This window comes from Streptomyces maremycinicus, assembly GCF_001184025.1.
Lineage (GTDB): Bacteria > Actinomycetota > Actinomycetes > Streptomycetales > Streptomycetaceae > Streptomyces > Streptomyces maremycinicus.
The window spans coordinates 57,672-173,014 of sequence record NZ_BBYG01000013.1 but is presented as its reverse complement, the minus strand read 5'-3'; the positions used below and the strand labels follow the sequence as shown (position 1 = coordinate 173,014).

General features: G+C 71.7%; 91 protein-coding genes, 2 tRNA genes, 1 pseudogene and 1 riboswitch (1 of these 95 only partly in view). Of the genes and pseudogenes, 56 read left to right on the top strand and 38 right to left on the bottom strand.

Annotation, left to right across the window (positions count from 1 at the left end; all coding sequences use genetic code 11):
- The 7 genes from rsmA to AOQ37_RS16420 form a co-directional block, all read left to right on the top strand.
- Nucleotides 1–679, top strand: the 3' portion of a protein-coding gene (gene rsmA, locus AOQ37_RS16450) for a 16S rRNA (adenine(1518)-N(6)/adenine(1519)-N(6))-dimethyltransferase RsmA (RefSeq protein ID WP_062645281.1). The gene continues 248 nt to the left of window position 1, outside the view; only the last 679 of its 927 coding nucleotides appear in the window; its start codon lies off the left edge, out of view; it ends in the stop codon at nucleotides 677–679.
- The gene (locus AOQ37_RS16445) at nucleotides 676–1,581 is read left to right on the top strand and encodes a 4-(cytidine 5'-diphospho)-2-C-methyl-D-erythritol kinase (RefSeq protein ID WP_062645280.1); all 906 of its coding nucleotides are present in this window, start codon (nucleotides 676–678) and stop codon (nucleotides 1,579–1,581) included. Before rsmA ends, AOQ37_RS16445 begins: the two co-directional genes overlap by 4 nt.
- A gap of 64 nt (nucleotides 1,582–1,645) precedes the next feature.
- Entirely contained in the window at nucleotides 1,646–2,989 is a 1,344-nt protein-coding gene (locus AOQ37_RS16440) for a HEAT repeat domain-containing protein (protein WP_078890214.1), read from the top strand.
- A 333-nt stretch (nucleotides 2,990–3,322) separates the two neighbouring features.
- Nucleotides 3,323–5,131 carry an ABC-F family ATP-binding cassette domain-containing protein gene (locus AOQ37_RS16435; protein ID WP_062645278.1) on the top strand — a complete coding sequence of 603 codons (1,809 nt, stop codon included), beginning with the start codon at nucleotides 3,323–3,325 and terminating at the stop codon, nucleotides 5,129–5,131.
- Between the two features lie 191 nt (nucleotides 5,132–5,322).
- Nucleotides 5,323–7,134 (top strand): outer membrane protein assembly factor BamB family protein, encoded by a 1,812-nt coding sequence (locus AOQ37_RS16430; protein ID WP_062645277.1) that lies wholly within the window; start codon nucleotides 5,323–5,325, stop codon nucleotides 7,132–7,134.
- An 83-nt stretch (nucleotides 7,135–7,217) separates the two neighbouring features.
- Nucleotides 7,218–9,344 (top strand): outer membrane protein assembly factor BamB family protein, encoded by a 2,127-nt coding sequence (locus AOQ37_RS16425; RefSeq protein ID WP_062645276.1) that lies wholly within the window; start codon nucleotides 7,218–7,220, stop codon nucleotides 9,342–9,344.
- A gap of 249 nt (nucleotides 9,345–9,593) precedes the next feature.
- On the top strand, nucleotides 9,594–10,307 hold the full coding sequence (locus AOQ37_RS16420; protein ID WP_078890213.1) for a helix-turn-helix transcriptional regulator: 714 nt from the start codon (nucleotides 9,594–9,596) through the stop codon (nucleotides 10,305–10,307).
- A gap of 36 nt (nucleotides 10,308–10,343) precedes the next feature.
- On the opposite strand, the gene AOQ37_RS40445 is transcribed toward AOQ37_RS16420, so the two are convergent.
- Entirely contained in the window at nucleotides 10,344–13,835 is a 3,492-nt protein-coding gene (locus AOQ37_RS40445) for a DNRLRE domain-containing protein (RefSeq protein ID WP_062645274.1), read from the bottom strand.
- A 548-nt stretch (nucleotides 13,836–14,383) separates the two neighbouring features.
- Between AOQ37_RS40445 and AOQ37_RS16410 the strand changes: the two genes are divergently transcribed.
- The 4 genes from AOQ37_RS16410 to AOQ37_RS16395 all read left to right on the top strand — a co-directional run bounded on the left by AOQ37_RS16410 (nucleotide 14,384) and on the right by AOQ37_RS16395 (nucleotide 24,327).
- Nucleotides 14,384–22,102, top strand: coding sequence for a ricin-type beta-trefoil lectin domain protein (locus AOQ37_RS16410; protein WP_445407416.1), 7,719 nt, complete (start codon nucleotides 14,384–14,386; stop codon nucleotides 22,100–22,102).
- Nucleotides 22,103–22,566: 464 nt separating this feature from the next.
- A complete protein-coding gene (locus AOQ37_RS16405) occupies nucleotides 22,567–23,217 on the top strand; it encodes a hypothetical protein (protein ID WP_062645273.1) in 651 nt (216 codons plus the stop codon).
- 4 nt (nucleotides 23,218–23,221) lie between these two features.
- Nucleotides 23,222–23,677, top strand: coding sequence for a hypothetical protein (locus AOQ37_RS16400; RefSeq protein WP_062645272.1), 456 nt, complete (start codon nucleotides 23,222–23,224; stop codon nucleotides 23,675–23,677).
- 77 nt (nucleotides 23,678–23,754) lie between these two features.
- Nucleotides 23,755–24,327, top strand: a complete 573-nt coding sequence (locus AOQ37_RS16395) for a dihydrofolate reductase family protein (RefSeq protein WP_062645271.1) — start codon at nucleotides 23,755–23,757, stop codon at nucleotides 24,325–24,327.
- Here AOQ37_RS16395 and AOQ37_RS16390 read toward each other — a convergent pair.
- A complete protein-coding gene (locus tag AOQ37_RS16390; protein ID WP_062645270.1) occupies nucleotides 24,297–24,521 on the bottom strand; it encodes a DUF397 domain-containing protein in 225 nt (74 codons plus the stop codon). The genes AOQ37_RS16395 and AOQ37_RS16390 overlap by 31 nt on opposite strands.
- A 7-nt stretch (nucleotides 24,522–24,528) precedes the next feature.
- A complete protein-coding gene (locus AOQ37_RS16385; RefSeq protein ID WP_062645269.1) occupies nucleotides 24,529–25,380 on the bottom strand; it encodes a helix-turn-helix domain-containing protein in 852 nt (283 codons plus the stop codon).
- A 194-nt stretch (nucleotides 25,381–25,574) separates the two neighbouring features.
- Between AOQ37_RS16385 and AOQ37_RS16380 the strand changes: the two genes are divergently transcribed.
- The gene (locus AOQ37_RS16380) at nucleotides 25,575–25,997 is read left to right on the top strand and encodes an ATP-binding protein (RefSeq protein ID WP_062645268.1); all 423 of its coding nucleotides are present in this window, start codon (nucleotides 25,575–25,577) and stop codon (nucleotides 25,995–25,997) included.
- A gap of 103 nt (nucleotides 25,998–26,100) precedes the next feature.
- Nucleotides 26,101–26,379, top strand: coding sequence for a hypothetical protein (locus tag AOQ37_RS16375; RefSeq protein WP_062645267.1), 279 nt, complete (start codon nucleotides 26,101–26,103; stop codon nucleotides 26,377–26,379).
- A gap of 79 nt (nucleotides 26,380–26,458) precedes the next feature.
- Here AOQ37_RS16375 and AOQ37_RS16370 read toward each other — a convergent pair whose 3' ends face one another.
- Both AOQ37_RS16370 and AOQ37_RS16365 read right to left on the bottom strand, forming a co-directional pair.
- Nucleotides 26,459–26,839: a hypothetical protein gene (locus AOQ37_RS16370; protein ID WP_062645266.1), complete on the bottom strand. Its 381-nt coding sequence runs from the start codon at nucleotides 26,837–26,839 to the stop codon at nucleotides 26,459–26,461.
- Between the two features lie 36 nt (nucleotides 26,840–26,875).
- Nucleotides 26,876–28,576: a sodium:solute symporter family protein gene (locus tag AOQ37_RS16365; RefSeq protein ID WP_062645265.1), complete on the bottom strand. Its 1,701-nt coding sequence runs from the start codon at nucleotides 28,574–28,576 to the stop codon at nucleotides 26,876–26,878.
- Nucleotides 28,577–28,725: 149 nt separating this feature from the next.
- On the opposite strand from AOQ37_RS16365, the gene galT reads away from it, so the two are divergent.
- From galT to galK, 3 genes are read left to right on the top strand one after another with little or no spacing between them, the layout of a single operon-like run.
- Entirely contained in the window at nucleotides 28,726–29,787 is a 1,062-nt protein-coding gene (gene galT / locus AOQ37_RS16360; RefSeq protein WP_062645264.1) for a galactose-1-phosphate uridylyltransferase, read from the top strand.
- Nucleotides 29,784–30,779: a UDP-glucose 4-epimerase GalE gene (gene galE / locus AOQ37_RS16355; RefSeq protein WP_062645263.1), complete on the top strand. Its 996-nt coding sequence runs from the start codon at nucleotides 29,784–29,786 to the stop codon at nucleotides 30,777–30,779. The genes galT and galE overlap by 4 nt, the downstream gene beginning before the upstream one ends.
- Entirely contained in the window at nucleotides 30,779–31,936 is a 1,158-nt protein-coding gene (gene galK / locus AOQ37_RS16350; protein WP_062645262.1) for a galactokinase, read from the top strand. The genes galE and galK overlap by 1 nt, the downstream gene beginning before the upstream one ends.
- 173 nt (nucleotides 31,937–32,109) lie before the next feature.
- On the opposite strand, the gene AOQ37_RS16345 is transcribed toward galK, so the two are convergent.
- Nucleotides 32,110–32,553: a GNAT family N-acetyltransferase gene (locus AOQ37_RS16345; RefSeq protein ID WP_062645261.1), complete on the bottom strand. Its 444-nt coding sequence runs from the start codon at nucleotides 32,551–32,553 to the stop codon at nucleotides 32,110–32,112.
- A gap of 282 nt (nucleotides 32,554–32,835) precedes the next feature.
- Here AOQ37_RS16345 and AOQ37_RS16340 point away from each other — a divergent pair, with 282 nt between their 5' ends.
- Entirely contained in the window at nucleotides 32,836–33,603 is a 768-nt protein-coding gene (locus AOQ37_RS16340) for a LuxR C-terminal-related transcriptional regulator (RefSeq protein ID WP_062645260.1), read from the top strand.
- Here the strand turns inward: AOQ37_RS16340 and AOQ37_RS16335 are convergent.
- A complete protein-coding gene (locus AOQ37_RS16335; protein WP_062645259.1) occupies nucleotides 33,562–34,059 on the bottom strand; it encodes a MarR family winged helix-turn-helix transcriptional regulator in 498 nt (165 codons plus the stop codon). The genes AOQ37_RS16340 and AOQ37_RS16335 overlap by 42 nt on opposite strands.
- A gap of 104 nt (nucleotides 34,060–34,163) precedes the next feature.
- Here AOQ37_RS16335 and AOQ37_RS16330 point away from each other — a divergent pair, with 104 nt between their 5' ends.
- From AOQ37_RS16330 to AOQ37_RS38760, 3 genes and pseudogenes are all read left to right on the top strand, one after another.
- Complete coding sequence (locus tag AOQ37_RS16330; RefSeq protein ID WP_062645258.1) at nucleotides 34,164–34,961, top strand: trans-aconitate 2-methyltransferase; 798 nt, start codon at nucleotides 34,164–34,166, stop codon at nucleotides 34,959–34,961.
- A 1-nt stretch (nucleotide 34,962) separates the two neighbouring features.
- A pseudogene (locus AOQ37_RS39860) lies at nucleotides 34,963–35,055 on the top strand (glyoxalase); the annotation flags it as partial.
- A 100-nt stretch (nucleotides 35,056–35,155) separates the two neighbouring features.
- Nucleotides 35,156–35,329, top strand: coding sequence for a CsbD family protein (locus AOQ37_RS38760; RefSeq protein WP_020128441.1), 174 nt, complete (start codon nucleotides 35,156–35,158; stop codon nucleotides 35,327–35,329).
- 120 nt (nucleotides 35,330–35,449) lie between these two features.
- On the opposite strand, the gene AOQ37_RS16325 is transcribed toward AOQ37_RS38760, so the two are convergent.
- Complete coding sequence (locus AOQ37_RS16325) at nucleotides 35,450–36,130, bottom strand: TetR/AcrR family transcriptional regulator (RefSeq protein ID WP_062645257.1); 681 nt, start codon at nucleotides 36,128–36,130, stop codon at nucleotides 35,450–35,452.
- Nucleotides 36,127–37,140 carry an acyl-CoA desaturase gene (locus AOQ37_RS16320; RefSeq protein WP_062645256.1) on the bottom strand — a complete coding sequence of 338 codons (1,014 nt, stop codon included), beginning with the start codon at nucleotides 37,138–37,140 and terminating at the stop codon, nucleotides 36,127–36,129. Before AOQ37_RS16320 ends, AOQ37_RS16325 begins: the two co-directional genes overlap by 4 nt.
- Nucleotides 37,141–37,452: 312 nt before the next feature.
- Here AOQ37_RS16320 and ppc point away from each other — a divergent pair, with 312 nt between their 5' ends.
- Complete coding sequence (gene ppc, locus AOQ37_RS16315) at nucleotides 37,453–40,194, top strand: phosphoenolpyruvate carboxylase (RefSeq protein WP_062645255.1); 2,742 nt, start codon at nucleotides 37,453–37,455, stop codon at nucleotides 40,192–40,194.
- Nucleotides 40,195–40,290: 96 nt separating this feature from the next.
- On the opposite strand, the gene AOQ37_RS16310 is transcribed toward ppc, so the two are convergent.
- From AOQ37_RS16310 to AOQ37_RS16285, 6 genes are all read right to left on the bottom strand, one after another.
- Nucleotides 40,291–40,737, bottom strand: coding sequence for a hypothetical protein (locus AOQ37_RS16310; protein WP_062645575.1), 447 nt, complete (start codon nucleotides 40,735–40,737; stop codon nucleotides 40,291–40,293).
- Between the two features lie 306 nt (nucleotides 40,738–41,043).
- Nucleotides 41,044–41,646: an aminoacyl-tRNA hydrolase gene (gene pth / locus AOQ37_RS16305; RefSeq protein WP_062645254.1), complete on the bottom strand. Its 603-nt coding sequence runs from the start codon at nucleotides 41,644–41,646 to the stop codon at nucleotides 41,044–41,046.
- Nucleotides 41,647–41,731: 85 nt separating this feature from the next.
- Nucleotides 41,732–42,319: a 50S ribosomal protein L25/general stress protein Ctc gene (locus AOQ37_RS16300; protein ID WP_062645253.1), complete on the bottom strand. Its 588-nt coding sequence runs from the start codon at nucleotides 42,317–42,319 to the stop codon at nucleotides 41,732–41,734.
- 177 nt (nucleotides 42,320–42,496) lie between these two features.
- On the bottom strand, nucleotides 42,497–43,471 hold the full coding sequence (locus AOQ37_RS16295) for a ribose-phosphate diphosphokinase (protein WP_062645252.1): 975 nt from the start codon (nucleotides 43,469–43,471) through the stop codon (nucleotides 42,497–42,499).
- Between the two features lie 134 nt (nucleotides 43,472–43,605).
- On the bottom strand, nucleotides 43,606–45,054 hold the full coding sequence (gene glmU / locus AOQ37_RS16290; RefSeq protein WP_078890212.1) for a bifunctional UDP-N-acetylglucosamine diphosphorylase/glucosamine-1-phosphate N-acetyltransferase GlmU: 1,449 nt from the start codon (nucleotides 45,052–45,054) through the stop codon (nucleotides 43,606–43,608).
- 112 nt (nucleotides 45,055–45,166) lie between these two features.
- Nucleotides 45,167–45,241, bottom strand: a tRNA-Gln gene (locus AOQ37_RS16285).
- Between the two features lie 330 nt (nucleotides 45,242–45,571).
- Here AOQ37_RS16285 and AOQ37_RS16280 point away from each other — a divergent pair.
- Nucleotides 45,572–46,858, top strand: a complete 1,287-nt coding sequence (locus tag AOQ37_RS16280) for a sensor histidine kinase (RefSeq protein WP_062645250.1) — start codon at nucleotides 45,572–45,574, stop codon at nucleotides 46,856–46,858.
- Between the two features lie 24 nt (nucleotides 46,859–46,882).
- Here AOQ37_RS16280 and AOQ37_RS16275 read toward each other — a convergent pair whose 3' ends face one another.
- Nucleotides 46,883–47,377, bottom strand: a complete 495-nt coding sequence (locus AOQ37_RS16275) for an SUKH-3 domain-containing protein (RefSeq protein ID WP_062645249.1) — start codon at nucleotides 47,375–47,377, stop codon at nucleotides 46,883–46,885.
- Between the two features lie 146 nt (nucleotides 47,378–47,523).
- Nucleotides 47,524–48,123, bottom strand: coding sequence for a YwqJ-related putative deaminase (locus tag AOQ37_RS16270; protein WP_062645248.1), 600 nt, complete (start codon nucleotides 48,121–48,123; stop codon nucleotides 47,524–47,526).
- A 306-nt stretch (nucleotides 48,124–48,429) separates the two neighbouring features.
- Between AOQ37_RS16270 and AOQ37_RS16265 the strand changes: the two genes are divergently transcribed.
- The 3 genes from AOQ37_RS16265 to AOQ37_RS16255 all read left to right on the top strand — a co-directional run bounded on the left by AOQ37_RS16265 (nucleotide 48,430) and on the right by AOQ37_RS16255 (nucleotide 53,385).
- Nucleotides 48,430–49,428, top strand: coding sequence for an SMI1/KNR4 family protein (locus AOQ37_RS16265; RefSeq protein WP_107085215.1), 999 nt, complete (start codon nucleotides 48,430–48,432; stop codon nucleotides 49,426–49,428).
- An 8-nt stretch (nucleotides 49,429–49,436) separates the two neighbouring features.
- Nucleotides 49,437–52,256: an SUKH-4 family immunity protein gene (locus AOQ37_RS16260; protein ID WP_062645246.1), complete on the top strand. Its 2,820-nt coding sequence runs from the start codon at nucleotides 49,437–49,439 to the stop codon at nucleotides 52,254–52,256.
- Between the two features lie 244 nt (nucleotides 52,257–52,500).
- Nucleotides 52,501–53,385 (top strand): coiled-coil domain-containing protein, encoded by an 885-nt coding sequence (locus AOQ37_RS16255; RefSeq protein WP_062645245.1) that lies wholly within the window; start codon nucleotides 52,501–52,503, stop codon nucleotides 53,383–53,385.
- Between the two features lie 189 nt (nucleotides 53,386–53,574).
- Here the strand turns inward: AOQ37_RS16255 and AOQ37_RS16250 are convergent, their stop codons facing one another.
- Nucleotides 53,575–54,594: an aldo/keto reductase gene (locus AOQ37_RS16250; RefSeq protein ID WP_062645244.1), complete on the bottom strand. Its 1,020-nt coding sequence runs from the start codon at nucleotides 54,592–54,594 to the stop codon at nucleotides 53,575–53,577.
- Between the two features lie 215 nt (nucleotides 54,595–54,809).
- Between AOQ37_RS16250 and AOQ37_RS16245 the strand changes: the two genes are divergently transcribed.
- Nucleotides 54,810–55,400, top strand: a complete 591-nt coding sequence (locus tag AOQ37_RS16245) for a TetR/AcrR family transcriptional regulator (protein ID WP_062645243.1) — start codon at nucleotides 54,810–54,812, stop codon at nucleotides 55,398–55,400.
- 145 nt (nucleotides 55,401–55,545) lie between these two features.
- Here AOQ37_RS16245 and AOQ37_RS16240 read toward each other — a convergent pair whose 3' ends face one another.
- From AOQ37_RS16240 to AOQ37_RS16230, 3 genes are all read right to left on the bottom strand, one after another.
- Complete coding sequence (locus AOQ37_RS16240; RefSeq protein ID WP_062645242.1) at nucleotides 55,546–57,156, bottom strand: sodium/solute symporter; 1,611 nt, start codon at nucleotides 57,154–57,156, stop codon at nucleotides 55,546–55,548.
- Complete coding sequence (locus AOQ37_RS16235; protein ID WP_062645241.1) at nucleotides 57,153–57,581, bottom strand: DUF485 domain-containing protein; 429 nt, start codon at nucleotides 57,579–57,581, stop codon at nucleotides 57,153–57,155. The genes AOQ37_RS16240 and AOQ37_RS16235 overlap by 4 nt, the downstream gene beginning before the upstream one ends.
- A gap of 399 nt (nucleotides 57,582–57,980) precedes the next feature.
- Nucleotides 57,981–59,537 carry an MFS transporter gene (locus tag AOQ37_RS16230; protein ID WP_062645240.1) on the bottom strand — a complete coding sequence of 519 codons (1,557 nt, stop codon included), beginning with the start codon at nucleotides 59,535–59,537 and terminating at the stop codon, nucleotides 57,981–57,983.
- Between the two features lie 420 nt (nucleotides 59,538–59,957).
- Between AOQ37_RS16230 and AOQ37_RS16225 the strand changes: the two genes are divergently transcribed.
- The 3 genes from AOQ37_RS16225 (at nucleotide 59,958) to mfd (ending at nucleotide 67,304) form a co-directional block, all read left to right on the top strand.
- Entirely contained in the window at nucleotides 59,958–60,746 is a 789-nt protein-coding gene (locus tag AOQ37_RS16225; RefSeq protein ID WP_062645239.1) for an ABC transporter ATP-binding protein, read from the top strand.
- Nucleotides 60,743–63,322 (top strand): ABC transporter permease, encoded by a 2,580-nt coding sequence (locus AOQ37_RS16220; protein ID WP_062645238.1) that lies wholly within the window; start codon nucleotides 60,743–60,745, stop codon nucleotides 63,320–63,322. The genes AOQ37_RS16225 and AOQ37_RS16220 overlap by 4 nt, the downstream gene beginning before the upstream one ends.
- Nucleotides 63,323–63,764: 442 nt before the next feature.
- Nucleotides 63,765–67,304 carry a transcription-repair coupling factor gene (gene mfd / locus AOQ37_RS16215; protein ID WP_062645237.1) on the top strand — a complete coding sequence of 1,180 codons (3,540 nt, stop codon included), beginning with the start codon at nucleotides 63,765–63,767 and terminating at the stop codon, nucleotides 67,302–67,304.
- 466 nt (nucleotides 67,305–67,770) lie between these two features.
- Here mfd and AOQ37_RS16210 read toward each other — a convergent pair whose 3' ends face one another.
- A complete protein-coding gene (locus tag AOQ37_RS16210) occupies nucleotides 67,771–68,334 on the bottom strand; it encodes a TetR/AcrR family transcriptional regulator (RefSeq protein WP_078890240.1) in 564 nt (187 codons plus the stop codon).
- Between the two features lie 107 nt (nucleotides 68,335–68,441).
- On the opposite strand from AOQ37_RS16210, the gene AOQ37_RS16205 reads away from it, so the two are divergent.
- Complete coding sequence (locus tag AOQ37_RS16205) at nucleotides 68,442–69,365, top strand: SCO6745 family protein (protein WP_078890211.1); 924 nt, start codon at nucleotides 68,442–68,444, stop codon at nucleotides 69,363–69,365.
- A 227-nt stretch (nucleotides 69,366–69,592) separates the two neighbouring features.
- Here the strand turns inward: AOQ37_RS16205 and AOQ37_RS16200 are convergent, their stop codons facing one another.
- The gene (locus tag AOQ37_RS16200) at nucleotides 69,593–69,781 is read right to left on the bottom strand and encodes an antitoxin (protein WP_062645235.1); all 189 of its coding nucleotides are present in this window, start codon (nucleotides 69,779–69,781) and stop codon (nucleotides 69,593–69,595) included.
- A 189-nt stretch (nucleotides 69,782–69,970) separates the two neighbouring features.
- Here AOQ37_RS16200 and AOQ37_RS16195 point away from each other — a divergent pair, with 189 nt between their 5' ends.
- A complete protein-coding gene (locus AOQ37_RS16195; protein WP_062645234.1) occupies nucleotides 69,971–70,729 on the top strand; it encodes an HNH endonuclease family protein in 759 nt (252 codons plus the stop codon).
- Nucleotides 70,730–70,951: 222 nt separating this feature from the next.
- Here AOQ37_RS16195 and AOQ37_RS16190 read toward each other — a convergent pair whose 3' ends face one another.
- A complete protein-coding gene (locus AOQ37_RS16190) occupies nucleotides 70,952–71,347 on the bottom strand; it encodes a hypothetical protein (RefSeq protein WP_062645233.1) in 396 nt (131 codons plus the stop codon).
- A gap of 266 nt (nucleotides 71,348–71,613) precedes the next feature.
- Here AOQ37_RS16190 and AOQ37_RS16185 point away from each other — a divergent pair, with 266 nt between their 5' ends.
- From AOQ37_RS16185 to AOQ37_RS16130, 12 genes are all read left to right on the top strand, one after another.
- Nucleotides 71,614–72,444 (top strand): glycoside hydrolase domain-containing protein, encoded by an 831-nt coding sequence (locus AOQ37_RS16185; RefSeq protein WP_062645232.1) that lies wholly within the window; start codon nucleotides 71,614–71,616, stop codon nucleotides 72,442–72,444.
- Nucleotides 72,445–72,721: 277 nt separating this feature from the next.
- Nucleotides 72,722–73,366 (top strand): SurA N-terminal domain-containing protein, encoded by a 645-nt coding sequence (locus AOQ37_RS16180; RefSeq protein WP_062645231.1) that lies wholly within the window; start codon nucleotides 72,722–72,724, stop codon nucleotides 73,364–73,366.
- 79 nt (nucleotides 73,367–73,445) lie between these two features.
- Nucleotides 73,446–74,441, top strand: coding sequence for a nucleoside triphosphate pyrophosphohydrolase (locus AOQ37_RS16175; protein ID WP_062645230.1), 996 nt, complete (start codon nucleotides 73,446–73,448; stop codon nucleotides 74,439–74,441).
- A gap of 294 nt (nucleotides 74,442–74,735) precedes the next feature.
- Nucleotides 74,736–76,031, top strand: coding sequence for a cytochrome P450 family protein (locus tag AOQ37_RS16170; RefSeq protein ID WP_062645229.1), 1,296 nt, complete (start codon nucleotides 74,736–74,738; stop codon nucleotides 76,029–76,031).
- Nucleotides 76,032–76,236: 205 nt separating this feature from the next.
- Nucleotides 76,237–77,262: a LysM peptidoglycan-binding domain-containing protein gene (locus AOQ37_RS16165; RefSeq protein ID WP_062645228.1), complete on the top strand. Its 1,026-nt coding sequence runs from the start codon at nucleotides 76,237–76,239 to the stop codon at nucleotides 77,260–77,262.
- A 205-nt stretch (nucleotides 77,263–77,467) separates the two neighbouring features.
- A riboswitch (cyclic di-AMP (ydaO/yuaA leader) is annotated at nucleotides 77,468–77,652 on the top strand.
- A gap of 3 nt (nucleotides 77,653–77,655) precedes the next feature.
- Nucleotides 77,656–78,363, top strand: coding sequence for a LysM peptidoglycan-binding domain-containing protein (locus AOQ37_RS16160; RefSeq protein WP_062645227.1), 708 nt, complete (start codon nucleotides 77,656–77,658; stop codon nucleotides 78,361–78,363).
- Between the two features lie 497 nt (nucleotides 78,364–78,860).
- Nucleotides 78,861–80,147, top strand: coding sequence for a phosphopyruvate hydratase (gene eno / locus AOQ37_RS16155; RefSeq protein ID WP_062645226.1), 1,287 nt, complete (start codon nucleotides 78,861–78,863; stop codon nucleotides 80,145–80,147).
- Between the two features lie 123 nt (nucleotides 80,148–80,270).
- Nucleotides 80,271–80,747, top strand: a complete 477-nt coding sequence (locus tag AOQ37_RS16150) for an FtsB family cell division protein (protein WP_062645225.1) — start codon at nucleotides 80,271–80,273, stop codon at nucleotides 80,745–80,747.
- Between the two features lie 153 nt (nucleotides 80,748–80,900).
- Nucleotides 80,901–81,437 (top strand): DUF501 domain-containing protein, encoded by a 537-nt coding sequence (locus AOQ37_RS16145; RefSeq protein ID WP_062645224.1) that lies wholly within the window; start codon nucleotides 80,901–80,903, stop codon nucleotides 81,435–81,437.
- Nucleotides 81,434–82,375 carry a Ppx/GppA phosphatase family protein gene (locus tag AOQ37_RS16140; RefSeq protein ID WP_062645223.1) on the top strand — a complete coding sequence of 314 codons (942 nt, stop codon included), beginning with the start codon at nucleotides 81,434–81,436 and terminating at the stop codon, nucleotides 82,373–82,375. Before AOQ37_RS16145 ends, AOQ37_RS16140 begins: the two co-directional genes overlap by 4 nt.
- Nucleotides 82,376–82,827: 452 nt before the next feature.
- Nucleotides 82,828–84,222 carry an NAD(P)/FAD-dependent oxidoreductase gene (locus tag AOQ37_RS16135; protein ID WP_062645222.1) on the top strand — a complete coding sequence of 465 codons (1,395 nt, stop codon included), beginning with the start codon at nucleotides 82,828–82,830 and terminating at the stop codon, nucleotides 84,220–84,222.
- A 288-nt stretch (nucleotides 84,223–84,510) separates the two neighbouring features.
- Nucleotides 84,511–85,800, top strand: a complete 1,290-nt coding sequence (locus AOQ37_RS16130) for a class I SAM-dependent methyltransferase (RefSeq protein WP_062645221.1) — start codon at nucleotides 84,511–84,513, stop codon at nucleotides 85,798–85,800.
- 63 nt (nucleotides 85,801–85,863) lie between these two features.
- Here the strand turns inward: AOQ37_RS16130 and AOQ37_RS16125 are convergent, their stop codons facing one another.
- Both AOQ37_RS16125 and AOQ37_RS16120 read right to left on the bottom strand, forming a co-directional pair.
- Nucleotides 85,864–88,392: an ABC transporter permease gene (locus AOQ37_RS16125; RefSeq protein ID WP_062645220.1), complete on the bottom strand. Its 2,529-nt coding sequence runs from the start codon at nucleotides 88,390–88,392 to the stop codon at nucleotides 85,864–85,866.
- A gap of 50 nt (nucleotides 88,393–88,442) precedes the next feature.
- A complete protein-coding gene (locus tag AOQ37_RS16120) occupies nucleotides 88,443–89,213 on the bottom strand; it encodes an ABC transporter ATP-binding protein (protein ID WP_062645219.1) in 771 nt (256 codons plus the stop codon).
- Nucleotides 89,214–89,604: 391 nt separating this feature from the next.
- Here AOQ37_RS16120 and AOQ37_RS16115 point away from each other — a divergent pair.
- The 3 genes from AOQ37_RS16115 (at nucleotide 89,605) to AOQ37_RS16105 (ending at nucleotide 92,159) form a co-directional block, all read left to right on the top strand.
- Nucleotides 89,605–89,688, top strand: a tRNA-Leu gene (locus tag AOQ37_RS16115).
- Between the two features lie 198 nt (nucleotides 89,689–89,886).
- On the top strand, nucleotides 89,887–91,062 hold the full coding sequence (locus AOQ37_RS16110; protein WP_062645218.1) for a 4-hydroxybenzoate 3-monooxygenase: 1,176 nt from the start codon (nucleotides 89,887–89,889) through the stop codon (nucleotides 91,060–91,062).
- A 203-nt stretch (nucleotides 91,063–91,265) separates the two neighbouring features.
- A complete protein-coding gene (locus AOQ37_RS16105; protein WP_062645217.1) occupies nucleotides 91,266–92,159 on the top strand; it encodes a Bax inhibitor-1/YccA family protein in 894 nt (297 codons plus the stop codon).
- Between the two features lie 115 nt (nucleotides 92,160–92,274).
- On the opposite strand, the gene AOQ37_RS16100 is transcribed toward AOQ37_RS16105, so the two are convergent.
- On the bottom strand, nucleotides 92,275–92,502 hold the full coding sequence (locus AOQ37_RS16100) for a DUF4287 domain-containing protein (protein ID WP_020128488.1): 228 nt from the start codon (nucleotides 92,500–92,502) through the stop codon (nucleotides 92,275–92,277).
- A gap of 134 nt (nucleotides 92,503–92,636) precedes the next feature.
- Between AOQ37_RS16100 and AOQ37_RS16095 the strand changes: the two genes are divergently transcribed.
- Nucleotides 92,637–92,918, top strand: coding sequence for a hypothetical protein (locus tag AOQ37_RS16095; RefSeq protein WP_062645216.1), 282 nt, complete (start codon nucleotides 92,637–92,639; stop codon nucleotides 92,916–92,918).
- Between the two features lie 3 nt (nucleotides 92,919–92,921).
- Here AOQ37_RS16095 and AOQ37_RS16090 read toward each other — a convergent pair whose 3' ends face one another.
- From AOQ37_RS16090 to AOQ37_RS16080, 3 genes are all read right to left on the bottom strand, one after another.
- The gene (locus tag AOQ37_RS16090) at nucleotides 92,922–93,731 is read right to left on the bottom strand and encodes a hypothetical protein (RefSeq protein ID WP_062645215.1); all 810 of its coding nucleotides are present in this window, start codon (nucleotides 93,729–93,731) and stop codon (nucleotides 92,922–92,924) included.
- Nucleotides 93,732–94,028: 297 nt separating this feature from the next.
- Entirely contained in the window at nucleotides 94,029–95,249 is a 1,221-nt protein-coding gene (locus AOQ37_RS16085; protein ID WP_062645214.1) for an acetyl-CoA C-acetyltransferase, read from the bottom strand.
- Between the two features lie 602 nt (nucleotides 95,250–95,851).
- Entirely contained in the window at nucleotides 95,852–96,880 is a 1,029-nt protein-coding gene (locus AOQ37_RS16080) for an SGNH/GDSL hydrolase family protein (RefSeq protein ID WP_062645213.1), read from the bottom strand.
- A 161-nt stretch (nucleotides 96,881–97,041) separates the two neighbouring features.
- Here AOQ37_RS16080 and AOQ37_RS16075 point away from each other — a divergent pair, with 161 nt between their 5' ends.
- A complete protein-coding gene (locus tag AOQ37_RS16075; protein ID WP_062645212.1) occupies nucleotides 97,042–98,430 on the top strand; it encodes a cystathionine beta-synthase in 1,389 nt (462 codons plus the stop codon).
- Nucleotides 98,431–98,976: 546 nt separating this feature from the next.
- Here the strand turns inward: AOQ37_RS16075 and AOQ37_RS16070 are convergent.
- Nucleotides 98,977–99,402 carry a hypothetical protein gene (locus AOQ37_RS16070; RefSeq protein WP_062645211.1) on the bottom strand — a complete coding sequence of 142 codons (426 nt, stop codon included), beginning with the start codon at nucleotides 99,400–99,402 and terminating at the stop codon, nucleotides 98,977–98,979.
- A gap of 265 nt (nucleotides 99,403–99,667) precedes the next feature.
- On the opposite strand from AOQ37_RS16070, the gene AOQ37_RS16065 reads away from it, so the two are divergent.
- The gene (locus tag AOQ37_RS16065) at nucleotides 99,668–100,633 is read left to right on the top strand and encodes a MurR/RpiR family transcriptional regulator (RefSeq protein ID WP_374701506.1); all 966 of its coding nucleotides are present in this window, start codon (nucleotides 99,668–99,670) and stop codon (nucleotides 100,631–100,633) included.
- A 111-nt stretch (nucleotides 100,634–100,744) separates the two neighbouring features.
- Nucleotides 100,745–101,329, top strand: a complete 585-nt coding sequence (locus AOQ37_RS16060) for a hypothetical protein (protein WP_062645210.1) — start codon at nucleotides 100,745–100,747, stop codon at nucleotides 101,327–101,329.
- Between the two features lie 48 nt (nucleotides 101,330–101,377).
- Here the strand turns inward: AOQ37_RS16060 and AOQ37_RS16055 are convergent, their stop codons facing one another.
- Genes AOQ37_RS16055 through AOQ37_RS16040 form a run of 4 tightly spaced genes read right to left on the bottom strand, consistent with a single transcriptional unit; the run spans nucleotide 101,378 to nucleotide 103,700 of the window.
- Nucleotides 101,378–101,752: a roadblock/LC7 domain-containing protein gene (locus AOQ37_RS16055; RefSeq protein WP_020128504.1), complete on the bottom strand. Its 375-nt coding sequence runs from the start codon at nucleotides 101,750–101,752 to the stop codon at nucleotides 101,378–101,380.
- A 22-nt stretch (nucleotides 101,753–101,774) separates the two neighbouring features.
- Nucleotides 101,775–102,311, bottom strand: coding sequence for a roadblock/LC7 domain-containing protein (locus AOQ37_RS16050; protein ID WP_062645209.1), 537 nt, complete (start codon nucleotides 102,309–102,311; stop codon nucleotides 101,775–101,777).
- Nucleotides 102,312–102,345: 34 nt separating this feature from the next.
- Nucleotides 102,346–103,263, bottom strand: coding sequence for a hypothetical protein (locus AOQ37_RS16045; RefSeq protein WP_062645208.1), 918 nt, complete (start codon nucleotides 103,261–103,263; stop codon nucleotides 102,346–102,348).
- Nucleotides 103,260–103,700 carry a hypothetical protein gene (locus AOQ37_RS16040; RefSeq protein ID WP_078890209.1) on the bottom strand — a complete coding sequence of 147 codons (441 nt, stop codon included), beginning with the start codon at nucleotides 103,698–103,700 and terminating at the stop codon, nucleotides 103,260–103,262. Before AOQ37_RS16040 ends, AOQ37_RS16045 begins: the two co-directional genes overlap by 4 nt.
- Nucleotides 103,701–104,188: 488 nt before the next feature.
- Here AOQ37_RS16040 and hutU point away from each other — a divergent pair, with 488 nt between their 5' ends.
- The 4 genes from hutU to hutI are packed head-to-tail and all read left to right on the top strand — an operon-like array spanning nucleotide 104,189 to nucleotide 109,672.
- Complete coding sequence (gene hutU, locus AOQ37_RS16035; protein WP_062645206.1) at nucleotides 104,189–105,853, top strand: urocanate hydratase; 1,665 nt, start codon at nucleotides 104,189–104,191, stop codon at nucleotides 105,851–105,853.
- Nucleotides 105,850–107,067 (top strand): allantoate amidohydrolase, encoded by a 1,218-nt coding sequence (locus AOQ37_RS16030; protein ID WP_062645205.1) that lies wholly within the window; start codon nucleotides 105,850–105,852, stop codon nucleotides 107,065–107,067. Before hutU ends, AOQ37_RS16030 begins: the two co-directional genes overlap by 4 nt.
- Nucleotides 107,064–108,437 (top strand): formimidoylglutamate deiminase, encoded by a 1,374-nt coding sequence (locus AOQ37_RS16025; protein WP_062645204.1) that lies wholly within the window; start codon nucleotides 107,064–107,066, stop codon nucleotides 108,435–108,437. The genes AOQ37_RS16030 and AOQ37_RS16025 overlap by 4 nt, the downstream gene beginning before the upstream one ends.
- 38 nt (nucleotides 108,438–108,475) lie before the next feature.
- The gene (gene hutI / locus AOQ37_RS16020; protein ID WP_062645203.1) at nucleotides 108,476–109,672 is read left to right on the top strand and encodes an imidazolonepropionase; all 1,197 of its coding nucleotides are present in this window, start codon (nucleotides 108,476–108,478) and stop codon (nucleotides 109,670–109,672) included.
- On the opposite strand, the gene AOQ37_RS16015 is transcribed toward hutI, so the two are convergent.
- The 3 genes from AOQ37_RS16015 to AOQ37_RS16005 form a co-directional block, all read right to left on the bottom strand.
- Nucleotides 109,612–110,685, bottom strand: coding sequence for a DMT family transporter (locus AOQ37_RS16015; protein ID WP_078890208.1), 1,074 nt, complete (start codon nucleotides 110,683–110,685; stop codon nucleotides 109,612–109,614). The two genes, hutI and AOQ37_RS16015, sit on opposite strands and share 61 nt — an antisense overlap.
- 159 nt (nucleotides 110,686–110,844) lie before the next feature.
- Nucleotides 110,845–112,410: a ricin-type beta-trefoil lectin domain protein gene (locus tag AOQ37_RS16010; protein ID WP_062645202.1), complete on the bottom strand. Its 1,566-nt coding sequence runs from the start codon at nucleotides 112,408–112,410 to the stop codon at nucleotides 110,845–110,847.
- Nucleotides 112,411–112,753: 343 nt separating this feature from the next.
- Nucleotides 112,754–113,689 (bottom strand): RNA polymerase sigma factor SigF, encoded by a 936-nt coding sequence (locus AOQ37_RS16005; RefSeq protein WP_062645201.1) that lies wholly within the window; start codon nucleotides 113,687–113,689, stop codon nucleotides 112,754–112,756.
- 238 nt (nucleotides 113,690–113,927) lie between these two features.
- On the opposite strand from AOQ37_RS16005, the gene AOQ37_RS16000 reads away from it, so the two are divergent.
- On the top strand, nucleotides 113,928–114,323 hold the full coding sequence (locus tag AOQ37_RS16000) for an STAS domain-containing protein (protein ID WP_062645200.1): 396 nt from the start codon (nucleotides 113,928–113,930) through the stop codon (nucleotides 114,321–114,323).
- 203 nt (nucleotides 114,324–114,526) lie between these two features.
- Entirely contained in the window at nucleotides 114,527–115,075 is a 549-nt protein-coding gene (locus AOQ37_RS15995; RefSeq protein ID WP_062645199.1) for an ATP-binding protein, read from the top strand.
- The last annotated feature ends 268 nt before the right edge of the window (nucleotides 115,076–115,343 follow it).

Sequence of the window (115,343 nt, the reverse complement as noted above, 5' to 3'; positions counted from 1 at the left end):
CGACGACGTCCTGGCCGGCGCCCTGCCCGCGACCGTCGCGGCGCGCATGCCGCAGCGCGCCGAGCGCTTCGCGCTGGTGCACTCGGACGCGATGCAGGTCACCGAGCTGCCCGGCCCCGCCCCGACCGCGCTGGTCGCGAACCTGCCGTACAACGTGGCCGTGCCCGTGCTGCTGCACATGCTGGAGACCTTCCCGAGCATCGAGCGCACCCTGGTCATGGTCCAGTCGGAGGTCGCCGACCGGCTCGCCGCCGGGCCCGGTTCGAAGGTGTACGGCGTGCCGTCCGTCAAGGCCAACTGGTACGCCGAGGTCAAGCGGGCCGGCGCCATCGGGCGCAAGGTGTTCTGGCCCGCGCCGAACGTGGACAGCGGACTGGTGTCGCTGGTGCGGCGGACCGAGCCGATCGCGACCACGGCCTCGCGGCGCGAGGTGTTCGCCGTCGTCGACGCCGCGTTCGCCCAGCGGCGCAAGACCCTGCGGGCCGCGCTCGCCGGATGGGCGGGCTCCGCGGCGCGGGCGGAGGAGGCCCTCGTGGCGGCCGGCGTCTCGCCGCAGGCGCGCGGTGAGTCCCTCACGGTCGAGGAGTTCGCCCGCATCGCCGAGAACAAGCAGCCCGAACAGCCCGAACAGCCCGAACAGCCCGGGGAGTCCGGGCGGCGCGAGGAGTCTTCCGAGTGAGTGTCACCGTGCGGGTGCCCGCGAAGGTCAATGTGCAGCTCGCGGTGGGCGCCGCCCGCGCCGACGGCTTCCACGACCTGGCGAACGTCTTCCTCGCGGTCGGTCTGTACGACGAGGTCACCGTGACTCCGGCCGACGGACTCCGGGTCACCTGCGCGGGCCCGGACGCCCACCAGGTCCCTCTGGACCGTACGAACCTGGCGGCCCGGGCCGCGATCGCGCTGGCCGAGCGGCACGGCCGTACGCCCGACGTGCACCTGCACATCGCCAAGGACATCCCCGTCGCCGGGGGCATGGCGGGCGGCAGCGCGGACGGCGCGGGCGCGCTGCTGGCCTGCGACGCGCTGTGGGGCACCGGCGCCACCCGTGACGAACTCCTGGAGATCTGCGCCGAGTTGGGCAGCGATGTGCCGTTCAGCCTGGTCGGCGGGGCGGCTCTCGGCACCGGCCGCGGCGAGAAGCTGACGGCCCTGGAGACCGGCGGCACCTTCCACTGGGTGTTCGCGATGGCCGAACGGGGGCTCTCGACCCCGTCGGTGTTCCGGGAGTTCGACCGGCTGGCGCAGGGCCGGGACATCCCCGAGCCGGTGGCCTCCCAGCCCCTCCTCGACGCCCTGGCCGACGGTGACCCCGACGCCCTCGCGGCCACCGTGTCCAACGACCTCCAGCCCGCCGCGCTGTCGCTGTTCCCCGAACTGGCCGACACCCTCGCCGCGGGCCACGCGGCCGGCGCCCTCGCCACGCTCGTCTCGGGCTCGGGCCCGACCACCGCCTTCCTCGCCCGCGACACCGCCGCCGCGGCGAAGATCGCGGAGGCGCTGCGCACGTCGGGCACCTGCCGGAGCGTGCGGGTGGCCGCGGGACCGGCACCGGGCGCGACGGTGATCGGGGACCGGCCGTAACACGGCTGCCGCGGGCGGCCCGCGCCCTCCGGGCTCCCCCGGCCGGCCGCATCAGGAAACCGGCATGGGAGGCGGGCGTATGGGGGCGGCGGAACTGGTCGCGGCCGTTCGGCGGGGTGACGCGGAGGCCGTGCACGCGCTGCTGGACGTCGGGGAGGATCCGAACGCCCGCGACCCGGCCGACGGCGTCCCCCTGCTCTGCGTGGCCGTCGCGGCCTACGACGAACCGGTCGCCGAGGAGCTGATCAGGGCCGGCGCCGACGCGTTGCGGCCGGTGGGCGAGGCGCCGGGAGGGGACCCCGGGCTGCCCGGCGGCGACAGCGCGCTGACCCGGGCGGTGGACGGCGGCTGCTCCTGGATGGCCGGCAGGCTGCTCCCCGAGGTCGTACGCCTCGACGCCGGCGTGCGGGCCGACCTGCTGGCACGCGCGCGGTACTGGGCCGGGGCGGACCTCGGGACCGAACTGCGGCGCAGGACCGGAGCCGCCGGGCCGGTCGAGCGCGGAACGGTGCGGGTCGAGACCTGGAGCACCCGGCACGAGCGGTACTCGCTCGGCGGGCAGACCGTGTGGGACGGCCACCTGGGCGTCCTCTCCGTGCTGGAGGAGCGCTTCCGGATCCGCACGCCGTTCGACGAGCTGCTCGCGCGGGCCCTCACCCGCCCGGACCGGGACCACGGCGTCTGGTCCGACTCCGTCGTCCTCCTCGCCGCCCGGCGGGACGAGGAGACCTGGAGCGCCGCCCGGGTGCTGAGCGGGCATCCCGACCGGCTGTGCCGGCTCTTCGCGGCGGACGTGCTGCGGTGCCTCGTCATCGGGTTCGGCGGCATGTTCTCGCGGCCGGGCCCCGTGGTCGACAAGCCCGCGCCCGAGGTGTTCCTGCCCTGGGCCCTGGAGGAGCCGGACCCCGAGGTGCTCGCCCTGGTGCTGGCCGGGCTGGGCGAGGAGGGTGACGCCGACGGCGAGGGGGAGATCATCGAGCCCGTCGGTCTGTCGTACGCGGGGCATCCCGACCCGAGGGTACGGCTGGAGGTGCCCGGCACCCTGCGACCGGAACCCGCGCGTGCGCGCGTGCGGCGCGAGAAGCTCGACATCCTGTACACGCTGGCGCGCGACCCCGACCCCCGGGTGCGCGAGCGGGCGGCCCGCTGGCTGGCGCACTGCCCCGCACAGGCGCCCGGCGTCACCGACGTGCTCGCCGGACTGCTCGGCGACGAGCTGCGGGACACCCGGGTGCACGCGGCGTACGGGCTCGCGCAGCGCGACGATCCGCGCTGTGTGGCCGCCGAGCGCGGGCTGCGGCCCCTCGACGTCGACGGCTGGGCGGACGGCGTCCTCGTGCGGGCGATGTGGCGCTACGAGGAACGCCACCCGGAAGCCCGCGAGCGGGATCATCCCCAACCGGGGTGACGATCCCGCCCCGCCCCGCACGACCCCGCCCGCCCGAGAGGCCCTCCCGCCCCGCTCCCGCCCCCGCCGGACCCGGCGTGCGCGGGGTGGTGTCCGCCCCGCGCGCAACCGTTCGCCGCTCGGCGGGAGTCGGCGGGAGTCGGCGCCCGGACGCCCGTGGCCGGGGGCGTGCGCTGCCGGCGCGCACGACGCCGGGGGACGGCGCGCACGGCGTTCGCACGCGCTTGCGGAAGCCACGGACGCCTCTGGGACCGCGAAAGAAGCCGGGCACCCGGGGGTGTCCGTCGTGCCGACTACCCTGGAGGGTCGAGCATCCCCCGTGGCAGGAGAGAAATGGCCGTCAATCTGGTCAATGTCGAGAACGTCAGCAAGGTGTACGGGACCCGTGCGCTCCTCGACGGCATCTCGCTCGGCGTGTCCGAAGGGGACCGGATCGGTGTCGTCGGCCGCAACGGCGACGGGAAGACCACGCTGATCCGGATGCTCGCCAAGCTGGAGGAGACCGACTCCGGCCGGGTCACGCACTCCGGCGGGGTGCGCATGGGCGTCCTCACCCAGCACGACTCGCTCGACTCGACCGCGACCGTCCGGCACGAGGTCATCCGGGACATGGCCGACCACGAGTGGGCGGGCAACGCCAAGGTCCGGGACGTGCTGACGGGACTGTTCGGCGGGCTCGACCTGCCCGGGTTCCCGCAGGGGCTGGACACCGTCATCGGCCCGCTCTCCGGCGGTGAGCGCCGCCGGATCGCGCTCGCCAAGCTGCTGATCGAGGAGCAGGACCTGATCGTCCTGGACGAGCCGACCAACCACCTCGACGTCGAGGGCATCTCCTGGCTGGCCCGGCACCTGCGCGAGCGCCGCTCCGCGCTCGTGTGCGTCACCCACGACCGCTGGTTCCTCGACCAGGTCTGCACCCGCATGTGGGACGTGCAGCGCGGCGCCGTCCACGAGTACGAGGGCGGCTACTCCGACTACGTCTTCGCGCGCGCCGAGCGTGAGCGCATCGCCGCGACCGAGGAGGTCAAGCGGCAGAACCTGGTCCGCAAGGAGCTGGCCTGGCTGCGCCGCGGCGCACCCGCGCGGACGTCCAAGCCGCGGTTCCGCGTGGAGGCCGCCAACGAGCTCATCAAGGACGTGCCCCCGCCCCGCGACAGCAGCGAACTGATGAAGTTCGCGTCCTCCCGCCTCGGCCGGACGGTCTTCGACCTGGAGGACGTCACCGTCCAGGCCGGTCCCAAGGTGCTGCTCGAGCACATCACCTGGCACCTCGGCCCCGGTGACCGCGTCGGCCTCGTCGGTGTCAACGGCGCCGGCAAGACCTCGCTGCTGCGGGCCCTGGCCGAGGCCGCCCGCACCGAGGGCGAGGCGCAGCCGGTGGCCGGCCGGATCGTCGTCGGCAAGACCGTCAAGCTCGCCTACCTCTCCCAGGAGGTCGCCGAACTCGACCCCGCCCTGCGGGTCCTGGAGGCCGTGCAGCAGGTGCGCGAGCGCGTCGACCTGGGCAAGGGACGGGAGATGACCGCCGGGCAGCTCTGCGAGACGTTCGGCTTCAACAAGGACAAGCAGTGGACGCCGGTCGGGGACCTGTCGGGCGGTGAGCGCCGCCGCCTCCAGATCCTGCGCCTGCTGATGGACGAGCCCAACGTCCTCTTCCTGGACGAGCCCACCAACGACCTCGACATCGAGACCCTCACCCAGCTCGAGGACCTCCTCGACGGCTGGCCCGGCTCGATGATCGTCATCTCCCACGACCGTTTCTTCGTCGAGCGGACCACCGACCGGGTCTTCGCCCTCCTCGGCGACGCCGCCCTGCGGATGCTCCCGCGCGGCATCGACGAGTACATCGAGCGCCGGCGCCGGATGGAGGAGACCGCGGCGGCCTCGGCCCCGGCGGCCGCCACGACCAAGGCCGCGCCCGAGCGGAGCGCCGCCGACCAGCGCGCCGCCAAGAAGGAACTCCAGAAGATCGAGCGGCAGTTGGACAAGGTCTCCGAGAAGGAGGCCAAGCTGCACGGCCGGATCGCCGACCACGCCACCGACTTCGCGAAGGTCGCCGAACTCGACGCCGAGCTGCGGCAACTGGTGGGCGAGCGCGAGGAACTGGAGCTGCGGTGGCTGGAACTCGCCGAGGACGCGTGAAGGGCGCGTGAAGGCGCATAACGACGGCGTCACGGGCCGGTCCTCCCTTGGGAACAGGGGTGGACGGGCCCCGGGGGCCGTCCGTCACGGGTGATAGAAAGAGCCGTCTGAGAACTTTCTGAAGACGGCTCCGGGCGGGTCACTGACCTGGGGGCGTGGCTAAAAACCAGTGACATAGGGGGAACACGCTGATGGCTACGCCGCCGGATCAGCCGCCGCAGCACGGTGGTTTCGGAGCACCGCAGGACCAGCCGCAGGCACCGCACCAGCCGCAGGCACCACAGCCGCCGCAGGGCGGCTTCGGCGCGCCCCAGATGCCGCCGCAGCCGCCGCAGGGCCCGCCCGCCCAGCCGCCGCAGCCGGGCTACGGGTATCCGCAGCAACAGCCGCAGCAGCCGGGTCCGTACGGGCATCCGCCGCAGGCAGGACCCTACGGTCAGCCGCAGCAGCCGGGACCCTACGGTCAGCCGGGGCCGTACGGCCAGCCGGCCGGGCCCTACGGGCAGCAGCCGGGCTACGGCTACCCGCAGCCGCCCCAGTTCCCCGGCGCGCCCGGTACCCCGCCCGGCGGGCGCAACCCCTTCAAGGGGCGGCCCGCGCTGGTGGTCGGGGCCGCGGTGGCGGCGCTGCTGGTGATCGGCGGGACCGTGTTCGCGGTCACGGGCGGCGACGACGAGGGCGGCAAGAAGCCGGTCGCCGGTCCGAGCGACGACGGCAAGGCCTCGTCGAGCGGCGCACCGGTCAACCCCGGTGACGGCAGCGGCGACGGCGGCGAGGACACCGAGGACTTCAACGCGGACCGCAAGGCGGGCGAAGCGAAGGTGCTCTGGTACAAGGAGGCGCCCGACGCGCCCGCCTCCGGTGCCGAGGCCCCCGGCATGTGGATCACCTCCAAGACGGCCGTGAAGGCGGCCTACAAGGAGGTCGTCGCGTACAACGTCGGTGACGGCAAGCCCACCTGGGACACCATCGCCCTGCCGCAGAAGATCTGCGCGGTCACCCCGCAGAAGACGGCCGACGACAAGGTCGTCGTGGCGTACATGAGCGGCACCAGCGACCGCGCCAAGTGCAACCAGCTCCAGCAGATCGACCTCGACACCGGCGCCAAGGGCTGGAAGGGCGTGGTCGCGGACGGCGCGCTGTTCGACAGCGCCATCAGCATCGAGCTGTCGCTGGCCGGCAACACCCTGATGGTGGGCCGCTCGCAGTTCGGCACGGCGTACGACGTGCGCACCGGCAAGAAGTTGTACGACAAGCAGAAGTACGGCGACGCGTGCTTCCCGACGGCCTTCGCGGGCGGGACCCGGCTGATCTCGGTGGCGTCCTGCGACGCGACCGAGGCCAACGAGCACGACGAGATCCAGGAACTGGACCCGGCGACCGGCAAGGTCAAGTGGAGCCAGAAGTTCGACAAGGGCTGGTCGGTCGCGAAGACGTACTCCGTCGACCCGCTGGTGGTCTACAGCACCAACGAGGACAAGAACAGCTGGAACATCGCGACGTTCAAGCCGGACGGCGGCTACCGCTCCCAGGTCGGCTTCGACGAGGACTTCGCGCCCGAATGCGACTCCGGCTTCCTCCAGCGCAATCTGACGGGCTGCACGGGCACCGCCTCCGACGCGAACACGCTCTACCTGCCGACCGAGTCGACCACCGGTCCCAACGAGATCGTGGCGATCGACCTCTCCACCGGCAAGGAGAAGTGGCGCGTGAAGTCCCCGACCGACGAGGCGATGCTGCCCGTGAAGGTCGAGGGCGGCAACCTCGTCGCGTACGTGGAGCCGTCGTACGACGCGGCCGGCCGGGTGGTGGGCATCCCGACGGCCGGGACCGCCCACACGCCGAAGACGCTGATGCAACTGCCCGAGAGCACCGCCGAGATCGAGGACAGCTTCTACTCGCGCGACCTCGCCTGGGTCGACGGGCGCCTCTACCTCTCCTCCACCCGGCTGACGGGCAACGACGACACGAAGGAGAAGCTGATGCTCGCCTACGGCAAGTGAGGCGACCCACCGCCTTCCCCGCCCCGTCGTCGTCCCCGTCCGCCGCCCGAGCTCTCCGAGCGTTCTCCCGAGGTATCCACACCATGACCCAGCCGCCGCCCCCGCCGCCGAACCAGCCCCCGCAGCAGCCCCAGCAGGGCGGTTTCGGCCCGCCCCAGCCGCCGCAGGACACGCCCGTGCAGGACGCGAAGCCCCAGGACGCGAAGCCCGAGGCCACGAAGCCCCAGGACGCGAAGCCCCAGGGCGCGGCGCCGCAGCCGCCGGCCCCCGACCTGACGAAGTCCCCGGCACCGGGCTACGGCTACCCGCAGGCCCCGCAGGCCCCGCAGGCCCCGCAGGCCCCGCAGGCCCCGCAGGCCCCGCAGGCCCCGCAGGCCCCGCAGGCCCCGGCCCAGGCGGCCCAGCAGCCGCAGACTCCTCCGCCGCCGGTCCCGTCCGGGCCCCCGCAGCAGCCCCAGCCGGGCTACGGCTATCCGCAGGCGCCCGGCGGGCCGGCCGCGTCCCCGCAGCCACCGGCCGCCGCTCCCGGTTACGGCTACCCGGCCCAGCCGGGCACGCCGACGCCCTCCGCGTACGGTCAGCCCCAGCAGCCGGGCCCCTACGGCCAGCCGACGCCGCCGTACGGCCAGCAGCCCGGTTACGGCTACCCGGGTCAGCCGGGTTATCCGGCCGCCCAGCCGGGTTACGGCTACCCGGGCCAGCCCACCATGCCCATGCACCCGCAGGCCGGCGGCCCCGGCCAGGGACCGGGCGCCGGGGTCGGCAAGAAGTTCAACGCACAGGTGGCGATCATCGTCGGCGCGGTCGTCGCGATCGCGCTGATCGTCGGTGGCGGCGTCTGGTACTCCCAGTCCGACGGCGGCAAGAAGGAGGAGGCGGGTCCCGCGGGCCCGACCGGCGGCGGGGGTGACACCGGCGACAAGGGAGGCACCGGCGGCACGGCCTCCGGCGGCAAGGAGAAGGTACCGGCGAACCCGGCCGCGGACGTCCTCTTCAAGGTCCCGATGCCCGTCATCAAGAAGGACGACAGCGTCGGCGTCAAGGGCTCCTGGGTGACCGACAAGGCGTACGTGAAGACGGGCGTCAACGAGATCGCCGGCTACGACCTCGACAAGGGCACCAAGCTCTGGTCGATCCCGCTGCCCGGCCCGGTCTGCGAGGCCAGCAGGTTCGCCACCGACGACTACCGCACGGCGGTCACCTTCCAGGCGAGCACGGCCGACACGGCGGGCTGCGACCAGGTCGCGGCGATCGACCTCGCCGCGGGCAAGCAGCTGTGGAAGAAGACCGTCAACTCCGGTGACTACCCGATCAGTTTCAACAACGTGACGGTCAGCGCGAACACGGTGGCCCTCGGCAGCACCAACGGCGGCGCCGCCTTCGACATCGACTCCGGCAAGGTGCTCTGGTCGCCGAAGCCGGCCGACACCTGCTACGACGCCGGCTACGGCGGCGGCCCGAAGCTGGTGGCCGTCCGCAAGTGCGGCGCGTACGACAACCCCGAGCTGAACATCCAGACCATCGACCCGGTGTCCGGCAAGGTGATCTCGGAGTACAAGCTGGCCACGGGCATCGACTACGCGTCCGTCGTGTCCAGCGACCCCCTGGTGGTGGCCGCCGACGTCGGCGACAGCGCCGGTGACGGCAGCGGCATCTCGGACTTCTTCTCCATCGACAACAAGACCGGCAAACTGCGCACCCGTATCTCGGTCCCCGGCGACCAGTACGCGGCCGACTGCGAGGGCATCACCAGGATCGAGGCCTGCACCGGCCTGGCCGTCGGCAACGACCGGATCTACGTCCCGACCGAGGAGCACGACGGCACCGGCGAGTACAGCCGGACCAACGAGGTCATCGCCTTCGACCTGGCCACCGGCAAGCAGACCGGCCAGCGCGCGGACGCCGGCGACGGCTACACGATCTACCCGCTGCGCATGGACGGCAGCAATCTGATCGCCTACAAGCGGCCGCCGTACGACAAGGGCGGCCAGGTCGTCAGCATCGCCGGAACCTCCTTCAAGGAGACCAAGCTGCTGGAGAACCCCTCCACGGAGGCGGTGCGCGACCTGGAGACCAGCATGTCCCCGGAGTACTCCGAGGTCCTCTACTCCCAGGGACGCCTGTTCATGTCCGAGGTGTACGCCGACGACGGCTCGCTCTCCAGCGGCGACCCCCAGTACCTCGCGGTCGCCTACGGCGCGGGCGGCTGATCGTCCGCATCGCCGTGACGGCCCCGCCCCTGCTCAGGGGCGGGGCCGTTCATTTATCGCCCATGACCCTCGAATGTGAGGAATTTCGGCGATCCGGGCACTTCTCACCGGTAGGGGGAGCGCAACGTCGAACAAGCGTGTAGCTTCCGGGGGCATGAGAACGGGGTGCCGGGGGGCACCCTTTTGTTGGTCCGCGAGGGTCCGTGTGAGTCCGTGTGGGCATCCATGGGGGGACTGGGGGGTTGCTCGTTGGGAGTGCGGCTGATGGTGGTCGACGACCACCGACTGCTCGCCGAGGCACTGGCCTCGGCGCTCAAACTGCGGGGGCACCGGGTGCTCGCCGCGGCGGCACCGACCGCGGGGGCGGCCGAGCTGGTGATCACGCGCGCCCCGGAGGTGTGCCTGCTGGGCACGGCGGTCCCGGCCGAGCCGGGCATCTTCGACCCGGTGGTCCGCATCAAGCGGGAGCGGCCCCAGGTGGCGGTCCTGGTCCTCGGCCCGGTGCCGAGCCCCCGCGGGATCGCGGCGGCCTTCGCCGCGGGCGCCTCCGGCTACGTACGCCACGACGAGCGCATAGAGGGCGTCGAGCGGGCCATCATGAAGGCGCGGTCGGGTGAGGCGGCGGTGGCTCCGACGCTGCTCCAGGGCGCGTTCAGCGAGTTGTTGAACCCGGCCGCACAGCCCGACGACGAGGGCCAGCGGCTCCTCCAGATGCTCACGCCCCGTGAGGTGGAGGTCCTGGTCCGGGTCGCGGACGGCGAGGACACCCGGCTGATCGCCGCCGGCATGGGCATCGCCCCCTCCACGGCCCGCACGCACGTCCAGCGGGTCCTGATGAAGCTGGGCGTCGGCTCCCGGCTGGAGGCGGCGGCGCTCGCGGCCCGCACGGGGCTGCTGGACCGCGCGGGCCCGCTGCCGCACACCTCCCGGAACCCGGAAACGGGTACGGGGACGGAGTTCTGACGAACTCCGTCCCCGTACCGGGCAGTTGCGGGCGGGTCAGCCGAAGCGCAGCTTCGTCGTCGCCCACGCGCTGTCCGCGCTGATCACCGCCGTACCGGTGCCGATCACCGCGGCGCCGCCCTTGTAGAAGTAGATGCTTCCGGCGCTGGAAAGGGCCCAGAGGTCGGGGATGCCGTCGTCGTTGACGTCCGGGGTGCCGTAGAGGTGGCTCGTGGGCACCGTGGCGGTCGACCATCCCTCGGCGTAGACCTCGTCGGCGCCCGTCTTGGAGGCCGCAGCCGTCGACAGGGAGGCGATGGTGGAGCCGCCGGCGCTGTCCTTGATGCCGAACCGCAGGTAGAGGCGGCTGGAGGAGCCGGAGCGCCACAGCAGGTCGGGGGCGCCGTCGGCGTCGTGGTCGCCGACCGAGACGAGGTCGCGGTCCAGCCACGCGGTGCTGGCGATCTTGGTGACCGTCAGGAACGTGGCGCCGGTGTAGCCCTCGAAGGCCCACATCTCGCCGCCGGTGGCGGTGGCGAACAGGTCGACGCGGCCGTCCGCGTCGTAGTCGCCCACGATGATCTGGTCGAAGGTCGCCGGGTCCGGGGAGCCCGAGGGCAGCCGGAGGGTCATGCGCCGGGAGATGTCGACACTGCCGTAGCCGTCGCCGGGGTACACGTACAGCCTGCCGTCGGGCATCCGGGCGAAGACGTCGCCGATGCCGTCGGCGCCGAGCGCGTCGCCGCCGTGGGCGATCAGTGCCGCCGTGCCGTCGGCGCCCGTCCAGTAGCCCGGCGCGTGGTCCACGCCGTCCTCGTCCGGGTCGGAGAGCAGGCCGACGCCGTCGTCATGGGCGGCCTCCATGCCGACGTGCAGGTCGCCGGCGGTCGACGAGGGGTACATCCACAGGTTGCCCGCCGAACTGATCGCGAACAGGTCGGGGGTGCCGTCGCCCGTGGTGTCGCCGGCCACGTCGGCGGTGTCGCGCGGGGTGACGTAGAACAGGTACTTCGTGCCGATCGAGACATTGCCCGCGCTGTCCACGGCCCGCGCGTACAGCACGTTAGGGCCGGCCAGCGGCGGCGGCAGCGACACGGTCGTCGAGGCGCCCGCGGTGACGGTCTTGCTGCTCGCGTAGGTCGTGGTGTTGAACGACCACTGGAACTTGGTGACGTCGGTGTCCTCGTCCGGCGCGAAGGTGAAGTTGCCGGACGTGCCGAACTTCACCGTCGACCAGACCGTGCCGTCCTCGTCCGCCGCCGGGAAGGCGGTGGAGGTGATCAGCGGCTCGTTGGGCACGCTGCTGTCGTAGACGAACCGGCACACGTACGGGTCGGAGGTCGGCGCGTACGGTGAGGCGGCCCCGCTGGAGTCGATCGCGCGCACCCGCCACGAGTACTGGTAGCCGTTGGTGAACGACGACTTGGCGACCGTGACCGACGCCTTGCCGGCGCTGGTGACCGTGACGTTCTTGTCGAGGATCTTGCTGTCGCCGTAGCCGGTCCGCCACAGCTCGAAGTCCAGGTACTTCAGGTCCTGGCGGGTGGAGGTGTCGTCCGCGTCGGAGGAGGCGGCCGACAGCACGAGGTCCCTCTTGCCGATGTGGAGGTAGGGGGTGGTGCGGTCGCAGGTGCCGCCCGGGGTCTGGACGACCGAACTCGGCGTCTTCGGCTTGCGGTTGTAGACGAGGGTGAGCTTGGGGGCGCTGTCGCCCTCCGCACGGAACTTCTTCCAGGCGTAGGCCGAGTCCTCGGTGCTGGCCCGCAGCCCGATGGTCATCGAGGACCAGCCGCCGTCCGCCGCGTCCTGCGCGACCGACTTCGCGTCGTAGCTGACGTAGGAGTCCGGGCAGGAGGAGTTGTAGCCGTAGGCGAAGGACTTGGTGCCGATCTCCGACTTCCAGTCCGGCTGGTTGTTCCAGGTGGTCTTGGAGGAGATGCCGGAGGTCAGCCAGACCTGGGTCTCGCGCGCGGAGCACGACCAGGAGTAGGTCTCGCGCAGCCTTATGGAGGCCGACGAGATGCTGGCGCCCTTGATGCTGGTGGACCAGCCGAGCTTGAAGAAGGAGCGGGACAAACCCCAGGTGGTGGACTCGAAGCCGACGCGGGCCTCGGTGGTGCCGCTGTTGTAGTTGGCGCCGTCGTAGAAGCTGGAGCTCGGGTACTTCTTGTACGCCGTGGTCCAGTTCTTCGTCTTGCCGTAGATCGTGGGGTCGACGAAGACCGGGTAGACGGTGTCCGGGTCCGCGAGCAGGTCGGCGTCCGGCACGATCGACAGGGCGGTGGAGGCGGCGCCCGGGGCGCTCAACGCGGTACCGGCGACGGCCATGTGGGTGCCCGGGTCGGGTCCGGCGAGGCCCGGCAGGGCGAACACCTGGGCGTCGGTGAGGGCGGCGGACGGCGCCTGGCGGAAGGCGGCCGGGTCGGCGGTGGTCGCGCCGGTGTCCCCGGTGTCGCCGTCCTCGGACCCGTCGTCCTCGGTGTCGCCGTTCTCGGTGGCGGTCGCCGTCGGTGCGTCGGTGTCCTGCCCGTCCTCGGGCGCGGCGCTCTCCTCACCGACCGGCGCGCCGGGCTCCTCGGAGTAGGACGGCGCCGGCGCGGCGCTCTCCTCGGCCGGCTCGGGGTCGGCGCCCTCGGTGACCGCGTACGTGCCGGCCGAGTCCCACAGGTAGGGGGTGGGGGAGACGGCGATCTCCTGGCCGTCGCGGTCCGTGCCGGTGACGATCTTCGTGACGGGGTCGAGGTGGAAGGTCAGGTCGGGGGAGGAGAGCCCGTAGGACAGCCGGGTGAGGGCGGGGTCGGCCGCGGCCTCGGCGCTGTGCACGACGAGGACGTGGCTGAACCCGCCGGCCTGGGCCGTCAGCATCAGGTCGACGCCGTCGAGCACGTCGCGGTACAGCGCGCTCGACCCGCTGATCGTGGGCTCGGGCAGGGCGCCGGGCCAGCTCAGGGTGATCTCGTGGCCGCCGCTGGTGAGGGTGGCGAGCTCGGAGAAGCCCTCGGTGGCGTCGGTGACCCGCACCGCGTCACCGCCGCGCGCGACGGTGTAGACGGCTGCCCGTACGGCCGTGGACGCCGAACCCGTGCCCGAAGCGCCTCGTCCGCGCGCGGTGCTCCGGCCGCTTCCGCTTTCCTTGCCGCCCGCCGAGAACACCACGGGATCGACGGTCGCTCTGGCGGCCCAGCCGTGTGCGGTCCGGGCCAGACTCGTGTCGATGGGCTTCCAGGCGCCGTTCACCCGGGCCCGCACCGGCGCCCCGTGCGCGACCAGCTCGAAGCTGCCGTCGGGACGCGCGTACGTCGTGGACGTCTCGTCGCGCAGGGCGGTGACCTCGACGCGCCTGCCCGCGGCGACGGCCTGTCGCTGCGCGGTCTCCTGGTCCAGCGGACGGGCGGCGGCCTGCTTCGTCCCGGCGGGGGCGTCGGGGGTGCCGGGGTCGTCGAACAGCGGCACGGCCAGCAGCCCGACGCCGATCGCGCCGGCGACGGCTGCGGCGACCCCTGCCCGGCCGCGCCCGGACGCGGGCAGGCCGAAGCGACGACGTTCCATGGGCTTGCGCCCCCTCCCCCTGAAATCCCGGGCGAACCAGGATTCTGTGAATGAGCTGTGCCGCACCCGGGGGCCTGCTTTTCGCATCCCACGCCCGGAAAGCGCGCACCAGAGCATTGCCGATGGCGAGGAGATAGCGCCACACCGCTCGGTCGCCTTTGCCTTTCTGTGACCTTGGAGGTGAGACGGGGCGGCCCTCGCGTACGTCCAAAAGGTAGCGCTGAACAGCGAGTTCGCGTCCCGGGCGTCTTGCGCCAAACGATCACAATTTGCCCGCGCGTGACAGTGCATTGACCGGCATTTGACCTGGTCTTTCAGTGATTGAGCCGTGCTCATATCTTTTTAATTGGACTGTGGAATTTCTCCGGTGAGGTAAATCACGCGCTTTCTTGGGCCTGTTGACTTTCCATGAAGATTTGCCAGAACATTCGTGCTCATCAATGGCCGGAACTGTGGGCGCGGGGGCTGTCGCTGTGTGGGGATCGCTGTCATGGAGCGGCAGGGGGTGGCGTGTGAGCACGCGTGCCGAACGCCGCAGACGGGCGCGGATGCGCGCCGGTGTGGTCGGTGCGCTCGCCGTGGCACTGGTGGTGGGCATCTCGCCCGCCGCCGTGGCGCTGCCGCCGGGTGACGACCGCAGCGGCGTCGATCTGGTCGACCTGCCGGACGCCGAGCAGGCCGAGGGCGAGGCCGGCGGCGGGCTCGCCGAACTGACCACGGCCGAGGCCGAGCAGCCCCTCGAGTACGACCCGAGCCAGGTCGCCGCCCCCGCGGGCGGCACCGCGACGAAGGACCTCACGGGCCTCGCGCCCGGCGATCTGGTGCCGCTCACCCAGGCCGACGGCACCGCCCTCCCCGTCGAGGTCGGCGCCCCCGAGGACGCCACCGCGACCGAGGCCGCGGCCCTGGAGGGCGAGTGGCAGGTCACCCTCGCCGGCCAGGGCGAGCTGGCCACCACCGCCATCGAGGGCGTGGCCCTCACGGTCACCCCGCCGGCCGAGGCGACCGGCGACGCCGTGATCGCCCTGGACTACACCGACTTCTCCGAGCTCTACGGCGCGAACTGGGCGGACCGGCTGTCCTTCGTGCAGTACCCGGCGTGCTTCCTGACCACCCCGGACACCGAGGGCTGCTCGGAGCCGACCGAGGTCTCCACCGACAACGTGGTCGCGCAGACGGGCACCGACGCCGACGGCGACGCGGTGTTCGAGCGCCGCATCCTGGCGACCGTCGACACCGAGGTCCTCGCGGCGGGCGGCACCAGCGCCTCGACCGCGTCCACGGCCGCCGCCTCGGGCGCGGGCACGGTCACCGACGGCGTGTACCGCGAGACGCAGTCCGGCAGCGGCACCCGGCTGGCGACGCTGGCCGCCGCGACCGCCGACGGCTCCGGCTCCTCGGTCCTCCTCGCCACCGACTCCGGCTCCGGCTCCAAGGGCGACTTCGGCGCGACCCCGCTGGTCAGCGCCGGTTCCTGGTCGGCCGGAGGCAACTCGGGCGGCTTCACCTACTCGTACAGCCTCCAGACCCCGAGCGTCCCCGGCGGCCCCTCGCCGTCGGTGTCCTTCGGCTACAACTCGCAGGGCGTGGACGGCCGCACCTCCGCCTCCAACAACCAGCCCTCCTGGGTCGGCGACGGCTGGGAGTACAACGCGGGCTCCATCACCCGCACCTACGCCTCCTGCCGCGACGACCAGACCAACGGCAACAACACCAAGAAGACCAGCGACCTCTGCTTCGGCTCGTACAACGCCACGCTCACGCTCGGCGGCACGACGACCGAGCTGGTCCTGCCCGACGGCGCGAGCAGCCCGTACGGCGACAAGTGGGTCACCGCGAACGACGACGGCTCGCGCGTCGAGCTGCTTCGGAACACCGCCCTGGACAACGGCGACGCCGACGGCGAGTACTGGCGCGTCACCACCCGCGACGGCACCCAGTACTACTTCGGCAAGCACAAGCTGGCCGACGACTGGGCGAGCGGCGACCCGGTGACGAACTCGGTCCTCACCGCGCCCGTCGCCGGCAACCAGTCCACCGAACCCTGCTACAAGGCGGGCGACTTCGCCGGCTCCTTCTGCGACCAGGCCTGGCGCTGGAACCTCGACTACGTCGTCGACACCAACGGCAACGCGATGACGCTGTGGTGGGCGAAGGAGACCAACCACTACGCGAAGAACAACAAGTTCAAGACGCCCGTCTCCTACGACCGCGGCGGTTACCTCAAGCGCATCGAGTACGGCCTGACCACGGCCGACCCGTACGCGGCCCCGATCTCCAAGGTCACCTTCGACGTCGACGAGCGCTGCTTCAAGGAGGGCGAGCTCGCCTGTACGGCGGAGGGCGACGAGAACGACAACTTCGCCTCCGGCGACTTCGCGAGGAACCGGATCTGGTACGACACCCCGGCCGACCTCTACTGCGCGTCCGGCAAGGAGTGCTACGTCCCCGTCCCCACCTTCTGGTCGCGCAAGCGGCTGGCCCAGGTGACGACGTGGACACAGCGCACCCAGGGCTCCACGGCCCTGTCGAAGGTGGACAGCTGGACGCTCCAGCAGTCCCTGCCCGCCGACCTCACCGACGAGGGCACCGCCCTGTGGCTGGAGTCGATCACCCGCACCGGCTACGACGCCGAGGGCGAGTCCCTCACCCTCAACCCGGTGCAGTTCCTCGCCAACAGCCAGCCGATGCCCAACCGGGTCAAGGAGGGTGCGAACGACCCGAACCCGGCCTTCGACCGGCTGCGCATCGCGCGGGTCGTCAGCGAGTACGGCGGCGAGACCGTCGTCACCTACAAGGCGCCGTCGGGTGCGTGCAGGACGGGCAGCGGCTTCCCCGCACCGGACGCCAACACCGGTCTGTGCTACCCGGTGTTCTGGAACGCCGACCCGGACGTCGAGACGACCGACTGGTTCAACAAGTACGTCGTCGAGTCCGTCCAGGAACTCCCCGCCCTCACCGGCGTCGACGCGATCACGACCACCTACGACTACCTCGGTGACGCGGCCTGGGCGCTGAATCAGGCGGAGTTCAGCAAGAAGAAGACCCGCACCTGGGACCAGTGGCGCGGCTTCGCCCGTGTGCGCACCTACACGGGCGCCGACAGCGACGCCGCCTACGTGTCCACGAAGCGCGGGATGACGGAGACCCGCTTCTTCCGGGGCATGGACGGCGACCCCCTGTCCGGCGGCGGCACCCGCTCGGTGAGCGTCAAGGACTCCGAGGGCGTCACCATCGCCACCGACGAGGAGCCGTTCGCGGGCCGCGTCGCGGAGTCCCTCACCTACGCCTCGGCGACCGCCGACACCTGGCTGACCAGGACCGTCGACAAGCCGAAGGCCGTGAAGCTCGCCGCCCGCAGCCGCTCCGGCGGCATCCCGGACCTCAAGGCCTGGCGGGTCCTCACCCCCGAGTCCCTCACCTACACCCGTTCCTCCGGCACCGGCGACGACAAGCGCACCGTGCGCGTCCTGCGCACCGTCACCGAGTACGAGGACACCTACGGCCTGCCGACGCAGGTCGCCGAGTACAACGACTGGTCGGCCGACGCCGCGACCGACAACACGGACGACGACACCTGCACGGTGATGTCGTACGTGCACAACACCGCCAAGCACCTCATCGGCCTGGACCGGCAGACCCTCACCACCGCCGGCACCTGCGCGCAGGCGGCCACGGCGACGGCGGCCGACTGGATCGACGGCTCGCGGGTCGCCTACGACGGCCAGGCCTACGACGCCGCTCCCACCACCGGCAACGCCACCACCACCTGGGCGATCACCGGCACCGGCGGCGGCTGGGTCAAGGACGGCGAGGTCACGTACGACGACTACGGCCGTACGACGTCCACGAGGAACGCCGCGGCCATCGCGAACAACGACACCGCGAAGGCCGTCACGACCTACGTCCCGGACAAGGGCCAGGTCTTCCGGATCACCACCACCAACGAGCTGAACCAGAGCGAGACCAGCACGCTGGAGCCCGGCCGCGGGGTCGCCCTGACCGACGAGGACGTCAACGGACGGGTCACCACCTACACCTATGACGCCCTCGGCCGCGCCACCCAGGTGTGGAACCCCTCCCGCGCCACGTCCAAGTCGCCGTCGGCGAAGATCACCTACGACACGACGATCGGCCAGCCGGTCTCGATCACCACCGAGTCGCTCACCGACAACGGCGACTACGGCGTCTCCACCGTCATCTACGACGGCCTCGGCCGCGAACGCCAGAAGCAGGAACCGGCGGTCGGCGGCGGACGCCTCATCACGGACACCCTGTACGGCGCCAACGGCACGATCCGGCAGACCAACAACGCCTACTACGACAAGGACGCCCCCTCCACCGTCCTGTTCGAGCTGGACTCGGACTACCAGGTCCCCAACGCGACGCTCTACGCGTACGACGGCCTGGGCCGCACCCTCACCGAGACCCCGTACCTCAACGGCGCCGAGGTCCCGGCGAAGGCGAGCCGCTACGAGTACGGCCTCGACAACTCCACGGTGATCAACCCGACGGGCGCCGCCGCCCAGCGCACCTGGTCCGACGCGATGGGCCGCACGGTCCGCGTCGACACGTACACGGACGCGCTGCGCGCCGCCTACCGCTCGACGACGTACACGTACGACGAGCGCGGCGACCGCGTGAAGGCCAAGGACTCCCAGGGCAACCTCTGGACCTGGAAGTACGACGCCCGGGGCCGCGAGATCGAGTCTGTCGACCCGGACGCGGGTAAGACCACGACCACCTACGACATCCTGAATCGGCCGGAACTGGCCACGGACGAGAACGCGGCCGTCTACACGGTCTACGACAAGCTGTCCCGGCCGATCGAGCAGCACGAGGGCTCCGCCACCGGCACCCTGCTGGCGAAGACCACGTACGACACGCTGATCGGCGGTGTGGGCCTGCCGACCTCGCACACCCGGTACACGGACAACCAGGCGTACACCACGGCCGTGACCGGCTACACGGCCGGCTACCAGCCGACCGGCCAGAAGATCTCGATCCCCGAGTCGGTGGCGCTCGCCTACGGCCTCCAGAAGGAGTACGCGTACAGCTACGAGTACTCGGAGTCGGGCGTCGTCGAGGCGGTCAATCTCCCGTCCGTCGGCACCTTGCCCGCCGAGAGAGTGGTCGTCCGCTACAACGAGGACGGTCTTCCGGTTTCCACCTCGGGCCTGGCCTGGTACACCGCGCAGACCTCGTACTCCCCGTACGGCCAGGTCCTGCGCGCGGCCAGCGGCGAGAACCCGAACCGCGTCTGGACGACGAACCTGTTCGACGAGGCGACGGGTGAGCTGACCCAGAGCATCATCGACCGTGAGTCGACCAGTGACACCACGGCCGTCACCGGCCACCGCGTCAACTCCCGCAGCTACGCCTACGACCCGGCCGGCAACGTCACGTCGATCGCCGACACGTCGAACTCGGTGACCGACCGCCAGTGCTTCACCTACGACGCCCTGGGTCAGTTGTCCGAGGCGTGGACCGCACCGGCCGGCTGCACCGCCACCGGCAAGACGACGGCGGCCCCGAAGTACTCGGACGGCACGACCAACGTCACGGCGGCGAACAACGGTTACTGGCAGTCGTACACGTACGACGCGATGGGCAACCGGAAGAAGCTTGTCGAGCACGACCCGGGCCTGGACACCACCAAGGACGCCACGACCGACTACACGTACGGCAAGGCTGACGGCACCCAGCCGCACACGCTCACGGGCATGTCGTCCACGTACAAGGCCGAGTCCGGTGCCCAGGTGACGAAGGCGACGACGCTGACGTACGACGACGCGGGCAACACGCTGACGCGCAAGTACGACGGCTCCGAACAGGCGTTGTCCTGGACGTGGGACGGCCAGGTCGAGAAGGTCACCGGCTTCGGGGAGAACGGCGCGGGCGCGTGGAAGGGCCTGGCGAACAAGTGCCTGGATCTGTCCAACGCGGCGACGACGGCCGACACGCCCGTCCAGCTCTACACCTGCAACGGCTCCAAGGCGCAGAAGTTCCGCATCGACTCGGCCTCCTCGGCCGACCCGTCGACGGGCGCGCTGAAGATCCTGGGCAAGTGCGTGGTTCCTAAGGGCGGCGGCACAGCCAACGGCACGCTGGTCGTCATCGCGGACTGCACCGGCGCGGCGGCCCAGCAGTGGACGGCAACGTCCACCGGCACCCTGAAGCACGTCTCCTCGGGCAAGTGCCTGGACGTCCCGAGTTCCAACTCGGCGGACAGCACGGACCTCCAGCTGAACACCTGCGGGACCGCGGCGAACCAGCAGTGGGTCCCGGACAAGGAGACCAAGTACGTCTACGGCGGTGACGGGTCGCGTCTGATGGCGATCTCCGCCACCGAGCGCACCCTGTACCTCGGCGAGTCGACCATCTCGGTCAACGCGGCCGGCGGTCCCGCCTACACCGAGCGCTACTACTCCCAGGCGGGCGCTCCGACCGTGATGCGCCACGCGCAGGGTACGGGCGCGGCGGAACTGTCCGTGCAGATCATGGACCAGAACGGCACGGCGTACGCCAATGTGGCGCTGACGTCCGGCAACAAGGTCAAGTTCTCCAAGACGGACGCGTTCGGCGTGGAGCGGTCCGAGTCGACCACCTGGCGCTCGCACCAGAGCTATGTCGGTGGCGGCGACGACGCGAGCAGCGGTCTGGTCCACTTGGGTGCACGCGAGTACGACCCTGCGACGGGCCGCTTCCTGTCCGCCGACCCAGTCCTGGACCTGGCCGACCCGGTCCAGATGAACGGCTACGTGTACTGCGAGAACAACCCGGTCACCTTCGCCGACCCGTCCGGTCTGGCTTCGGAGGGCGGCAGCTCGGAGTACGGAGGGCCGTCGGCGTCGGACGAGGCGTCCGCGAAGAAGACGCTGGGCACCTCGGTGGCGGACGTGATCCTGTCCATCGGCTGGGCGGCTCTGAAGGAGTTCGTCGGCTGGAACAGCGTGGTGGGCTGCTTCTCGCGGGGTGACGTCTGGGCGTGCGGGGACCTGTTCCTCAACGCCATCCCGTGGACGAAGGCGTACAAGGCGTTCGGTATCGCCAAGGCGGCGTTCCGGATCGCGAAGGCGATCAACGCGCTGATGAAGGCCAAGCAGAAGGCCCGCAAGATCATCGAGCTGGCCCGCAAGGCCCGCGAGCTGGCGCGCAAGGCGGCCGCTGCGAAGAAGAAGGCGGCCGCGCTGGCGGCACAGCTGAAGAAGAAGGCCAAGGAAGCGGCAACCCGGCAGGCGAAGAAGGCCGCGCAGAAGACCGGAAACGCGGTCCAGAAGGCCCGGAAGGCGGCGGCGAAGAAGACGGAGCCGAAGCCGCGGCAGGCCAAAGCCAAGGACGAGTCGTCCGGGGGCGGCGGAGCCGGCGAGTGCAACAGCTTCGTGCCCGGCACGAAGGTGCTGATGGCCGATGGCACCACCAAGCCGATCGAACAGGTCAAGAACGGCGACAAGGTCCTGGCGACGGATCCGGAGACCGGCGAGACGAGTGTCGAGACGGTCACCGCCGAGATCCAGGGCAGCGGCGTCAAGCATCTGGTCAAGGTCACCATCGCCGTGGACGGCGACAAGGCCGACAGCGACAAGGCCGCCGAGAACACCGCCGAGGTGACGGCCACCGACGGACACCCCTTCTGGGTCCCGGAGTTGGGCGAGTGGATCGATGCCACCGACCTGAAGGCCGGTGAGTGGCTGCGCACCGGCTCCGGCAGCCACGTCCAGATCACGGCGGTCGAGCGCTGGACCGCACCTGCGGCCACGGTCCACAACCTCACCGTCAGTGACCTGCACACGTACTACGTGCAGGCCGGAGCAACACCGCTCCTCGTACACAACGACAACTGCCCGACCGTATCCCAGAAGGATGTGGAGGGCCTCCTGGGGAAGGCGCAATCCCTCTACGAGGCATACGGGAAGGAAAAGGCGACCGTTTCCGTCGCACGCGTCTGGAACCGGGAGACGAGGCAGGCCGAGGAATGGGTGTCGACGCACCTGAGCGACCTCCCGGCCGAGATCAGGAACAATCTTGGCGGCGCGAAGTACAAGTTCGGCGAAGGTGACGCCGAGGCGACGATTGTCGGCGCCCTAGGAGACAAGTACGACCTTCTCGGGATAGCCTCCAGTACGCGGATCTGCCCCAGTTGCTATGATGCGATCAAGGGTGTGCCCGGCATGATGGAAACGACGGTCGGGGCGACTCGTGCGCAATTGCCCAAGTACACGAAATGGCGTACCGCGATCAATATGAACTTCTGGAACGGGTCGTGAACCGTGATCTGTGACGTGTGCGGACACGAGATGCGGCTGTTGCCGGCGGACCCGGAGCAGGGGCAGGGTGAGGACTGGCTGTGCTCCTGGTGTTATGCGATGACCACGCTGGGGCCAGGGCCTCAGCAGGTGTCGCGGCCGGGGTACTCGCCGGTGAATTCACGCTGGGAGCGGGCGGTTTCCGAGAGGCTGCCCGATGGCGTCGCGCACGCGTACGCGTACTTCGATTCGACTCTCTGTGGAATTCGCCGAGAAGGCATGTCTCCGTCGCCGAATTTCTGGGTTCCGAATTGGTCCAATGCGTGCCAGGCGTGTAAGGACGCTGCCGGGATCATCGATCGACGCTGGCCGGTTGAGGTCAGGGAGAGGGGTCGGGAGCAGACCGCGCCTCCTTCCGGCACAAGCTGGCCGCCTTTCTAGATCGGTCCAATCGCGGCTTTGTGAATGAAACAGAAAGGGCAGTCATGCGGCGGTCCGGGGGATTCGTGCTGCTGGCACTGTGCGTGTCGCTGTCGGCCTGCGACGTGGCGAGCGGCGGTGGCGGCGGCAGCGCCGACGGTCTGCTGAAGCCCACCGCGCAGCCGGGCGCCACGGCGCGGGCCGGCGGCCTCGGCAGCGCGGCGCTGGTCTCGCGTGACACGAGCGGCTTCACCGTGTCCACGCCGGACGGCGCCCGCAAGGTGCGGGTCACGCAGGACGCCTGCGCTCCGCTGGCCTACGCCCTGTCCGGCACGGCCGTCGGCAAGCCGGCCACCACGGTCGTACGGAAGGCCACCGGCGAGGGCGCCGAGGTCACCGTCGTCCTCGCCGAGTACGCCTCCGACCAGGCACAGCAGGCGATGGACGCGATCGCCACCGCCCTCGACGCGTGCGCGTCCGGCTTCACGGCCACCGTCGACGGCGACGAGCACAAGGTCGGCAAGGTCGCCCCGGAACTCGCCCCCGAGGGCGTGGACCAGGCGATGGGCGTGGGCGCGACGGTGACCCGGTCCGGCAGGGCGGCCCCGGCCAAGGCCGTGATCCTCCGCTCCGGCAACGCGATCGCCTACCTCAGCGGCACCCCGTCGATCCCGGCCCCGGTCCTGGACGCCCAGTTGGTGAAGCTGCGAGGCTGACCGCATGCAGCTGCGAGCGACGGTCCGGCGGGGAGCGCGCCTCGGTGTGCTGATCGGCGTGTGGCCCGCGGGGATCGTCGGAACCCTGTGCCTGGTGGCGGCGTTCGTCTGTCTGACCGGCGGCCACGACGGCACCGCGCGGACGCTGACGTCCGCGGGCGCGTTCGCCGTCCTGGGCAGCATGGCCGTGGGCGTCGCCGTCGGCACGGCCACCGGCCTCGCCCTGGCGCTCGCACCCCGCGACCTCCTCACCCGCCCTGCGCCGCGCGGCCTGCTGGCGGCGCTCACCGCCGGGCTGCCGGTGGCGGCCCTCTCCGTCGCCGCCCTGACCGGGGACGGCTACACCCTCGCGAGCTATCCGCCGTCGATCCACTTCCTCACCTGGGCGGCGACCCTGACGATCGCCCTGGTGGCGGCGGCGCGCAGCGGTGAGATCGCCGGGTACGGCACCGGACACTGACGGACGCCGATGAGTTTCGCCGCGAACCGCGGTCAGAGAGCATGACCGCACCGGCCACGACACCCTGAGGACCTCAGATGCGCACCCTGATCAGCACCGCTTTCATCTCGCTCGACGGCGTCGTGGAGGCCCCGGGCGGCGAGCCCGGCTACCGCAACGCCGGATGGACCTTCAAGGACGTCGAGTTCCTCCCCGAGGCCTTCGAGATCAAGGGCCGGGAGCAGACCGAGGCCACCGCGATGCTGCTGGGCCGGACCAGCTACGAGGCGTTCAGCCCCGTGTGGCCCGACATGGCGGACTTCGCCGAGTACAAGGTGATGCCGAAGTACGTCGTCTCCACCACCCTCACCGAGGACGACCTGGTGTCGAACTGGGGCGAGACGACGATCCTGCGCTCGCTCGACGACGTCGCAGCCCTCAAGGAGACCGAGGGCGGCCCGATCATCGTCCACGGCAGCGCGTCCCTCAACCAGGCCCTCTCGGACGCGGGCCTGATCGACCGCTACCACCTGCTCGTCTTCCCGCTCCTGCTCGGCGCGGGCAAGCGGCTGTTCAGCGCGACGGACAAGGACACGCAGAAGCTGAAGCTCGTCGAGCACGAGGCGTACGCCAACGGCCTTCAGAAGAACGTCTTCGACGTCGTCCGCTGAGGTCCGAGTCCGCCCCGTATCCCCGCCAGGAGGTGAGCGAGGGCGACGGGCGGGGCGGTGAGGGCCGCGTCCGGGGTGTCGCTCTCGCGGAGGTGGAGGGTGCGAGGGGCGGGCGTGGCGGCGAGTTCGACGCAGGTGTCCCCTTCGCCGCCGTCGGAGAACGTCGACTTCTGCCAGCGCAGGGTTTGGTTCATCAGGGCCTCACAGCTCCTTCGTCAGGCGGTGAATGAAGTCCCGCGACGCCACCGGGTCCAGCGACGCGTCCTCCACTCTACGAAGGAGTGTTCGGAGCCGTTCCAACTGTGTTTCCTCGTCGATGAAGACGACCCCGGTCGGGGCGTCCCGTAGGACTGTGTCCAGCCGGGGCAGCGGGCCGCCCGCGTACATCATCGAGGCCCCGGCACCGGCGAAGCCGTCCTGATCCGTGGGGATGACTCGCACGGTGACGTGACCCTGCTCGATCTGATCCAGAATCCAACGGAGTTGAGCGAGGCAGACCTGACGGTCCGCCACTCTGAGGCGCAGCGCGAACTCATGGACGGTCGTCTCGTACGGGGTGGATGCTTCGCCTTCGATGACGGCGCGTCTCCTCGTCCGGTACTCGACCCGTGGCGCAAGTTCGCTCTCGGCCAGCTCCGGACGCATGTACCTGAAGACCGCACGTGCGTAGTCGGGGGTCTGTAGGAGTCCGGGGACACGGTTGATGACGACCTCACGCAGGAAGGTCGCATGATGCTCGGCCTCGGCCACATCCAGGTTCACCTGGGGCAGAACGTCGCGGTACTCGTCCCACCAACCGCGTGAGCGATCGCCCGCCATGGCTCCGAGCGCGTCGATGAACGCCTCGTCCGTGCAGGCGTAGTGCTCGGCGAGGCGGCGGATGCGATCCGCGCTGACGGCCGCGATGCCTGCCTCCACCTGACTCATCTGGGCCGAGGTCGAGTTCAGGAACGCTGCGACCTCGCGGGCTTTGAGCCCTGCCGCCTCGCGCAGTTTGCGCAGCTCCGCGCCCAGGCGCACCTGCCGTGCGGTGGGATGGGCCCTCGCCGCCATGTGTTCCCCAACGTCTTTGTTGTTGTGCCTCGTTCGAGTGCCAGATTACGGCAGCGACTTGCGGAGGCGAAAATTATTGCCTTACCGTCGGTGACGTACCGCGCACGCTGCGGAAGTGCACCGCTCCGTCCTGCCATGACGGCTGCGGCAACGCCACCGCGCGCAAATCCCCGCACCTCACTCGGAGTTGACGCATGTCCGAAACCGCCCCCGACTCCTGGGAGTACTCCCTCTTCGTCCCCGGCGACCCCCGCGCCGTGACCGTCTGCCGCCGTACCCTGCGCCTGATCCTCACCCTGCACGGGTTGATCCACCTGGTGGACACCGCGGAGCTGCTCGCCTCGGAGCTGGTCTCCAACGCCGTCCTGCACACGAAGGGGCCCGCTTGTCTGCGGCTGCGTTTTCGGGACGGCGTCCTCCAGATCGGTGCCTGGGACGCGGACCCCGAGCCGCCCGAGCCGCCGGGACGGCTGGCGGACCTGGCGGATCCGGCGGACGCCGAGAACGGCCGGGGCATGGCGTTGGTGCGGGCCTGCTCGGACCTCTGGCACTGGCAGCCGCTGTCCCGGATGGGCCACCGGGGCAAGCTCGTGTGGTGCGAGCTGGCGGTGCCATAAGGCTCAACCCGTGATGCAAAGCGGATCATCGCGACATACGGTGCGTAACCGTAACGTCTCGCTGTGTAGTGAGACCCGCCATCCAGACGGAAAAGGGTAAGCAATGCGCAAGCTCCGCAACACCGCTCTCGTGGCCGCCATGATCGCAAGCCTCGGCGTGGCCGGCGCCGGATTCGCCTCCGCCGCCGTCCACGGCGCGGACGGGGACTCCCGGGAGTGCTCCAACCACGTCGAGAACATCTCGTTCGGGCTCATCAACATCCCGAACCTGAACCTCCCGCTGCTGGGCCTCTCGTCGAACCAGGAGGCGACCCAGCAGATTTGCAGCAACGGGGACGACGCCATCAACGCGAACGTCGCCGGCCGGGACGACCGGGACTAGCGGCACCGGCGGACGCCGACGCGGACGCACCGGTCCGGCTGCGGGATCCGACACCTCGGATCCCGCAGCCGGACCGGCCTCATGAACCGGGCCGGGACTCGCCCTCCACCGCCTCCGGCGGCAGCGTCGGGGTGACCGGTGCCGCGGGCCGCAGCTTCAGCCAGGCCAGGAAGAAGACGCCCAGGGCCAGCATGGCCAGTCCGGTCCACAGGTTGATGTTGATCCCCTGGGCCTTGTCGATCTCCGCGTCGCTGTCCGTGATACCGGCGATCGTGACGATCACCCCGTAGACGACGAACAGGCCGCCGATGATGCGGCGCAGGTCGAAGATGCGGGCCGCGGTCGCGGACTTCTCCTCGAGTTCGGTGACCTCGCGCTGGACGTCGGCCTCGGAGTACCCCGCTCGCCGCAGCCGCTCCGCGGCCTCGGCGCGCTCGGACGGTTCGAATTCGTCGGACATGGTCTCTCCAGTCTCCCGCGGTATTCGCGACCGGGCTCAGAACGAGAACGGGATGTAGCAGGCGGCGGCCAGGATGATCGCGCTCCAGCCCAGCAGGGCCGGGCGCCGGTACCAGGCGTCGTCGCCCGCCGCCGGCGGCTCGGCCATGCCGGGGGAGACGGTGCCGTAGACCAGGCCCTGGAGCTCCTCGGCCGGCTTGGGGGCGGTGAACAGGGACACCACCACCATGACCACCGCGCCCGCCACGAAGCCCGCGATCGCGGAGACGAAGTTCGCGCCCTGGTCGGTGGGGATGCCGATGATGTCCTGCTTGTAGAGGACGAAGTAGTTGACCATCGCCGCCGTGGTACCCGCCAGCAGGCCCCAGAAGCCCGACTTCATCGACGCCCGCTTCCAGAACATGCCCACGATGAAGACGACGAACATCGGCACGTTGAAGAAGGAGAACAGCGTCTGGAGGTAGCTCATGATGTTCGAGAAGGACGAGGCGAGGAACGCCGTGCCCACCGAGGCGGCCACGCCGATGGCCGTGATGAGCCGGCCGAAGCGGACGTAGTACGCGTCCTCGCGGCCCCGCACCACGTACTTCGCCCAGATGTCGGTCGTGAACACCGTGTTGAAGGACGAGACGTTGGCGGCCATGCCCGCCATGAACGCCGCCAGCAGGCCCGTCACCGCGATGCCCAGTACGCCGTTCGGCAGCAGCTCCTGCATGAGATACGGAATGGCGTCGTTGTACTGGAGGTCGGAGCCGGCCGTGCCGATCTTCGGGACCAGCACCGCCGCCACCAGGCCCGGGATCATCACCAGGAAGACGATGAAGATCTTCGGGAACGCGGCGATGAGCGGGGTGCGCTGGGCCGCCGACAGGTTCTTCGCCGACAGGGCGCGCTGCACCTCGGCGAAGTTCGTCGTCCAGTAGCCGAAGGAGAGGACGAAGCCGAGGCCCAGCACGATGGTCAGCCAGTTCGCGCCGAGCGGGTTGTCGCTGCCGATGCCCGTGCCGCCCCAGGCGGTGACGAAGTCGTCGCCGTGGGACTCGGTCAGGGAGTCCGTCAGACCGTCCCAGCCGCCCACCTTCTTCAGGCCGAGCACCGACAGCGGGATGAGCGCCGCCAGGATCACGAAGAACTGGAGGACCTCGTTGTAGATCGCCGAGGAGAGACCGCCGAGCGTGATGTAGGCCAGCACGAAGGCGCCCGCGACCACGATCGCCACCCACTGCGGCCAGCCCAGCAGCGCCTCGACGACGATCGCCAGGGCGTACAGGTTCACGCCGGAGATCAGGATCGCCGCGAAGGCGAACAGGGCCGAGCTGAGCAGGTGGGCGCCCCGGTCGAAGCGCAGCAGCAGGAACTCGGGGACGGAGCGGACCTTGCTGCCGTAGTAGAACGGCATCATCACCAGGCCCAGGAAGACCATCGCCGGGATGGCGCCGATCCAGTACCAGTGGACGGTGTACGCGCCGTACTGCGCGCTGTTCGCGGCCATGCCCAGGATCTCGGTGGCGGCCAGGTTGGCCGAGACGAACGCCAGGCCCGTGATCCAGGCGGGCAGGGAGCGTCCGGAGAGGAAGAAGTCGAGGCTGGTCTTCACCGATCTGCGAGCGGCGAAGCCGATGCCCAGGACCACGACGAAGTAGATGCCGAGGATCGTGTAGTCGAGCCAGTTCGTCGGCAGCCGCAGCTCTGCCGCCAGCTGTGCTGCCGTGTAGGCCGGGTCTGTGGGGGTTCGCATGCCCTGCTCACTTCTTTTGGTGTTCTTTGTTTGGTTGTGGTGATGACTGGCGTGGGGGTTTATGGTTTTATGTGTTTGGTTCTGTTGGAAGCTTCGCTAGGTGTACGGATCTAGGTCTGCGGACCCAGAGGTACGGATGGAGAGTCGCGGTGAAGAAGACCTCGACCCGCTTGGCCGACGGTCGTGAGCTGATCTACTACGACCAGCGGGACGACTCGGTGCGCGACGCGGTGGACAGGCGTCCGCTGGATCCCACGGTCACCACTTCGGAGGTACGGCGGGACCCTTTGCTCGGCGATTCCATCGCCGTGGCCTCGCACCGGCAGGGGCGCATCTATCACCCGCCGGCCGACGAGTGCCCGCTCTGCCCCTCCCAGGGCGACCGCCTCAGCGAGATCCCGGACTCGTCGTACGACGTCGTCGTCTTCGAGAATCGTTTCCCCTCGCTGGCCGGCGACTCCGGGCGCTGCGAGGTGGTCTGCTTCACCTCCGACCACAACGCGTCCTTCGCCGACCTCACCGAGGAGCAGGCGCGACTGGTCCTCGACGCGTGGACGGACCGGACGTCCGAGCTGTCTCATCTGCCCTCCGTGGAACAGGTGTTCTGCTTCGAGAACCGGGGCGCCGAGATCGGCGTGACACTGGGTCACCCGCACGGGCAGATCTACGCCTACCCGTTCACCACTCCGCGCACCGCCCTGATGCTGCGTTCGGTCGCGGCGCACAAGGAGGCGACCGGCGGGGAGAACCTCTTCGACGCCGTCCTGGCGCGTGAACTCGCCGACGAGCGTGTCGTCCTGGAGGGTGAACACTGGGTCGCGTTCGTGCCGTACGCGGCGCACTGGCCCTACGAGGTGCACCTCTACCCCAAGCGCCGGGTGCCGGACCTGCTCGCCCTCGACGAGGAGGCCCGCACAGAGTTCCCCCAGGTCTATCTGGAACTCTTGAGGCGCTTCGACCGGATCTTCGGCGAAGGTGAACCGCCCACGCCGTACATCTCCGCCTGGCACCAGGCGCCGTTCGGCGCCCTGGAGGAGTTCGAGGGTGTCAACCGGGACGATTTCGGGCTCCATCTCGAGCTTTTCACCATTCGCCGCACTTCCGGCAAGCTGAAGTTCCTCGCGGGCTCCGAATCGGGCATGAACGTCTTCATCAACGACGTGCCGCCGGAGTTCGCGGCCCAGCGACTGCGAGAGGTAGCGAGTTCATGAGCGGCACCACCGGCACGAGCGGCAAGTATCTGGTCACGGGCGGCGCGGGCTACGTCGGCGGCGTGGTCGCCCAGCACCTGCTGGAGGCGGGCCACGAGGTCGTCGTGCTCGACAACCTCTCCACCGGTTTCCGCGAGGGCGTGCCGGCCGGCGCCTCCTTCATCGAGGGCGACATCCGCGACGCCGCCAAGTGGCTCGACGCCTCCTTCGACGCCGTGCTCCACTTCGCCGCGTTCTCGCAGGTCGGCGAGTCCGTCGTCAAGCCCGAGAAGTACTGGGACAACAACGTCGGCGGCACCATGGCGCTGCTCGGCGCCATGCGTGAGGCCGGTGTGCGCAAGCTGGTCTTCTCCTCCACGGCGGCGACGTACGGCGAGCCGGAGCAGGTCCCGATCGTGGAGAGCGCGCCGACGCGGCCCACGAACCCCTACGGCGCCTCCAAGCTCGCCGTCGACCACATGATCAGCGGCGAGGCCGCCGCCCACGGACTCGGTGCCGTCTCCCTGCGGTACTTCAACGTGGCCGGCGCGTACGGCGAGCAGGGTGAGCGCCACGATCCCGAGTCGCACCTGATCCCGCTCGTCCTCCAGGTCGCGCAGGGCCGCCGCGAGGCCGTCTCCGTCTTCGGCGACGACTACCCGACCCCCGACGGCACCTGCGTCCGCGACTACATCCACGTCGCCGACCTCGCCGAGGCCCACCTCCTCGCCGTCGCCGCCGCCCGGCCCGGCGAGCACCTCGTCTGCAACCTCGGCAACGGCAACGGCTTCTCCGTGCGCGAGGTCATCGAGACGGTCCGTGAGGTCACCGGCCACCCGATCCCCGAGGTCGTGGCCCCGCGCCGCGGCGGCGACCCGGCCGTCCTGGTCGCCTCGGCGGCCACCGCCCGTGAGCGGCTGGGCTGGAACCCGTCCCGCGCGGACCTCGCGGGTATCGTCGCGGACGCGTGGGCGTTCGCGCAGCACATCGCAAGCAGCGCAAGGGAGTCGTAGTGGGGGCACAGGAAGTTCGCGAGGGTTTCGTCCGGCTGTACGGGGCCGAGCCCGAGGGCGTCTGGGCGGCGCCCGGCCGCGTCAACCTCATCGGTGAGCACACCGACTACAACGACGGCTTCGTCATGCCTTTCGCGCTGCCGCACATCGCGGTCGCCGCGGTCGCCCGGCGCACGGACGGCGTCCTGCGGCTGCACTCGGCCGACCTCGACAGCGGCGTCGCCGAACTGCGCCTGGACGACCTGGCGCCCGGGTCCGACGGCAACTGGACGGCGTACCCGGCCGGAGTCGTCTGGGCCCTGCGCGAGGCCGGCCACCAGGTGACCGGCGCCGACATCCACCTGTCCTCGACGGTCCCGTCGGGCGCGGGCCTGTCGTCGTCGGCGGCGCTGGAGGTCGTCGTGGCCCTGGCGCTGAACGACCTCTACGACCTCGGGCTCCAGGGCTGGCAGCTCGCCCGCCTGTGCCAGCGCGCCGAGAACGTCTACGTGGGCGCGCCCACCGGGATCATGGACCAGACGGCGTCCGCGTGCTGCGAGGAGGGCCATGCGCTGTTCCTCGACACCCGCGACCTCTCCCAGAAGCAGATCCCGCTGGACCTGGCCGCCGAGGGCCTGCGCCTGCTGGTCGTCGACACCCAGGTCACGCACGCCCACAGCGGCGGTGAGTACGGCAAGCGGCGGGCCGGCTGCGAGAAGGGCGCCGCCCTCCTCGGTGTCGACGCGCTGCGGGACATCGCGTACGCCGACCTGGACGCGGCCCTCGCCCGGCTCGGTGACGAGGAGGAGGTCCGCCGGCTGGTCCGCCATGTGGTGACGGAGGACCAGCGGGTGGAGCAGGTCGTCGCCCTCCTGGAGTCGGGTGCCGACAGCCGTGCCGTCGGCCCGGTCCTGACGGCGGGTCACGCCTCGCTGCGGGACGACTTCCGGGTCTCCTGCCCCGAGCTGGACCTCGTCGTCGACACCGCTCTCGCGCACGGTGCGCTCGGGGCGCGGATGACCGGCGGGGGTTTCGGCGGATCGGCGATCGTGCTGGCCGAGGCCGCCGATGTCGAGACGCTCACCAAGGCGGTCGGTGAGGCGTTCGCGGCCGCGGGGTACAAGGCTCCGCGGGTCTTCGAGGCGGTGCCGGCGGCGGGGGCGCGGCGGCTGAGCTGATCGTTCTGCGCGGGCGGTGGGTGCGCGAGTCGATCTCGCCCCCGCCGCCCTTTCCCGTTCCCGTTCCCGACTCCGGGGGCCGTGCCTCCGGCCCCCTGTCGGCCCCGGGAGGGCCTCGTCCTCGAGCGCCGGAGGGTCCGGACGGGCCGGACGGGCCGGACGGGCCGGAGGGGTTACGCCAGCCGCTTCGTCAGGGTGAACTCCGTCAGCCCCGGGGGGTAGTCCTCGATCACGCAGACCACCTCGTAGCCCCGGCGCCGGTAGAACTCCGGTGCCTGGAAGTCCCAGGTCTCCAGGCGTACGCGATCGCAGCCGCGCTGTTCGCGGGCGACGCGCTCCGCCTCGGCGAGGAGGGCGCTGCCGAGGCCCGTGCCCCGGTGCCGGGCGTCCACCCAGAGGTAGGTGACGTGCAGCCAGGTCGTCCAGGTGTGGCCCACCAGCCCGCCGGCCAGATCGCCGCCCGGGTCCGAGGCCCAGACGTGCAGCGCCGACTCGCGTTCCGCGGGCGTGCCGCGCAGCGCGCGCAGGACCGGGGAGGCCTCGGTGTTGGTGGCGAGCAGCCGCGAACGGAGAAGATCGCGGCGAGTCCTGTCGACTTCTGTCTCAAGACGAAACATGCGGCACACCATAAACGCGGTCGCCGAACCAATCCTGCAATTTGCCTTCCGCTCCACGCCCGCGGCCCTACCCTGTGAACAGTGCCGGTGGGGGCCGGTACTGATCAGGGGGCGAGACAGTCGGGTACGGCGCCCGCGGTGGGGGTAACAGTCTCTGCACGGCGGCGGCCGTTGCGGTAGTGGCATCCCCTCCGGGCGCCGTGTCCGCGCCGGTCGTCGTTCTCCGTCTCCGGACCTTGGGGTATCCCCTGCTCTGTCAAGGAGCTTGGGGGAGGGGGTTTCGTGGTTCGCATTCGTGTACTGGTCGTCGACGACCACCGCATCTTCGCCGAGTCGCTCGCCGCGGCACTGGCCGCAGAGCCCGACGTCGACGTGTCCGCGGCCGGCAGCGGTCCGGCGGCACTGCGCAGCCTGGAGCGCGCGGCCGCCGAGGGGCGCCGGTACGACGTGCTGCTCGTCGACGCCGACCTGGGCGCCGCCCTGCCGGGCATACGGCCCGCGGTGCCCGTGCGGGAGGTGGGGGAGGACGGGCTCGTCGACGGGATATCGCTGGTCGTGGGGGTCCGGGCCGCGCAGCCCCATGTCCGGATCGTCGTCCTCGCCGAGAAGGACGATCCGCGCCGCGCGGCTCTCGCCCTCCAGGCCGGGGCGTCCGGCTGGGTGGCGAAGGACTGCTCGCTGTCCCGGCTGCTCACCGTCATCAGAGGCGTGCTGCGCGAGGAGACACACCTCCCGCCCGCGCTCCTCACCGGCGTCCTGCGGGAGTTGACGGCCGCACGCAAGCACCGCACCGAGAGCGAACGGCTCGTCGAGTCGCTCACGCCGAGGGAGCGCGAGGTGCTGCGCTGCATGGTCGCGGGTCTGGGCCGCAAGGCGGTCGCCGACCGTCTGTTCCTCTCCCCGCACACCGTCCGCACGCATATGCAGAACGTCCTCGGAAAGCTGGGCGTCCACTCCACCCTCGCCGCGGTCGCCCTGGCCCGGAGGGCGGGCGTGGGGCCCGTCGACCTAGCCCGGGATGTTGTCGAACGGGGCGGTCAGTTGGCGTAGGAGGCCTGCCAGTTCACCGCGCTGGGTGTTCGAGAGCTCGGCCAGGATCGCCCGCTCCTGGTCGAGCAGTCCGGCGAGGGCCTGATCGGCGCGGTCCTTGCCGTCGTCCGTGAGGCGCACGAGCACACCCCTGCGGTCGCTCGGGTCCGGCAGCCGTTCCACCAGGCCCTTCTTCGCGAGCCGGTCGATACGGTTCGTCATCGTGCCCGAGGTCACCAGCGTCTGCGTCAGCAGCTGGCCCGGCGAGAGCTGGTAGGGCGCCCCCGCGCGCCGGAGCGCCGTCAGGACGTCGAACTCCCAGGGCTCCAGCTGGTGCTCGGAGAACGCCAGACGGCGTGCGCGATCCAGGTGCCGGGCCAGTCTGCTCACCCGGCTGAGTACTTCCAGCGGCTCCACGTCGAGGTCCGGGCGCTCCCGGCGCCACGCTGCGACCAGCCGATCGACCTCGTCCTCCATGACGATCAGTGTAGTGGTTGTGTCGACGTGAAGTCTCTTGGGGTAGAGCTTCTCGACATCAAGTCTCTTGACATCAAGATAAGTGTGCGGGGAAAGTACCGGACATGACGACCAACCCCACCTGGGACCCCGCCCAGTACCTGCGTCACGCCGGCCACCGCGCCCGCCCCTTCGGCGACCTCCTCGCCCGCGTGCCCGAGCTGCCCGGCGACCCGCCCCGCATCGCGGACCTCGGCTGCGGCCCCGGCCACCTCACCGCCGTCCTCGCCGACCGCTGGCCCACCGCCCGCGTCACCGGGTACGACAACTCGCCGCGGATGCTCGCCGACGCGGCGGCGCACGCGGGCGCGCGCCTCGACTTCGCCCACGCCGACCTCGCCGGCTGGGCGCCGGAGGAGACGTACGACCTGCTCGTCTCGAACGCCGCCCTCCAGTGGGTGCCCGGCCACCTCGACGCCTTCGCCGGCTGGCTGGACGGCCTCGCCCCCGGCGGCACCTTCGCCTTCCAGGTCCCCCACAACATCGACGCGCCCCTGCACGCCCTCATGCGCGAGCTCGGCAACGGCGTTCGCTGGAAGAGCCGCCTCGGCCATGTCCTGCGCCACGAGGACTCCGTCCACGCACCCGGCGTCTACCTCGACCGGCTGGCCCGCCTCGGCTGCGCCACCGACGTCTGGACGACCACCTACTTCCATGTGCTCCAGGGCGACGACCCGGTCCTCGACTGGGTCAAGGGCACCGGCCTGCGCCCCGCCCTCGACGCCCTCGCCGACGACCCCGAGGCCCGCGACGCCTTCGTCACCGACTACCGCGACCTGCTCCGCGAGGCCTACCCGAGCGCGGAGTACGGCACCGTACTGCCGTTCCGCCGCCTGTTCGCGGTGGCCGTGAAGGGGGCCTGACGTGCTGGCAGCCGTCGACCATGTGCAGCTCGCCGCCCCGCCCGGCTCCGAGGACCGGCTCCGCCGCTTCCACGCCGGGACCCCGTCGGCAACCGGCTGGAGTTCCTGGAGCCGGTCGGCGGGGTTTGAGGGGCGCCGGGCGGGTCACTCGCAGTACTGAGACCACACGCAGACCTGACTGGGAGTGATGGACAGTGGCAGGCGAGCAGAAGTCCAAGGCGAAGATGGAACAGGCCAAGGGCAAGGCGAAGGAAACGATCGGCCGCACCGTGGGCAACGAGCGGATGGAGGCCGAGGGCCGCGCCGAGCAGGCCAAGGGTGACGCCCGTCAGGCCAAGGAGAAGACCAAGGACGTCTTCAAGCACTGACGTCACAGCGGCGCGGACACGGGCGGGGCCCCGACCATCGAGGTCGGGGCCCCGCCCGTGTCCGTAGCGGCTGCGCGGCGCCCGTCAGGCTTTGGTTGCGCCGCCCGTCAGGCCTCGTCCTCAGGCCTTGCGGCGTCCTATCAGGTGCGGCTTCGCCTCCAGCCCGTCCAGCCCGTGCCAGGACAGGTTCACTAGGTGGGCCGCCACCTCCGCCTTCTTCGGACGGCGTACGTCCAGCCACCACTGACCGGTCAGGGCGACCATGCCGACCAGGGCCTGGGCGTACAGCGGGGCCAGTTTCGGGTCGAAGCCGCGGCTCTTGAACTCGCGGCCCAGGATGTCCTCCACCTGGGTCGCGATGTCGGAGATCAGGGACGCGAACGACCCGGTCGACTGCGGGATGGGGGAGTCCCGGACCAGGATCCGGAAGCCGTCCGTGTACTCCTCGATGTAGTCGAGGAGCGCGAACGCCGCCTGTTCCAGCAGCTCACGCGGGTGACCCGCGGTCAGTGACGACGTGACCATGTCCAGCAGCCGGCGCATCTCCCGGTCCACCACGACCGCGTAGAGCCCCTCCTTGCCGCCGAAGTGCTCGTACACCACCGGCTTGGATACCCCGGCCTTCGCCGCGATCTCCTCCACCGAGGTGCCCTCGAAACCCTTCGCCGCGAACAGGGTGCGACCGATCTCGAGCAGCTGCTGGCGCCTCTCCGCACCCGTCATACGGGTGCGCCGGGCGCGCCGCGGCTTCGCTTCGTTACTGGGGGTACTGCTGGGATCGGTCGCCACGCCGTCAATCATGCCGCCTCGGCGGTGGCCTCCCCCCGTCGGGAGCCGTCCCCAGCGGTATTGCGGCGCGAATCGATACGCGAGCGTGACGGCCAGCGCACGTCGTACGCCCACCCGAGCATCTCGAACCACCGGATGAACCGCGCCGAGGAGTCCAGCTGCCCCCGCATCACGCCGTGCCGCGCCGACGTCGGGTCCGCGTGGTGCAGGTTGTGCCAGGACTCGCCGCAGGACAGGATCGCCAGCCACCACACGTTGCCGGAGCGGTCCCGGGACTTGAACGGGCGCTTGCCCACCGCGTGGCAGATCGAGTTGATCGACCAGGTCACGTGGTGCAGCATCGCCACCCGCACCAGCGAGCCCCAGAAGAACGCCGTGAACGCGCCCCACCAGGACATCGTCACCAGACCGCCCACCAGCGGCGGCAGCGCCAGCGACAGGATCGTCCAGTAGACGAACTGCCGGGAGATCGCGCGGATCGCCGGGTCCTTGATCAGGTCCGGCGCGTACTTCTCCTGCGAGGTCTGCTCCTCGTCGAACATCCATGCGATGTGGGCCCACCACAGGCCCTTGACCAGAGCCGGGAGCGTCTCGCCGAAGCGCCACGGCGAATGCGGGTCGCCCTCGGCGTCGGAGAACTTGTGGTGCTTGCGGTGGTCCGCCACCCAGCGCACCAGCGGCCCCTCCACCGCCATCGAGCCCATGACCGCCAGCGCGATCCTGAGCGGCCGCTTCGCCTTGAACGACCCGTGCGTGAAGTAGCGGTGGAAACCGATGGTGATGCCGTGGCAACCGAGGAAGTACATGAAGACCAGCAGGCCGAGGTCCAGCCAGCTCACGCCCCAACCCCAGGCCAGCGGCACCGCCGCCAGCACCGCCAGGAACGGGACGACGATGAAGATCAGCAGCATGATCTGCTCGATCGAACGCTTCTGCTCGCCACCGAGGGTGGCCGAGGGCGTGGGAGGACCGTCGGGCGCTTTCGAAGGGTCATCGATCACGTTGGAGCTGCCTGTGGTCATGCGCGTCCCCTGGGGGGTCTTGGGTGGAGGGAGGTGCCGTCGTTGCGCTCACCGTGCGAGTCACGTGGCGAACCGGTGCCACGCTCCCTACGGTTCCGTAACCTACGGCATCGTAAGTATGGCAGTGCCTCGGCCGGCGGCAAGAGCCCGCCAACCTGCGCGTCTCCAGGGACACCTATCCTTGGAGACAGTCGGACAGCGCGGTCCGCTCTGTTTTCTTCCCGGATGTCCGGCCCCTATGCGGCGCCTGCCGCGGGGCCGGAGTACGGGTTCCCTCCCGGACGAGCTTCAACACTGCAAGGAGCCGCACCTGTGAGCAGTGCCGACGACCTTGGCCAGGCCACCGAAACGACCAGCACCGAGCTGCGCGCCGACATCCGCCGACTGGGTGACCTGCTCGGCGAGACCCTCGTCCGGCAGGAGGGCCCGGAGCTCCTCGACCTGGTCGAGAAGGTCCGCCGCCTCACCCGCGAGGACGGCGAGGCAGCCGCCGAACTGCTGCGTGGCATCGAACTGGAGACCGCGGCCAAGCTGGTCCGCGCCTTCTCCACCTATTTCCACCTCGCCAACGTCACCGAGCAGGTCCACCGAGGCCGCGAACTGCGCGAGCGCCGCGCCGCCGAGGGCGGCCTCCTCGCCCGCACCGCCGACCGCCTCAAGGACGTCGATCCCGAGCACGTCCAGCAGACGGTCCGCCACCTCAACGTCCGCCCCGTGTTCACGGCGCACCCCACCGAGGCCGCGCGCCGGTCGGTGCTCAACAAGCTCCGGCGCATCGCCGCGCTCCTCGAGACCCCCGTCATCGAGGCGGACCGCCGCCGCTACGACACCCGCCTGGCCGAGAACATCGACCTCGTCTGGCAGACCGACGAGCTGCGGGTCGTACGTCCCGAGCCCGCCGACGAGGCCCGCAACGCCATCTACTACCTCGACGAACTCCACGCGGGCGCCGTCGGCGACGTCCTGGAGGACCTCACCGCCGAACTGGAGCGGGTCGGCGTCAGGCTCCCCGAGAACACCCGCCCGCTCACCTTCGGCACCTGGATCGGCGGCGACCGCGACGGCAACCCCAACGTCACCCCCCAGGTGACCTGGGACATCCTCATCCTCCAGCACGAGCACGGCATCAACGACGCCCTGGAGATGATCGACGAACTCCGCGGCTTCCTCTCCAACTCCATCCGCTACACCGGAGCCACCGAGGAACTCCTGGAGTCGCTGAAGGGCGATCTCGAGCGACTGCCCGAGATCAGCCCCCGCTACAAGCGCCTCAACGCCGAGGAGCCCTACCGCCTCAAGGCCACCTGCATCCGGCAGAAGCTCGAGAACACCAAGCTGCGCCTCGCCAAGGGCATTCCCCACGAGGCCGGGCGCGACTACCTCGGCACCGGCGAGCTCCTCGCCGACCTCACCCTCATCCAGAGCTCCCTGCGCGAACACCGCGGCGGCCTGTTCGCCGACGGCCGGATGAACCGCACCATCCGCACCCTCGCCGCGTTCGGCCTCCAGCTCGCCACCATGGACGTCCGCGAACACGCCGACGCCCACCACCACGCCCTCGGCCAGCTCTTCGACCGCCTCGGCGAGGAGTCCTGGCGCTACGCCGACATGCCCCGCGAGTACCGCACGAAGCTCCTCGCCAAGGAGCTGCGCTCCCGCCGGCCGCTCGGGCCCACCCCGGCCCCCGTCGACGCCGCGGGCGAGAAGACCCTCGGTGTCTTCCAGACGGTCAAGCGGGCCCTCGCCGTCTTCGGACCCGAGGTCATCGAGTCGTACATCATCTCCATGTGCCAGGGCGCCGACGACGTGTTCGCGGCGGCGGTGCTGGCCCGCGAGGCCGGCCTTCTCGACCTGCACGCCGGCTGGGCGAAGATCGGCATCGTGCCGCTCCTGGAGACCACGGACGAGCTGAAGGCCGCCGACACCATCCTCGAGGACATGCTCTCCGACCCCTCCTACCGGCGCCTGGTCGCGCTGCGCGGAGACGTCCAGGAGGTCATGCTCGGCTACTCGGACTCCTCCAAGTTCGGCGGCATCACCACCAGCCAGTGGGAGATCCACCGCGCCCAGCGCCGGCTGCGCGACGTCGCCCACCGCTACGGCGTCCGGCTGAGGCTCTTCCACGGCCGCGGCGGCACCGTGGGCCGCGGCGGCGGCCCCTCCCACAACGCCATCCTCGCCCAGCCCTGGGGCACCCTGGAGGGCGAGATCAAGGTCACCGAACAGGGTGAGGTCATCTCCGACAAGTACCTCATCCCCTCCCTGGCCAGGGAGAACCTGGAACTGACGGTCGCGGCCACCCTTCAGGCTTCCGCCCTGCACACCGCCCCCCGCCAGTCCGACGAGGCCCTCGCCCGCTGGGACGCCGCCATGGACGTCGTCTCCGACGCCGCCCACGCCGCCTACCGCGCCCTCGTCGAGGACCCGGACCTGCCGACGTACTTCCTCGCGTCGACGCCGGTGGACCAGCTCGCCGACCTGCACCTGGGCTCCCGGCCCTCCCGCCGCCCCGGCTCCGGCGTCTCGCTCGACGGCCTGCGCGCCATCCCGTGGGTCTTCGGCTGGACCCAGTCCCGCCAGATCGTCCCCGGCTGGTTCGGCGTCGGCTCCGGCCTCAAGGCGCTGCGCGAGGCGGGCCTGGACACCGTCCTGGACGAGATGCGCGATCAGTGGCACTTCTTCCAGAACTTCATCTCCAACGTCGAGATGACCCTGGCGAAGACCGACCTGCGCATCGCCCAGCACTACGTCGACACCCTCGTCCCCGACGACCTCAAGCACGTCTTCGACCGGATCAAGGCCGAGCACGAGCTCACCGTCGCCGAGGTGCTGAGGATCACCGGCGAATCGGAACTGCTGGACGCCACCCCCGTGCTCAAGCAGACCTTCAGCATCCGCGACGCCTACCTCGACCCGATCTCCTACCTCCAGGTCACCCTGCTCAAGCGGCAGCGTGACGCCGTGGCCGCGGGTGCCGAGCCCGACCCGCTCCTCGCCCGCGCCCTGCTCCTCACGGTCAACGGCGTCGCCGCGGGTCTGCGCAACACCGGCTGACCCCCGCTCACCCGACAGGAGGGAGCCCCCGGATCCGTACGGATCCGGGGGCTCCCTCCTGTCACGAACCCACCCGCTCACCGGCCGGCGGTCCGGTCACACCGTGAGGAACGCCGCCGTCAGCAACGCGACGCCCGACCCCGCCAGCGCCCAGCCCACGCGCACCCGCCCCAGACCGCCCGCGACCACCACGGAGGCCAGCAGCAGCGCGCCGCCCAGCGGCACCCACGCGTACAGGATCCCGGCCGGACCGGACCGGATCACCTCGTCGCTGTTCGGCTTGATCACGACGGTGTAGACGCCGCCCCTGCGCACCGCCACCGACTTCTCGATCTCCACGCGCGCGCGTGCCGTCGACCCGGCGGACAGCGGCGTGTACGGCCCCGCGCAGGTGTCCTCACCGCACCGCGTCACCTCGACCGTGCCCTGCTCCCGGCCCTTCGTCAGCATCACGTGCTGCGCGGACCCCCAGGAACCCCACACCCCGGCGAGCAGGATCAGCACGGCGACCGCGCCCATCGCCATGAGCCGCCCGAGCCGCAGCGCGGTCTCGGAGGCGGAACCCCGGGCCGAGCTCTTGGCCGCACCCCTGGCGGAGCCTTTCCCCGCGCTCTTGCCCGTGCTCTTGGCCGTGCCCTTGCCCGTGCTCTTGGCCGAATCCGATCCCTTGCCGGAGCCGGTGGCGGCGCCGGGCTCGGTGCCCTTGGCCGGGGCCGTGCCTCTGGCCGAGCTCTTGGCCGAGCTCCTGCGGGAGTGACCCGGGCGGCGGTGGGACGAGGCTGCTGTGGCAGGCATGGCCGGGATCATTGGCCATGCCTGAACGAACCGTCAACCTGCGGGGGCGACAAGTCAGGAGTTGTACGTGCTTTGCGCCCGCTCCAGCCCCTCCAGCACCAGCGCCTCGGCCGCGTCCGCCGCACGGTCCACGAAGTAGTCCAGCTCCTTGCGCTCGGCCGAGGAGAAGTCCTTCAGCACGAAGTCCGCCACCTGCATCCGCCCCGGCGGCCGCCCGATGCCGAACCGCACCCGGTGGTAGTCCGGGCCCATCACCTTCGTCATCGACTTCAGACCGTTGTGCCCGTTGTCCCCGCCGCCGAGCTTCAGCCGCAGCACGCCGTAGTCGATGTCCAGTTCGTCGTGCACGGCGACGATGTTCGCCACCGGCACCTTGTAGAAGTCCCGCAACGCGTTCACCGGGCCGCCCGACACGTTCATGAACGACATCGGCTTCGCCAGCACCACCCGCCGGCTCCCCGTACCCGGCGGACCCAGCCGCCCCTCGACGACCTGGGCCTGCGCCTTGCCCGCCCGCTTGAACCTCCCCCCGATCCGCTCGGCCAGCAGATCGGCCACCATGAAACCGACGTTGTGCCGGTTCATGGCGTACTCGGGGCCGGGATTGCCGAGACCCACGATCAGCCAGGGGGCATTGGCGTCGGTCGTCACGTCCATGTCTCCTTGATACGCGCAGGCCGCCGCTCCCGGAAGGAAGCGGCGGCCGACGGGATGAGGTACCGGGAAATCAGGTACCGGGAAATCAGGCCTCGGTGGCCTCGGCCTCGGCGGACTCCGCCGGGGCCTCCTCCGCCTGGGCGGCCAGCACCTGGAGGACGACCGCGTCCTCGTCGGTGGCCAGCGTGGTGCCCTTGGGGAGCGGGATGTCCTTGGCGAGGATGGAGGCGCCGGCCTCCAGGCCCTCGATGGAGACGGTGACCGACTCGGGGATGTGCGTGGCCTCGGCCTCGACGTTCAGCGTGCTGAGCACATGCTCGAGCAGGTAGGCACCCGGGGCCAGGTCGCCCTCGGTGTGGACGAAGACCTCGACGTTGACCTTCTCGCCACGCTTGACGAGGAGCAGGTCGACGTGGTCCAGGAAGCCCTTGATCGCGTCACGCTGCACGGCCTTCGGGATCGCCAGCTGGGTCTTGCCGTCGATCTCCAGGCTGAGCAGGACGTTCGGCGTACGCAGGGCGAGCTGGAGCTCGTGGCCCGGCAGCGTGATGTGCACGGGGTCGGCACCGTGGCCGTAGACCACGGCGGGAACCTTGCTGTCACGGCGGATACGGCGGGCGGCGCCCTTGCCGAACTCGGTGCGGGTCTCGGCTGCGAGCTTGACCTCGGCCATGTTCACTCCTCGTAGAAAGGGGGAAAGGTGGTCACCCGGCCAAACCATCGGCCTGCTACGAAGAGCGCGTCGATAACGGACCGCCGTACACACACGTGTACGGCCTCCCTCGCCGAGCAACTGTGGCAGTTTACGCAGCGGGAAGGCCGTACAGGAAATCGATCTAGACGAGGACCGTCACTGCTCGTCGAAGAGGCTCGTCACCGAACCGTCCTCGAACACCTCGCGCACCGCGTTCGCGATCGTCGGCGCGATCGACAGCACGGTGATCTTGTCCACCTCGAGCTCACCCGGGGTGGGCAGGGTGTTGGTGAAGATGAACTCGCTGACCTTCGAGTTCTTGAGGCGGTCGGCCGCCGGACCCGACAGCACACCGTGCGTCGCCGTCACGATGACGTCCTCCGCGCCGTGCGCGAACAGGGCGTCCGCGGCGGCGCAGATCGTGCCACCGGTGTCGATCATGTCGTCGACCAGGACGCAGACCCGGCCCTTGACCTCGCCCACGACCTCGTGGACGGTGACCTGGTTCGCCACGTCCTTGTCGCGCCGCTTGTGCACGATCGCCAGCGGCGCGCCCAGCCGGTCGCACCAGCGGTCCGCGACCCGCACGCGGCCGGCGTCCGGGGACACGACCGTCAGCTTCTCGCGGTCCACCTTGCTGCCGACGTAGTCGGCGAGCAGCGGCAGCGCGAAGAGGTGGTCCACCGGGCCGTCGAAGAAGCCCTGGATCTGGTCCGTGTGGAGGTCCACGGTCAGGATCCGGTGCGCGCCCGCCGTCTTCATCATGTCCGCGATCAGACGGGCCGAGATCGGCTCCCGGCCGCGGTGCTTCTTGTCCTGCCGGGCGTAGCCGTAGAACGGCACGATGACGGTGATCGACCGTGCCGACGCGCGCTTCAGCGCGTCGATCATGATCAGCTGCTCCATGATCCACTTGTTGATCGGAGCCGTGTGGCTCTGGATCAGGAAGCAGTCCGCACCTCGCGCCGACTCCTGGTAGCGGACGTAGATCTCACCATTGGCGAAATCGAAGGCCTTCGTCGGGACGACCCCGACACCCAGCTGGTGGGCGACCTCCTCGGCAAGCTCGGGGTGGGCGCGGCCGGAGAAGAACATCATCTTCTTCTCGCCGGTCGTCTTGATCCCGGTCACAGCACTGTCTCCTCAGAGGTGTCTCAGCTGGGTGTCGAGAAACCTCGCCGCTGGGCGCGACGGGGCCGTCTCAGCTGGTGGGGTGCGGGTGTGCACTTATCACGGTACGCCGTGTCCGACGCGCCCGTTTCCGGTCAGCTTTCGCTCTGGGCCTGGCGGGAGGCCGTCTCGGCCGCCTTCGCCGCGGCGCTGCCCGGACGCTTGCGGGCCACCCAACCCTCGATATTCCGCTGCTGGCCACGGGCCACGGCCAGCGAGCCGGGCGGCACGTCCTTCGTGATCACGGACCCGGCGGCGGTGTACGCGCCGTCCCCGACCGTGACAGGAGCCACAAACATGTTGTCCGAACCCGTACGGCAATGCGACCCGACGGTGGTGTGGTGTTTGTCCTGTCCGTCGTAGTTCACGAACACGCTCGCCGCGCCGATGTTGGAGTACTCACCGATCGTCGCGTCACCGACGTAGGAGAGGTGGGGGATCTTCGTCCCCTCGCCGATGGAGGCGTTCTTGGTCTCGACGTAGGTGCCGATCTTGCCCTTCGCCCCGAGGCGGGTGCCGGGACGGAGGTAGGCGAACGGTCCCACGGACGCGCCCGGACCGATGCGGGCGCTGTCGGACACGGTGTTGTCGACCCGGGCGCCCGCGCCGACCTCGGTGTCCTTCAGCCGGCAGTTGGGGCCGACCTGGGCGCCCTCGCCGATGTGCGTGCTGCCGTGCAGCTGCGTACCGGGGTGGACGACGGCGTCCTGCTCGAAGGTGACGGTGACGTCGACCCAGGTGGTCGCCGGGTCGACCACGGTCACGCCGGACAGCATCGCGGCGGTCAGCAGCCGGTCGTTGAGGGTGCGGCGGGCCTCGCTCAGCTGGACCCGGTTGTTGATGCCGGCGATCTCGCGGTGGTCGGCGGCGACGGACGCGCCGACCCGGTGACCGGCCTCCCGGAGGATCCCGAGGACGTCGGTCAGGTACTCCTCGCCCTGGCTGTTGTCCGTGCGGACCTTCTTCAGCGCGTCGGCCAGCAGCGGCCCGTCGAACGCGAAGACCCCGGAGTTGATCTCACGGATCGCGCGCACCGCGTCGTCCGCGTCCTTGTGCTCTACGATCGCGGTGACGGCGCCGGAGGCGGCGTCGCGGACGATGCGCCCGTAGCCGGTCGCGTCCGGCACCTCGGCGGTGAGGACGGTGACCGCGTTGCCGTCCGCGTGGTGGGTGGCGGCGAGCGCCGCGAGGGTCGCGCCGGTGAGCAGCGGAGTGTCGCCGCAGACGACGACCACCGTGCCGTCGACGCCGCCGCCGAGCTGCTCGAGCCCCATCCGGACGGCGTGCCCGGTGCCGTTCTGCTCCTCCTGCACGGCGGTGCGGACGCCGGCGTCGACCTCGGCGAGATGTGCCGTGACCTTCTCCCGTGCGTGTCCGACCACGACGACCAGGTTCTCGGGGTCCAGCTCACGGGCCGCGGCCAGCACATGGCCCACGAGGGAGCGGCCGCTGATCTCGTGCAGGACCTTCGGTATGGCGGACTTCATACGGGTGCCCTCACCCGCTGCGAGAACGACGACGGCTGCCGGGCGAATGGCGCTCACGGAAGTTGCCCTTCGGCTGTGGAGTGGGGTGGGACATCCGAAGGATACCGGGGCGTTTCTTTGACGACATGAGAGCGGGCCCTGACAGTGCTGTCAGGGCCCGGATCTGGTATGGCTCCCCCGCCAGGACTCGAACCCGGACATATGGCACCAAAAGCCACAGTGCTGCCAATTACACCACAGGGGAACAGGGTTGACTTAACCGGACATTTGGTCCGGCTGTCGTGTGGCGCCTCCTACTATGCCGCACCACCGGCCCTCGACGCGACGGTGTAGGCCGGTGCTCCGGACCATGATCACCCGAGGGCGGGCGGGGCGGTCCTCGGCGGGGGTGGTGAGCGGCGGTCCGGCACGGCGGGACCCGCGCCGGAATGGCCGGTTCCGGGTTCGAACGGGCGTGCTTCGGCAGTTCGAGGGATACCGGTGGGTTTCGATGCTGTTCGGTTACGGGGAGTGGTGTGGACCGGTCGGGGAAAGTCGCCGGAAAAGCCGGGGGGTGCGCCCGTAGGCTGGAGGCATGACCACGACGGGGGAAGAGGACACCGCGGCCCGGGGAGGGCCGTGGTGGTGGACCAGATGGCGGAGTGCGGCGTTCGACTGGAGCCTGGGGCTCGCGTCCGCCGCGGAGTGCGCGGTGGAGGGGATCCCGTTCGCGCGGGACGCGGGGATCCCGTCGGCGGTGGGGGTGGTGTTCGGACTGCTCGCCGGGTCGGTCCTGGTGGTGCGGCGGAAGTGGCCCATCGCGGTGGTGCTGGTGTCGATCGCGATCACCCCGGCCCAGATGGGCTACCTGATGGGCATCGTGGGGCTGTACACGCTCGCCGCCTCCGAGCTGCCCCGGCGGATCATCGCCTCGCTCGCCGGGATGCAGCTGGTGGGGACGCTGATCGTGACGTTCGTGCGGGTGCGGCAGAGCATGGACCAGGGCCGGCTGACCATCGGCGACTGGTTCATCCCGTTCGCCGCCATCACCACCTCGCTGGGGCTCACCGCCCCGCCGCTGCTGCTCGGGCTGTACGTCGGCGCCCGGCGGCGGCTCATGGAGAGCCTGCGGGAGCGGGCCGACAGCCTCGAACGGGAGCTCCAACTGCTCGCCGAGCGCGCCGAGGAACGGGCGGAGTGGGCGCGCGGCGAGGAACGGACCCGGATCGCGCGGGAGATGCACGACGTGGTCGCGCACCGGGTGAGCCTGATGGTCGTCCATGCCGCGGCGCTCCAGGCGGTGGCGCGCAAGGACCCCGAGAAGGCGGTGCGGAACGCGGCCCTGGTGGGTGACATGGGGCGCCAGGCGTTGACCGAGCTGCGGGAGATGCTCGGGGTGCTGCGCAGCGGTGGTCCGGCGGAGCGGACGGCGTCGGTGCCGGTGGTGGCGGTGGGGGTGACCGCCGCGGTGGTGGTGGAGGAGGGCGAGGGGCCGTGTCTGTCGGAGCTCGACGAGTTGGTGGGGCAGTCGGCGGCCGCGGGGATGGTCGTGGAACTGCTGGTGGAGGGGGAGGTGCGGGCGTACGCGGCGGAGGTGGAGCAGACGGCGTACCGGGTGGTGCAGGAGGCGCTGACGAACGTCCACAAGCACGCGGCGGGCGCCAAGACGCATGTGCGCCTGGCGCATCGCGAGGGGGAGATCGCGATGCAGGTGGAGAACGGTCCGCCGCCGGAGGTGTCGGCGTTGTCGGCGGGGTTCCCGTCGGGGGGCAACGGGCTGGTGGGGATGAAGGAGCGGGTGATGGCGCTGGGCGGGGTGTTCGTCTCGGGGCCGACGGAGGCGGGGGGTTTCCGGGTGTCGGCGGTGATTCCGGCCGCGTAGCCGCGCGGCGCGCGGGCCGGCCGGTCAGCCGGCGGTGAGGCGGACGGGTTCGATGCCGGCGGTGAGGGCGCCGAGGGCCTGGTCGATGTCGGGGCCGAGGTACCAGTCGCCGGTGTGGTCGAGGGCGTAGACGCGGCCTTCGGCGTCGATGGCGAGGATGCCCTGGGTGTCGGTCTCGGTGCCGAGGGGCGCGACGTCGGTGTCCAGGGCCCGCCCGAGGTCGGCGAGGGTGCGGGCGAGGTGGAGGCCGTGCAGCGGGTCGAAGTGGACGGTGGTGGGCGCCACCTGCCGGCCGGGGCCGACGGGGGTGACGGTCAGGCCGCCGAATTCGGCCCAGGCCTCGACGGCGGCGGGGAAGACGGCGTGCCGGTGGCCGGCGGGCGAGGTGTGTTCGCGCAGGGTGTCGGCCCAGATCTCGGCCTGCTTGATGTCCCAGCGTCCGGGTTGCCAGCCGGCGGCGCGCAGCGCGGCGTCGACGGGGACGGGGAAGCGTGTGGTGGAGGTGCGGTCGGGGTGCATCGGCCCTTCGTTCGTCGAGCTGGTGGTGCGTGGCCCGGTGGGGCCGTGGTGTCGTCCCGTGCGGGAGGCGGCGGGTCGGGTGCGGCGGGTCGGGGTGCTGTCGTCGGCGTGCGGTCGTCGGGTGCGTGCGGCCGTCGGGGTGCGGCTCAGTCTCCGGTGGCCGACGGGTCGACGATGCGTACTCCGAAGTGGGCGCTGAGCGCGGTGCAGGCGCGGCAGGGGGCGGCGAAGCTGCCGTGCAGCGGGTCGCCGTCCTCGCGGATGCGGCGGGTGGTGAGCTTGGCCTGTCTGAGTGTCTTGCGGGCTTCGCCGTTGGTCATGGGGCGGCGGGCGGCGCGTCTGCTGCGGGCGGCGTCGGCGGCGCTGATGTGCCGTGAGATGAGCAGCGCCTCGGCGCAGCGGCCGGTGAAGCGGTCGCGCTGGGTGCTGGTGAGGGTGTCGAGGAAGTCCTGGACCAGGGGGTGCAGGGGCGGCGGCTGGTCGGCGCGGGCGGCCGTGCTGGTGAGGGTGGCGCCGCGGACGGAGAGGGCGGCGGCGACGGTGGGGAGTATGCCGTCCCGGCGGTGGCGGAGCACGGGCGCGTGCGGGGTCTCGGTGGCCGACCAGCCGATGCGGGGGTCGCCGGACGGGCCGGTGCGCGGGTCGCCGTTCGGGCCGGCGCCGTGGCCGGTGGTGTGGGCGGCCGTGTGGGCGGAGTACAGGTCGTCCGACCTGCCGGTGTGTGACCCCGTCTGCGTCGCGTTCATGATCGTTTTCCCCTCCCGTGCATCCCCCGGAGGTCACAGAGTGCCAAATGGCGTGGCGGGTGCGGAAGCTGGGGCGGTTCGACACGCCCGGGTTTGGGCTGGCTGTCACGGCGGGGTGACGGCTGGTCACGGAAGCGGAGGGCCGGTGACCGCTGTCGTCGTACCGCATAGGCTGTCGGCACCGTCGGCGCGCGGTTGACGCGCGTTGGAGATTGTTGGAGACAGTCGATACGGGGCGTGGTGGGTGGATCCGGAAGCGGAACCGGCCGCTGCGGGCCGTACAGAGTGCCGCAGGGGGCAACCGCCATGACGACAGGTCGGCTCGGGCAGCAAGCCGCGCCGCCGAACGCGGCCTACGCCGGGCAGGTCGTGCATTTCCCGGACCCGGTCCGGGCGGCACGGCACCCGAGGGGCGTGCGGATGGACGAGCGGGGCTACCCCGACTTCTCGCCCTATGCGCGGGCGGCCGCGGAGATCGCGGAACCGCCGGAGGGCTTCGGCGTGGACGAACTGCGGCTGACGGACTACGTGTCGGCGAACGCGGTGCTGGCGGCGTCCGGCCACGAGCTGTGGGACACGGTCCCCAGCGTGGCGACGCCGCACGGCTGGACCTGGCACCACGTCGTGGGTTCACGGCGGCTCGAGCTGGTCCCGGTCGAGGTGAAGGCGCTCCTGCGGCATCACGGCGGGGTGTCGTCGGCGGTGGTGGACCACGCGAAACGGGGCACGCGGCCGCTTCAGGAGACGCGTCCGGCGCACTTCGGGCTGCCGAAGTCGGGCGTCGCCGTGACGGAGCAGCAGGTGCAGGGCGTCGAGGAGGACCTCGGGTACCGGCTGCCGGGCGCCTACCGGTCGTTCGTGAAGGCCGCCGGTGGTTGTGCCCCGGTGGGCGCGGCCCTGGACGCGGAGCTGGGCCTGCTGGTGGACCAGCCGTTCTTCACGGTGCGCGACGAGGCGGCGGTCAACGACCTCGTGTACGTCAACAAGTGCCTGCGTGACCATCTGACGAAGGACTATCTGGGCGTCGCTTTCGTGCAGGGCGGACTGCTCGCCGTGAAGGTGCGGGGCGAGCGGGCGGGATCGGTCTGGTTCTGCTCGTACGACGACGTCCGTGACGTGGATCCGGCGTGGTCGCCGGCCGAGCGCATGGAGCGGCTGTTGCTGCCCTGCGGTGAGGACTTCGACGTCTTCCTGTCGAGACTGGCCGGCGATCCGCCGGAGTTGGAGACGGTCGCCAATCTGATGGTGGACGGCGGGTTCGCGCGCGCGGTGCCCGTGGCGGCCGCGTCTTCGGTGGGGGAGTGAGCTGGACGATGGTCACGTTCGCGCAGGCGCAGGAGCGCGCCGAAGAGTGGATCAACGGGGATGTGCCCGCGTACCAGCACCGTGAGGTGCGGGTGCGGGAGTTCGAGCTCGGGTTCGTGGTGTGGGCCGAGGACCGCGCGGAGGGGCCGCGTTCGGACGGCGGCGCGCAGCGGCTGGTGATCGCCCGGGACAGCGGGGAGGCCACGCTGTGGCCCGCCGTACCGGTGGGCGAGGTGATCCGCCGGTACGAGGAGGAGTACGGCCGCACGGACGCCCCCGCCGACGCGGTGCCGGCGCCCCCGGCGCGGGTGGACCTGAATCAGACGTCGTTCCTGCTGTCGCCGCCGGAGTGGCTCCAGGAGGCGGCGGACAAGCTGGGCATCGCGGATCGGCGGGAGGCCGGGTCCGGGACGGGGGCCGGGGCCGGGTCTGGTTCCGGGGCAGGCGCCGGGGCCGGTACGGGTACCGGGAACGGTGTGGCTGCTTCGGCTTCCGGGCCGGGGTCCGCCTCCTCGCAGGCCGGTGCGGGTACGGGTGCCGGTGCGGCGCCCGGTGCGCTCGGGGGCGGCGATCCCTCGCTTCCCCGGACCCAGGGCGGGGTGCCCGGGGGCGGGCTGCCCGAGACCCAGGCGGGGGTGCCCGCCGGGGCGGGTCCCGGTGGGCCGTCGGCGCCCGCGGCTCCCGTCGGCGCGACGCCGTGGGCGGGGACGGACACCAACGCCGACGCCGGGGACGACCGTTCCGTACCGCTTCCCGCGACCGTGTTCGCGCCGCCGCTCAGCGGGTCCGACGACGAGGCGGTGCCGCCGGTGTCCGCGCCGGACGCCAAGACGGCGCTGATCTCGGGCGGCAGCCAGCTTCCGCGGACGGCGGTCGCGCCCGCGCTCGACGCTCCGGGAGCGGGTGGCGCGACGCCGGCCGGGAACGCACCGGCCGCGCCGAACACACCGGCTTCTCCGACGCCCGCGACCCCGCCGCCCGGTCCGGCGGGTCCGTCCTCGCTGGGTGGGCCGGGTACGCCGCCTCCGGCCGGTCCGGGTACGCCCGCGCGGCCGCTCGCGCCGAACGCCGGTGACATCGCGGACGCCGCGACCAGCAAGGCGGCGCCGCCGCCGCGCCGTCAGCGCGGGGGAGGGGCGCAGCCGCCGCCTCCGCCGAGCGCGCCGGGCGCGCCGGGCGCGCGCCCGGGGAACACGCCTCCGCCTTCCGGCCCGGGTGCGCCCGGTGCGCCGGCGGGTGGCTATGTGCCCACGCAGCTCGTGTCGTCCCTGGGCCCGGACGGGTCCACGGGGCCGGCCGGTCCGGGCCCGGGAGCGGGGGGTGCGCCACAGCCTCCCGGCGCGCCGGGCGCGCCGGGTGGGCCGGGTGGGCCGAACCCGCCCGGGGGTACGCCTCCCGGTGGCGTCCACCATGCCGCGACGATGCTTGCCGACCCCGGTCGGATGGGACCGGGCGCGCCGCAGCCGCCCGGTGCTCCTGGTGCTCCGGGTGCGCCCGGCGCCCCCGGTGCGCAGCCCGCTCCGGGCGCCCCCGGTGCGCCTCAGGCACCGGGTGTTCCCGGCTTCCCGGGCGCCCCGGGGCCGCAGGGCGTGCCCGGCGTGCAGGGCACCGGCGGGGGCGCGCCGGGTGCCGTTCACCATGCCCGGACGATGCTGGCCGGCCCCCAGGCGGGCGGCCCCGGCGCGCCTCCGCCGCCGCAGGCTCCCGCCGGCCCCGGGTTCCCGGGCGCTCCCGCGGCGCCCGGTTTCCCGGGTGCGCCCGGCATGGCTCCGGGCGCTCCGCAGCCCCCGATGCCGCCGGGCGGGCCGGTGCCGGGACAGCCGCCCGCGTACGGGTATCCGCAGCAGCAGGGCCTGCCGACGGTCGGCCCTGGCTATCAGGCCGTGCTGCGCTTCCGTGCGCAGGACGGTTCGGAACAGCAGCTGATCCGGCGTTCGGCGCCGGGGACCCCGCACCCCGAGTGGCAGATCTTCCACGAGCTGCGGGCGATGAACGTGCCGCCGGACCAGGTGCTGGAACTGCACACGGAGCTGGAGTCGTGCGAGCTGCCGGGCGCCTACTGCGCGCGGATGATGCGGGAGCAGTGGCCGCAGGCGCGGATCACGAGCATCGCGCCGTACGGGACGGATCACGCGAGCCGCCAGCAGGGCATGCAGCAGTTGCTGGCGCACCAGGGCGAGTTGCACCAGGTGGCGGACGGACCGGCGCGCCCGGCGCCCGTTCGCGCGCCGTTGCCGCCGGTACAGCCCGCGCCGCCGTTGCCGCCCGAGGCCATCGGGCAGGAACTGGCGGCGGTGTTCGGGCCGGCGGTGTTCCGCTTCGAGCAGGCCGCGGTGTCCCGGCAGGGTGTGCCGCCGGTCGTGGCGCACACCCTGGTGGTGGCGGGTCTGCCGGCGGACATGGGGCCGTTCTTCTGGGCGCAGGCCCAGCCGGGCCGGCCCGTGCCGACGCTGGCGGAGCTGGCGGCCGAACGGGGCGTGCAGCCGGCGTCGGACGCGGGCTCGTACCTCGTCATGGGCAGTGACTTCGGCAAGGCGATCTGTGTGCAGTACGGCACGGCCAACATCGTCGCCGTGCCGGTGGAGGCGGGGCCGGGCGGTGCGCCCGTACCGCCGCAGTTCGTGAACACCGGGCTGCCGGAGTTCGCGCGCTGTCTGGCGCTGCTCGGGCGGATGTGGCGGCTGCGGTTCGGTCTGAACCAGGAGCAGGCGGGACGCTGGACCGTCGACTTCCAGGCCCAGCTGGCCTCGCTCGACCCGGCGGCGCTCGGTTCGCCCGAGAGCTGGTGGTCGGTGCTGCTGGAACAGATGTGGGACGGACTGCTGTGACGGGCGGTCGCCGCGCCTGCTGAGTACGGGTGAGCACGCGCGGACCCGCGGACGGCGGACCCGCGGATACGTGAAGGGGCCGGGCCCGATCGGATGATCGGGCCCGGCCCCTTCACGTTGGGGTCTGTTCGGGGTTGGCCGTGACCTGCGCGCGGAGTGTCGCGTTATGAACACTTGCGCCCGATCCATCAAGATATGCGCGAAATCATCATGTCGTGTCCGTCGGGTGGCGAGGGGTTCCAGGATGAGCAGCGCATCGATGTCACCTCCGGGGTTCGTGACCGTCCGTGGCCGCGGCTACCGGCCGGAACAGGTCGAGGCCTACACCGCCGCCCTCTGCGCCGACCGGGACGCCGCGTGGGAACGGGCCGCCCGGCTCACGGTGCTCGCCAGGGAGATGGAGGCGGAGGCCGAGGAGCTGCGCGAGGTGGTGGCCCATCTCGTACCGCAGACGTACGACTCCCTCGGCGAGCGCGCTCGGCGCATCCTCCAGCTCGGGACGGAGGAGGCGGCGGCGGTCCGCGACGCGGCGCGCGGTGAGGCGCGGGAGCATCTCGCGTACGTCGAGGCGTGCGCCCTCGATGTGCGCCGCGCGGCGCAGGAGGAGGCGGACGCGCTCCGCGCGGAGGCCGAGGAACGCGCCCGCCAGCGGTTGCTCGCGGCCCGCGCCGAGGCCGACGAACTCCGCGTCGGCACCCGGCGCGAGGTCAAGGAGGCGCGGGGCGAGGCACTGGCCGCCCTGCGTGAGGTGCGGCAGCGCACCGCCGGCATGCTCGCCGAGCAGGAGAAGGAGCACGCCCAGCGATGGGCCGAGGCGGAGCGCGAGGCGGCCGAGCGGGCCGCCGCCCTCGACGCGCGGCACGCCCGGTCGGTGGCCCGCGCCGAGGCCGCGCTGTCCGAGGCCGAGCAGGCGTTCGTGGAGGCCGAGGAGTCGGCCCGCCTCCGTCAGGAGGAGGCACACGCGCGTGCCGCCGAGCTGCTCGCCGAGGCGCGTGCCCGGGAGGAGCGCGCCGTCCGCGAGACCGAGCGGGTGCTGCGGGAGCACGACGAGCGCCGGGACGACGTCCAGGCGCACATGGACCACGTACGCAACAGCCTGAGCGCACTCACCGGCCGCGCGGTCGACTAGTCCGCGCGCGGACTAGTCGACCGACACTCGCCTCGTCACGCCGCGCGGGGATCCGTCGGCACTCATCCCGTCACGCCGCGCGGGGATCCGCCCGCGTTCACCCCGTGACGCCGCCCGCACCCACCCCGCCCGTCCGCGCCCACCTGTCCGCGGTTGTCTCCTTCGTGAGGTGGAGTCGTCCCGGCCGGTTCAGCGGCGTCGCAGTGACGGGTCGAGCAGCGCGGGCGGGGTGTCGAACTTCTCGTGTGCGGCGAGGTCGGTGCCCGGTGCGACGACGGCGTCGATCGCGTCGAGCACGTCGGCGGAGAGCACGGTGTCCGCGGCGGCGAGCTGGGCGCGCAGATGGTCCGGCGTGCGGGGGCCGACGAGCGCGCTCGTCACGGCGGGATGCGCGGTCACGAAGCCGAGCGCGAGCTGGATCAGGGTCAGCCCGGCCTCGTCGGCGATCGCGGCCAGCCGCTCCACCGCGTCGAGCCGGGCCCGGTTGGCGGGCAGAGCGGTGTCGAAGCGCTCCGGCATGAAGGCCGAGCGGCTGGTGGTGACGGGCCGGCCCTCGCGGATCGCGCCCGTGAGCCAGCCCGAGGCGAGCGGGCTCCACGCCAGGACGCCGAGCCCGTACTCCTCGGTCACGGGCAGGACGTGGGTCTCGATGCCGCGCTGGAGGATCGAGTAACTGGGCTGTTCGGTGACGTAGCGGCTCAGGTGGTGCTCGCGGGCGGCCCACTGGGCCTGCACGATCCGGTGGGCCGGGAAGGTCGAGGAGCCGAAGTGGCGGATCTTCCCGGCGCGCTGGAGGTCGGTCAGCGCCGAGAGCGTCTCCTCGTCGCCGGTGCTCGGGTCCCAGCGGTGGATCTGGTAGAGGTCGACGTGGTCGACGCCGAGGCGGCGCAGGCTGTCGTCCAGTGCGGTGACGAGCCAGCGGCGTGAGCTGCCCCGCCGGTTGCGCTCGTCGCCCATGGGCATGCCGGCCTTCGTGGCCAGCACGATGTCGTCGCGCCGGCCGGCGATGGCCTTGCCGACCATCTCCTCCGACTCGCCGCCGCTGTACATGTCGGCGGTGTCGATGAGGTTGATCCCGGCCTCGAGAGCGGCGTCGACGAGGGCGGTGGCCTCGTCCTGGGTGGTGCGCCCGATCCGGCCGAAGTTCATGGCGCCGAGTGCGAGCGAGCTGACCTGCACACCGGTGCGGCCCAAGGTGCGGTACTGCATGACCGTGTCTCCTCCTCGAGGATGAAGCGTGGGGCGGTACGCGTGCGTGCTTGGTCACGGGCCCGCCGCTCTGACATGATGAGCAAACGGAACCGTGTCCCGTTTGAACATACGGAACACTGTCCCGTTTAGCAATGCGGTCATGGCCGAGGACAGTGGTCGGCGGACGGCCGGCAGCGGTCGGCAGTCGGTCGGGTGAAGGAGAGGGTGGCGCGGTGGACGACGGCGACCGGGGGGCGGGGCACACGGCGCGGCCCCAGCGGGCGGACGCCCGGCGCAACAAGGAGACCCTGCTCGACGCGGCCGCCGCGATCTTCGTCACGGCGGGCGTGGAAGCGCCGGTGCGCGACATCGCGGCCAGGGCCGGCGTCGGGACGGCCACGATCTACCGCCACTTCCCGACGCGGTCGGACCTCGTCATCGCCGTCTACCGGCACCAGGTCGACGCCTGTGCCGAGGCCGGTCCCGCCCTGCTGGCGGCGGGCCCCACGCCGTACGCCGCGCTGGGGCGGTGGATCGACCTGTTCGTCGACTTCCTGGTCACCAAGCACGGACTCGCCGCCGTGCTCCGGTCCGACAACGCGGGCTTCGAGACGCTGCACGCGTACTTCCTCGGCCGTCTCGTGCCCGTGTGCGGCGACCTGCTCGACGCCGCGGTCGCCTCCGGAGAGATCCGGCCGGGCTTCCATGCCTACGAGGTCATGCGGGGTGTCGGCAACCTGTGCGTCGGCGCGGACGACGATCCCCGCTACGACCCGCGCCGTCTGGTCGAGCTCCTCGTCGCGGGACTGCGCCGACCGCACTGACCCCATCGTCGGCCGCCCGGACCACACCCGACGCACGGACCACCGTCGGGCCCCGGCCGCACCCGCGCCGTCGTCCGGCCACCCGCGAAGACGGCGACCCGCGCAGAGGGCGACCCGTGGGGGCGGTGGCCCTGACCGCCCGCGCTCATCCCTCCCTGCGCACCGCGCCCGCCAGGATCCAGCCCTCCACCGCCTCGTACTGACGGCGCTGCTCCTCCGCCTTCCGGCGGCCCGAGACCACCGTGCCCAGCCAGCCGAAGGCGAAGCCCAGGGGGACGGTGACGATGCCCGTGGTGGTGAAGGGGAACCAGTTGAAGTCGGCCTCGGGGAAGGCCGAGACGGGCGACCCCGAGACCAGGTTGGTGCCCGGCATGAGGAGCAGCACGGACAGGGTGCCGCCGATCAGGGTGGCGAGGAGGCCCGTCCGGGTGTAGCGGCGCCAGAACAGGCTCAGGACCAGCGCGGGGGCGAGCGCCGAGGCGCCCAGGCAGAAGGAGAGGGTCACCAGGGGCTGGAGGCTGCGGTGCTGGACCTGGGCCGCGAGCAGGATCGTCGGGACGCCGACGGCCAGCGCGGACAGCCGGGCCAGGAGCATCTCGCGGCGCGCCGACATGTGCGGGTCGCGTGCCGCGAAGACGTCGTGGGCGAGGGAGTTGGCGCAGGCGAGGATCATGCCGGCGACCGAGGCGAGCACGGTGAGGAAGATCGCCGTCGTGACCGTCGTGAACAGGAGCGTCTCGGCCGTGGACACCTCGCGGCCGAAGGCGGCCCGGGAGCCCAGCAGGTAGGCGGTGTTGCCCTGCGGGTCCGCCTGTGCGATCACCGCGCGGCCGACGATCGCCGTCGCGCCGAAGCCGACGACGGTCATGATCAGTACGAACAGCGCGACCCCGGAGACCGCCCAGGACATCGACCGGCGTACCTGACGGGCACTGGAGGCGGTGTACATGCGCATGGTGATGTGCGGCAGACAGGCGCCGCCCAGGACGACCGACAGCTGCGCGGTGATCATGTCGACACGGGGGAACGGTCCGTCGGCGAACTCCAGACCCGAGTGCAGGAAGGCGTCGCCGACCCCGCTGCCCTCGGCCGCCGCGTCGAAGAGGGTGCCCGGGTTCCAGTCGAAGCGGTACAGCACGAGCACGGCGATGACGGTGCCGGAGCCGAGCAGCATCACGATCTTCAGCATCTGGATGAGGGCGGTGCCCTTCATGCCGCCGATCGCCGCGTAGCTGATCATCAGCACGCCCATGCAGACGACACAGCCCGTCTTCACCGCGGCGCCGGAGAACCCCAGGATGAAGGCGAGGAGTTGGCCGGTGCCGGCGAGCTGTACGAGCATCATCGGCAGCAGCGCGGCGAGGGTGACCGCGCACGCCGTGATGCGCACCGCCCGCCCCGGCATCCGGCGGGTCAGCGCGTCGCCCATGGTGAACCGGCCCGCGTTGCGCAGCGGTTCGGCCAGCAGGAACATCATCAGCATCAGGGAGAGCGCCGTGCTGAGGGCGAGGACGACACCGTCGTAGCCGCACAGGGCGATCACCCCGCCGGTGCCCAGGACGGTGGCCGCCGAGATGTAGTCCCCCGCGATGGCCAGGCCGTTGCGCAGCGGGGAGAGCGAGCGGTAGCCGGTGTAGAACTCGGCGAGGTCGTCGCGGTCGGGTCCGGTCATCACGCACAGCAGCAGCGTGATCGTGGCGATCGCGGTGAACGCGACGAGGGACATCGTCTGCGCGTCGTCGCTGAACTCCGTCATCGTCCGGCCTCCTTGGTACGGGTTCCGCGCGCGTCCCGCTTCGCGTCGATCTCGGAGAGCTTGCGGATGCGCTCCGCGAGCGGGTCCACGTGGCGTCGGGCGGTCCGCTCGTACAGGGCGATCGCCACGAGGGTGACCGGGAGCTGGAGCAGGGCGAGCAGCAGTCCCGCCGGGAGCCCGGCGGCGACCTCGCCCGTCATCAGGGAGGGCGCGAACGCCGACAGGACCAGGAAGACCACGAAGTAGCCGAGCGCGGTGAGCGTGGCCACCCGCCGCTGGCGGCGGTAGGCGCCGCGCAGGACCCGCAGGTCGCTGTGGCGCCCCAGCGGGGCGTGGTCGGACGGCCGGCGCCGAGATGGCTCGGGCGGCTCGGGCGGCGGCTGCCAGGGGTAGGTAGGGCCGGGGTGTGACGGGTCGTGTGACATCCCGTGCTCCTTGCGTGGCTCGGGTCCGTGGCGGCGGACCGCAGGGAGTGGGGGGTGGTGCGAGGGACGCACGTTACTCGGGAGTACGGCGACTGCGAAGAGTTTTCACCAAACTGGGTGGTCGGTACGCGCTTACTGCACGAAATGCCGTCTGACCTGGGGTGTTACCCGCGTTAACCCCACCTCTGTGTGACTGCTGTGTGACTTCTGCGGGCTGTGTGGCGATCGTCTTCACAGGGGTGAGAAGGGTGCCACCCGGCGGTCGTCCGGGCCGGCGGGACCGTCCGTCGGCGGGGGCGGCGGGGGCGGCGGGGGCGGCGAGGTCGTCCGGGCCGGCGGGGTCGGCGGGTCGGCGGGTGTCGGCGGGTCGGCCGGTGGCTCGGTCGGTCGTCGGGCCGGTCAGTCCTTGAGGACGGGGAACCGCCGCGGGGCCACGCACAGCAGCACCAGGAAGGCGAGCGCCGCCGCGCAGGCCGCGCCGAGATAGACGGCGTGCACGGCGCTCGCGACCGCGTCCCGGACGGCCCCGGGCGCCGTGCCGGCGGCGAGGGCACGGGTCACGGAGTCCAGGTCCCCCGCACCGCCCAGCCGGGCCGCCAGGACCCCGTTGGCGACCGCGCCGAAGACCGACGCCCCGATCGTCTGCCCGGTCTGACGGCAGAACAGCACGGACGCGGTCGTGGTGCCGCGCTCCGACCAGCCCACCGTCGACTGCACACCGATCAGCAGCGGGAGCTGGAAGAGGCCCAGCGCGCCGCCGAGCAGCAGCATCAGCAGGGCCGGCTGCCAGGCCTCGCCGGGATACGGCAGGAACGGGAACGCGAGCAGGATCAGCGTCGCCGCGCCGATGCCCAGCAGTGCCGTGTCCCGGAAACCGATGCGCCGGTAGACGTGCTGGCTGAGGGCGGCCGAGAGCGGCCAGCTCAGGGTCCAGACGGACAGGACGAACCCGGCGGTCACCGGCTCCAGGCCCAGCACCGACTGGGCGTACGTCGGCAGGAACACCGTCGGTGCCACCATCAGCAGCCCCAGCGCGCCCAGCGCGAGGTTGACCGCCGCGATCGTACGGCGGCGCCACACCCAGCCCGGGATGATCGGTTCCGCCGCCCGGCGTTCGATGACGACGACGAGTCCGGCCAGCGCCAGCCCGGCGCCGAACAGGGCGAGTGAGGGACCCGACAGCCACGGCCAGGCCACCCCGCCCTGCACCAGCGCGGTCAGCAGCACCCCGCCGCACGCGAACACCGCCAGCGCGCCCGCCCAGTCGACACGCGCGCGTGCCCGCGCGACACGGGCCGTACGCGAGGCGCCACGCGCGCGTGCGGGTGGTGTGTCGTCGGGCGACGGCGACTGCCGCTGCGGCTCGTGCAGATGACGGACGATCAGCCACAACGCCACCGCCCCGATGGGCAGGTTGATGAGGAAGATCCAGCGCCAGTCCGCGTAGGCGGCCAGGACCCCGCCCAGGCCGGGCCCCGCGACCGCCGAGACCGCCCACACCGTGGACAGCTTCGACTGGATCTTCGGCCGCTCCTTCAGTGGGTACAGGTCGGCGGCGAGGGTCTGCACGGTGCCCTGCAACGCCCCGCCGCCCAGGCCCTGCACGATGCGGAACGCGATCAGCGCCCCCATGTTCCAGGCCAGCGCGCACAGCAGCGAGCCGAGCAGGAAGAGGGCCGCCCCGGCGACCAGCACCGGCTTGCGGCCGAAGGTGTCGGAGAGCTTGCCGTAGACGGGCAGGGTGACCGTCACGGCGAGCAGATAGCCGGAGAACAGCCAGGAGAAGACCGAGAACCCGCCCAGGTCGCCGACGATCTGCGGGACGGCCGTGGAGACCACGGTGGAGTCGAGCGCGGCCAGCGCCATGGAGAGCATGAGGGCCGCGACGACCGCCCGCCGTCCGTGCGGTGCGGCCGGCCGCGCGGCCTCGCGTGTCGCCGGTCGGATGTCCCCCACCTGATGCCCCCCGTGGTCCCGTGCCCCTTGCATCCAACTGCCGGATGTCAGCTTCCCACTTGACCCTCGCGTCGCGGGAGGGTGGAGCCTGACAGGGCCGAAGGGTGGAGACAACCCCGAGAGTCGTCCACCCCGAGGTGGACGGCCCCTAGGGGTACCTCCGTACCAGGGGTCGGGGAGGGTTCGTACCGCCGGAGGAGGAGACGGGGCCGGTCCCGTCCTTAACCTGGCTTTACGCCGCTGGGGGGCGGCAGGCACCACTTCCGGGGGGTGGGGTTAACCCCCCGGAAAGACGGGCCCGAGCACCAGCGCGAGGGACCCCCTCCCGCCGACAGACTCTTCCACGAAGCGCTTCGCACCGTCCCTTGGCCGTCCGAGGCGCCGCTCGACCGCCGCTGATACCGACATAGGAGATTCACCGTGACATCGGCTGTGACCATTCCCAGGCACGGGGGCACTGGAGGGCGTACGGCCGTTGCCGCGCGGGCGCGGCAGGTCGTCAAGGCGTACGGGTCCGGGGAGACCCGTGTCGTCGCCCTGGACCACGTCGACGTGGACATCGCCCGCGGTCAGTTCACCGCGATCATGGGCCCCTCGGGGTCCGGCAAGTCCACGCTGATGCACTGCCTCGCCGGTCTCGACACCGTCTCGTCCGGGCAGATCTACCTGGACGAGACCGAGATCACCGGACTCAAGGACAAGAAGCTCACCAAGCTGCGCCGGGACCGGATCGGGTTCATCTTCCAGGCGTTCAACCTGCTGCCCACGCTCAACGCGCTGGAGAACATCACGCTGCCGATGGACATCGCCGGCCGCAAGCCGGACAAGGCGTGGCTGAACCAGGTGGTCGAGACCGTCGGGCTCGCCGACCGCCTCAGGCACCGGCCCACCCAGCTCTCCGGCGGCCAGCAGCAGCGCGTCGCCGTGGCCCGCGCCCTCGCCGCCCGCCCGGAGATCATCTTCGGGGACGAGCCGACCGGAAACCTCGACTCGCGCGCGGGTGCCGAGGTCCTGGGCTTCCTGCGCCGCTCGGTGGACGAGCTGGGCCAGACCATCGTCATGGTCACGCACGACCCGGTGGCGGCCTCGTACGCGGACCGGGTGCTGTATCTCGCGGACGGCCGGATCGTCGACGAGATGTTCAAGCCGACCGCCGAGACCGTCCTGGACCGGATGAAGGACTTCGACGCGCGGGGGCGTACGTCATGACCGTCCTGAAGACCTCGATGCGCAACTTCTACGCGCACAAGGGGCGCATGGCCCTGTCGGCCGTGGCGGTCCTGCTGTCGGTCGCGTTCGTCTGCGGGACGCTCGTCTTCACCGACACGATGAACACCACCTTCGACAAGCTCTTCGCCAGCACCTCCTCCGATGTGACGGTGAGCGCCAAGGGCGCCTCGGACACCGGTGAGACGACGTCCGACAACGGCAAGCCGCCGGTGATGCCGGCCTCCGTGCTCGGCGCGGTCCGCGAGGCGGACGGGGTCAAGTCGGCGGAGGGGACAGTGTTCTCCACCTCCGCGACCGTCGTCGACGCCGACAAGGACAGCCTGTCGCCCACCAGCGGCGCGCCGACCATCGTCGGCAACTGGAACGGCAACGACGCCCGCACCATGGAGATCACCGAAGGCGCGGCGCCCAAGGGCTCCGACCAGGTGATGGTGGACGCGGACACCGCCGACAAGCACGACCTGAAGCTCGGCGACGAGATCGGTGTGATCACCGCGGTCGGCACGCACACCGCGAAGATCTCCGGTATCGCCGCCTTCCAGGTCACCAACCCCGGCGCGGCGATCTTCTACCTGGACACGAAGACCGCCCAGGCGGCCCTGGTCGGCGAGTCGAACGTCTACACGAACGTCAATGTGACGGCGGCGCCCGGTGTGAGCGACGCCCAGCTGAAGAAGAACGTGGCGGCCGAGATCGGCGCCGGCTACAAGGTGCAGACCGCAAAGGAGACCGCCGACGCCAACCGCGACAGCGTCGGAGGCTTCCTGGACGTGATGAAGTACGCGATGCTCGGCTTCGCCGGGATCGCGTTCCTCGTCGGCATCTTCCTGATCATCAACACCTTCTCCATGCTGGTCGCGCAGCGCACCCGTGAGATCGGCCTGATGCGGGCCATCGGCTCCAGCCGCAAGCAGGTCAACCGGTCCGTGCTCGCGGAGGCCCTGCTGCTGGGCGTGGTCGGCTCGCTCCTCGGGGTCGGCGCGGGCGTCGGCATCGCGGTCGGCCTGATGAAGCTCATGGGCATGACCGGCATGAACCTGTCCACGGACGATCTGACGGTCGCCTGGACGACCCCGGTGGTCGGCATGGTCCTCGGCATCGTCGTCACGGTGCTCGCCGCCTACCTCCCGGCCCGCCGGGCCGGCAAGGTCTCCCCGATGGCCGCGCTGCGCGACGCGGGCGCCCCCGCCGACGCCAGGGCGGGCGCCGTACGGGCCGTCATCGGCCTGGTCCTCACCGGCGCAGGCGGCTTCGGCCTCTACCTCGCCTCCACCGCCGACAAGGCCGCGGAGGGCTCGCTCTGGCTCGGCCTGGGCGTCGTGTTCAGCCTGATCGGCTTCGTGGTGATCGGCCCGCTGCTGGCGGGCGTGGTGGTCCGGGTGCTGGGCGCGATCGTGCTGCGGGCGTTCGGCCCGGTCGGACGGATGGCGGAGCGCAACGCGCTGCGCAACCCGCGCCGCACCGGCGCCACGGGCGCGGCCCTGATGATCGGCCTCGCGCTGGTCGCCTGTCTGTCGGTGGTCGGCTCCTCCATGGTCGCCTCCGCCACGGAGGAGCTCGACAAGAGCGTGGGCACGGACTTCATCATCCAGAGTGACGGCGGTCAGCTGATGACCCCGCAGGCGGTGCGGGCCATCAAGGCGACGCCGGGCCTGGAGCGGGTCACCGAGTACAAGTGGACCGAGGCCGACTTCACCACGCCCGACGGCAAGACGCTCGACAAGACGGCGATCACGGCGGCCGATCCGACCTACGCGACCGACCTGCGGGTCGAGACCGTCGCCGGCAAGCTCGCCGACGCCTACCGTCCCGACTCGATGTCCGTCCACGAGAAGTTCGCCGACGACCACAAGATCAAGCTCGGGTCCGTGATCTCGGTGGCCTTCAAGGACGGCTCCACGGCCCGGCTGACGGTCCGCGCGATCACCAGCAGCGACGCCGTCATCGACCAGGGCGCGATGTACACCTCCACCGCCACCCTCAAGAAGTACGTCCCGGCCGACAAGCTGCCGCTCGACCAGCTGGTCTTCGCCACGGCGAAGGACGGGCAGCAGGACGCCGCGTACACGTCCCTGAAGACGGCGCTGCACGACTACCCGCAGTACACCGTCCGCGACCAGACGGACTACAAGCAGGAGCTCAAGGACCAGATCGGGCAGCTGCTGAACCTGATCTACGGCCTGCTCGCCCTCGCGATCATCGTCGCGGTCCTGGGTGTGGTGAACACCCTCGCCCTGTCGGTGGTGGAGCGCACCCGGGAGATCGGCCTGATGCGGGCGATCGGCCTCTCGCGCCGCCAGCTGCGCCGCATGATCCGCATGGAGTCGGTCGTCATCGCCCTCTTCGGCGCCCTCCTGGGCCTCGGTCTGGGCATGGGCTGGGGCGCCACCGCCCAGCAGCTCCTCGCCCTCCAGGGGCTGAACGTCCTCGAGATCCCGTGGCCGACGATCATCGGCGTGTTCATCGGCTCCGCGTTCGTGGGCCTGTTCGCCGCACTGATCCCGGCGTTCCGCGCGGGCCGCATGAACGTCCTGAACGCGATCGCGACGGACTAGCACCACCGGGACCGGCCGGTCCCACCGAACCGGCCGGTCCCACTCGCACCAGGTCCACTCGCACCAGGTACACCCGCACCAGCCCCACCCGCACCAGCCCGGCACCGAGAAGAACGGGGGTCTTCTCGGTGCCGGGCTTCTTCACGTCCCGCGCCCCGCCCGGCCGGCGCCCGAGGACGCGGCCGTCCGGGCCCGTGGCGGGGGTCCTGGGCCGCGGCGCCCACGGTCGGATACGGCAGGGCGCCGGGGCGTGAGAAGCGGTGCACGGCTCCCACCGTCCCCCGTGGTTGTCCACAGCCCCCGGCGAACGACCCCACCCCGACGTACGCTGGACACCCCCGGCCCGTGACACGCGTCGGGCCCTTCGCGTTGCCCACCCCGGACCCCGGTACGCCCGCCAGCGGGCGCACCCCGGCCCCTCGGACGGAAAGCCCAGCCCTCCATGAGCCTGCACGGTCTGCTCGACGCCGTCGTCAAGGACACCGCCCTCGCGGAAGCGATCCCCGCGGCCACCGACGGCAACCGCATGCACGTCGACCTGGTCGGCCCCCCGGCGGCCCGCCCCTTCGCCATCGCCGCCCTCGCCCGCGAGACCGGCCGCACGGTCCTCGCGGTGACCGCCACCGGGCGCGAGGCCGAGGACCTGGCCGCCGCCCTGCGCTCGCTGCTCCCGCCGGACGGCGTGGTGGAGTACCCCTCCTGGGAGACGCTCCCGCACGAGCGCCTCAGCCCGCGCAGCGACACCGTGGGCCGCCGCCTCGCCGTCCTGCGCCGGCTGGCCCACCCACGCCCCGACGACCCGGAGACCGGCCCGGTCTCGGTCGTCGTGGCGCCGGTCCGCTCGGTGCTCCAGCCGCAGGTCAAGGGCCTCGGCGAGCTGGAACCGGTGGCGCTGCGCACCGGCCGGACCGCCGACCTGAACGAGATCGTCGAAGCCCTCGCCGCGGCCGCCTACGCGCGCGTGGAGCTCGTGGAGAAGCGCGGCGAGTTCGCCGTACGGGGCGGCATCCTGGACGTGTTCCCGCCTACCGAGGAACACCCCCTGCGCGTCGAGTTCTGGGGCGACGAGGTCGAGGAGATCCGCTACTTCAAGGTCGCCGACCAGCGCTCCCTGGAGGTCGCCGAACACGGCCTGTGGGCGCCGCCGTGCCGTGAACTGCTGTTGACGGACGACGTGCGCACGCGTGCGCGTGCCCTCGCCGAGGAGCACCCCGAGCTGGGCGAGCTGCTCGGCAGGATCGCCGAGGGCATCGCGGTCGAGGGCATGGAGTCGCTGGCCCCGGTGCTGGTCGACGACATGGAGCTGCTGATCGACGTTCTGCCCGAGGGCGCGATGGCCGTCGTCTGCGACCCGGAGCGGGTACGCACGCGTGCCGCCGACCTCGTGGCGACGTCCCAGGAGTTCCTCCAGGCGTCCTGGGCGGCCACCGCCGGCGGCGGCGAGGCACCCATCGACGTCGGCGCGGCCTCCCTGTGGTCCATCGCGGACGTCCGTGACCACGCGCGCGAGCTGGAGATGATGTGGTGGTCGGTGTCGCCGTTCGCGGCCGACGAGTCGTTCACCCATGCCGCCGACACACTGAAGCTCGGCATGCACGCCCCCGAGACATACCGGGGCGACACCGCGAAGGCACTGGCCGACACCAAGGGCTGGCTGGCCGACGGCTGGCGCGTCGCCTTCGTCACCGAGGCGCACGGCCCGGCGGCCCGCACCGTCGAGGTGCTCGGCGGCGAGGGGGTCGCGGCCCGCCTGGACGCCGACCTGGGCGAACTCGCCCCGTCCGTGGTGCACGTGTCCTGCGGCTCGATCGACTACGGCTTCGTCGACCCGGCGCTGCGTCTCGCCGTCCTCACGGAGACCGACCTGTCCGGCCAGAAGGCGGCCGGCAAGGACGGCGCCCGGATGCCCGCCCGCCGCAGGAAGACCATCGACCCGCTCACCCTGGAGGCGGGCGACTACATCGTGCACGAGCAGCACGGTGTGGGCCGCTACATCGAGATGGTGCAGCGCACGGTCCAGGGCGCCACGCGCGAGTACCTGGTCGTGGAGTACGCGCCCGCCAAGCGCGGCCAGCCCGGCGACCGTCTGTACATCCCGACCGACCAGCTGGAGCAGATCACCAAGTACGTCGGCGGCGAGGCCCCGACCCTGCACCGGCTCGGCGGCGCCGACTGGACGAAGACGAAGGCGCGCGCGAAGAAGGCCGTCAAGGAGATCGCCGCCGACCTGATCAAGCTGTACAGCGCGCGGATGGCGGCCCCCGGTCACGCCTTCGGCGCGGACACCCCCTGGCAGCGCGAACTGGAGGACGCCTTCCCCTACGCGGAGACGCCCGACCAGCTCACCACCATCGCCGAGGTCAAGGACGACATGGAGAAGACGGTCCCGATGGACCGCCTGATCTGCGGCGACGTCGGCTACGGCAAGACGGAGATCGCCGTCCGCGCCGCCTTCAAGGCCGTCCAGGACGGCAAGCAGGTCGCCGTCCTGGTGCCCACCACCCTTCTCGTGCAACAGCACTTCGGCACGTTCAGCGAGCGGTACGCGCAGTTCCCGGTGAAGGTCAGGGCGTTGTCCCGGTTCCAGACGGACACCGAGGCGAAGGCCACCCTGGAGGGCCTGCACGACGGCGCGGTGGACATCGTCATCGGCACCCACCGCCTGTTCTCGTCCGAGACGAAGTTCAAGGACCTCGGTCTGGTCATCGTCGACGAGGAGCAGCGCTTCGGCGTCGAGCACAAGGAGCAGCTGAAGAAGCTGCGCGCGAACGTGGACGTCCTGACGATGTCGGCGACCCCCATCCCCAGGACCCTGGAGATGGCGGTGACGGGCATCCGCGAGATGTCGACGATCACCACGCCCCCGGAGGAGCGCCACCCGGTGCTCACCTTCGTCGGGCCCTACGAGCAGAAGCAGATCGGCGCCGCCATCCGGCGTGAACTGCTGCGCGAGGGTCAGGTCTTCTACATCCACAACCGGGTCGAGTCGATCGACCGCGCGGCGGCGAAGCTGCGCGAGATCGTGCCCGAGGCGCGCATCGCCACCGCCCACGGCCAGATGTCGGAGACGGCGCTGGAGCAGGTTGTCGTCGACTTCTGGGAGAAGAAGTTCGACGTGCTCGTCTCGACGACGATCGTCGAGTCCGGCATCGACATCTCCAACGCGAACACGCTGATCGTGGAGCGCGGAGACACCTTCGGCCTGTCCCAGCTGCACCAGCTGCGCGGCCGGGTCGGACGCGGGCGCGAACGCGGCTACGCCTACTTCCTCTACCCCCCGGAGAAGCCCCTCACGGAGACCGCCCACGAGCGTCTCGCCACGATCGCCCAGCACACCGAGATGGGCGCGGGCATGTACGTGGCGATGAAGGACCTGGAGATCCGGGGCGCCGGAAACCTGCTCGGCGGCGAACAGTCAGGGCACATCGCGGGCGTCGGCTTCGACCTGTACGTCCGGATGGTCGGCGAGGCCGTCGCGGACTACCGGCGGCAGCTGGAGTCCGGCGGGATCGAGGAGGAGCCGCCGCTCGAGGTCAAGATCGAGCTGCCCGTCGACGCGCACGTCCCGCACGACTACGCGCCCGGCGAGCGGCTGCGCCTCCAGGCCTACCGGGCCATCGCCTCCGCCAACTCGGAGGACGACGTCAAGGCCGTCCGCGAGGAACTCGTCGACCGGTACGGCAAGTTGCCGGAACCGGTGGAGAACCTGCTGCTGGTGGCGGGGCTGCGGATGCTGGCCCGCGCGTGCGGCGTCGGCGAGATCGTGCTCCAGGGCACCAACATCCGCTTCGCGCCGGTGGAGTTGCGCGAGTCCCAGGAGCTGCGCCTCAAGCGGCTCTACCCCGGGACCGTCATCAAGCCGGCCGCGCACCAGATCCTGGTGCCCCGGCCGAAGACCGCGAAGGTCGGCGGCAAGCCGCTGGTCGGACGCGAACTGCTGGGCTGGGTGGGCGAACTGCTGGCGACGGTACTGGGGTCGTAGGGCGCGCGGAGGTCACAGGCCGCGAGGGGGTCACATGCCACGCGGGGTCGCAGGCCCGCTGCGTCCCCGTGGGGCCTGGTGGTCGTGTGCGCGGCGGTCGTGGGGGAAGGCGCACGGCGGCGGTGGGGCCTGGCGAGTGACGGTCGTGGGGCCTGGCGACCGCGGGCCCGGCGCGCGGCGGTTGTGAGGCGTGGCCGTCCTCGGGTCACCGGGCGGCTCCGTCCGCCGGTGGCCCGGGCCGGTGCCGCCGCGAGTCGGTCGCGGACCGCGACCCGGGCCCGCGATCCCGCCGCGAGAGGGTCACGGACCGCGACCCGGGCCGCGGTCCGCTCGTCCATGACCGCGAGGCGACGCGGCGCGGCCGTTCGCTGCCGCTCGGCGGTGACACCGTCACGACCCGGTCCTGGCACGGCAGAAGAGGCTTGCGTCGTCCACGGTGAGCCCCGCGTCGCCCGGCCCGCCGGGATCAGGTGGAGGGGAACAGCGTCATCGGCAGCGCGCGGAGCACCGCCTCGGGGTCCTCGTCGCCCAGGAGGGCGTCGAGGTTGTGGCCGAGCAGGAGGGTGGCGAAGCCGTGGGCGAGGGACCAGACGGCGATACGGGTCAGCCGGGCGTCCGGGCCGTCCCCGGCGGGCGCGCCGGTGGCGACGGCCTCGGTCAGGGCGGCGGCGGACAGGGCCCGGGCCGTGGTCAGCTCCAGGTCGTCGGCGCGCAGGAGCGGGGGCGAGAACATCACCTGGAAGTGCGCCGGGTGCTCGCGCGCGAAACGGACGTAGCGCACGCCCGCCTCCCGCAGGTCCGGCGCCCCCGTGAGCGCGGCGGCCAGCAGGCCGTGTCCCTCCGCGGCGATCGCCGTCAGCAGGCCGGTGCGGTCGCGGAAGTGGTGGGCCGGCGCCGCGTGCGAGACCCCGGCGCGGCGGGCCAGGTCGCGCAGGCTCAGCCCGGCGGGGCCGTCGGCGGCGATGACGTCGAGGGCGGCGGCCAGGATGGCGCGCCGCAGATCGCCGTGGTGGTAGGGGCGGTCGTTCATGGACAGCAGCGTACGCGGCATCTAGGCATTGACAAGTTCGGGCGGGCGAGGCAATCTTGTCAGTGTCAAGTTGTGGTCGATGTCCGAACGCGACGAGGGGGGACGCCATGTTGGGGAATCACGAGCACCGAGCGGCCGAGCGGGTCGAGCAGGGGGAGCGCGGGCCGCTGGTCGCGTCGGCCCAGGCGCGCCGGCTCTGGCACCTGCTGGAGCCGCTGCACGCGGTGCTGTACTACGCGCCGGAGGTCTTCGAGGAGGCCGGTGCGCTCGGCTACCCGACCGGAGACCGCTGGGGAAGTTACTTCCCGCTCCGCGCCGCCCCGTTGGGCCCGGTGGGCGCCGCTGCGGTGACCTCGGCCTTCTACAGCTTCCGGCCGGGCATGGTCGCCCGGCACATCGAGGACGCCTGGCGGATCGCCACCCCCGAAGCCGTCCTGGCGGCGAGACTGCGGGGCATCGACCGGCTCTACCGCAGGTTGTTCGCGGACCTGGTGGACAGTCCCGAGCTGGCCGAGGCCGCCGCTCTGGCCCGCCGCGCGGCCGAGGCGGCCGACACCGCGGGGCGCCCGCTCGCCGCCGCCAACGCGGCGCTGGACTGGCCGGACGAACCCCACCTCCAGCTCTGGCAGGCGGCGACCGTGCTGCGCGAGCACCGCGGTGACGGTCACCTCGCCGCCCTGCTCCTCGCCGGCCTCGACCCGGTGGAGGCGCTGGTGTCCTTCTCCGCAATAGGCGCCGCGTCCGTCGAGCGCTTCGAGAGCCGGGGCTGGAGCCGCGAGGAATGGGCGGCGGCGAGCGAGCGGCTGACGGTCAGAGGACTGCTGGAGAAGGACGGCACGGCGACGGACGCGCTCCGAGATCTGCGCCGCCGCGTCGAACAGGACACCGACCGGCTGGCACTCGGCCCCTGGCAGGTCCTCGGCCCGGAGTTCACGGAACGCCTGGCCTCGCTCCTCGGCGACTACTGGGTGGCGGTGCTGGGATCGGGCCTGCTGCCCTCCGAGTCCACGCTCGGCATCGGGAAGGTGTGAGTGCCGCCGCCGTTCAGGCCGGGGTGACACGGCGAAGCCGCCCGCCGCGGATCGCTCCGCGCGGACGGCCTCGTATGCCGGGTGATGTCGATGGCACGACCCCCACGGATCCTCCCGCCCGTCTTCGGGTCGGTGGATCTTCGGGCCGGCAGGTCTTCGGGCCGGGCGGCGGCCCGGTCTGCGGGTCCGGTCCGAGTCGAGTCGCGGGCCAAGGCCAGGACGGGGCTCTAGGGCTGGTCGGGGCGCCGTTCCTCGTCCATGCCGAGCCGCTCGTGCAGCCTCTGCTGCCCGGAGTCGACCTGGGACTCGTACTTGTTGCCCGTCCTCTCGTTCGCCTTCTGCTCCGCGACGTCGGACATCTTCCTTGCCTTGTCCTGCGCCGCCTTGTTGCTCTTGAACCTGTCGAGGATGCCCATCCAGAGCTCCTTCCGAAGCTGACTCTCCACCGACGATATTCCCGACAAGTACGAGATGCCCACTTGAGCCGTTTGTGGTCTGGACCTCCCGACTGTCCCCTGGCGCCCCCTCGCTACGGTGTGTGCCAGTGCCCGTCAGGGGAAAGCGCCCTGTACGGGGTGGCATCAGGGCGGACAGGGGAGGGGCGCGTGAGGCGTCTGAGGGGCGGGGCGGCGGTTGCCGCCGTGCTGATGTGTGCCGTGACGGTGGCCGGATGCAAGGAGCAGGTCACCGGCTCGGACTCCGGCTCCGGCGTGGGTTCCGGTGGTGCGGGGGCGACGGCGGGCGGCGGAGCGGGGAAGGGCGGAGCGGCTCTCGCGGCGGCCGAGGCGCTGACCGTGAAGGGGCGGGCTCCCAAGACCGGTTACGACCGCGAGAAGTTCGGATCGGCCTGGGCGGACACGGACTCGAACTCCTGCGACACCCGGGACGACATCCTCAAGCGTGACCTGGAGGAGGTGAAGTTCACCGGCGGCGTGTGCAAGGTGTCCTACGGTGTACTGGAGTCGGACCCGTACTCCGGCAAGGACGTGACGTACCGGCGGGGCAGCAGCAAGGTCGACATCGACCACATCGTCGCCCTGTCCGACGCCTGGCAGAAGGGCGCCAAGTACTGGGACGCGGGCAAGCGCATAGCTCTCGCCAACGATCCGCTCAATCTCCTGGCAGTCGACGCGAGCACCAACCGCTCCAAGGGGGACGGCGACACGGCGACCTGGCTGCCGCCCAACAAGGCCTACCGGTGCACCTACGTCGCCGCGCAGGTCGCCGTGAAGAAGAAGTACGAACTGTGGGTCACCGCGGCGGAGAAGTCCGCGATGGAGAAGGTCCTGGAAACCTGCCCCGCCCAGAAACTCCCCGCGGGCGGCAACCCCACGAAGGCGCCGGAGCGTTTCCGCGCGGGCTGAGCGGCTGAGCGGCTGAGCGGCTGAGCGGCTGAGCGGCGCCGAGCCGAACGTGTGGATGCGGCACCGTCTCTGAGCCGGACGCATGGTGCGGGCGGCGCGGGCGCGCCCCGGCGGTGTCCCTGGGCGCGGCGTCCGTGGGCGCGGTGGACCCGGGCGCTGTGTCCCCGGTGTCGTCCCGTACCGCGCCCGGACTGCCCGGGCCCGCAGGGGCTGGGACAGGCCCTAACGCCCGTACGGGTATCCGTACTGCTGGCCCTGGGGTGCCATGCCCCCGTACGCCGGCTGGGCGTTCGGGAACTTCTTGTCGAACACCGCGGTCAGCAGCAGCACCGTCGCCGTCAGCAGGGTCACCAGGATGGCGATGCCGAAGAAGGCGTCCCCGTCGCCGTCGGGTGTCATCACCGCCCACGGCAGGATCACGCACTCGTAGAGCGCGAACGAGCCGAAGGCCACCCAGTCCGAGGAGAGTCCGCGGCGGGTCGCCACGTACAGGAAGGGCACCCAGACCAGGAAGCCCAGCGAGACCCACACCAGAACCACCCAGGCGAGCCGCTGGAACCAGCCTGCCGTCAGTCGTCTGTCCGTGCCCGCGGCCGTCTGCGTCGTCGGCATTGTCATGTCGCCCCCCAAGTCACCTGGGGTAAGGGTAGGACACGGACAGGCCGCCACAGGGCGTCGCTTCTTTACTGTGACATGAGTGAATCTTGTGGCGATGAGGGCCCTGCGTTTCCCGGGCGGTGAGCCGCCGCGGGTTACCGTGCGTTCCGTTCGGATGCCGGACGTCGGGCCGAGGCCGTATCGTCGCACCGAATCAGGGGACTTCAGCCAGACATGACCGCGCGCGGCGACCGCGCCGTGCGCGAAGACGAACGATGGGGTGGGGGATGGCCGAGCACCGGCAGTCCAGAAAGCGCAGATACATCACGTGGGGTGTGGCCGGCGCGGCCGTCCTCGCGGGGGCCGGTATCGCGGCGCAGACCTCGATGGCGGCCACCACCTGGCCCGCCCAGAAGACGTACACCGGCCGTGCCTTCGACGCCTGCACCGCGCCCTCGACGGCCGCGATGAAGGCCTGGAAGACCGACGGCTACTACGGGGGCGCCGCCGTCTACGTCGGCGGCAAGAACCGCGGCTGCGCGCAGCCAAACCTGACCGCGTCCTGGGTGAAGTCGGTCAGCACGGCCGGCTGGAAGCTGATCCCGATCTACGTGGGCGCCCAGCCGTCCTGCCAGACCGGCTCCAGCCCCGAGAAGCTCACCGCCGCCACGGCCGCCTCCCTCGGCGCGACCGACGGCGCGGACGCGGTCGCCAGGTCCGCGGCGCTCGGCATGAAGGCCGGCAGCCCGATCTACCTCGACATGGAGCCCTACGACATCACGAACAAGGCGTGCAACGACGCCGTGTTGACGTATGTGCGCTCCTTCACCAAGACGCTGCGCGCCAAGACGTACCGGGCCGGCTACTACGGCTTCAGCAGTTCCAGCGCCAAAGCGGTCGCCACCGCGACGAACAAGACGGACCTGCCGGGCAACCTCTGGTACGCGCTGTGGGACAAGAAGGACACCACGACCACCGACTGGCCGTGGGGCGCCACCCAGTACACCGGCCACAGCCGCGGCCACCAGTACATGGTGAACAGCAAGGAGACCCGCGGCGGCTACACGATCACCGTGGACCGCGACGCCTGGGACGCCCCGGTCGCCATCGTCGGCTGAGGTCCCCGACGCCATCGTCCGCTGAGGTCCCCGAGGCCGAGGCCGTCGTCGGCAGAACCGGACCCCCTCGTGAGGGTTTCCCGCGCGGACCGGGCGAGGCTCCCGCGCGCGGGGGGCTGAGCCCTCGCACCGAAGAGCGGGCGCCGGGTGGGCGCGGCGGTGCCCGAAGTCCTGGTGAATCGTTGGTCGAATGGGTTGGCCCCAGCCGCCCCACTGCCTACCATCGATCACCGCAAGACTTTGTGCACCGTCGCACAATCTCCTCGGGAGGTTTCCCTTGCACCGCCGTCGCCGTACCGCGCTCCTGCTGTCCGCCGCGATCGTGGCGGCCCCTCTCCTCGCCGCCTGCGGGAACGACGCGCATCCCGGCGCGGCGGCCGTCGTCGGCGGCCAGCGGATCACCGTCGCGCAGCTGGAGAGCCGGGTGAACGAGGTGCGCACGGCCCAGCGGGCCGCGGTGACCGACGACGCCCAGTACGCGCAGGCCGTCGCCCAGACCGGCTCCCTGGCCCGTGACACCCTGCACGGCATGGTCCTCGACAAGGTGTTGCACCGTGCCGCCGAGGACGCGGGCATCACCGTAAGCCGCCGGGAGGTCCAGGAGATGCGGGCCGGCCTGGAGCAGCAGGCGGGCGGCGCGAAGGGGCTGGAGACTGCGTGGCTCCAGCAGTACGGCATTCCGCCGCAGCGCCTCGACGAGAATCTCCGGCTCCAGCTGGAGGCCCAGAAACTCGCCGGCGCGCTCGGTACGAACACCAGCCAGCCCGCCTTCTGGAACGCGCTGTCCAAGGCGTCCAAGGCGCTGGACGTCGACCTCAACCCGCGCTACGGGAACTGGGACGCGCAGAAGGTCGCCCGCGTCGACGCGAAGACGCCCTGGGTGCGGGAGATCTCGGCGGCCGGGACGCAGCAGACGACGTGATCGTGTGATCGTACGACCGGTCGGTCCTCCCTGTGGATAACCTGCGGGGCCGCTGACGGGTGTGGGTTACGTTCGGGGTGTGAACGACATCAGCCCCGCCGCCGCCCCCACCGAGGCCGACGCCCCCGGCCGCGTCGTCCTGCTCACCACCAGCCACCGGGTCGCCCCCGGCCTGCTGTCCTGGCCCGCGTGGCAGACCCTGCGCACGGCGGACCGGGTGCTGTGCGCGGACGGCGCGCATCCGCAGCTGCCCTATCTGCGGGACGCGGGCGTCACGGTCGCGGAGACCTCCCCGACTGCCGAGGAACTGCTCGCCGCCTGTGCCGGCGGCCGCACGGTCGTGGTCGTGGCCACCGGTGAGGGCGAACCGGCCCTCACCGACGGGCTGGCCCGGCTGGCCGGCTCCGGCCGCGTGTCCATGCCTGAACTGGAACTGCTCCCCGCCTCCTACGACCTCCCCGGCGCCCGGCTCCTCGACCTCGTCCAGGTCATGGACCGGATCCGCGCCGAATGCCCGTGGTCCTCCCGGCAGACCCACCAGGGGCTGGCGAAGTACGCGGTCGAGGAGTCGTACGAACTGGTCGAGGCGATCGAGGACGGCGACCACGACGAACTCCGCGAGGAGCTGGGCGACGTCCTGCTCCAGGTCGTCTTCCACGCCCGCATCGCCGAGGAGGACGAGGAGTCCCCGTTCTCCATCGACGACGTGGCGGGCACGATCGTCGCCAAGCTGATCCACCGCCACCCCCATGTCTTCGGCGACGCCACGGCCACCACGCCGGAAGAGGTGAAGGAGCACTGGCTGCGCACCAAGGCGGTGGAGAAGCGGCGCGAGTCCGTGACGGACGGCGTCCCCCTCCACCAGCCCGGCCTCGCCCTCGCGACGAAGCTGGTGTCCCGGGCCCGCACCGCACGCCTGGAGGTACCGCTGCCGGCGGCCGAGGGCATCGGTTACGAACTGCTGGCCCTCGCGGCCCGAGCCGAAGCGGAGGGCGTCGACCCGGAGGCGGCCCTGCGCGCGGCGGCCCGGGCGTACCGGGACGCGATCCGGGGTGTCGAGGGGGTCGATGGTTAGCACGGTGCGTTCCCGATCCGCGTTCACCGGGTGCCGGGTGCCGGGTGCCGGGTGAACGGTGAGGGGCGCGGGGCGCGGGGCGCCGGGCGCGGGATGCCGGGCGTCGGGCGCGAAGACTTGCGGGGAACGAGAGGCGGAGGTCCGCGCGGCCGCCGGCCAGGGGCACCCCCGCCACGCGGAAGCCGCTCGCGCGGCGCGCCCGCGGCCGCCGGCCAGCGGCACCCCGCTCGGGCGGAAGCCGCTCGCGCGGAAGCCGCTCGCGCGGCGCGCCGGGGGCACCGCTACGGTCGGGGAGTGACCGAGCAGCCCCGCACAGACCACCCGGACAGCACCGCTCCCGAACTCTTCACCTGGGAGTTCGCGACCGACCCGTACCCGGCCTACGCCTGGTTGCGTGAGCACGCGCCCGTGCACCGCACCGTCCTGCCCAGTGGTGTCGAGGCCTGGCTGGTCACCCGGTACGCCGACGCGAAACAGGCCCTCGCCGACCAGCGGCTCTCCAAGAACCCGGCACACCACGACGAACCGGCGCACGCCAGGGGCAGGACGGGCATCCCCGGTGAGCGCAAGGCCGAGCTGATGACGCATCTGCTCAACATCGACCCGCCGGACCACACCCGGCTGCGCCGCCTCGTCAGCAAGGCCTTCACCCCGCGCCGGGTCGCCGAGTTCGCGCCCCGGGTCCAGGAGCTCACGGACCGGCTCATCGACCGGTTCGCCGCCGAGGGGAAGGCCGACCTCATCCACGACTTCGCCTTCCCCCTCCCCATCTACGCGATCTGCGACCTCCTGGGCGTCCCGCGCGAGGACCAGGACGACTTCCGGGACTGGGCGGGGATGATGATCCGGCACGGCGGGGGGCCGAGGGGCGGTGTCGCGCGGTCGGTGAAGAAGATGCGCGGGTACCTGCTGGAGCTGATCCACCGCAAGCGCGCGGAGCTTCCCGCCGACCCGGCTCCCGGTGAGGACCTCATCTCCGGTCTGATCCGGGCCTCGGACCACGGCGAGCACCTCACCGAGAACGAGGCGGCGGCCATGGCCTTCATCCTGCTGTTCGCGGGCTTCGAGACAACGGTCAATCTCATCGGCAACGGCACCTACGCCCTCCTCACCCACCCCGAGCAGCGCGCGCGGCTCCAGCGGTCGCTCACCGAGGACGACGGCGACCGCGGTCTCCTCGAGACCGGTGTCGAGGAACTCCTGCGCTACGACGGCCCGGTGGAACTCGCCACCTGGCGGTTCGCGACCGAGCCGCTGAGCATCGGCGGGCAGGACGTCGCGCCGGGCGACCCGGTGCTCGTGGTGCTGGCCGCGGCCGACCGTGACCCGGCGCGCTTCTCGGATCCCGACACCCTCGACCTGTCCCGACGTGACAATCAGCACCTCGGCTACGGCCACGGCATCCACTACTGCCTGGGAGCCCCGCTGGCCCGGCTGGAGGGCCAGACCGCGCTGGCCACCCTGCTCACCCGGCTGCCCGATCTGCGACTGGCGGTGGATCCGGGGGAGTTGAGGTGGCGCGGTGGGCTCATCATGCGCGGACTGCGGACTTTGCCGGTCGAGTTCAGTCCGGTGCATTCCGGTTCATAGGTGGACCGCGTCTGACCGGATGTCAGCCGGAGTGTGACCGTTCGGCGGAGCAAAGGTGACCGACCCTCAAGTCTGTGATCTTCACGTGATCTGCGCGGCATGAACTTGTGACAAGTGATCGTCTGCCGATACGTTCTCTCGTCAGCGCGACGCAACGGTTCCACCCGCCGCGCCGGTCAGTGCTGTCCAGAGAAAGGCCCCTCGCATGCTCTCCGGGAACGGTCGTCACCGTCGCCCCCGCCAGGCCCCGGCCCTGTTGGTCGCGGCCGGAGTGACGGGCTCCGCCATCGCCATCCCGCTGCTCGCCGCCTCCGGCGCGAGCGCGGCCGACGGCACGGTGTGGGACAAGGTGGCGCAGTGCGAGACCGGCGGCTCGTGGAGTGCCGACGAGGGCGGCGGCGAGTACGGCGGGCTGAGCCTCAGCCAGAAGGACTGGGAGACCTACGGCGGCCTCGACTACGCGGCGAGCCCCGACCTGGCCAGCCGCAGCCAGCAGATCGCCGTGGCGCAGAAGGTGCTCGCGGCCGACGGGATCGGCGCCTGGGGCACCTGCGGGTTGAGCTCCGGGCTCACCCAGGAGAACGGCGCGCTGAGCGTGGACACCGGCGTGGCGGACGACTCGTCCGACTCGTCCGACTCCTCTGGGTCTTCCGGATTGTCCGACCTGTCCAAGGGGTTGTCCGGATCCTCGGGCTCTTCGAACTCCTCGGCCGGCGAGGACTCCTCGACGGGTTCGTCCGACTCGTCCGCCGATTCCTCCGGTTCGCCCTCGGCGTCCGCTTCCTCCCCTTCGTCCTCTTCCTCCTCCGCCGTCGACGGCTCCGGCACGTCCGGTGGCTCCGGCGGCCGGAGCGACGGTTCGACGGCCGACGCCTCGTCCTCGGCGACCCCGGGTGCGGACGAGTCGGACAAATACGTCCAGGACGAAGGTTCTTGGAGCCTTGTCGACACCGGCTCGCTCGGCTCCGGCAAGCACCGCGGCGCCACCGCCGACGAGGCCGCGACCAAGAGCGCGACCGACAGCGGCGCGGACGGCACCACCACCGCCTCGGCCGGCCGGCACGCCGCGGCCACCTATGTCGTCCAGGAGGGCGACTCGCTCGCCTCCATCGCCGACTCCCTTGGCCTGGACGGCGGATGGCGTGCCCTCTACGCCGAGAACCTGGACCTCATCGGCGTCGACCCGAGCAACATCGCCGCCGGTCAGACCCTCGACACAGGGGTGGAATAGGGCGCAAAGCCCAAGAAAAACAGCGGGAGTTCACGTCACGCTTCGCGCCGAATGTCCGGTTTGGTGAAAGTGTGGGATGAGTCTCAGAAGCCCTGATCGTCTTTGAAATTCCGCCGATCGCGTGTCTACGGTCGAGGCCGCTCGGCAACCCGGGCCCCGGCCGTCGCAACGCCGAATCCTGCCAGCGACGCCCCGGGAACAGTCGTCGCGTCAAGCGCCGTAGGCAGGAGCGGGGGACCCAAGGTAAGTGCCGGACCGGTCGGTCGACCGGGACGGCTCGGGGTGAAGCCACACCTCCCACGGAGCAGCGCTCCGGCGGACGGAAAGTGGCCGGGCAACTCACAGGCCCGAACCCGACAGCTCACCTCGTAGGCGTCGGTGAGGGGATCCACCATGCTGTTTTCCGGTAAGGGCAAGCACCGTCGCCCCGCCAAGGCCACCCGCGTCGCCGCACTCGCCGGCGTCACCGGTGTCGCCATCGCCGCCCCGCTGATGGCGGCCGGCAACGCCTCCGCCGCCACCGCCTCCGAATGGGACGCGGTCGCCCAGTGCGAGTCCGGTGGCAACTGGTCCATCAACACCGGCAACGGCTACTACGGCGGCCTCCAGTTCTCGGCGTCCACCTGGGCCGCGTACGGCGGCACCGCCTACGCCTCCACCGCCGACCAGGCCTCCAAGTCCCAGCAGATAGCCATCGGCGAGAAGGTCCTCGCGGGTCAGGGCAAGGGTGCCTGGCCGGTCTGCGGCACCGGCCTGTCCGGCGCGGCCTACAACGGCTCCGCCGCCGAGTCCTCGGGCTCCGGCTCCTCCGACTCCGCCGGCTCGTCGAACAGCGGCAGCACCAGCAGCCGCTCGACCGAGGAGCAGAGCGCCTCCCGCTCGACCGACCGCCCGGCCGCCTCCAAGACGGTCACCACCCCGACCGGCAAGAAGGTCAAGAAGGGTGACGGCGAGTACAAGGTCGTCAAGGGTGACACCCTCAGCTCCATCGCCGAGAAGCACAAGGTCGCGGGCGGCTGGGCGAAGCTGTTCGACCTGAACAAGGACATCGTCACCGACGCCGACCTGATCTACCCGGGCCAGCAGCTCCACCTGAAGTGACGCGCGGCGCCTGAAGTGACACCGCCCCCGAAGTGACACGGCGCCCGAAGTGACACCTGGCCCCCAGAGAAGCCACAGCGCCCTCACATCCGAGGTCGGCACACTGAAGACCTCGTGAGGGTCCCCCCCGTCCCCACGGGCCCCCCGCTCCGGTGCGTGTTCCCCCGTACGCACCGGAGCGGGGTTTCTCTTTGCCGGGAAGCCGGGAAGCCGGGAAGCCGGGAAGCCGGGAAGCCGGGAAGCCGGTCTGCCGGTCTGCCGGTCTGCCGGGCAGCCCGGCGCGAGGCCTTCTCTTCGCCCGTTCGTCACTTCCTGTCGGCCTTTCTCGGCCACCCCCTTTGTTCCGGGCGGAAACAATAGGTACCGTCTGTCTGTCCACGGGACGGTCGGTCGGCTGCCGACGGTCCCGGGGCGGTTAGGCTCTAGTCGCAAGGCCCGGCAGGGGCTCATCAAGGCCCCCGGGTCCCGCACAACCAGCGTCACATCCCAAGAAGGAGATGCTCGTGCCGTCCATCGACGTCGTCGTAGCCCGGGAAATCCTGGACTCCCGAGGCAACCCCACGGTCGAGGTCGAGGTCGGCCTCGACGACGGCAGCACGGGTCGTGCCGCCGTTCCGTCCGGCGCCTCCACCGGTGCCTTCGAAGCCATCGAGCTCCGCGACGGCGACCCCAACCGTTACCTGGGCAAGGGTGTCGAGAAGGCCGTCCTCGCCGTCATCGAGCAGATCGGCCCGGAGCTCGTCGGCTACGACGCCACCGAGCAGCGCCTGATCGACCAGGCCATGTTCGACCTGGACGCCACCGACAACAAGGGCTCGCTCGGCGCCAACGCCATCCTCGGCGTCTCGCTCGCCGTCGCGCACGCCGCCTCCGAGGCCAGCGACCTGCCGCTGTTCCGTTACCTGGGCGGCCCCAACGCGCACCTGCTGCCGGTGCCGATGATGAACATCCTGAACGGCGGCTCGCACGCCGACTCCAACGTGGACATCCAGGAGTTCATGATCGCCCCGATCGGCGCGGAGTCCTTCTCCGAGGCCCTGCGCTGGGGCGCCGAGGTCTACCACACCCTCAAGAAGGTGCTGAAGACCAAGGGCCTGTCCACCGGTCTCGGCGACGAGGGCGGCTTCGCCCCGAACCTGGAGTCCAACCGCGCCGCGCTCGACCTCATCATCGAGGCCATCAAGCAGGCCGGTTACGTGCCGGGCGAGCAGATCGCGCTCGCGCTCGACGTCGCCGCGTCCGAGTTCTACAAGGACGGCAAGTACGAGTTCGAGGGCAAGTCCCGCTCGGCCGCCGAGATGACCGAGTACTACGAGGAGCTCGTCTCCGCGTACCCGCTCGTCTCCATCGAGGACCCGCTGTACGAGGACGACTGGGCCGGCTGGAACGTCATCACCCAGAAGCTGGGCGACAAGGTCCAGATCGTCGGCGACGACCTCTTCGTCACCAACCCGGAGCGCCTGGCCCGCGGCATCGAGGAGGGCTCCGCCAACGCCCTGCTCGTCAAGGTCAACCAGATCGGTTCGCTGACCGAGACCCTGGACGCCGTCGAGATGGCCCAGCGCAACGGCTTCAAGTGCATGATGTCCCACCGCTCCGGCGAGACCGAGGACGTCACCATCGCCGACCTCGCGGTCGCGGTGAACTGCGGTCAGATCAAGACCGGCGCCCCGGCCCGCTCGGACCGTGTCGCCAAGTACAACCAGCTGCTGCGCATCGAGGAGATCCTCGACGACGCCGCGGTGTACGCCGGTCGCAGCGCCTTCCCGCGCTTCAAGGGCTGAGCCCGGGCTGAGGCCGCCGGCCCGAACCGGGTCGAGGCTCCGCCAGTCGTACGTACGTCCCCGTACCCGGTCCCGTACCGTGTGCGGGGACGTACGCACGTGTGAGACGGGAGGCGGGAAGCTGTGGCCGTGAAGGACCGGGACCGTTTCTCCACCGCGACCAGGATCAAGCTGCTCGGCGAGCAGACCGCGGCCCGGGTCTACCGCTCCCAGACCAAGCGCCAGGCGCGCCGCTCCCGGCTCACCGGCCGCGCGGCGCTCCTCGCGCTCGTCCTGTGCACGCTGATCGTGGCCCTGGCCTACCCGATGCGCCAGTACGTCTCCCAGCGCGCCGAGATCGCCGATCTGGAGCGCGAGAAGCAGAAGGCGAGCGAACGCGTCGAGCAGCTGCGCGACCTCAAGGCGCGTTGGCAGGACGACGCCTACGCCGAGCAGCAGATCCGGCAGCGGCTGCACTACGTGCTGCCGGGGGAGACCGGGTTCGTGGTGATCGACCCGGACGCGGCCAGGCAGTCCCGCGCCGACCTCGGGGCGGCCGACCGCCCCTGGTACGCGAACGTCTGGGACGGCGTCGACAAGTCCGACGCCTCCGACCAGTGACCGACCCGCGACAACCGTCCGGCCCCGACCGTCCCGTGACAACCGTCCGGCCCCGACCGACCGGCGACAGCCGACCGGTGAGAACCGACCGGTGACCACCGGTGGACCCACCGGTGGTCGGAACCGGTAGCCGGAACCGATAGAAAGACAGGCATGGAAACGCCCCCGCCGACCACCCCGCGCACCGAGCCCACCGACGCGGATGTCGAGGCCTTCAAGCAGCAGCTCGGACGGCCGCCGCGCGGACTGCGCGCGATCGCGCACCGCTGCCCCTGCGGTGAACCGGACGTCGTGGAGACGGCCCCCCGCCTGCCCGACGGCACCCCCTTCCCCACGCTGTACTACCTGACGTGCCCGAAGGCCAACTCGGCCATCGGCACGCTCGAGGCGAACGGCGTGATGAAGGAGATGACCGAGCGGCTCGGGACCGACCCGGAGCTGGCGGCCTCCTACCGCGCCGCGCACGAGGACTACATCCGGCGCCGGGACGAGATCGAGGAACTGAAGAACTTCCCCAGCGCGGGCGGCATGCCGGACCGGGTGAAGTGCCTGCACGTGCTCGTCGCGCACTCCCTGGCCGCCGGCCCGGGCGTGAACCCCCTCGGCGACGAGGCCCTGGCGATGCTCCCGCAGTGGTGGCGCAAGGGCACCTGTGTGGCGCGGGACGACGCGACGGGAGCCGCCCGGTGACCCGGGTCGCCGCCATCGACTGCGGTACGAACTCGATCCGCCTCCTGGTCGCCGACGCCGATCCGCGGACCGGCGAGCTGGTCGACCTGGACCGCCGGATGACGATCGTCCGCCTGGGCCAGGGCGTCGACCGCACCGGACGGCTCGCCCCCGAGGCGCTGGAGCGGACCTTCGCGGCCTGCCGGGAGTACGCGGCCGCCGTCAAGGAGTACGGCGCGCAGCGGCTGCGCTTCGTCGCCACCTCCGCCTCCCGGGACGCGGAGAACCGGGACGAGTTCGTGCGCGGGGTGCTGGACATCCTCGGCGTCGAGCCCGAGGTCATCACCGGCGACCAGGAGGCCGAGTTCTCCTTCACCGGCGCGACGAAGGAACTGAAGGGGCGGGCCGACCTGGCCAAACCGTTCCTGGTGGTGGACATCGGCGGCGGCTCGACCGAGTTCGTGGTCGGCGACGAAGGGGTGCGTGCCGCGCGCTCGGTGGACGTGGGCTGTGTCCGGATGACGGAGCGGCACCTCGTGGTGGACGGGAAGGTCACCGACCCGCCCACCGCCGGGCAGATCGCGGCGATGCGCGCCGACATCGAGGCCGCGCTCGACCTCGCCGAGCGGACCGTCCCGCTGCGCGAGGCGCACACCCTGGTCGGCCTGGCCGGTTCGGTGACCACGGTCGCGGCGATCGCCCTGGGCCTGGAGGCGTACGACTCCGAGAGGATCCACCACGCGCGGATCGGTCTCGAGCGGGTCAGGAGCATCAGCGACGACCTGCTGCGGGCCACCCACGCACAGCGCGCGGCGTATCCGGCGATGCACCCGGGCCGGGTGGACGTGATCGCGGCGGGCGCGCTCGTCCTGCTGGCGATCATGGAGCGGATCGGCGCGCGGGAGGTCGTGGTGAGCGAGCACGACATCCTCGACGGCATCGCGTGGTCCATCGCGTGACTCCGGCAGAGCCGCTACTTGCACTCTGCTGAGCAGGCAGGATGCCCGTATGAGCAGACCCGAGGGGCCCTTGGCGGCCCCTCGGACGCGTTCCGGAGGCACCCGCTCGGGAAAGTTCGTGAAGTTCTTCACAAGGAATTCGGCCCTGTCGGAGGACAGACGTGTCGTCGTTGACCCTTCCGGGGGCTCAACACCCGTGTGAACGTGTTCAAAAGAGGCGGGCGCGGACGTATCGAGAAGGTCCGCGAATGGGGTTCTGGCGGTCCTCACAGAGCCCTTCCGAGCCCGGAGAGGCAGCTCACGCGGCATTGACAACGCCATGCCGTACACGCTGGTTCCCGCTCGGCGCCATGACGTGGATCACGCGGGCCGCGGAGGATAGCACACACCCCCGAGAAGCTTGTGAAGGGGCGCACGAGCGACCCCCCTCGACCGGGTGGATACTCGATGGCATGAGCACCACGGAGCGTCCCAGGATCCTCGTAGTAGGCGGTGGGTACGTAGGCCTGTACGCAGCTCGGCGCATCATGAAGAAGATGCGCTACGGCGAGGCGACCGTCACGGTCGTCGACCCCCGGTCGTACATGACCTACCAGCCCTTCCTCCCCGAAACCGCCGCCGGCAACATCTCCCCGCGCCACGTCGTCGTCCCGCTGCGACGCGTGCTGCCCAAGGCGGAGGTCCTCACCGGCCGGGTCACCACCATCGACCAGGACCGCAAGGTCGCCACGATCGCCCCGCTGGTCGGCGAGGCGTACGAGCTGCCCTTCGACTACCTGGTGGTCGCGCTCGGCGCGGTCTCCCGCACCTTCCCGATCCCCGGCCTCGCCGAACAGGGCATCGGCATGAAGGGCGTCGAGGAGGCCATCGGCCTGCGCAACCACGTCCTCGAGCAGCTGGACAAGGCCGACTCCACGACCGACGAGGAGATCCGCCGCAAGGCGCTCACCTTCGTCTTCATCGGCGGCGGCTTCGCCGGTGCGGAGACCATCGGTGAGGTCGAGGACCTGGCCCGGGACGCGGCCAAGTACTACAAGACGGTGTCCCGCGAGGACATGCGCTTCATCCTCGTCGACGCCGCCGACAAGATCCTTCCCGAGGTCGGTCCCAAGCTGGGCCAGTACGGCAAGGAGCACCTCGAGGGCCGCGGTGTGGAGATCTACCTCTCCACCTCCATGGACTCCTGCGTCGACGGCCACGTGGTGCTGAAGAACGGCCTCGAGGTCGACTCCAACACGATCGTGTGGACGGCCGGCGTCAAGCCCAACCCGGTGCTGGCCCGCTACGGCCTGCCGCTGGGTCCGCGTGGTCACGTCGACACGGCCCCGACCCTCCAGGTCCAGGGCACCGACTACATCTGGGCCGCCGGCGACAACGCCCAGGTCCCCGACGTCGCCGCCCGCAAGGCCGGGGTCGAGAACGCCTGGTGCCCGCCGAACGCGCAGCACGCGCTGCGGCAGGCCAAGGTCCTCGGCGACAACGTGATCTCCGGTATGCGGGGCTTCCCGCAGAAGGAGTACTCGCACGCCAACAAGGGTGCGGTGGCGGGCCTCGGCCTCCACAAGGGTGTCGCGATGATCGTCATGGGCAAGATGAAGATCAAGGTCAAGGGCCGCCTCGCGTGGTACATGCACCGCGGCTACCACGGCATGGCGATGCCGACGTGGAACCGTAAGATCCGCGTCTTCGCCGACTGGACGCTCGGCATGTTCCTCAAGCGCGAGGTCGTGGCGCTCGGTGCGCTGGAGTCCCCGCGCGAGGAGTTCTACGAGGCCGCGAAGCCGGCGCCGGTCGCCGCGAAGCCGGCCGCCGCGAAGACCGAGAACGAGAAGGCCAAGGCCTCCTGACCTCCGGTCACCCGGCCTCCGGTCCCCGGCCCTCGGCCGGCCGGCCGTGAGGCACCGGCCTCCGGTCCCCGGGCCGCAGGTCACCGAACCACCCCCGAAGGGGCCGTCCGCCATCCGTGGTGCGGACGGCCCCTTCGGCGTGCGGGCCGTCCCGCCGCCGGAGCCGACACATGTTACATACATGTATTTTGCCGAGCCATGACGGCCGCGCGGGACTGGACGGCGCGCTCTTCCGTGTTTACGTGGTGTCAGGACATCGCGGGATCACCCGTCACGGAGGTGTGCATCATGGCTGACGCCGCGCCGCGGCTCCATGCCCTCGTCGAACAGTTGCTGGGAGCCCCCTTCCCGGTGCGCGTCCGCGCCTGGGACGGTTCGCAGGCGGGCCCGCCCGGCGCGCCGACCCTGGTCGTACGCAATCGCCGGGCCCTGCGCCGGCTCCTCTTCAAACCCGGTGAACTCGGCCTCGCCCGCGCCTGGGTGGCCGGCGACCTGGAGATCGAGGGCGATCTGTACACCGCTCTGGGCCTGCTCTCCGGTCTGATCTGGGAGCGCTCCGAGGACGCCCGTACGCTCGCCCAGGCGATGCGCGACCCCGGGTTCCGCGCCGCGGTGCGCGGCCTGCTGAAGCTCGCCGGACCGCCGCTGCCGCCCGCCCCGCCGCGCGAAGAGGTCCGCCGCACCGGCCACCTCCACACCCGCCGCACCGACCGGCGCGCCATCAGCCACCACTACGACGTCGGCAACGACTTCTACGCGCTCGTCCTCGGCCCGTCCATGGTCTACTCGTGCGCCTACTGGGAGTCCGGGGACAGCACCCTCGAACGCGCCCAGTACGACAAACTCGACCTGGTCTGCCGCAAGCTGGACCTGAGACCGGGGTCGCGGCTGCTGGACGTCGGCTGCGGCTGGGGCGCCCTCGCCGTCCACGCGGCCCGCGAGTACGGCGCGACGGTCGTCGGGATCACCCTCTCCCAGGAGCAGGCGGCGTTCGCCCGCAAGCGCGTCGCCGACGCCGGGCTCACCGACAGGATCGACATCCGCGTCCAGGACTACCGGGACGTCACCGACGGGCCCTTCGACGCGATCTCCTCCATCGGCATGGCGGAACACGTCGGCTCCGCGAAGTACCTGGAGTACGCGCAACTCCTGTCCGGGCTGCTCCGGCCCGGCGGCAGGCTGCTCAACCACCAGATCGCCCGCCGCCCGCAGCGCGACGAGGCGGCGTACGGCGTGGACGCGTTCATCGACGCCTATGTCTTCCCGGACGGTGAACTCGCCCCCCTCGGCACCACGGTCGGCCAGCTCGAACGCGCCGGTTTCGAGGTCCGTGACGTCGAGTCGATCCGCGAGCACTACGCCCTCACCCTGCGCCGCTGGGTCGCCCGCCTGGAGGACGGCTGGGAGCGGGCCGTGCATCTCACCAGCCCCGGTCGAGCCCGGGTGTGGCGGCTCTACATGGCCGCCTCCGCCGTCGCCTTCGAACGCAACCAGATCGGCGTCAACCAGGTCCTGGCCGTGCGGACGCCGGGGTCGGGCGACTCCGGGATGCCGCTGCGCGCCCGCACCTGGAACTGACGGCCGCCCGACGCGCCAGGGGCCCCGCCGCAGCACGCGACGGGGCCCCGAACCGGTGCCGTGCTACTCGGACTTGATCGCGGCCAGCATGTTCAGGCGCGACGCCCGCCGGGCCGGCCACAGCGCGGCCAGGATGCCCACCCCGGCGGCCAGCAGCAGGAAGACGGCCATCCTGGCCCACGGCACGACCAGCTCGTACGTCGCCATCCTGGTGCCGAGCAGCTCACCGGCCGCCCAGCCGAAGAACACGCCGAGGCCGATGCCGAGCACCCCGCCGAAGAGCGAGATCACCAGGGACTCCAGCCGGACCATCCGCTTGACCGAGCGCCGGTCCAGGCCGATGGCCCGCAGCATGCCGATCTCCTGGGAACGCTCGAAGACCGACATCGCGAGGGTGTTGATGACGCCGAGCACCGCGACGATCACGGCCATCGCGAGCAGCCCGTAGAGCATGTTCAGCATCAGCGTGAACATCTGCGCGACCTCGTCGGAGAGGTCCTGCTTGCTCTGGACCTTGACGGCCGGGTTGGAGCCGAGAGCCTTCTCCAGCCGGTCCTTGGTGGCGTCCGAGGCGCCGCCGGAGGTCTTGACCATGACCCGCATGTCGGCCGGGTCCGTCAGATGCGGGGTGAGGTCGGCGTTGTCCAGCAGGATGCCCTCGATCAGCTCGTTGCCCTCGTAGACCGCGGACACCGTCAGCCGCTGCTTCTTGCCGTCCTCGTAGTTCACCGTGAACGGCGAACCGGCCTTCCAGCCGTGGGACTCGGCGGTGGCGTCGTCGACGATGACCTGTCCGCCGCCCACCTCGAACGAGCCGTCCTCGACCTTCAGGTCGGTCAGCGCGCCGATGGTGGAGCCGGTGACGCCGGTGAGGTACTCGGTCGTGCCGTCGATCCGGCCGGGCGCGTTGCGCATCGGGCTGGTGGCGGTCACCCCGTCGGCGGCCTTCAGCTTCTCGTCGATGTCGGCGGAGAGTTCGTTGCCGTTCGCCATCGACACGACGTAGTCGGCCCTGATCGCGGAGGACGCCATCTTGTCGATGGACTTCTGGAGGCTGCCCGCCATCACCGTCATCCCGGTGATCAGGGTCAGACCGATCATCAGCGCGGAGGCCGTGGCCGCCGTACGGCGCGGGTTGCGCACCGAGTTCTGCCGGGCCAGCTTGCCGGACACCCCGAAGATCCGCAGCAGGGGCGCGGCGGCCGCGATCAGCGGGCGGGACAGCAGCGGCGTCAGGATGAACACGCCGATGATGAGCAGGACGGCGCCGAGACCCATGGGGGCCTGGCCGTCGGAGCCGCTCATGGTCGTCGCGGCCAGGACCACGGCGACGCCCGCCGCCGAGAACAGCGCGCCCAGCGTGTTGCGCAGCACCAGCGACTTGGTGCTCGCGGTGGCGTGCACGCTGCTCATCGCGGCGACCGGCGGGATCTTCGCGGCCCGGCGGCCGGGCAGCCAGGCCGCCAGCATGGTGATGACGACGCCGACGACGAGGGCGGCGGCCACCGTGCCGCCCGAGACGACGAGCGGCCCGTCCGGGACGGTCGCCCCCAGCGTCCCGAGCAGCGAGCGCAGCCCGGCACCGATGCCGATACCGGCGACCAGGCCGGTCACCCCGGCGACCGTGCCGACGACGAACGCCTCGATCAGCACCGACCGCGTGACCTGCCGGCGGGAGGCGCCGACGGCCCGCATCAGCGCGAGTTCCTTGGTGCGCTGGGCGACCAGCATGGTGAAGGTGTTGGCGATGATGAAGGTGCCGACGAACAGCGCGATCCCGGCGAAGACCAGCAGGCCCTGCTTCATCCCGCTCATCGAGGCGGAGATCGTCTCCGCCTGGTCGTCCGCGAGGCGCTCGCCGGTGACGGTCTCGACCTCGCCCTTCGGCAGGGCGGCGTCCAGCGCGGACTTCAGCGCGCTCTGCGAGGTCCCGGCGGCGGCCCGCACGTCGATCTCGTCGTAGGTGCCGGGCTTGCCGAAGAGCTTCTGGGCGGTCGCCGTGTCGAACAGGGCGAGGCTGCCGCCGGCCGCGACATTGCCGTCGTCGGTGGTGAAGACGCCGGTGATCCGCGGGGCGAGGACGGGGCCGTCGACGGAGATCCGCACGGTGTCGCCGACCTCGTAGCCGGCCCGCTCGGCGGTCCTGGAGTCGATGAGGACCTCGCCGGCACCGCTCGGCGCGCGGCCGGTGACGAGCGGGTACCGGGCGTCCTTGTCGCCCCAGTAGTTGCCGCCCTGCGACTGGAAGCCGCCGCCGACGAGCTTGCCGTCCTTGTCGGCGATGGCCGTGAAGCCGTTGACGACGCCGACGGCGGACGCGGCGCCCGGAACCCCGGCGCTGCGCTCGAGCAGCGACTCGGTCAGCTCGGGGGTCTTGACGATGCGGTCGCCGACGTCGTCCTGGGCCTTGGCGGTGACGGCCACGTCGACCTGGTCGAAGCCCTTGGCGGAGCTGTTCTGGAGGGCGTTGGAGAGGGTGTTGGTGAAGACCAGCGTCCCCGACACGAAGGCCACGCCGAGCATCACGGCGAGCACGGTCATCAGGAGCCGGGCCTTGTGCGCGAGCACGTTGCGCAAGGCGGTACGGAACATGGGTTCTTCTCAGTCCTGCTCGTCGACGAGCGGTCGGTCCCGGTGGGGGATCAGCTGGTGCGGCCCTTGGCGTCGAACTGCTTCATCCGGTCGAGCACCGAGTCGGCCGTCGGCCCGTACACCTCGTCGACGATCCGCCCGTCCGCCAGGAAGATCACCCGGTCCGCGTAGGCCGCCGCCACCGGGTCGTGGGTCACCATCACCACCGTCTGGCCCAGCTCCCGCACCGAGTTGCGCAGGAAGCCCAGCACCTCGGCGCCCGAGCGCGAGTCGAGGTTTCCGGTCGGCTCGTCGCCGAAGATGATGTCCGGCCGGGAGGCGAGGGCGCGGGCGACGGCGACCCGCTGCTGCTGTCCGCCGGAGAGCTGCGAGGGCCGGTGGCTCAGCCGGTCGGCCAGCCCCACCATCCGGATGACCTTGTCCAGCCACTCCTTGTCCGGCTTGCGGCCCGCGATGTCCATCGGGAGCGTGATGTTCTCGATCGCCGTCAGCGTCGGCAGCAGGTTGAACGCCTGGAAGATGAACCCGATCTTGTCCCGGCGCAGCTTGGTGAGCTGCTTGTCCTTCAGCGTGCCGAGTTCGGTGTCGCCGATGCGCACCGATCCGGAGGAGAAGCTGTCGAGGCCGGCCACGCAGTGCATCAGGGTGGACTTGCCGGAGCCGGACGGCCCCATGATCGCGGTGAACTCGGCCTGCCGGAAGTCGACCGAGACCCGGTCCAGAGCGACCACCTGGGTCTCGCCCTGTCCGTAGGTCTTCGACAGGTCCGTGGCACGGGCGGCCACGGCGGTGGTCCGGTCGGCGAGGGGGCTGGTGGTCACGGGCGTGGCTCCTGACGGGACGACGGCAAGTCTGGGGGACGTGAACCATCGTCCTGGCCGCCGACGGCCGTGTAGTCACCCGCTGTTCCGGTTCCGAGGGCAGTCTCGGGTCGGACAGCCGGCGGCCGTGTCATACCTGGGGATGACCCCCGTCCCTGACGGCCGGATCGTCAAGAACCGGTGGAGCAACCTCGTTCGGACGGTGAAATTCCGTCATTCCGCATACGTAAACGGTTGCCGCGCGCCAGGCTACTGGCAAGTGCGGATGGCGAGTTCCATGTGCTGATGCACCCTCAGACGTCAATAAAATAAGACAACATCGGTCCGCTGTTCCGCTGTTCGAGGGACGGATCCCGATAGGGTCGGAAGCTCAAGCGGAGCCCTCAGGCCTGCCCAGATGGTGGAATGCAGACACGGCGAGCTTAAACCTCGCTGCCCCTTCGCGGGCGTGCCGGTTCAAGTCCGGCTCTGGGCACTTCCGACGTCTCGGCGATCGCTGCATCCTCCATCGAGGCATTGACCGCCGCGGCGGCCGGCTTCCTTCACAGGTCGACGTCCGGCGTCCCCGCGTACCGCGTACCGACCGTTGACACCCGGTGGACAGGGGCGCAGACTCACGTCACCAAGACAGTGAAGAAAACTTCACTGTGCGAACAGTGAAGGGAAACGCCCGATGCGCACCACCGTCGGCATCGTCGGCGCCGGCCCCGCCGGCCTCCTCCTCGCCCGTCTGCTCCACCGCGCCGGTATCGACTCCGTCGTGCTGGAGAGCCGCGACCGGGCCTATGTCGAGCAGCGCCAGCGCGCCGGGATCCTGGAGCAGGGCACGGTGGACGTGCTGCGCGAGGCCGGCGCCGGGGAACGCATGGACCGCGTGGGACTGCGCCACGACGGCATCGAGCTGCGCTTCGACCGGCGGCGTCACCGCGTGGACTTCCCCGCCCTGACCGACGGCCGGTCCGTGACGGTCTACGCGCAGACCGAGGTGTGCAAGGACCTCATCGCCCTCCAGCTGAAGGACGGCGGCCCGCTGCTGTTCGAGGCGGAGGCGCTGGCCGTCGAGGACGCCGGCACCGACCACCCGCGGGTCCGTTTCCGCCACGAGGGCGTCGAGGACGTCCTCGAATGCGACTACGTCGTGGGCTGCGACGGCTTCTGGGGCGTCGCGCGGCAGGCGATACCGCAGGAGCTGACCCGCGTCTTCGAGCGGACGTACCCCTTCGGCTGGCTCGGCATCCTCGCCGACGTGCCGCCCTCGCACGACGAGCTCGTCTACGCCCGCCACGACCGCGGCTTCGCCCTGCTGTCCATGCGCTCCCCGTCCGTCTCCCGCCTCTACCTCCAGGTGCCCGAGGGCACGGACGCGCAGGCGTGGGCGGACGACGAGATCTGGGACGAGCTCGAGCGCCGCTTCGAGACCGACGACGACTGGAAACTGGAGCGCGGGGCGATCACCCAGAAGTCGGTCACCCCGATGCGCTCCTATGTGCACGAGCCCATGCGGCACGGCCGGCTGTTCCTCGCCGGGGACGCGGCCCACATCGTGCCGCCGACCGGCGCGAAGGGGCTGAATCTCGCCGTCGGGGACGTCGTCACCTTCGCGCGGGCCCTGACGCACCGCAGGGACACGGGGTCCACCGCCCTCCTGGACGCCTACTCCGAGACCTGTCTGCGGCGCGTGTGGCAGGCCGAGCGGTTCTCGTACGACATGACCACCCTGCTGCACCGCGCCCCCGACGCGACCCCCTTCGAGGACCGCCTCCAGCTCGCCCGGCTGGAGCGGATCGCCTCCTCCCGCGCGGCCGAGGCCGACCTGGCCGAGGCGTACACCGGCTTCCCGTTCGGGTGAACGGGCGCGGGGGTCTCCGTGCGGTACCGGTCATGTCGCGGCTCGGTCATGAATACGGCCCTCCTGTGCCGGGAATCACGACGCCACGTAGCGTGTTGGCCAGCAGCAAGAGGGAAAGATCCTCCCCAAGCACTAGGGTCAATCCTTTGCCTACCCATTACCCTTGAGCTCAAGGCCGCGCAGTGTGGCCACGGAGGAGTGCAATGAGGAGCAGAAACCCGGTCTTCTCGCGACGGGGGTTCAGCCGCGACAACGGCTACGCGGGCTTCAACGCCGCGCCGCAGGCCGGGGGACCCGCAGTCGGCACGCAGCAGGGCAACCCCTACGCCCAGCAGGCCGGCAACCCGTACGCGCAGAACCCTTACGCCCAGCAGGACCTTCAGTACGGCGCCCCGCCGCAGGCCCCGGCCGCCGCCGGCCGGATGACCATGGACGACGTCGTCGCGCGCACCGCGACCACGCTCGGCCTCGTCGTCCTGACCGCGGTGCTGTCCTGGGTGCTGCTGCCCGTCGACGAGGCCAACATCGGCAAGTCGTACGGCATCGCCATCGGCGCCGGTCTGGTCGCCATGGTGCTGGCCCTGGTCCAGTCGTTCAAGCGCCGCGCCGCCCCCGCGCTGATCCTGTCGTACGCCGCCCTCGAGGGCGTCTTCCTCGGCGTGATCTCCAGCGCGGTCTCCACGTACATCGCGGACGGCGTCGTCGCCCAGGCGGTCATGGGCACCATGGCGGTCTTCGCCGGCGTGCTCGTGGCGTACAAGGCGGGCTGGATCCGCGTCAACCGCCGCTTCTACGGCTTCGTGATGGCCGCGGCGCTCGGCTTCGTCCTGCTGATGGCCGTGAACCTGCTGTTCACCGTCTTCGGCGGCGGCGACGGCCTCGGCTTCCGCAGCGGTCCGCTCGGCATCGTGTTCGGTGTCATCGGCATCCTGCTCGGTGCCTGCTTCCTCGCCCTGGACTTCAAGCAGGTCGAGGACGGCATCGCGTACGGCGCCCCGCGCGAGGAGGCCTGGCTCGCCGCCTTCGGCCTCACGCTGACGCTGGTCTGGATCTACATGGAGTTCCTGCGGCTCCTGTCGATCCTCAACAGCGACTGAGCGACCGCGAGCGGCGGCCGGTCGGCAGACCGACCGCCCAGGCGGTGAGAAGGGCCCCGGGATTTGATCCCGGGGCCCTTCTCCGTGTCCGTGGAGGTGCTGCGTCGCGTGCGCGCTAGAGGAGTTTGCGCGCTGCCCTCCTCAGGTCGTACTCGTGGATGATCGCCTTGGCGTGGCCGTACGCGAGGTTGTGCTCGGCGCGCAGCCAGCTGACCTTCTCCTCGAAGCGGAGAGCGGGGCCTTCGTCGACGGTGCGCAGCCAGTCGGCGACCTCACGACCGGTGCAATGGGGGATGCGGGCCAGTATGTTGCGGTGGGTCTCCTCGGAGAGGACATGGGACATCGGCGCCTCCGGTAGCAAAGGGGATGTAAGCCGGTCCTTCAGGTCACCGTGCCTGAGTGTTCGCCCGTTGGCAACAGTCCCGGTGCGACGCGTAGTCTCGCGCCGTGGCTGATACGACGTCCCTGACCCGTGCGGTGGACCACTTCGCCGACCGTCTGCGCGCCGCCCCGCAGAGCCGGCTCCAGAGAGGCGCGGCCGCCGAGGCGCTGGCGCTGGCCAGGGAGTTGTCCCGGCGCGCGCAGCTCATCGAGGAGCCCGGGGCGCTGCCGCGCGAGATGCCGGACGCCGGGATGTTCGCGGCCGCCGACCAGATCACCGTCGCCGCGCACGACTTGGCCCTCGTACTCACGGACGAGGGCCAGGTTCGGGAAGCTCTGGAGTTGGTGGCGCAGGCGCAGAAGCGGGCGGGCGTGTGAGCCTCACAGGCTCGCTATGACCCGGTCGGCCAGGATGTAGACGTTCTCCGCGCCGCACTGGAACGTCAGGGTGTACGCGCCCGAGATGCCCGAGCCGCCCAGCAGGAACGGGGTCTCGCCCGCGGCGAGGGCCGCGGCGAGGCGCTCCGCCGTCTCGCGGTGCCCCGGGGTCATGCACAAGGTGGTGCCGTCGGCGAAGACGTAGACGTCGAGGGTGCCGAGCGGGCCCGGGCGGACGTCGGTCAGTTCGATCCGGGACGCGGCCAGTTCCTCGAGCGTGGCGACCGTGCGCTCGTGGTCGTTCACGACCGGTGACTGGACCGGGACGAAGTCGGGGTGGGACGGGTGACGGCGGCGGGCGGCGGCCAGTTCGGCGGACTCCCCGGCGAACTCGTCGGCGTCCGCGGTCGGCTCGCTCACCGACTCCAGCGGCTCCAGGCCCACGAAGTCGGTCTGGCGGGGCAGGAACAGCTCGCTGTCCGGGAGGCCCAGCAGGGTGGGCGCGTCGGAGGCGTCACGGCCTTCCTGGGCGGCCCAGAAGGCGCGGGCCTCGGCCAGCTCCCGCTCCCGCTCCTCCGCGAGCGCCTCGGCGACGGCGGCGCGTATCTCAGCCGCGTCGGCCGTGCCGCGGGCGGCCGGGACGAAGCCGCGCAGTTCGGCCGCGGTCTCCTCGGCGTTCCTGGCGTCCTTGGCGAGCTGGGTGTGCAGGGCGGCCACCTGCCGGCGCAACTGCAAGAGGGTGCGCAGGACGGCGACGCCCACGGCGCCCGTGGCGGCCGTGGTGACCAGCAAGGCGATCGGCATGGCGCTCACTGACGTACTCCCGGTTCAAAGTCGACCCCCGACTTCCTACATCAGCTTGAAGGGTGGACTATCCAACTGTCAGTGCGTAACGTCACGAAACGGGCAGGACTTTGGGCCTGGGGTTCGGGGCTGAAAGGCGCTGAGCTGGGTTGATCCCTCCAGGGAGGGAGATAGGTCACATCCTGGGGGAGATTGGATCACAGAACGGCCCGGAATCCAGGGGCTTTCCGGACTCCGGGCTGATCCGTCACGGCAGGTGCTGAAACGGTTACGCAGGGGCCCTGCCGAGGGCCCCGGGCGGGGTGGTCAGCTGAGGCGCTCGATGACCATCGCCATGCCCTGGCCGCCGCCGACGCACATCGTCTCCAGGCCGAACTGCTTGTCGTGGAACTGGAGGGAATTGATGAGCGTGCCGGTGATGCGGGCGCCCGTCATGCCGAAGGGGTGGCCGACGGCGATGGCTCCGCCGTTGACGTTCAGCTTGTCCAGATCGATGCCGAGCTCGCGGTAGGAGGGGATCACCTGGGCCGCGAACGCCTCGTTGATCTCGACCAGGTCGATGTCGTCGATGGTGAGGCCGGCCCGGCGCAGCGCCTGCTTGCTCGCCTCGACCGGACCCAGGCCCATGATCTCGGGGGACAGGCCGGAGACGCCGGTCGACACGATGCGGGCGAGCGGGGTGAGGCCGAGCTCGCGGGCCTTGGTGTCGCTCATGACGACGACGGCGGCGGCGCCGTCGTTCAGCGGGCAGCAGTTGGCCGCGGTGACCAGGCCGTCGGGGCGGAAGACCGGCTTCAGGCCCTGGACGCCCTCCAGCGTGACGCCAGCCCGGGGACCGTCGTCCTTGCTGACGACCGTGCCGTCGGGGAGCGTGACCGGGGTGATCTCCCGCTCCCAGAAGCCGTTCTTGATGGCTTCCTCGGCGAGGTTCTGCGAGCGGACGCCGAACTCGTCCATGTCCTGACGGGTGACGCCCTTGATGCGGGCGAGGTTCTCTGCGGTCTGGCCCATCGCGATGTACGCGTCCGGGACGAGGCCGTCCTCACGCGGGTCGTGCCAGGAGGTGCCCTCCTGCGCGGCGACGGCCGCGGTGCGGGCCTCGGCCTCGGCGAAGAACGGGTTGCGGGTGTCGGGCAGGCTGTCGGAGTTGCCCTTGGCGAACCGGGAGACCGTCTCGACGCCGGCCGAGATGAAGACGTCGCCCTCGCCGGCCTTGATGGCGTGCAGGGCCATCCGGCTGGTCTGGAGGGACGAGGAACAGTAGCGGGTGATCGTGCAGCCGGGGAGGTGGTCCATCCCCATCTGCACCGCCACGATGCGGCCGAGGTTGTTGCCCTGCTCGCCGCCGGGCAGGCCGCAGCCGAGCATCAGGTCGTCGATGTCCCGCGGGTCCAGTTCGGGGACCTTGGCGAGGGCGGCCTGGATGATCGTGGCGGTGAGGTCGTCCGGGCGCAGGTCCTTCAGGGAGCCCTTGAAAGCGCGGCCGATGGGTGAGCGGGCGGTCGAGACGATGACTGCTTCGGGCATCACGGCTCCATTGGCGAGGGTGTTCGTACGGGCACGGCTGTCTGGGAAGTTACCCGTACGTATGGGCTGGGTCACTGGTGTCGCGGTGTGACCCTGGCCGCAATTTACTAAGCGCTTGCTTTGGCCTCCGGCGGTTGGGCGGGGGGGTTCGGGTGGGGTGGCGTGGGCCGGGCGTGCGGGTGGGGTGGCGTGCCGGGCCGGGGGCTGCCGCCCCCTGGACCCCCGCTTCGGCCCTGAACGGGCCTCGTCCTCAAACGCCGGACGGGCTGGTCGGTCGACCCCGGCCGGGGTGATCGGGCAGGCCCCGGTCGGTCTGGTGGTGCGACCCCGGCCGGGGGCTGCCGCCCCCTGGACCCCCGCTTCGGCCCTGAACGGGCCTCGTCCTCAAACGCCGGACGGGCTGGTTGGCCGACCCCGGCCGGGTTGATCGGGCAGGCCCCGGTCGGGCTGGTGGTGCGACCCCGGCCTGGTCGGTCGCGCAAGCCCCGGACGGGCTGGTCGGTCGACCAGGCCGGGTTGATCGGGCAGGCCTCGGACGGGCTGGTTGGTCGACCCCGGTCGGGCTGGTCGGTCGACCCCGAACGGTCGGCCGGGGTGGTGCGTCAGGCGTTGGTGGGGGATGTCGGTTCTGCTTCCGTCACCCGGCGGCGCCTGCGGCGCTTGAGGAGGGCCCAGGGGCCTCGGGGGCCCGTGGGCATCGCCGCGGTGACCTCCGTGCCGGCCTCCGACGCCGCTTCCGCCGCCGCCCGGGCCACCGGGAGGAAACCCTCGCGGCGGGAGACGTCCGGGCGCTCCTCGTCCGCCGGCCAGAGGCCGAGGGCCGCGCAGACCGTGGGGAGGACCGCCATCGCCGCCGTCGCGTACCCCTCCGCCGAGGGGTGGTAGTGGTCGGGGCCGAACAGCTCGCGCGGGTTGGCCTCGAACTCGGGGCCCAGCAGGTCGCCCAGGGAGACCGTACGGCCACCCTGCTCGACGGCGCCGATCGTCTGGGCGGCCGCCAGCTGACGGGAGGCCCGGCGGGCCAGCCAGCGCAGCGGCTGCTGGACCGGCTCGATCGTGCCCAGGTCGGGGCAGGTGCCGACGACGACCTCGGCGCCGGCCGTGCGCAGCCGCCGTACCGCCGAGGACAGATGGCGGACCGAGCGGGTGGCCGGCATCCGGTGGGTCACGTCGTTCGCGCCGATCATGATCACGCAGACGTCGGGCACCTCGTCCGAGTCCGAGAGGACCAGCGCGACCTGGCGGTCGAGATCGTCCGACTGGGCGCCCGGAAGCGCCACGTTGCGCAGCTCCACGGGGCGCTCGGCGACCGCGGCCAGGCCCGACGCCAGCAGCGCGCCCGGAGTCTGCCCGGAGCGGTGGACGCCCTGGCCGGCCGCCGTGGAGTCGCCCAGCATCGTCAGGCGCAGGGGTTCCTTTCCGGGGCCGGGCGCGTCATAGGCGAGGCCGTATCGGCCGTCCGCCTGCGGGACGTGCGGATGCGCCCCGTTGTTCACCTGGCGCCGCGCCAGATGCACCTCCGCCACCACCAGCCCGACCGCCGCGGCCCCGGCCAGTCCGATGCCGCCGCCGCCGTAAGCCGCGCCGGCCGCGATGCGCCGGGCCACTCTCGCCCTCGACATGCTCGTCATGCCTCGACGCCACCTCCTCGTGTCCGTACACCCACTCCTTGCCCCGTACGGACGGTCGCCCAATCTCAACCGGGAGTGAACGTGCCTACCCGGTCGCCGCCCGGGCCGTACCCTGGCGTAACCACTACGACCACTGTTTTTGCAAGCAACCGGAGACAACGGTGCAATTCCACGACTCGATGATCAGCCTCGTCGGCAACACCCCGCTGGTGAAGCTCAACAGCGTGACCAAGGGCATCCGGGCGACCGTCCTGGCCAAGGTGGAGTACTTCAACCCGGGCGGTTCCGTGAAGGACCGCATCGCCCTGCGCATGATCGAGGCGGCGGAGAAGAGCGGGGAACTCCTGCCCGGTGGCACGATCGTCGAGCCGACCAGCGGAAACACCGGGGTCGGGCTGGCCATCGTGGCGCAGCAGAAGGGGTACAAGTGCATCTTCGTGTGCCCCGACAAGGTGAGCACCGACAAGATCAACGTGCTGCGGGCCTACGGCGCCGAGGTCGTCGTGTGCCCCACCGCCGTGGACCCCGAGCACCCGGACTCCTACTACAACGTCTCCGACCGGCTGGTGCGGGAGACGCCGGGCGCGTGGAAGCCGGACCAGTACTCCAACGCGAACAACCCGCTCTCCCACTACCACTCCACCGGCCCTGAGCTGTGGGAGCAGACGGAGGGGCGGATCACCCACTTCGTGGCCGGCGTCGGCACCGGCGGCACCATCTCCGGGACCGGGCGCTATCTGAAGGACGCCAGCGAAGGCCGGGTCCAGGTCGTCGGCGCCGACCCCGAGGGGTCCGTGTACTCCGGCGGGTCCGGGCGCCCCTACCTCGTCGAGGGCGTCGGCGAGGACTTCTGGCCGAGCGCCTACGACCGGACCGTCGCCGACGAGATCGTCCCGGTGTCCGACAAGGACTCCTTCCAGATGACCCGGCGGCTCGCGAAGGAGGAGGGCCTGCTGGTCGGCGGCTCCTGCGGGATGGCCGTCGTCGCCGCCCTGCGCGTCGCCGAGCGGCTCGGCCCGGACGACGTCGTGGTAGTCCTGCTGCCCGACAGCGGCCGCGGCTACCTCTCGAAGATCTTCAACGACGAGTGGATGGCCGACTACGGCTTCCTCGAGGACGAGGGCCCCAGCGCCCGCGTCGCCGACGTCCTCAACGACAAGGTGCACGGCGCGATCCCGTCCCTCGTCCACATGCACCCGGACGAGACCGTCGGCCAGGCCATCGAGGTCCTGCGCGAGTACGGCGTCTCCCAGATGCCGATCGTGAAGCCCGGCGCCGGTCACCCTGACGTCATGGCCGCCGAGGTCGTCGGGTCGGTCGTGGAGCGTGAGCTGCTGGACGCGCTGTTCACCCAGCGGGCCTCCCTGGAGGACCCGCTGGAGAAGCACATGTCCGCCCCGCTGCCGCAGGTCGGCTCCGGTGAGCCGGTCGGCGACCTGATGTCCGTGCTCGGCAACGCGGACGCGGCGATCGTCCTCGTCGAGGGCAAGCCCACCGGGGTCGTCAGCCGCCAGGACCTGCTGGCCTTCCTGGCCAAGGGCGGGAAGTAACTTCCGGGGGACAGCGGACGCAACCTCCGGGAAACCTCCGGTGAACGGACCCTTCGGGCGCCGAACTTCCGTTTGCCTACCGAACCGGTGGACTTCGCGGAAGTGGTACGAGCGTGTCACGTGCACGCAGCACCTGGTTAACACGCGTCCTGCATATTTATGGATGTCGGCAGGGCGGGAGCGGCTCCCCGCCCCACCGGCACCCAAACGGCGTCACGGACCTCCGGAGCGGCTCCCGGACCTCCACCGACGCCACGGACGCGCAAGCCCGGCCTGACCCGGCCCGCGTCCCTCGCGGGGACCGCCGTCGTCCCGCCCCCCGGCAACGGGGGTGCGGCGGTCCCCGCGCAAGCTTCCGCCGAAGGGCCTGTCCACCGGACAGGCCCTTCGGCGTCGAACGGGTCCTTCGGCGTCGTCGGACGGCTCCTTCGGCGTCGGACAGGTCCTACGGTGTCGGCCGGACCGGTTCCGGTTCCGCCTTCCGGTCGGCCAGGAGCCGCGGGGCGCCGGCCGGGCAGCCGGCCGGCATGCGACGCGGGCTCCTGGTCACTCCTCCCAGTCGCTGTCCTTCTTCGAGGAGCGGCGGCTGCCGAACAGGCCGGGGTGGGTGCGGGCGGCCTGGACCACGTTGACGCCGACGATGCCCACCCAGGAGACGATCAGCCCCGGCAGGTGCGCGGTGCCCGCGCCGATCGCGGACAGCGGGACCGCCAGCACCAGCGAGACGATGCCGAAGCCGAAGCGCTCGCCCCACGAGTCCGTCGCCTGGGGCGAGCGGGCGTCCCGGGCCGCCGCCATCTGCTGTTCCGCGAACTGTCGCCGCACCCGGCGCTCCACCGCGCCGTCGATGCGCTGGTCGACCTTCTCGAGGAACGAGTCCACCAGCGCGGACTCGTACTCCTCGCCCAGTTCCCTGCGGGTCGCCAGGGTGGCGTCGAGTTCCTTCTTCAGGTCCGTGTCACGCGCTTCCATGGTGGTCTCCCGTCCCGTCATGGACCCAGGCTAGGGAGCGGGGGTGTCCGCCGCACTGGGGATAGCCCCCCTGTCCGGGCTCGGGTCCAGGGGAGGCCGGGACGCCGGGCGGGGCTGTCGCATCGGCCGTCGTGCCGCGCGCACCGGTCCCGTCGATCGTCCGGCGTCCCTTGCCCGGCTGCATAACGTCATGCAGAGTTCTCGGTAGGTGAATGGCCCTGTCGACGCTGGACCGGTTCACGGACATCTGGAGGGGGAGCGGGGCATGAGCGCTGAGTCGGAGACCGGTGGGGGAGCGTCGGAAGTGCCGGAAGTGCAGGGAGGGCGGGGAGTGCCGGAGGGGTCGGATCGTGGGGTGACGGGCCCGGCACCGGACGCGGGAGCGGGTGCCGGTGTGCCGGACAGTCCCGCCGCTCGGCTCCAGGCGCTCTTCGAGGGGCACCGGCTGACCCCGACCCAGCGGCGCATCGCGCACAGCATGGTGCGCGGCGCCGCCGACGTACCGTTCCTGTCCAGCGTGGAGCTGGCCGAGCTCGCGGGCGTCAGCCAGCCGTCGGTGACCCGCTTCGCGGTCGCCCTCGGCTTCGACGGCTACCCTGCCCTGCGCAAGCACCTGCGCGAGGTCGCCCCGGCCGAACAGGCGGCGGGACCGGCCTCGTACAACGAGTACCAGCAGGCCGTCGAGGCCGAGATCGAGAACCTGCGGCACCTCGCCGAACTGCTCGCCGATCCCCGGCCGGTGCAGCGGGCGGGCCGGCTGCTGGCGGCCTCCCGTCCGCTTCCGGTGCTCGGACTGCGGGCCGCCGCCTCCCAGGCCTACGGGTTCGCGTACTTCGCCGCCAAGGTCCATCCGGACGTACGGCTGCTGAACGAGGGCGGCACGATGATCCACGACCGGATCGACGCCGCCGTCCGGGCCGGTGCCTCGGCCCTGCTCTGCTTCGCGCTGCCCCGGCATCCGCGCGAGGTCGTCGACACCCTCGCCTACGCCCGGGAGGCGGGGCTGAGCGTGGTGACCGTGGCCGACTCCGCGTTCGCGCCGGTCGCCAAGGTCTCCGACCTGCTGCTGCCGGCCGCCGTCGGCACCGGCCTCGCCTTCGACACGGCGTGCGCGCCGATGCTCCTCGGGCGGGTGCTGCTGGAGGCGATGTGCGACGACCTGCCCGACGCGCAGGCCCGGCTGGAGGAGTTCGACGCGCGGGCGGCGGCGCGGGGGCTCTTCGTGGAGTAGGCCGCCGTTTCCGGGGAGCGCGAGTTTTCGGGCGTTCTCTCAGACTTGTCTCACGTTCGCTCACTAGTCTGAACGGTCACGAAACTGTGCCGGAGAGACCAGGAGGCGGGCGTGGCGCGCGGAGGGCAGGGGCTGGCTCGGGTGGCCGTCGTCGTACGGGCCGGAGCCGCGCCGTTGTGGTGGTGCGGAGTGTTCGCGGCGGGGGTCGGGGTGCTGGTGCCCGGCCTCACCGGACGGCGGATCGGGGTGCTGGCCGGGGCCGCCCTGTTCATCGTCGCCCTCGCCGTGGTGGCGTGGCGCGGCCGTCGGCGGTATCTCGACCTGGGCAGCGGCGCCGCCCGGGCCGGCAAGCACGATGTGCTCCAGGACCGGGCGGTGACCGTACGCGCCTGGCGGCGCGGACACCGCTGGTGGCTGCTGCTCGCCTTCGTGGCCGCGCTGGGCAGCTCCTTCGCGGTGCCCGCGGCCGCCGGTCTGCTGCTGGCCGGCTGGGGGACGGGACTGCGGCTGAAGGCCGCCTGGCTCGGGCGGCGGGAGCGGGCCGACGACGCACTGCTGTGGGTGCGCGTCGACTGGCTGGACCGGCGCGGCGGACGTCCGGCGGGCAAGGCCGTCAAGGCGTACCGCAGCACCGGCATCGCGGCGGGCGACGCGGCCCCGGGCGGGTCCCGCCGCCGCACCGCGGCGCTGGTCTAGACGCGGGCCGGTCCTGACCGGCCGGGCAGCCCGGCCGGTCAGGACCGCTCACACCTCGAGGTCCTCCTCGATCTTCTTCAACTGGTGGCGGGCCATCGCCAGGTTGGCCCGCTTGGCGTCCAGGACCAGGTACATGAAGAGTCCGTTGCCGCCGCGGCCGCTGATCAGCCGGATCAGGTGGTACTGGTCGTTGAGCGTGATCAGGATGTCCTCGATCTGGCCCTTGAGCCCGAGGTGCTCCATGGTGCGCATCTTGGCGCGCACCACGTCGGTATTACCGGCGGCGGCGACGTTCAGATCGAACGTCTTGCTGCCGCCCATCGTGCCCAGCGCCATGCCGCTGGTGTAGTCGACGAGCGCCACTCCGGTCGCGCCCTCGATCGAGGCGAGACACTCTTTCAGTGTGGTTTCGGTGTTGGCCATGACTGTGCTCCTCGGTTCCTTCTCAACTTTCCGTGGTGGTGCGCGCGTTGGTCGTCGCCGATCCGCGCGCCGATCTGGTCCGTACGATGGGTGGCTTGGCGGGCGTCCGCACCGGCGGCTTCGCGGGGGTCTTGGCCGGCGTCCTGGCCGCTGTCGCGGCGGCGTCCTTCGCCTCCCGCGCCTTCGCCTCCCACGCGTCGACGAGCTCACCGATGCGGGCCCCGGCCCGGCGGCCCTCCAGATGCAGCCGGCCGACGTTGACGCGGTCCTGCGCGAGCAGGGTCAGCACGGCGCTGTCACCGGCCGCGTAGGTCGCGACGTAGCCGTAGACCCCGCGCACGAGCAGCTCGCGGAAGTCGCCCTGGCCGGTCGTGTCCGCCATCCGCACCGCGACGCCGAGGGCCGCGGCGGTCAGCGCGGCCACCACCTCCGGTTCCACACCGGGGGTGTCGTGGGCGAGGACGAGACCGTCCACACCGGCCGTCAGGGCGCCGGTCAACTGGGGCACCCGGGCCCGCAGTCGCCGCAGTTCGTCGAGTATCTCGGGCTCGGACACCATCAGCTCGCTCCTCTCGGCGCGCGGTCGCTGCCGTTCAAAGGGCCTCCAGCGCATCCCTGAGCCTCTTCAGCAAGGTGATGTCGGGGTCGTTGACACGGGGCAGGGTGATGCCCGGTGGCGGGGCGGGGTCGGGGGCGGCGGGACCCACGGCGCGTTCCGCGGTCGCCCCGGCGCGGAACGGGAGCGCGGGCGGCGGCGGGCGGTGCGGCCGGGGCGGCGGGAAGAGGGCGGTCAGCAGGCCGGCCGCCGCCAGCCGCCGGACGTCCACCAGGGTGTGGAAGGCCTGCCGGCCCAGTTCCCTGGCGATGTCCGGGGCGGTGCGCACGCCGTCCACCGCCGCCAGCACGGCGCTCTGCCGGGCGGTCGGCGCGGGCGCCGCGACGGTCTCGGACCGCCGCAGCGGCGCCCCGTCGGTCAGGGGGTCGGGCCACAACCGGTGCAGCAGTTCGCGCCGGCGCAGCGTCTCGCGTTCGACCGCCTCGACCGGGACGGGCCGCAGCGGGCCCAGCCAGTGCCCGGCGCCGTACCGGAAGCGGCCCGGGGTGCTGCTGGGGGTGAGCGCGAAGTACGCCGCGTCGTACACCGCCTCCAGATGGCACAGTTCCAGCGCGCCGCGCGGGACGCGGCCGGCGTCGAGCAGCAGCCGGGCGACGCCGTACTCCTCGTCGGCCCGTTCCCTCGCGTCCTGCCAGCCGGCGGGCGTGAGGGTGCCGTGGGCCAGGAGGAGCACGTCGAGGCCCGGGGCGAGCGGGCTCTCGGCGTGCACCACACGGCCCTCGGCGAGGTAGAGCGAACCGCGCTCGCGCTCCAGGACACCGGTCGCCCGTTCGGCCGCGAGCCGGGTCAGCATCGGCGACAGCCCGCTGCCGCGCTCCCTGGCCGCCGACTTCTCCCGCACGGGCAGCCGGGGCGGCGGGGTCGTCCCCTGCGGAGGCGTTCTCACCGCGGTCACCCCAGCACCAGCCGCCCGGCCATCTCGCCCAGCCGGATCCGGGCCAGCGCGAGGTTGCCGTCCGGCCGGGCCAGCCACACGTGCAGGAACACGCTGCTGTCGAAGGACGTGGGGACGAAGCGGAGGACGTGGTAGCTGTCCCGGTTGCTGATGATCAGGTCCTCGACCGGAGGATCGGCGACCCCGCCCTCCGGGCCGCCCGCGCCGCCCGGGCCGTCGTGACCGCCCGGGCGGTCGTAGCCGTCCGGGGCGAACGCCCGCTGCTCCGCCGTGAGGCGGGCCACCTCGGCGGCCTCGGCGGCCGCCGCCTCGTGGTCGCCGCCGGGGAACTCCCCGACCGCGCCCAGGGCCAGCCCGCTCGTCCAGTCGACCAGCGCGGCCCCCCGGGCGCCGGGCAGCCGCATGGCCTCGAGTAGACACTCGTCGATTCCGGGCACCGTTGGGCTCCCCTCCCGCCTTCGGTTCGGCTGAGTGATGAAGAAGCTACGCAACGTAGGCGTCGAGGAGTGAGTCTTCTGGCATTTTCCAGCGGAACATGCGGCGGGATCGCTAACGTGGGTCGACTGACTCCGTTTCGGGCCGGATCCTCGCCCCACGCGCCCCTTCTCCACCGTTCAACACCGGCCGACCGGCGCGCGTCAACGGCGCGCGTGCCTTCGTGGGGTGGTGAACGCCAGCCTGTGCGCCCCCTGGGTCCGTGCTCCCCGGCCTGCGCTCCCCGAGCCCGCGTCCGCGCCTGTGTCCACGCCTACGCCTGCGCCCACCCCCGCGCCTGCGCCCACATCCGGGCCTGCGTCCGTGGCCGCGACCGTGACCGTGCCCCGATGCGTGGCTCCGATGTATTGACTAGTCCTATTCATCGAGTCAGGATGTGAATAACAACTGCAACAACCGCCGGGATCACCCATCCGCAAGGAGGCAGACCATGTCAGGACCCCGCCCCGTACGAGCGCCACGCGGTACGGAACTGAGCGCCCTGGGATGGCAGCAGGAAGCCGCCCTGCGGATGCTCCAGAACAATCTCGACCCCGAGGTCGCCGAACACCCCGACAAGCTCGTCGTCTACGGCGGCACGGGCAAGGCGGCCCGCGACTGGCGCTCCTTCGACGCGATGGTCCGCACCCTGCGGACCCTCAAGCAGGACGAGACCATGCTCGTGCAGTCCGGCCGTCCGGTCGGCGTCATGCAGACCCACGAATGGGCCCCGCGCGTCCTCATCGCCAACTCCAACCTCGTCGGCGACTGGGCGAACTGGGAGGAGTTCCGCCGGCTGGAGCACCTGGGTCTGACCATGTACGGCCAGATGACCGCCGGTTCCTGGATCTACATCGGCACCCAGGGCATCCTCCAGGGCACCTACGAGACCTTCGCCGCCGTCGCCGCGAAGAAGTTCGGCGGCACCCTCGCCGGCACGATCACCCTCACCGCCGGCCTCGGCGGCATGGGCGGCGCCCAGCCGCTCGCCGTGACGATGAACGACGGCGTCGCCCTCTGCATCGACGTCGACCCGCGCGCCATCGAGCGCCGCATCGAGCACCGGTACCTCGACGTCCGGGCCGACTCCCCCGAGCACGCCCTCCGGCTCGCGGTGGAGGCACGGGACGCCCGCCGCCCGCTCTCCATCGGCCTGCTGGGCAACGCGGCCGAACTGCTCCCGCGCCTGCTGGCCGAGGGCGCCCCCATCGACATCGTGACCGACCAGACCTCGGCCCACGACCCGCTCGCCTACCTGCCGATCGGTGTCGACTTCGACGACATGGCCGACGCGGCCGCCAAGGACCCGGCCGGCTTCACCACCCGGGCCCGCGAGTCGATGGCGAAGCACGTCGAGGCGATGGTCGGCTTCATGGACGCCGGCGCCGAGGTCTTCGACTACGGCAACTCCATCCGCGGCGAGGCCCGACTCGCCGGGTACGACCGCGCGTTCGCCTTCCCCGGCTTCGTCCCCGCCTACATCCGCCCGCTCTTCTCCGAGGGCAAGGGCCCCTTCCGCTGGGCGGCCCTGTCCGGTGAGGCCTCCGACATCCACAAGACGGACAGGGCGATCCTCGACCTCTTCCCGGAGAACGAGTCCCTGCGCCGCTGGATCGAGCTGGCCGGTGAGCGCGTCCACTTCCAGGGCCTGCCCGCCCGGATCTGCTGGCTCGGCTACGGCGAGCGCGACAAGGCCGGCGAGCGCTTCAACGACATGGTGGCGTCCGGCGAGCTGGCGGCCCCCCTCGCCATCGGCCGCGACCACCTGGACTCCGGCTCCGTCGCCTCCCCGTACCGCGAGACCGAGGCCATGCTCGACGGCTCCGACGCGATCGCCGACTGGCCCCTGCTCAACGCCATGGTCAACGTCGCCTCGGGCGCCTCCTGGGTCTCCATCCACCACGGCGGCGGCGTCGGCATGGGCCGTTCGATCCACGCCGGGCAGGTCAGCGTCGCCGACGGCACCGCGCTGGCCGGCGAGAAGCTGCGCCGCGTGCTCACCAACGACCCCGGCATGGGCGTCATCCGGCACGTCGACGCGGGCTACGAGATCGCCGAGACCGCGGCCGCGGAGCGCGGTGTGCGGGTGCCCATGCGCGAAGGTGACGACGCGTGACCTTCCACAGCATGTGGGCGGAGCTGCTGCCGGTCGGCCGCAGCTCCGCCTCCGGCGGCTACCGCCGCTACGCCTGGACCGCCGCCGACACCGACTGCCGGACCTGGTTCCGGGAGCAGGCCGAGGCACGGGGACTGACGTACGAGGCGGACCGCAACGGCAACCAGTGGGCGTGGCTCGGCGACCCCGCGGCCGGGGACGCCGTCGTCACCGGGTCGCATCTCGACTCCGTGCCGGACGGCGGCGCCTTCGACGGACCCCTGGGCGTGGTGTCCTCCTTCGCCGCCCTCGACGAACTCCGCGCACGGGACGTCACGTTCACCAAGCCGCTCGCCATCGTCAACTTCGGCGACGAGGAGGGCGCCCGCTTCGGACTCGCCTGTGTCGGCTCACGGCTCACCGCGGGCCGGCTCACCGTGGAGCAGGCCCACCGGCTCACCGACGGCGACGGCATCACCCTCCCGCAGGCCATGGAGGCCGCAGGCCAGGACCCCGACGCCATCGGCGCGGACCCGGAGCGGCTCGCCCGGATCGGCGCCTTCGTGGAACTGCACGTCGAGCAGGGCCGCGCCCTCGACCTGAGCGGCGACCGGGTCGGTCTCGCCAGCGCCATCTGGCCGCACGGACGCTGGCGGTTCGACTTCCGGGGCGAGGCCAACCACGCCGGCACCACCCGCCTCGCGGACCGGCGCGACCCGATGCTGCCGTACGCCGAGACCGTGCTCGCCGCCCGCCGCGAGGCCCGGCTCGCGGGCGCCGTCGCCACGTTCGGCAAGATCTCCGTCGAGCCGAACGGCGTCAACGCCATCCCCTCCCTGGTGCGCGGCTGGCTCGACTCCCGCGCCGCCGACCAGGCCACCCTCGACACCGTGGTCGGCGGTGTGGAGAAGGCGGCCCGCGAGTACGCCGAGGGCCACGGCATCGACCTGGACGTCGTCCGTGAGTCGTTCACGCCCGTCGTCGAGTTCGACCACGCCCTGCGCGACGAACTGGCCCGCATCCTCGGCAGCGACACGGACCTCAAGGTCCCCGTGCTGGGCACCGGCGCCGGACACGACGCCGGAATCCTGTCCGGGACCATCCCGACCGCCATGCTGTTCGTGCGCAACCCCACGGGCGTCTCGCACTCCCCGGCCGAGTTCGCCGCCGAGGACGACTGCGTGGCCGGGGTGCACGCCCTCGCCGACGTACTGGAAGGACTGGCCTGCCGGTGACCCCCACGCAGCGGACACGGACGTACTGGCTGGAGCACGCCTGGCTCGACACGAACGTCGAGCCGGGCGTCGCCCTCACGGTGTCGACGAGCGGCTCCGCCGCGGGGCCGGCCGGCCGCATCACCGCCGTCCGGACCGGCGTCGACACCCCGCCGCCCGGTGCCGAGATCCTGCGCGGCCTCACCCTCCCCGGCCTGGCGAACGCCCACAGCCACGCCTTCCACCGGGCCCTGCGCGGCACCGTCCAGGTCGGCTCCGGCACCTTCTGGACCTGGCGCGAGGTCATGTACGCGGTGGCCGACCGGCTCACCCCGGAGACCTACCACCAGCTGGCCCGCGCCGTGTACGCCGAGATGGCGCTGGCCGGCATCACGGCCGTCGGCGAGTTCCACTATCTGCACCACGCCCCCGGCGGCACCCCCTACGCCGACCCCAACGCCATGGGCGAGGCCCTGATCGAGGCCGCCGCCGAGGCCGGGGTCCGGATCACCCTCCTCGACACCGCTTACCTGTCGGCCGGCTTCGGACAGCCCCCCAACACCCATCAGCTCCGCTTCTCCGACGGCGACGCGGACGCCTGGGCCGAACGCTGTTCACTTCTCAAGGAACGGGATCACGCGAGGATCGGGGCGGCCGTCCACTCCGTCCGGGCCGTGCCCGCCGACCAGTTGGCCACCGTCGCGCGCTGGGCCGAGGAGCGCCGGGCGCCGCTGCACGTGCACCTGTCCGAGCAGACCGCCGAGAACGACGCCTGCCGCGCGGCCCACGGCCGCACCCCCACCCAGCTCCTCGCCGAGCACGGTGTCCTCGGACCGCGCACCACCGGCGTCCACAACACCCATCTCACCGGCGAGGACATCGCCCTCCTCGGCCGCTCCGCCACCGGCACCTGCATGTGCCCCACGACCGAACGGGACCTCGCCGACGGCATCGGCCCCGCCGTCGCCCTCCAGGCCGCCGGCTCACCGCTCTCCCTGGGCTCCGACAGCCACGCCGTCATCGACCTGTTCGAAGAGGCCCGCGCGATGGAGCTGAACGAGCGGCTGCGCACCCGCACCCGGGGCCACTGGACGGCGGCCGCCCTGCTGCGCGCCGCCTCCGCCGACGGCCACGCGGCCCTCGGCACCCCGGACGCGGGCGTCCTGGAGGCCGGCGCGGTCGCCGACTTCACGACGATCGCGCTCGACTCGGTCAGGACGGCCGGGCCGGTGCCCAGGCTCGGTGCCGAGACGGCCGTATTCGCGGCGACCGCGGCGGACGTACGGCATACCGTCGTCGCCGGGCGTCACGTCGTACGCGACGGGGCGCACACGCTCGTACCGGACGTGCCGCAGGCCCTCGCGCGGGCCGTGGCCGCTCTGCACGCGTAGCGCCCCCCACCGGACCCCGCCCCCACGAGGACACCACGATGAGCAGCAGCACCGGTACGACCGGCACGACCACCGTCATCGGCAACATCGCCACGCTGGTCACCAACGACCCCTCCCTCGGTGACGGTTCTCCCCTCGGTGTGGTCCGGGACGCGGCCGTCGTCATCGAGGGCGACCGCGTCGTGTGGACCGGTGAATCAAGCAAAGCACCCGCCACTGACAACCGGGTCGACGCCGGCGGCCGGGCGGTCCTCCCGGGCTTCGTCGACTCCCACTCCCACCTGGTCTTCGCGGGCGACCGCACCGAGGAGTTCAACGCCCGCATGTCGGGCCGCGGTTACACGGCGGGTGGCATCCGCACGACGGTGGCGGCCACCCGGGCGGCCACCGACGAGGAACTGGAGGCGAACCTCACCCGTTTCCTCTCCGAGGCCCTCCGCCAGGGCACGACCACCTTCGAGACCAAGTCGGGCTACGGCCTGACGGTCGCCGACGAGGCCCGCGCCCTGCGGATCGCCGCCGCCCACACCGACGAGGTCACCTACCTCGGCGCGCACGTCGTCTCCCCCGAGCACGCCGACGACCCGGCCGCCTATGTCGCCCTGGTCACCGGCGAGATGCTCGACGCCTGCGCCCCGCACGCCCGCTGGATCGACGTCTTCTGCGAGAAGGGCGCCTTCGACGGCGACCAGGCCCGCGCGATCCTCACCGCGGGCCGGGCGAAGGGGCTGCACCCCCGCATCCACGCCAACCAGCTCTCCTACGGGCCGGGCGTGCAGCTGGCGGTCGAACTGGACGCGGCCAGCGCCGACCACTGCACCCACCTCACGGACGCGGACGTGGACGCCCTCGCGAGCGGTGACACGGTCGCCACGCTGCTGCCCGGCGCCGAGTTCTCCACCCGGGCCGAGTGGCCGGACGCCCGCCGGCTGCTGGACGCGGGCGTCACCGTCGCCCTCTCCACGGACTGCAACCCCGGCTCGTCCTTCACCTCGTCCGTGCCGTTCTGCGTCGCGCTCGCGGTGCGGGACATGGGGATGACACCGGACGAGGCGGTGTGGTCGGCGACCGCGGGCGGCGCGGCGGCCCTGCGCCGCACGGACGTGGGCCGCGTGGCCCCCGGCGCCTACGCCGACCTGACCCTCCTGGACGCCCCGAGCCACGTCCACCTGGCCTACCGGCCCGGCGTACCGCTGGTCTCCGGGGTGTGGCGGCGCGGCGTACGGGTCGTCTGAGCCGCCTCCGCCTCCGCCTGCGCCTGCGCCTGCGCCTCTGATCCCACCGTCGATTCCACCGCCGGACCCCGGTCCCGGTCCGCCACCGACCGGCCCCAGCCGGTGCCCAGCAGCACGAGCACCGCGCCCACGAAACCGAGCCATCCCGGCCGGTCCCCGGCCAGCGCGATGCCCACGGCGGCCGCCCACACCGGCTCGGTGCCCAGCAGCAGGCTGACCCGCGACGGCGACGTACGGCGGACCGCCCACATCTGGACGAAGAACGCGAACAGCGTGCAGAACACGGAGAGGTAGACCAGCCCCAGCCAGTCGCCGCCGTCGAAGTCCGCCGCCGCCGCCCACGGGGAGGCGCCCGCCCCCGGCAGCGCCACCAGCACCGCGAACACGGCCACCGCGGAGCCCAGTTGGACGGTCGTCAGCGACAGCGCGTCGGCGCCGCGCACCGAGTCCATGCGCGCCATGGCCAGCACGTGCACGGTACGGGCGACGGCCGCCCCCAGCATCAGCAGATCGCCCCCGGACGGAGCGGTGAAGCCGGCGCCCTGCGTCAGCAGCGCCACACCGAGCACCGACAGCCCGGCCGCCGCCAGGAACGCCCGCGGCAGCCGCACCCCGCGCACCCGGCTCTCCGCGAGCGGCGTGAACACCATGGTCAGGCTGATGATCAGCCCGGCGTTGGTCGCGGAGGTGTGCACCACGCCGTAGGTCTCCAGCAGGAAGATCCCGGCCAGGATCAGGCCCAGCACCCCGGCCCCGCGCCACTGCGGCCCGCTCAGCGCGCGCAGCCGCCGCCACCCCACGACCACCAGCACCGGCAGCACCACGGCGAACCGCAGCACCAGCACGGCCGGCACGGTGTCCGCCGTGGTGACCCCCTTGGCGGCGAGATAACTGGAACCCCAGACGACGGCGACGAGCAGCACCGGAACATCGGCGAGCCGCCCGAGCGCCGCCGAGGCACCGGCGGGGGAGCCGGTGGAGGTACCGGCGGGGGAGTCGGTGGAAGGGGGCATGGGTCTCCTCATGAGCAGAGGACGGGGCTGGCCCAGCGGCTCTGCTGGTCAGAGGGCTGGGTCAGAGTAGTCACCCGGAGGAGTCCGGCCAATGGGTTTCCACGATGAGGACGGTCCGGCGGATTGCCCGTCGGACCGCCGGCCGGACCGTCCGGCGGGTCATGCCGCCCCCGCCCGCCACAGTTGGTCCCCGGCCTCGTCCAGGGGCTCCAGCGACACCCCGCCGCCCGCGTCCGCGGTCAGCGCCGTCAGGATGGCGATCGCCGGGCGCACGGTTCCGTCGTCGTCCACGGTGAACCGCAGGTTCGCCCCGTGATCGCCCTCCACCGAGGCGCACTCCCACACCCCCACGCCCTTGTCCACGGACCCTCTGCTGTCCAGACAGAAGTCCTGGTCGGCGTAGGACTGGAGCACCCCGCGCGCCGCGTCCACCCGCCAGCGCTGGCTGGGCGAGGCGGTGCACGGCACCGTCACCACGTCCGTGCCGTTGTCGAAGTCGCCCGCCACCTCCAGACAGCGCCCGTTGGCCACGTTCACGACCTGGGCGAACGTCCCGCCGGGGGCGCGGGTCGGGGACGGTGTGGGCTTCGGCTTCGGCGGGGTCCTGGTGCGGGACGGCGACGAACTCGGCGTCGCGGAGGGCGAGGGGGAGGCAGGGGTGGACACGGGCGGCGGCGCGGGGACCGTCGCCGTCACGGTCACCGGTGGGGCCGTCGAAGGGCCGGTGACGACCGCGCCCGCCGCGTCCTGCGCGTCCCCCGAGTCGTTCGAGGTCAGCAGCAGGGCCACCGCCAACGGCACCACCGCCACCCCCAGCGCGGCCGAGGCCAGCGCCGTCCGCCGCGACGGCCGTCGCACGGCCGCCGCCCCCCGGCCGCCCGACGGCTGCCGGTCGTCCCTGACGTACGCCGACCCGCCCCACATCAGCAGCCCCTCCGCGAGCGCGCCCCGGGGATCGTCGCGCAGGGCGCACTGCTCCTCGTAGGCGGTCGCGCAGTGCGGGCAGCGGGCCATGTGGGCTTCGAGGTCGGGGCTGTGCCGCGGGGCGTCCGGCCGTACGGACTGCTCGATCAGCCGGCGGAAGTCCCCGCAGCGCGGGTCGTCGGAGGCGGCCAGCCGGTGCCGGAGGCAGGCCTGGGCCAGGAGGTGGAGCGCGGGGCCGGTGCCGTAGGTGACGTCCTCGGCGGACAGGCCCAGCATCGCGGCCGTCCGGTCGGCGGGCTCGCGTTCCACGACGCCGTACCAGAGGAGGCCCTGCGTACGGGAGGGCAGGGAACGGAAGGTGGCGAGCAGGGGCGGCACCGGGCCGCCGGGGGCCGCCGTGTTGAGGACGAGCAGCAGTCCCGCGTCCAGGCCGCCGGCCCGGTCGTCGCGGGCCCACTCGGTGGCCACCCGCCCGGACAGCAGCAGGAGCCGGTGGCGCCAGGCTCCGCCGGGGTCGTTGCCGCGGGCGGTCTCCCGGGCGGCGAGGGCGAACGCCTCGGCCGCGAGGCGCCGCGCGGCCGGTTCGCCGGTCGTGCAGCGGCGGGCGTAGGCCAGGACGGCGGGGTGGTGGCGGGCGCGGAGGGCGCGCAGCGCCGGGTACGCCTCGGCGGGGGCGGCGCGGAGCCGGTCGGTGAGGCAGGCGTCGGGACTGCCGGCGTTCACATCGGCGCTCGTGTCGCCGTGGTCGCCTCCGCCTCCGCCGCCGCGGTTGCCGTCGCCGTAGCCGTCGGCACGGGCCATGGGGGTCGCCTCCTCGCCGGATGCGCAGCACGCCCGCGTTGCTGACGTACCGGTCAGTCTGTGGTGGGGGCGACCCTAGTGGCCCCAGGGGGCCCTTGGGGAGGTTTCCGGGGGTAACAAGAGGGGGTCGGAGAGACGGAGACCGACGCGGCCGGGTGCAGACCGGACGCGTCGGGTGGAGACCGGACGCGGCCGGGCGGAGGCCTGGGCGCCGAGGCGGAGCCTGAAGCGCGAGGCGGAGTCCGGAGCGCGCGGTCGAGTCCGGAGCGCGCGGTGGAGGCGGTGGGCCGGGGGGACACCGGCGTCCGTGTCCGGGACGGCACCCGGACACGGACGGGACGGGTCACTCCTCGACCGTCAGTCCCTTCCGCAGCCGCACCAGGGTCCGTGACAGCAGTCGCGACACGTGCATCTGCGAGATGCCGAGTTCCTCGCCGATCTCCGACTGGGTCAGACCGGCGACGAAGCGCAGGGACAGGATCTGCCGGTCGCGCGCGGGGAGTGCGGCGATCAGCGGCTTCAGCGACTCGACGTACTCGATGCCTTCGAGTCCGTGGTCCTCGTAGCCGATGCGATCGGCGAGGGCGCCCTCGGAGTCGTCCTCCTCCGGCTGCGCGTCCAGGGACGAGGCCGTGTACGCGTTGGACGCGGCCATGCCCTCGACGACCTCCTCCCGGGAGATCTCGAGGCGCTCGGCGAGCTCCGCGACGGTGGGCGCCCGGTCGAGCTTCTGGGCCAGCTCGTCGCCCGCCTTGGCCAGGTCGAGCCGCAGCTCCTGGAGCCGGCGCGGGACGCGCACCGACCACGACGTGTCGCGGAAGAAGCGCTTGATCTCGCCGATGATGGTTGGCATGGCGAAGGTCGGGAACTCGACGCCCCGCGACAGCTCGAAGCGGTCGATCGCCTTGATCAGGCCGATGGTGCCGACCTGGATGATGTCCTCCATCGGCTCACTGCGCGAGCGGAACCGGGAGGCGGCGAACTTGACCAGCGCGAGGTTCAGCTCGACGAGGGTGTTGCGCACGTACGAGTATTCGTACGTGCCCTCCTCGAGGGACTCGAGCCGCGCGAACAGGGTCTTCGACAGGGCCCGTGCGTCGACGGCTCCGACCTCGTCGTACGGGGGGATCTCCGGAAGACCGGCGAGGAGGTCGGTGGGGTCGACGTCCGGAGCCGGGTCGTACGCGATGGGTTCCAGACGCTCTTGTTCCGGAGGGGGTGTCGACGTCGCTCCGCGGGTAGGCGGTGCGTCGAGCCGGGGTGACATGATGTCCTCCATCGTTCTCGGCATATGGCTGCCGGAGCCAGTGAGTGCACAGCGGTGTGCGGCGCCTCCAAAGCCGGCCGTGTCGGGTACGTGCTCCTACTAGCCCTACCCGCTTTACTTGCCCCGCCGCAAGTGCATTTTGTCCAAGTATGTCCGTTTGTGTGCGATTGTTCGGGTGTTGAGGTGCGGGCCGAAGGCGTAGGGTGCGAGGGCGTCAGCAAGCAGTCAGCAACCCAGGAGAAGAGACGGCATGGACCGCGGGACGGTCGGCAGCGCACAGTCTGGCCGGCTTCTGGTCGAAGTGCGGCAAGAGGGCTCCAGCGCCGTGGTCACCCCGGCGGGTGAGTTGGATCACCACACCGCCGATCTGTTGCGTGAGCCACTCGAGGACTGCCTCGCCAAGGGGCTCAGCAGGTTGGTGGTGGACTGCACCCGGCTGGAGTTCTGCGACTCCACCGGGCTCAACGTGCTGCTCGGCGCCCGCCTGAAGGCGGAGGCGGCCGGTGGCGGGGTCCATCTGGCGGGCATGCTGCCCGTGGTGGCACGGGTCTTCGAGATCACCGGCGCGGACGCGGTGTTCACCGTGCACGCGACGGTCGACGAGGCCCTGAGCGACGGGCACGACGAGCGTGACGAGGACGGCTGAGTCCCGCCGTCCGCCGGAGACGGGTGCGAACGGACGTGAACGGGGGGTGTTCCGGCGGTTCTCTCGGGCAGGAGACATCCTGAAACCCGAACATGTCGGCGGCAATGCCGACACGAACGCCGTCCGCCTACGTACGGACTTGCAGTGATCCGACTTGTGAATTGTGAACCGGTGAATCGGGGAATCGGTGAGGTGAAGCGCTGATGAGCACCACCCGGCCTTGTTCGCCGGGCGACCGCGGCCCGGAGCCCAGCGGCGCTCCCGGGGCGTCCGAGGGGGGCGCGGCGGGAGCCGAGGTGTCCCCAGGGGGCGCGGAGACCGTGGTGTCCGGGTCGCCGGGCGGCCCCCAGGTGAGACGGCTGAGCTTCGACGACGCCACCGGGGTCGTCCCGCTCGCCCGCGACTTCGCCCGCCAGGCCCTCTACGCGTGGGCCTGGCTGCCCGCGGCCACCGCGGACCAGCGGGCCGCCGCGGAGGACGTCCTGCTCGTCGTCTCCGAGCTGGTCACCAACGCGTGTCTGCATGCCGAGGGACCGGACGCGATGGTCCTCAGCTGCGACAACAAGGTGATCCGCGTCGAGGTCTCGGACCGCGGCGCGGGCCAGCCGGCGCCCCGCACCCCGCACCGCGCGGGCCGTCCCGGCGGCCACGGCATGTTCATCGTCCAGAGACTCTGCCTGGACTGGGGCGTCGTACGGGCCCCGGACATCGCGGGCAAGACGGTCTGGGCGGAACTGGGCGCCCCGGCCTGACCGCCCCGGGCCCAGGCCCGACCGCCTAGGCGGTCGGGCCGACTGCTTGGGCGTCGGGTCGCCTGGGTCGCCTGCTTCGGCGTCGGGCCGACGTCGACGCCCCACTGCGGCGGATCGGTCGACCCGCCACGCGGTCGGCGTCGGGGCCGTGGTCGGGGCCGTCGTCCTGACCCGCCCGGCGATACCCGCCCGCGCGAGGGCCCGGCCCGCCCGTCGGTCCCGGCGAGCTGGGCGGATCTGTCGCGCAGCCGTCGTCGGGGCTGTCGTC

Coding starts and splice junctions, on each gene's coding strand:
- galE (WP_062645263.1), top strand. CDS start 29,784: ATGAGCGGCACCACCGGCACGAGCGGCAAGTATCTGGTCACGGGCGGC.
- pth (WP_062645254.1), bottom strand. CDS start 41,646: ATGGACGTGACGACCGACGCCAATGCCCCCTGGCTGATCGTGGGTCTC.
- AOQ37_RS16010 (WP_062645202.1), bottom strand. CDS start 112,410: ATGGCCCGTGCCGACGGCTACGGCGACGGCAACCGCGGCGGCGGAGGC.
- AOQ37_RS16220 (WP_062645238.1), top strand. CDS start 60,743: ATGACCGTCCTGAAGACCTCGATGCGCAACTTCTACGCGCACAAGGGG.
- AOQ37_RS16325 (WP_062645257.1), bottom strand. CDS start 36,130: ATGATTGACGGCGTGGCGACCGATCCCAGCAGTACCCCCAGTAACGAA.
- AOQ37_RS15995 (WP_062645199.1), top strand. CDS start 114,527: ATGAGCACCACCCGGCCTTGTTCGCCGGGCGACCGCGGCCCGGAGCCC.
- AOQ37_RS16205 (WP_078890211.1), top strand. CDS start 68,442: ATGTTGGGGAATCACGAGCACCGAGCGGCCGAGCGGGTCGAGCAGGGG.
- AOQ37_RS16400 (WP_062645272.1), top strand. CDS start 23,222: ATGCAGCTGCGAGCGACGGTCCGGCGGGGAGCGCGCCTCGGTGTGCTG.
- AOQ37_RS16265 (WP_107085215.1), top strand. CDS start 48,430: ATGACGACAGGTCGGCTCGGGCAGCAAGCCGCGCCGCCGAACGCGGCC.
- AOQ37_RS16015 (WP_078890208.1), bottom strand. CDS start 110,685: ATGCCCCCTTCCACCGACTCCCCCGCCGGTACCTCCACCGGCTCCCCC.
- AOQ37_RS16320 (WP_062645256.1), bottom strand. CDS start 37,140: ATGACCACAGGCAGCTCCAACGTGATCGATGACCCTTCGAAAGCGCCC.
- AOQ37_RS16190 (WP_062645233.1), bottom strand. CDS start 71,347: ATGACAATGCCGACGACGCAGACGGCCGCGGGCACGGACAGACGACTG.
- AOQ37_RS16380 (WP_062645268.1), top strand. CDS start 25,575: ATGTCCGAAACCGCCCCCGACTCCTGGGAGTACTCCCTCTTCGTCCCC.
- AOQ37_RS16240 (WP_062645242.1), bottom strand. CDS start 57,156: ATGACGGAGTTCAGCGACGACGCGCAGACGATGTCCCTCGTCGCGTTC.
- eno (WP_062645226.1), top strand. CDS start 78,861: ATGCTCGTGCCGTCCATCGACGTCGTCGTAGCCCGGGAAATCCTGGAC.
- AOQ37_RS16210 (WP_078890240.1), bottom strand. CDS start 68,334: ATGAACGACCGCCCCTACCACCACGGCGATCTGCGGCGCGCCATCCTG.
- AOQ37_RS16185 (WP_062645232.1), top strand. CDS start 71,614: ATGGCCGAGCACCGGCAGTCCAGAAAGCGCAGATACATCACGTGGGGT.
- AOQ37_RS16260 (WP_062645246.1), top strand. CDS start 49,437: ATGGTCACGTTCGCGCAGGCGCAGGAGCGCGCCGAAGAGTGGATCAAC.
- AOQ37_RS16385 (WP_062645269.1), bottom strand. CDS start 25,380: ATGGCGGCGAGGGCCCATCCCACCGCACGGCAGGTGCGCCTGGGCGCG.
- AOQ37_RS16365 (WP_062645265.1), bottom strand. CDS start 28,576: ATGCGAACCCCCACAGACCCGGCCTACACGGCAGCACAGCTGGCGGCA.
- AOQ37_RS16405 (WP_062645273.1), top strand. CDS start 22,567: ATGCGGCGGTCCGGGGGATTCGTGCTGCTGGCACTGTGCGTGTCGCTG.
- AOQ37_RS16250 (WP_062645244.1), bottom strand. CDS start 54,594: ATGCAGTACCGCACCTTGGGCCGCACCGGTGTGCAGGTCAGCTCGCTC.
- AOQ37_RS16070 (WP_062645211.1), bottom strand. CDS start 99,402: ATGGAAGCGCGTGACACGGACCTGAAGAAGGAACTCGACGCCACCCTG.
- AOQ37_RS16375 (WP_062645267.1), top strand. CDS start 26,101: ATGCGCAAGCTCCGCAACACCGCTCTCGTGGCCGCCATGATCGCAAGC.
- AOQ37_RS16345 (WP_062645261.1), bottom strand. CDS start 32,553: ATGTTTCGTCTTGAGACAGAAGTCGACAGGACTCGCCGCGATCTTCTC.
- AOQ37_RS16135 (WP_062645222.1), top strand. CDS start 82,828: ATGAGCACCACGGAGCGTCCCAGGATCCTCGTAGTAGGCGGTGGGTAC.
- AOQ37_RS16235 (WP_062645241.1), bottom strand. CDS start 57,581: ATGTCACACGACCCGTCACACCCCGGCCCTACCTACCCCTGGCAGCCG.
- AOQ37_RS16275 (WP_062645249.1), bottom strand. CDS start 47,377: ATGCACCCCGACCGCACCTCCACCACACGCTTCCCCGTCCCCGTCGAC.
- AOQ37_RS16395 (WP_062645271.1), top strand. CDS start 23,755: ATGCGCACCCTGATCAGCACCGCTTTCATCTCGCTCGACGGCGTCGTG.
- AOQ37_RS16130 (WP_062645221.1), top strand. CDS start 84,511: ATGGCTGACGCCGCGCCGCGGCTCCATGCCCTCGTCGAACAGTTGCTG.
- AOQ37_RS16000 (WP_062645200.1), top strand. CDS start 113,928: ATGGACCGCGGGACGGTCGGCAGCGCACAGTCTGGCCGGCTTCTGGTC.
- AOQ37_RS16390 (WP_062645270.1), bottom strand. CDS start 24,521: ATGAACCAAACCCTGCGCTGGCAGAAGTCGACGTTCTCCGACGGCGGC.
- AOQ37_RS16145 (WP_062645224.1), top strand. CDS start 80,901: ATGGAAACGCCCCCGCCGACCACCCCGCGCACCGAGCCCACCGACGCG.
- AOQ37_RS16165 (WP_062645228.1), top strand. CDS start 76,237: ATGCTCTCCGGGAACGGTCGTCACCGTCGCCCCCGCCAGGCCCCGGCC.
- AOQ37_RS16110 (WP_062645218.1), top strand. CDS start 89,887: ATGCGCACCACCGTCGGCATCGTCGGCGCCGGCCCCGCCGGCCTCCTC.
- AOQ37_RS16410 (WP_445407416.1), top strand. CDS start 14,384: ATGCGCGCCGGTGTGGTCGGTGCGCTCGCCGTGGCACTGGTGGTGGGC.
- AOQ37_RS16370 (WP_062645266.1), bottom strand. CDS start 26,839: ATGTCCGACGAATTCGAACCGTCCGAGCGCGCCGAGGCCGCGGAGCGG.
- AOQ37_RS16430 (WP_062645277.1), top strand. CDS start 5,323: ATGGCTACGCCGCCGGATCAGCCGCCGCAGCACGGTGGTTTCGGAGCA.
- hutI (WP_062645203.1), top strand. CDS start 108,476: ATGAGCAGCAGCACCGGTACGACCGGCACGACCACCGTCATCGGCAAC.
- AOQ37_RS16055 (WP_020128504.1), bottom strand. CDS start 101,752: ATGGCCAACACCGAAACCACACTGAAAGAGTGTCTCGCCTCGATCGAG.
- AOQ37_RS16105 (WP_062645217.1), top strand. CDS start 91,266: ATGAGGAGCAGAAACCCGGTCTTCTCGCGACGGGGGTTCAGCCGCGAC.
- AOQ37_RS16065 (WP_374701506.1), top strand. CDS start 99,668: ATGAGCGCTGAGTCGGAGACCGGTGGGGGAGCGTCGGAAGTGCCGGAA.
- AOQ37_RS16255 (WP_062645245.1), top strand. CDS start 52,501: ATGAGCAGCGCATCGATGTCACCTCCGGGGTTCGTGACCGTCCGTGGC.
- AOQ37_RS16440 (WP_078890214.1), top strand. CDS start 1,646: ATGGGAGGCGGGCGTATGGGGGCGGCGGAACTGGTCGCGGCCGTTCGG.
- AOQ37_RS16435 (WP_062645278.1), top strand. CDS start 3,323: ATGGCCGTCAATCTGGTCAATGTCGAGAACGTCAGCAAGGTGTACGGG.
- AOQ37_RS16080 (WP_062645213.1), bottom strand. CDS start 96,880: ATGACGAGCATGTCGAGGGCGAGAGTGGCCCGGCGCATCGCGGCCGGC.
- AOQ37_RS16330 (WP_062645258.1), top strand. CDS start 34,164: ATGACGACCAACCCCACCTGGGACCCCGCCCAGTACCTGCGTCACGCC.
- AOQ37_RS16280 (WP_062645250.1), top strand. CDS start 45,572: ATGACCACGACGGGGGAAGAGGACACCGCGGCCCGGGGAGGGCCGTGG.
- AOQ37_RS16300 (WP_062645253.1), bottom strand. CDS start 42,319: ATGGCCGAGGTCAAGCTCGCAGCCGAGACCCGCACCGAGTTCGGCAAG.
- mfd (WP_062645237.1), top strand. CDS start 63,765: ATGAGCCTGCACGGTCTGCTCGACGCCGTCGTCAAGGACACCGCCCTC.
- AOQ37_RS16005 (WP_062645201.1), bottom strand. CDS start 113,689: ATGGAGGACATCATGTCACCCCGGCTCGACGCACCGCCTACCCGCGGA.
- hutU (WP_062645206.1), top strand. CDS start 104,189: ATGTCAGGACCCCGCCCCGTACGAGCGCCACGCGGTACGGAACTGAGC.
- AOQ37_RS16160 (WP_062645227.1), top strand. CDS start 77,656: ATGCTGTTTTCCGGTAAGGGCAAGCACCGTCGCCCCGCCAAGGCCACC.
- AOQ37_RS40445 (WP_062645274.1), bottom strand. CDS start 13,835: ATGGAACGTCGTCGCTTCGGCCTGCCCGCGTCCGGGCGCGGCCGGGCA.
- AOQ37_RS16085 (WP_062645214.1), bottom strand. CDS start 95,249: ATGCCCGAAGCAGTCATCGTCTCGACCGCCCGCTCACCCATCGGCCGC.
- AOQ37_RS16100 (WP_020128488.1), bottom strand. CDS start 92,502: ATGTCCCATGTCCTCTCCGAGGAGACCCACCGCAACATACTGGCCCGC.
- AOQ37_RS16125 (WP_062645220.1), bottom strand. CDS start 88,392: ATGTTCCGTACCGCCTTGCGCAACGTGCTCGCGCACAAGGCCCGGCTC.
- AOQ37_RS16335 (WP_062645259.1), bottom strand. CDS start 34,059: ATGGAGGACGAGGTCGATCGGCTGGTCGCAGCGTGGCGCCGGGAGCGC.
- AOQ37_RS16050 (WP_062645209.1), bottom strand. CDS start 102,311: ATGGTGTCCGAGCCCGAGATACTCGACGAACTGCGGCGACTGCGGGCC.
- AOQ37_RS16200 (WP_062645235.1), bottom strand. CDS start 69,781: ATGGGCATCCTCGACAGGTTCAAGAGCAACAAGGCGGCGCAGGACAAG.
- AOQ37_RS16425 (WP_062645276.1), top strand. CDS start 7,218: ATGACCCAGCCGCCGCCCCCGCCGCCGAACCAGCCCCCGCAGCAGCCC.
- AOQ37_RS16270 (WP_062645248.1), bottom strand. CDS start 48,123: ATGAACGCGACGCAGACGGGGTCACACACCGGCAGGTCGGACGACCTG.